Here is a 115,343-nt window from a genome sequence, read left to right as displayed (position 1 = left end):
CCGGAATCTTCTCTACTTTTTCTTCTTTTACAGCTTTCTGAGGTTGTGTAGATATTTCTTTGGCGACTTCTACAATTTCTTTATTTTCTTCCTGAACTTTCTCTTCATCTACCTTCTCATCCGGAATCTCAATTCCCTGTGCAGAAGCAGCAGCAAGAATCGTATCCTCCAGATTGAAATTTGAAAAATCAAATGCAGGTTTCTCGTCTTTCATTTTCTCCGCAGCATCAGCCTCATCACTGAAAAGGTTATTCTGTACAGGTGCCTTGGGAACCTCAATCTCTTCCGGTACCATATTCTTCATAGAATCCGGAATATTCAGTGTAGGCATTTTCAGGTTCTCAACAGGTGTTTCTGTTTCTGTGGAAAATGCGTTCTTCTCTTCTGCAGACTCTGAACGATCTGCATTCTCTAAACCTTCTGTATTTTCTTCTGAAACTGCTTCCGCTGATTTCTCTGCAGTCTCATCTGCTGTATTCACAGATTCTTCAGCAACAGTCTCCTTGGTATTCTCCACTTTCACCTTGCCAGTTTCAGGCTCCAGCTCCGGTACACTTTCATATTCTTTCTCAGAAGCCGGATCACGAAGCATTTCTTCCTGAACCTCTTTCGTCTGCTCAGTGGAAACAATGCTGTCTTCCATTTCATCCATCTTACGGCTTCCAAAAATGTCACGAAGTCCTTTGGAAATTTTATCCTGAAGACTCTCTACGCCATCCAGATCCTCATTCTTGATCTGAATACTTTCAATAGATTCACTTCCCTGGTTCTCAGCTTCCGGTGCTTTCTCTTCTTCCTTAATGGTATCTGCTTCCTCAGGTTTCAGAAGCTTCGGTACAAACTGCTGTTCATACCGCTCTTTCTCCTCGCCGGTAAGAGCACCCATACGCTGTTTCAGGTCCATAGCCTTCATCACGTAGTTACCCTCGTTGAACCAGAGAATGATCTCGTTGCAAAGCTCCAGACATTTCTCTTTGTCACCATCCTGATAGTACAGTTTGGCAAGCTCGTAAGACCATTTTTCGGTAAATTCTTTCTCCTTATAATCCTCCAGAACCTTGATTTGCTCTGCAAGAGGAGCCTTTTTTACTTTCAGGATCTTGTATTTCAGGATGTACTGCGTATTATCATTTGGCGCAACTTCCCTGTACTCCTGATAAAATTCCACTGCCTCGGAAACCTGTCCCAGCTTCAGGGAAACTTCTACAAGACGATAAAGAATGTTCTTACCAATGGAGGCTCTGTGATAAGCCAGCAGGAAAATTTCCTTGCTGTCCTCATAGCGTTTATTGGCAGCATAGATTTCACCAACCACACAAAGGGTACGAACATTTTTCACACGGCGCCAGTCAATGCTGTCTACAACATTCATGGCTCCCTTATAGTCCTTCTGTTCTACTAAATGGTTAATCTCTTCAAGTTTAACCCGAAATTCCTCTTTGTCCAAATTTTTCACCAACTTTCCATAGTTAATGCCAGTTTAGCATATCGCATACTACTTCGCAAGCTTATTTATCTGCAGGACATCCCATCGGCTGATACACATGCCCCGCCACAACGTGAAACACTTTATTGATCGTAAACTGATGACTGACAAAATCATCCAGACCAGTACAGGTGATCATGGTCTGAATATCATGAATACTCTCAAGAAGATAATTCTGACGGCTGCTGTCCAGCTCCGAAAGGACATCGTCCAGAAGCAGAACTGGTTTATCATGAATGATCTTCTCCACCAGATAAATCTCCGAAAGTTTCAGGGAAAGAGCTGCTGTTCTCTGCTGCCCCTGCGAACCATATTTGCGGATATCAATTCCGTTCACAGCCACCATTAGGTCATCCCTGTGAGGTCCGGACGAAGTCATTTTCATCCGAAGATCCCGGTCTCTGTTGCGGAAAAGGCTCTCTTCCAAAGCCTCACTCTCCACGCTTGGTTCATATATCACTTCTATATTTTCAATACCGCCGGTAAGATTTCTGTGAATTTCCTTAATGATCTCATTAAGGGACTCCACAAATTCTCTTCTTTTGCCAATGATCTTACGGCCATAATTTACCAGCTGCATATCCCATACATCCAGAGTCGCTCCAAGATCCGGTCGCTTATACATATCCTTCAGCAGCTTATTTCTCTGATTCAGAACATGATTGTATCCGGCAAGATCTGTGAGGTATAGTTTATCCAGCTGACAAAGCTCCGCGTCCATGAATCTTCGTCGCTCTCCCGGACCGTTTTTGATAATATTCAGATCCTCCGGGGAAAAGAAAACCAGATTCACCACACCGAGAAGCTCTCTCGCCTTCTTTATGGGAAGCCCGTTGATTGCCACGCCCTTGGCCTTATTTTTCCGAAGGTGCATGTCAATCTTATAAGACATGGAATCTTTTCCCACCATCATGCGGATATGGGCTTCATCCTGTTCAAAGCGGATAATCTCCCGGTCTTTGCTTCCTTTATGGGATTTGCTGGTTCCGCACAGATACACAGACTCCAGGATATTTGTTTTTCCCTGTGCATTATCCCCATAAAAAATATTAGTTCCTTTGTCAAAAGAAAGTTCCAGCGATTCGTAATTTCTGAAATTGCTTAATTTTATGGATTCAATATAAGCCATTTTACTCGTTTCCGGACAGAACCTTCACATCCTGGCCATTATAGGAAATAACGTCACCGCCATAAACCTTGCGGCCTCTTCTGGTATCTACTTCGCCATTTACTTTTACAAGTCCGTCGTTGATCACATATTTTGCCTCAACGCCGTCTGATACAAGGTCAGCAAGTTTCAGTGCCTGGCCAAGTTTGATAAATTCATCTCTGATTCTGATTTCCAATTTTCTGCCTCCACTCTTCTGGCATCACGACTGCAATTCGTTTTCGGACTGTCTCCAGCCATTATTGGCAGTCCGTGTTCACTTCCATTCCTCTTCCAATTGTCTGTTACGTTTCTCTCTGTGACAAGTGTCATTATCTTGCCTGGTTCTGATTTATGTTAACCGGAAGAATCAGATACGTGTAAGTTTCTTCCTCATCTCTGATAAAGCAAGGTGCTTTCGGATTCACTAGGTAAATGTCGATGGTCTCATCATCAATAACCTTCAGTGCATCGATCAGAAACTTGGGATTAAATCCGATCAGAATATCTTTACCCTCTTTCTCAATATCAATATCCTCGTTCATGGAACCCATTGCAGAATCAATCTTCAGCTCCATGCTGCCATCTGTAATGTGGATAATGATCGGTTTCTTATCTCCTTCTCTTACAAGGAGTGTGGCACGGTCGATACAATCCAGGAATTCTTTTTTGTTAATGGAAAGTTTGGTCTCATAATCGCTGGAAAGCATCTGGTCAATACGGAAATATTCCCCCTCGATCAGACGTGAAACTACCATAGTCTGGTCAAATTCAAATAAAATATGATTGTTTGTGAAGAAAATGCTGACTACATCATCCATTTCTCCGGATAAGATCTTACTGATCTCATTCAGAGTCTTGCCTGGAACTACAACCTTGCGGTCTGAATAGTCTTTCTTCAGAGGCATTTTGCGGATCGCAATACGGTGTCCATCCAGAGAGACAATTTTCAGACAATTATCCTTAATTTCAAACAGTTCACCAGTCATTAATTTGTTGTTATCGTTGACTGCAATTGAGAATATTGTCTGATAAATCATATTCTTTAATGTATATTGAGAGATAGTTAATGGTTCATCTCTTTCAATCATAGGAAGATATGCGAAATCTTCTCCTGATTTTCCAGGAATATTAAATTTTGCTTTCTCACAGGTGATAGTTGCAGCGAATTTTTCATCAGTTTTAATGGTAACATCGTTGTCTGGAAGTCTTCTGATGATCTCGTAAAAGATTTTCGCATTCAGGGCAACCATTCCTTTTTCTTCTATAGTACCTTCGACAATGGTTTCGATTCCAAGTTCCATGTCATTAGTAGTAAATTTGATCTGATTTGTTGTTGCATCAATCAGAATACATTCCAGAATTGGCATAGTTGTTTTGGATGGTACAGCTTTTAAGGAAATGCTGACGCTCTTCAACAAGTTACTTTTGGAGCAAATGATTTTCATAATGTGTATAACTTCCTTTCTGGAGAAAATGGGTTTTTCATTAAATATATTTAAGAAGATATCCGCCGTATCCGCCGTAGGGGGTGTGAATATGTGAAAAACTCACTTCCGCCCAGTGAATAAAAGGGTTTCGGGTATGGATAACTTCGTGTAAAAGCATTGGTTTAGAGTGTGAATAACCTGTGTAAAACCACATAAGCGATTTTGTTGCCAAAAGTTATTCACATTAATACACATAATGTCAACATCTTATACACATGAAATGTGGAAAAAATGTGTTAAGTTTGTGGATTAATTTTTTTCTTTAATGTATCGATGGTGTTCTGGAGCTGTTCGTTGGTCTGGAGCTCCTTTTCGATCTTTTCTACGCCGTGCATAACGGTAGTGTGGTCGCGATTTCCAAGATACTGTCCTACATTTTTCAGCGGGATCGCCAGAATTTCACGGCAAAGATACATTGCCACCTGTCTTGGCATCACGATCTTGGAACTTCTTTTATTTCCACAAAGATCGGCAGTACTTACATTAAAATGCTCTGCTACCATAGAAATAATGTAGTCTGCAGTAATCTGTTTATTTTCATTCGGTGCGACGATATCCTTCAGAGCCTGCTCGGCAAGTTCAAGGGTAACCTCTTTTTTCTCCAGTTTTGCATAAGCAACTACCTTATTGAAGGCACCTTCCAGCTCACGGATGTTGGATTTGATATTATTTGCAATATATTTGATAACATCTTCGCTTACATTGTAGCCGTCCATGTCTTCTTTTTTATGAAGAATGGCCATCCTGGTCTCGTAATCCGGCAGAGTAATATCCACGATCAGTCCCCATTCGAATCTGGAACGGAAACGCTCATCCAGAATTTCCATATCCTTCGGCGGTTTATCGGAAGATATGATAATCTGTTTGTTTGCACTGTAAAGGCTGTTGAAGGTGTGGAAAAATTCCTCCTGCGTGGATTCCTTTCCTATAATAAACTGAATATCATCAATGAGAAGGACATCAATGTTACGGTATTTCTCGCGGAATTTACTCATGGCGGTGTTATTTCCATTACGGATGGTCTCGATCAGCTCATTGGTAAATTCTTCACTTGTAACATAGAGAACCTTACTGTTATCATCATTTTCAATAATAAAGTGGGCGATGGAATGCATAAGATGGGTCTTGCCAAGTCCTGCACCACCATAGATAAACAGCGGATTGTACGTATTTCCCGGAGATTCCGCTACTGCCAGGGCTGCAGCCTGAGCCAGTTTGTTGTTGCTGCCCACGATAAAAGTATTGAATGTATATTTGGGGTTCAGATTTGCTTCTTCACATCTGGCCTTAAAACGGTTGTCCTGATCAGGTGCAGCGTCGGAAATGGATTTCTTCGCCGGGACGTCTTCTGGAAGGATAAATTTCACTTCGCAGTCGGTCATTCCGGTAACTTCGCTTATGGTAACCTGCAGAGGCAGTTTGTAATTCTTATTAATGTAGCTTAATCGCACCTGGTCGGAAGCGACGATGGTAACTACATTTCCACTGACATCATAAACCTTCAGGGGTTTCAGCCATGTGTCGAATCGAACATCGGAAAGATCGTGCTCCTTTTTCACAATTCCCAGGATTTCATCCCATTTTTCTATTACTGTGCTCATTTTTTCCTCCCGTACACATCTGATTGTTTCTTATATTAAATGATGCCGTCCGTCGGCGACATGTCCGTTTATCAAAATACCAGCTGGAAACAGGAAATTAGGGTGTGGCAGGCTAAATATACCGGAATTTTACTGGTATTTTGATAAACGGACATAAATATCCTTATATATATTATAATAAATCCTGTCTTTTCGCAACGACAAAATCTTATTTATATAGGAAATTTATGTGGAAAATTATGCACATTCGGAGAAAAAATTAAGATTGCTGTGGATTACCTAAAAGAATGAGGGGACGAGGAGGAAAATGTTGTTTTGAAGCTAAAAATAGGAAAAATAAATGGGGAAAAGTATAGAATTGTCCACAAAACATCCACAATTTAAAAAAATTGCAGTGGATAATAAAAAAATTCAAGGAAAAAAATGGGGGATATCTTGTGAATAAACTGGAAAGTTATCAACATTTTGTGTGTGGATAAATGTGGATAAATAGGTTGATAACCATTCTGGTTACCATAACATGGTTTTACGGGTTTCAATAATGAAAAATTATGTGTATAACTCTATCCACTGTCGAATCCCCTCGAAATATACTGTTTTTTGTGACATATGCGTTAAAATCAACAGTCAAAAGTGGATATTTTTGCTGATAATCCCCAGGTTATCCACAAGTTATCCACAAAATGTGGATAATGTTACGTAAACCTTTTCAAAATGACAGGTTATGCACAGTGTGGAAAACTTTGTGGATATAAAAAATTCCAGGAAAGCAAGAATTTTTACTTGACGAGAATGCCATTTATGAATATAATTGAAATGATGTTCTGATTAGGTTAATAATTTTAAATTCCATATAGATAAAGGAGGTGCTTTACCTATGAAAATGACATTTCAGCCGAAAAAAAGATCTAGAGCGAAAGTCCATGGCTTCAGAGCTCGTATGAGCACAAAAGGCGGACGTAAAGTATTAGCTGCCAGAAGATTAAAAGGAAGAAAGCAGTTATCTGCTTAAGACCGTTAAGACCGCAGTTACTGTGGTCTTTTCTTCTATACAGAAATAATTATTTCAATATCATATAAAGGAGAATCAGATGGAATACTCAGACTCCTTAAAGAAAAATAACGAATTCCAAAGGGTATACCGAAAAGGAACATCACAGGCAAATCGGTATCTGGTGATGTATGTGCTTGAGAACCATGACAGGCACATGGAGAATCGTCTGGGAATATCTGTAAGTAAAAAAGTTGGGAATAGTGTGGTACGCCACAGAGTCACCAGACTGATACGAGAGAGCTACCGCCTGAATGAAAGATCCTTCCGTCAGGGACTGGACATTGTAGTGGTCGCAAGACCAAATGCAAAGGACAAGTCCTATCAGGAGATTGAGAGTGCGCTTATGCATCTTGCAGGCAGAATGAAGATCCGCCGTGAGGCTGAGCTTCATGTGGAAGATTAAACGGTATTTGGGCAGTATTGTTGGTTCGGTAAAGGAGCGGCAATATTGAAACAGATTTGCAGGAGAAATTATCATGAGCAGATTTAGTCCAAGGAATATCATGATTCATATGATTCGTCTCTATCAGAAATATATATCGCCGATGAAGAGAACAAAATGTCCTTATATTCCCACATGTTCTCAATATGGTTTAGAAGCAATTCAAAAATATGGTGCGTTAAAGGGCGGGCTTCTTGCAGTGTGGAGAATTTTGCGCTGCAATCCTTTTTCACATGGAGGATACGATCCTGTGCCATAAACTGTACTGAAACAGATGGTGTACAATAAATGACACTTTAAACTGATTTTCAGCACAAAAACTCAAACTTTGACAATTGAATAGTTACACCGAAAAAGCCTAGGAGGAAACAAACTTGGATATGATTTTATTAACGAAGAGCAGTGTCCCGATTATTGGACAGGTTGCTTCTATTATGGGCTGGATCATGGACGGGATTTACAGAGTTCTTGATCTGGTGGGTATTCAGAACCTGGGTCTTTGTATCATTATCTTCAGTATTATTATTTATGCACTGATGACACCATTGCAGGTTAAACAGCAGAAGTTTTCTAAATTAAGCTCTGTTATGCAGCCTGAGCTTCAGAAGATACAGAAGAAATACAAAGATAAAAAAGACCAGGCGTCCGTGCAGAAAATGCAGGAAGAAACTCAGCTTGTATATCAGAAATACGGTGTTTCACCTACCGGCAGCTGTGTGCAGCTGTTGATCCAGTTTCCTGTCCTGATGGCATTATGGCAGGTTATTTACAAAATTCCTGGTTATGTTGGCAGTGTAAAGAATGTTTTCACAGGCCTTGTTGATCAGATCACAAGCGTAAGTGGCTACACAGACCTGATCCAGAGCTTTATCACAGACAATAAGATGACTCGTGTACAGCTGGCGCTGGATAACGGAAAAGCGACCAGTAATTCTGTCATCGATTTCCTTTATGCATTATCTCCATCTCAGTGGAAAGATCTTGCATCAATGGATCAGTTTAAGGGATTTGCAGATACCATTAACACCACGTCTGCAGAAATTTCCAAAATGCAGAATTTCTGTGGATTAAACATTGCAGATCAGCCTTTGAATTACATTAAGGCTGCTTTTGAGGGAGCATCTATTGCACTGGCAATCGCTGCACTTCTGATTCCTATTCTTGCATGGGCGACTCAGGTACTGAACTATAAGCTTATGCCACAGGCTACTTCATCTGCTGAAGGAGCTGTTGATACAATGCAGGCTTCCATGAAGACTATGAATACGGTTATGCCGCTTATGTCAGCAGTATTCTGTTTCACATTCCCGGTAGGTCTTGGTATTTACTGGATCGCAAGTGCGGTTGTAAGAAGTGCTCAGCAGTGGTTTATCAATCGTCATCTTGATAAGATGGATATCAATGATCTGGTAAACGAGAACATGAAGAAGATGGAGAAACAGCGTACGAAGGAAGGACTTCCGCCGCAGAAGATCACCAATCAGGCAAACCAGTCTACTAAGAATATCAATACCAAGATTGATAAAGGTTCCAGTAACACAAACGCAGAAGAGAGAGCCAGAAAAGTAGAGGAATCCTACCAGAATGCAAGAAATGCAAAACCTGGAAGTATTGCAGCAAAAGCAAATATGGTCAGGGATTTTGACGAGAGAAACAAGAAGAAGTAATTGTTGTCGGGAACGGAGGGTTTCATAGATGGAGGAGTTTATCCAGTTTTCAGCAAAAACGAAAAATGAAGCAATCACCAAGGCGTGCATCGAATTAGGTGTTTCCAGTGATCAGCTGGAAATTGAAGTGGTTTCTGAAGGTAGTTCCGGATTTTTTGGCATCGGAAGCAAACCGGCAATCATTAAAGCACGCAAGATCAATACAGTTTCTGAAGAGGATGAGATACAGGAAATCGTTGATACTGTTAAAGTGGATGCGATTAAGGAAGAGCAGAATAGAAAGCCTGCCAAACCTTTTGTAAAAGCTGAGAAACCGGCACCAAAGAGTGAACCGGTGAAAGAAAAAGCACCTGTAAAAGAGGCGAAAGAGCCAAAGCCTTTTAAAGAGCCAAAAGAAAAACAGCCGCGCCAGCCGAAGGAGAAACCTTTTAAGGAGCGTCCTGTAAAAGAAAAACCGGCAAAAGAAAAAATGCCGAAAGAGCCAAGAGAAGAGAAGCCGAAACAGTCCAAACCTGTTGAGATCATCACAGATCCGGCAGAGATCAAAGAAGTGGAAGAGAGAGCAATTGTTTTCCTTCGCGATGTATTTGCATCTATGAATCTTGGTGAAGTGGAGATCACTTCCAAATACAACACAAATGACGGTTGTCTGGAAGTTGCTTTTGAAGGAGAGGATATGGGAATTCTCATCGGTAAGAGAGGACAGACCCTTGACTCCCTTCAGTATCTTACAAGCCTTGTTGTAAATAAGGGCAAAGCAAACTATATCAGAGTAAAGCTCGATACAGAAGATTACCGCAGACGTCGTAAAGAGACTCTGGAGAATCTTGCAAGAGGAATTGCCTACAAGGTTAAGAAAACCAGAAAGCCAGTTGTACTTGAGCCGATGAACCCATATGAGAGAAGAATCATTCACTCAGCACTTCAGGGCAATAAGTATGTAGAGACTGTCAGCGAGGGCGAAGAGCCGTATCGTCATGTGGTTGTAAAATTAAAAAGATGGTAAATCTTGCATAAAACATCTGAATGTGTTATAAAAGATTTGCAGAATGAATAAGAGGTTATTCCAGGTGAAAGATGGAAGAACTGAAGCGTTATGCTTTTGTTTTAATATCTTTCCCTGGGGTAACTTTTTTTGTATAATAAAATAAGATGATAGGAGTGTCAAAAAGTCTTTTGCCACTCATTTGATACCCAGGATTGCGATCCAGCTACGCTGTTCCCACAATCCTCCAAATATTCGAAATCCGCTGATTTATTACGTAAATCGCTGCTTTCTCATATTTGGCGTGTCCCAGGTTCAAACGCCTCGTGCAAGCATGAACGACTTTTTGACCTTTTGACACTGGTATTATAAGATGTGTTAAGTTTATAATTTGGATTGTAATTTACATGGAGGAAATCACATGAATACAACGATTGCAGCGATATCTACTGCTGTGAGTGCTTCGGGAATCGGAATCATCCGAATCAGCGGCCCGGAAGCCATGGACGTTATATCCCGCATTTACCGTTCCAAGGGCGGGAAAAAGAAAATTAAAGAAGTGCCCACCCACACCATTCATTATGGTTATATCTATGACGGGGAAGAAATTGTGGATGAAGTTCTGGTCATGGTCATGCGCGCACCCAAAACATTCACAGGAGAAGATACCGTGGAGATTGATTGTCACGGCGGTGTCTATGCCATGAACCGGGTTCTGGAAACGGTTTTGAAAAAAGGTGCCAAGATTGCTGGTCCCGGGGAGTTTACCAAGAGAGCCTTCTTAAATGGCAGGCTGGATCTTTCCCAGGCAGAGGCAGTTATGGATGTGATTCAGGCGAAGAATGAATATGCGTTGAAAAGCTCCATGAGTCAGCTGAAAGGCTCTGTACAGAAGACCATCAAGGAGATTCGAAGCGACCTGATCTACGAGATTGCTTTTATCGAGTCTGCTCTGGATGATCCGGAGCACATCAGTCTGGAGGGATATCCACAGAAATTACATGGAATTGTGGAAAAAGAGCAGAAATCCATTGAAGAGTTGTTGAAAACTTCCACAGATGGCAAGATCATCCGGGAAGGAATTGAGACGGTTATCGTGGGTAAGCCAAATGCAGGTAAGTCCTCCCTGTTAAACCTTCTTGTAGGGGAAAATAAGGCCATTGTAACGGATATTGAGGGTACTACAAGAGATATTCTGGAGGAGTATATTACCCTTCATGGAATTACGCTGAAAATTGTGGATACGGCAGGCATCCGCGAGACAGAGGATGTGGTGGAGAAAATCGGTGTTTCCAGAGCCCGGGAGGTTGCAAAAGGTGCAGATCTGGTGTTATACGTAGTAGACAGCTCTACACCGCTTGATGAAAATGATGAAGAAATCATTGAAATGCTGAAAGACAGAAAAGCAATTGTACTGTACAATAAAACAGATCTTGCTTCGGCTGTGAGCATGGAGGCATTAAAGGAGAAAATCAACCATCCTCTCATTCCGATTTCTGCGAAAGAGGAGACTGGAATTGCCCAGCTGGCGGATACCATTAAGAGTATGTTTTTCAGCGGGAAAATCTCTTTTAACGATGAGGTTTATATTACAAATGCCCGTCACAAAGAGGCATTGGAAGAGGCAGCAGACAGCCTTGCAATGGTAAAACAGAGTATTGAGGATGGCATGCCGGAAGACTTCTTTTCCATTGATCTGATGGCTGCTTATGGAAGCTTGGGGAAAATTACCGGGGAAGAAGTTGGGGAAGATCTGGTGAATGAGATATTTAGTAAGTTTTGTATGGGTAAGTAGTGGTAGAGGGACGCGATAATATATGAATGAGTGTGTTATAGAGGAGATAAAAATGAAAAATTTAGAGGAGAATTATGACATAGTAGTGGTCGGTGCCGGACACGCTGGCTGTGAGGCTGCGCTGGCTGGGGCGAGACTGGGATTGAATACGATCATGTTTACGGTAAGCGCAGAGAGTATTGCGCTGATGCCTTGTAACCCAAATGTAGGCGGTAGTTCAAAGGGACATCTGGTCCGTGAGTTGGATGCTCTTGGTGGAGAGATGGGAAAAAATATTGACAAGACTTTTATTCAGTCTAAGATGCTGAACTGTTCCAAGGGTCCGGCAGTGCATTCCCTTCGTGCTCAGGCTGATAAGCAGGCTTACAGTAATGAAATGAGAAAGACGTTGGAGAATCAGGAGAACCTGACCATCCGCCAGGGAGAGGTTACCAAGCTTCTGGTAGAGGATGGCAAGATCACAGGTGTGAAGACGTATTCCGGCGCTGTCTACCATTGTAAGGCGGTAGTTTTGTGTACTGGAACTTATCTGAAAGCACGCTGTATTTACGGTGATGTAAGCAATTATACAGGTCCAAATGGACTGCAGGCAGCCAATTATCTGACTGATTCTCTGAAAGAACTGGGAATTGAAATGTTCCGTTTCAAGACTGGAACACCTGCCCGAATTGCAGGAAATACCATCGACTACAGCAAGATGGAAGAGCAGTTTGGGGATGAGAGAGTAGTGCCATTTTCTTTTTCTACAGATCCGGAGGATGTGCAGATCGAGCAGAAATCCTGCTGGCTGACTTATACCAATGAGACTACCCATGATATTATCCGTGCCAATCTGGATCGTTCCCCGTTGTATTCTGGTATGATCGAGGGAACTGGTCCACGTTATTGCCCGTCTATTGAGGATAAAGTAGTTCGTTTTGCAGATAAAAAAAGACATCAGGTGTTTATTGAGCCAGAGGGAATGTACACAAATGAGATGTACATTGGCGGTATGTCCAGCTCTTTGCCGGAAGATGTGCAGGAGGAAATGTACCACAGCGTACCAGGCCTTGAGCATGCAAAAATTGTGAAGAATGCTTATGCTATTGAGTACGATTGCATTAATCCAAGACAGCTTTATCCAACGCTGGAATTTAAGAAAATTAAAGGTCTTTTCAGTGGCGGACAGTTTAACGGAAGTTCAGGTTACGAGGAGGCAGCAGCCCAGGGACTGATCGCTGGTATCAATGCAGCCATGGAAGTGCTGGGAAAAGAGCAGCTGATCCTGGATCGTTCTGAGGCTTATATCGGTGTTCTCATTGATGATCTTGTTACAAAAGAGAACCATGAGCCATACCGTATGATGACCAGCCGTGCCGAGTACCGTCTCCTTCTTCGCCAGGATAATGCGGATCTGAGACTTCGTAAAAAGGGCTGGGAGGTAGGTCTTGTAGATGACGAAACCTATGCAAAAGTAGTGGAAAAAGAACGCTTGATAGCGGAAGAAATCCAGCGTGTGGAGAATACAAATGTGGGTATGACAGAGGCAGTTCAGAGCCTTCTGGAAAGCAAAGGAAGCACACCACTTAAGTCAGGAATCAGTCTTGCAGAGCTGATTCGCAGACCGGAGCTTTCTTATGCAGATGTGGCTCCTATTGATAAGAACCGCCCTGAACTTGCCTGGGATGTGCAGGAGCAGGTAAACATTAATATTAAATACGACGGCTATATCCGCCGCCAGATGAAGCAGGTAGAGCAGTTTAAGAAACTGGAAGCCAAGAAAATTCCAGAGAATCTGGACTATGAGAAAGTAAAGAGCCTGCGTATTGAGGCACGGCAGAAACTGGAACTTTACAGACCTGTTTCCATTGGACAGGCATCCAGAATTTCCGGTGTTTCACCGGCGGATATTTCGGTGCTGCTGGTTTATATGGAGCAGTATGGGAAAAATCGTTAATAAAGGCGCATTTTTGCGCTTACGCAAGTAATAATCATATGCCAGAGCCTGTTTGAAAAATCGTTCCCGCAATCTGCACGCCCCACTTTGCGGTATATTTCACCCGAATACGGTTGCCGTAGCCAGCTGCAGCGCCCTCATCCAGGTGAAATCTCCCACAAATTGTGACACACATCTTGCAGAAAGCCTTTTTCAAACACGCTCTAGTGGATTTCACCTTCGTTAAAAACGCACCTGAAATGACCTGCTAAGAAATATTACTTGCAAAAACGCTGTGTATTAATCAACTGGAAAGTAAGTAGTTTGAGGTATAAGGAGACATATATGGAATACGATTTAACACTCTTTGAGAAAGGACTTGAAGAGCTTGGAATTGCTCTGTCCAAGGAGCAGAAGAAGCAGTTTATCACTTATTATGAGTACCTTGTAGAGAAAAATAAGGTAATGAATTTAACTGCAATTACCGAGTACAACGAGGTAATTTTAAAGCATTTTCTTGACAGTTTATCTATCGTAAAAGTTGGCAGTTTTGACCACAAAAAGCTGACGGGAAAGTCCGTGATCGACATCGGAACCGGCGCTGGTTTCCCTGGAATTCCGCTGAAAATAGCTTTTCCAGAGCTTAAAATTACCCTTCTGGATTCTTTGAATAAAAGGGTGAATTTCCTTAATGAAGTAATCGAAATGCTTGGATTAAAAGACGTAACAGCCATCCACGGAAGAGCTGAAGACTATGCGAAACAGAAGGAACACAGAGAAAAATACGACTTCTGTGTCTCCCGCGCAGTAGCCAATCTAAGCACCCTTTCCGAGTATTGTATCCCCTTCGTAAAAGAAGGAGGCAGCTTTATTTCTTATAAATCCGGCAAGATTGATGAAGAGCTTGCGCAGGCAGAAAATGCTGTGAAAATCCTTGGTGGAAAAGTTCAGGATGTAGTGAAATTTCCACTTATGGACACGGATATGGATCGTTCTTTCGTTGTGATCAAGAAGATGAAACCGACCGCCAAGAAGTACCCCAGGAAGGCTGGCTTGCCGGCGAAGGAACCGCTGGCGTAGAATATGTGTTAATATTAAGATAACTTTAGTCCTGAAAGAGGAAGAAATCCGTACTATATTTCTCTCCGATAATATCGGCGATTTTTTCTGAGATAACATAGGTTCTGTCTCAATCACTTTCAAAGGAATTGTCTTCATTGGGAATAGTTTGGTTAGTAGCTTGGTTAGTGTGATTAACCAAGCTACTAACCAAGCTCTTAAACATAACCATAATATCCTCACACTTAATCGTATATTCTGGCATAGGATTTCCAGCTTCCTCGCAACTGTCTTTGATTTTTTCTATTCCACATCCCCGTGCCTTAGAGCGTGTCTGAAAAATCATTCCTGCAATCTGCACGCCCCACTTTGCGGAATGTATTTTATTTTGGGACACATTTCCAACACAAAATAATCACATATTTCTCACATAATTATCTAAATTTCCTCACAGGTTGCACATAAAATAATCATAGATAGATGCATGGGATAAGCCATGCATCTGCAACTTGAAGGAGGTAAGAAACTTGATTGAAGTAAAAAATCTGGTAAAACGCTACGGCGATCACACCGCTGTAGACCACCTTTCTTTTGAAATCGAGAAAGGCAAGATTTATGGTTTCCTGGGCCCCAACGGCGCCGGAAAATCCACAACCATGAATATGATAACCGGCTATATTGCATCTACCGAGGGAACAGTAGTCATAGACGGTCATGATATTCTGGAAGAACCTGAGGAGGCAAAAAAATGCATCGGATATCTACCCGAAATGCCGCCCCTTTATTTTGATATGACCGTTCTGGAATATCTGAAATTCGTAGCAGATCTGAAGAAAATTCCTAAAGATAAAAAAGCCACTATGATCGAAGAAATCATGGACATGGTAAAGATTACTGACATGAAAAATCGTCTGATCAAGAACCTTTCTAAAGGTTACAGACAGAGGGTTGGTATTGCGCAGGCTGTGCTTGGTTACCCGGAGGTTATTATTCTGGATGAGCCGACTGTCGGTCTTGACCCAAAACAGATCAACGAAATCCGCGATCTGATCAAAGGCCTGAAACAGAAACACACCGTTATCCTTAGCTCCCATATTTTGTCCGAAGTCAGCGCCGTTTGCGACTACGTGCTGATCATTTCCCATGGAAAACTGGTAGCCAGCGATACCCCTGAGAATCTGGGAAAACTGGCAGCAGGCTCAAACAACCTGAATCTGTTTGTAAAAGGTCAGAAAGACACTATCAGAGCCGCTTTGGAGGCCGTAGAAGGGGTAAAAGAGGTTACGGTAAAGAAAAGCCCGGAGGAAGGCGTATATGCCATTACAGTGGGAACAGAAGAGAATATGGATGTGCGCGAAAAAGTATTCTACAGTATGGTAAATGCCGGCTGTCCGATTCTTGAAATGCAGTCTAAGAAAGTTTCTCTGGAGGAGATCTTCCTTGAACTTACAGAGAGCGAGAAAAAAGATAAAGATGCGTCAGGAAAAAAATCTGGAAAATCTTTCTTTAAGACGGCAGCAGATGCTGAGAAGTATTTGAATGAGAAAAACGAAGATACTGTCCCTGATAATGGACTTGAAGAAAAAGACTTTGATGAATCTGGCGAAGTATCCAATGATGTGTCAGATAATGGACTGTCTGGTGATAAACAGGATAGTTTTGCCGCATCTGAGAAAGAAAAGGGGGAAGAGTAAACCATGCTTGCTATTTATAAAAGAGAGCTGAAAAGCTACCTGACCTCCATGGTCGGCTACCTGTTTATGTTTTTTGTGTTGCTGATCGCAGGTATTTACTTTTCAGCGTACCAGCTTTCAGCTGCTTATCCGAAATTTGAATATACTTTAAATGCCATGACCTTTGTGTTTCTGATTGCAGTGCCGATCCTGACCATGCGTGTACTTGCTGAGGAAAGAAAGCAGAAAACAGACCAGCTTCTGCTTACTTCTCCAGTATCTGTATCCGGCATCGTAATGGGAAAATATCTTGCACTTGTGACTATTTATGCAATCCCTATTGCAGTTCTGGCAACCTATCCGCTGATCATGTCAAAGTTCGGAACCGTTGCATTTGGCTCTGCGTACACAGCACTCCTTGGATTTTTCCTTCTGGGAAGTGCAAACATTGCAATTGGCGTATTTTTCTCAGCAATCACTGAGAGCCAGGTAATTGCAGCTGTTCTTACCTTTGTATTTTTATTTGCTTTTTATATGATGAATGGAATTTCTTCCTTTTTCTCAGAAACAGCAATGTCTACATGTGTGACATTTGGCATTCTGATCATAGCGCTTAGCCTTATGATCTACAGTATGATTAAAAATGCAGTGATTTCAGGTGCTGTCTGCGTGATTGGAGAAGTGGCACTGGTGATTATTTATGTTGTAAAATCCAGCGTATTTGAAGGAGGAATCCAGAAGGTTCTTGAAGTGTTTAACTTAAGTTCACACTTTGAAAACTTTACAAACAGTATTTTTGATGTGACTGGAGTTCTTTATTTCCTGTCTGTCATTGCCATTTGTATATTCCTTACCATGCAGACAATTTTGAAGAGACGTTGGAATTAAGGAGGTGGGGAAAATGTTTTTTAAGAAGAAAAATGATAACAATATTGACAATAACGATAAAAATGCAATTGATATTGAAAGTGCTGAAAGTAATAACAATAATAACAAAAAAGAAAAACGAAAATTTAAAGACAGTATTAATAAAAAGTACTTGAAAAATGGAAGCTATAGTTCTGTTATGATTGTTGTTTTCGTTGCTATCATTATTGTTATAAATATGATTGCTGGAAATCTTCCTTCAAAGTATACGCAGCTGGATATCAGCTCCGAAAAACTTTACACCATCGGTGATGAGACAAAAGCGATGCTGAAAGATCTGGACAAGGATGTAACCATATATCAGATCGCCCAGAGCGGAAGTGAGGATGAGACTATCAGTAATCTGCTTCAAAGATATGCAGATGAATCTGATCATATTAAGGTGGAACAGAAAGATCCAGTGGTCAATCCTAAATTTGTCAGTGAATACACCAGTGATAACCTTTCCTCTAATAGCTTAATTGTTGTATGCGGAGACAGAAATAAGGCTGTAAATTATAACAATATTTACGAATCTACAATGGATTACAACACATACAGTTATCAGACAACAGGCTTCGACGGCGAAGGACAGATCACAAGTGCTATCGCATATGTAACCAGTGAGAACCTGCCGGTATTGTACACATTAGAGGGACATGGAGAGCAGGAGCTTGATTCTACGATCAAGGAAGATATTGAGAAAGCAAACATGGAAATCAAATCCCTGAATCTGCTCACAGAAGGAAGCGTTCCAGAGGATGCCAGCTGTCTGCTGATTGATTCTCCTACAACGGATATCTCAGAGGATGAGAAGACCGCATTGATCGATTATCTGGAAAATGGTGGAAAAGCAATGATTTTCTCCGATTACACAGGAGAAAAAATGGAAAACTTTGATGCAGTGCTGGAAAACTACGGAGTAAGCAGAGTAGATGGCCTGGTATTTGAGGGCGATGCACAGCATTATGCCGCGCAGATGCCTTACTACCTGGTTCCAACTGTAAACAGCACAGATATTACATCTGATGTTGCTTCTTCTGGATATTACATCTTGATGCCTTATGCGCAGGGAATCCGGAAATCTGATGACGTGAGAGACACTGTAAATATTGAAAGTCTTCTTACAACTTCCGACAGCGCATATTCAAAGACAGATTTGAACAGCGGTTCTCTTGAAAAGGAAGACGGTGATGTGGATGGTCCATTTGACCTGGGTGTCAGCATTACAGAGACTGTAGATGATGATAAAGAGACTCATATTATTTATTATTCCACATCAAACCTGCTGCAGAGCCAGATCAATCAGATGGTTTCTGGTGGAAATGAGAAACTTGTGATGGCTTCTTTAAGTTCTCTGGTAGACACAGAAGACAGTACAACAGTTTCTATCCCATCAAAGAGTCTGGAAGTATCTTATCTGACTTTGACAGCATATGATGCAAGCTTCTGGAAAATCTGTACCATTGGTCTGATTCCTGGAGCATTCCTGTTGATTGGATTTATGATTTGGTTAAAGAGGAGAAAAGCCTGATGAAGAAAAAATCAGTAAATCTTATTACAGCAGTGGGCGTTTTGGTTGTCCTCAGCGGCGCATACGTAGGCGTAAAAGCCTACGTAGCCAAGCAGGAGGCCGCGGATACTGAAAGTGCGGAGGAAGAAAATCCGGAAATTATTTCCATAGCGTCTGCTGATGTGAAATCAATAAAATTTGTAATTGATAAAAAAGAAGTTACCTTTGAAAAAGATGGAGATTCCTGGGTGAAAAGTGATGAAACTGGTTTCCCGGTAGATCAGGATAAAATCGATACACTGGTCAGCTCCCTGAATTCTATAAAAGCGGAAAGAACACTGGAAAATGTGGAGGATGCATCAGAATATGAACTGGATCAGCCGGATAACACGATCACGGTTACCACAGAAGATGGGGAAACGACAGTAATCCGGCTTGGAATGGAGAATGATTCCACAAGTCAGGAATACATTGACTTGAACGAGGATTCTTCTACGGTTTATGTAGTAAGCAATTCTACGTTTTCTTCTTTTAAAGGAACTTTGTACGACTTTGCAAAAAGCGGCGTTTTCCCAACTGTGGATTCCTCTACGGTCAGCAAAATTTCTGTAGAAGGAAAGGATTCTTCCTATGTTGTAGAGAAAGATGAAAATGATTTCTGGAATATTACTGGTGATGGAGAGACTGAGAAAGCAGATTCCGCGAAGGCCACTTCCTTAGCCAGTACATTATCCAGCGTGGCTTATGCAAGTTTTGTAAATTATAACTGTGCAGAAGATGAGCTTTCTCAGTACGGATTAGATAAGCCGTATGCAGAGATTACAGTGGATTATCAGGAAGAAGTTGAGAAAGAGTCCACTGATGATGAAAACGAGGCTGAAAATGGCGTTGAGGAGATCTCAGAGGTATCTGGGGATGAGAACCAGACGGATGAAAAAGTGGATTCTGAGACAGATGGAAACGAAAGCTTAGATGAAGATGCGGATTCTGAGACAGATGGAAGCGAAAGCCCAGATGAAGATGAGGATTCTGAGACAGATGGATACGAAAGCTCAGATGAAGATGTGAATGTGGCAGACACAGAAGATTCAGAAGCTGTAGAAAATGAGAATACAGATGAAACAGCAGATGACAATGTTGAAGCAGAAGATACAGATGTAACTGTATCAGATGACGAGGCTGGGGCGGAAACTGCAGATACTGAGTCTACAGAAAGTTCTGAAGATTCAGAAGAAGAATCAGAACCAGAAACTGAAATGGTTGACAGAGAACTTGTAATTCAGGTTGGAGATCAATATTCAGATGGTGGAAGATATGTTCGTGTAAATGACAGCAACGAAATTTATACAATCTCCGAAGATTCTCTTGATACTTTCCTTGGAAAAACAGATGCTGATTTCTGGGATTTGACAGTAAGCTATTTGTCTGTAAATAATCTGGATACTCTGGATGTGAACTACGGAGAAAAAGATTATATCGTAAATGTTTCACGTGAAACATCTGAGGATGAAAACGTAGAAACATCGGATAATGAGACGGAAGATGAAGATACAACAGATAATATCAGCAGTGATGTTGCCGACGGCAACGATGTAGAGGGAAATGCTGCTGATGATAACACTTCATCAGGTGATTTGACCGACGAAGATACTGAAAATACAGATGACAGTTCTTCTACTGCAAGTACCACAAGCTCAACCAGTGTAACCTTATCTTATACACTAAATGGAAAAGACCTGGACAGCACAACATTTACAACGTTCTACAATAAGCTGATCAACATGACAGCGCAGAAACGTCTGACTGATGAATTTAAGTCCAATGTAAATCCGGAAATGACTGTGAAATTTACAGATATAGATGGCAATGAAATGGAAGTGGAGTATTATTCCTATGATACAAATTACTATGCCGCTGTTGTAAACAAAAAAGTATATCTGGTAAACAAAATGACAGTGAAAGAACTATTTCAGGCATTTGAATCTGTAACTGGTGAAAAAGAGAAAAACGAAAGCGCTGAGACAGCAGATCCTGAAACAAATGCCACTACAGATAATGCTGAAACAGAAACGACAGAGACTTCAGAGGATGTTGAAGAGTAGCTAAAAAATATGCTAAAAAAGATCTTTGCCTGTGAAAAGAACAGGACAAGGATCTTTTTTTGTTGCTTGGAAAAACTGTTGAATTGTCTTCTGCATAAAAATTCTATCGAATATGAATATGCGTATATATTGTTTTATGAGTAACTACACTAATCAAGCAGGCTACGTGGAATTGAGGGATGGATGAAAAAACGCGTGGCGGGCTACGCTAGAACGTGTTTGAAAAAGCAGTCCCGCAATTTGCACGCCCCACTTTGCGGTATATTTCAACCGAATTCGGTTGCCGTAGCCTACTACGGCGCTCTCATCCGGGCGAAATCTCCCACAAATTGTGACACACATCTTGCAGAAAGCTTTTTTAAACAGGCTCTAAGGTTTATTTGTGCGAGCGGATCCACAGGAGGTGGGGTATAGTTAGTTCAAAAAATAATGTGTGAGAGAGTACTTGAAAAAGCATTCCTGAAATCTACGTGCCCAATTTTACGGTATATTTTGCAGAATGCCTTTTCAAACACGCTCTGGTCCGCTGACATTTCAAACGGTATGAAATATGTAATTAACGTTGGCTATTTTATCTGTTTAAATTTCTATATGCATTTTTTTGAAAATAAATTTTTAAAATCTTTGACTTTTACTCATATGGTTTTAAATTAGTTGACTGTATGAAAAGTCCGAAAACAGAAACTTTGCTTTTACTTTCTGCAATATTACGGTAAATATAAAATGTAATAATAACATTTATAAAATAAAAACCCATTAAAATACGCGATAAAGTCCAAAAAATGACACTTGACAACATAATGACACAACAAAGACCTATTTAATGTACTATAAATAACAAAACAAGCAAATGAAACCGTAAAAATCCTCTAAAAAATATATTGTCATGCGGAAATATACTTTTAAACAATTCTGATTAAAACAAAAAGATTGTATAAAGATAAAACAGAACAACGCATAATTGAAAAAATAACAAAATAATACGAAAAGAGCTCTGAGATATATTTTAAAAATCATTTCGCAATCTGCATACCCCAATTTGCAGTATATTTTACCTGTAGTTGGGTGTTGTAGCACGCTACAGCACCCTCATCCTGGCTAGCTCACCCACAAATTGTGGCGTACATCTTGCAGAAAGCCCTTTTTAAACACGTTTTGGAATGTATCAAAAAAATCATTTTCGCGATCCGCATACCCTACTTTGCAGTATATTTTTCCTGAATTTGACTGCCATAGTTCGCTACGGCAACCTCATCCTGGTCAAAGTCCCACAAATTGTGACGTACATCTTGCAGAAAGCTTTTTAAATATGCTCTGGAAATATAGAAAGAACAGGAAAAGTATAAAGTATAATAAATTATCATTACAAAAACAAAAAACTTCGAAATTATATTGTACAATTTCGAAGTTTTTATTTTGCTTTGAAGACATATCTATAACTTTATTTTTAGAAGAATGCACCAACCTGCTCAAGAAACGCTTCTATATTCTCAATATGTGGAAAATGCTTGGAACATGAAATAGTTGCTGACTCAATTGCTGGATTTACTTTCTGATAAGCTTCTACAATTGCGGCACCATTTGGTTCGTCTTCGCCCTCTACGATATAAATACTATTATCAATTGATTCTACAGCATGACGAATGTTGATATTCATATATTTAGCACTTTGGCTGGAGTATAGACATTTTGCATAATACCCACCTTTGTGTGCAGCTTCATAATATGCATCCAGGACATCTTTATCTACATGGAATGGATTATAATAAAGATTATCAAGGAAGAAATCATTAATTGTTTCACGTGAAACAATTATATGGTAGATAAAGGTTCCAAATATAGGCAGTTCGATAAAGAATTTGAATAATTTATCCTTTTTTGTGGTAGTTTGGGCAAGAGAAATCATGCTTACCGGATTAATAAACATGATTTTATTAATGCTTTCTTTATCGTAAGCAGCGGCAGTAGTAACAAATGAACATGAGAAACCACTTGCAATGATGTCGGTTTTCTCTTTAATTACATTTTTTATAAAATCGCAGATGATTTGTACGAAAAGAAAATTTGTATATGTAATTCCAGCCTTTTCCGAACGTCCGCAACCTAATAGATCGAGGGTATATACGGTGTGTTCCTGAGCGAGCTGATCCTCAACACGAGACCATTCGTATCCACTGGCTCCAGGCATTGTATCATGAATAAGAAGAAGTGGAGAACCTTTTCCCTTCTTGGTATAATAAATTTTTCCGAATCGCCAATTATAATAGTTATGATTGGAAAAATCAAGCATTTCTTTTAACTGGGAAGAGGCAACAATTACTCTATTGGTGAGATGGATGACGCCAGCGGCAATCGTAGTCAACGCAGCCAGAGTCAGAATTTTATGTTTAGTGTCTTTCATTTTATAGAGGACCTCCTTTGGGTTTGTATGTATATTATACGCCAAAGAGGTTGATTTTACAATGTTTTTTGACGTATAAATAGGAATTGACAGAATATTGGGTTGTTGTTTATTATGTGAACAGCAACACGCTTTGCGATACGCAGAAAACAAGAATTCGCATAAAGTTCTTTAGGAGGGACGCATTTGGACAATGTGTACTGGCTGGGACTTGTTGGTTGGTAAGAACTTTTAACGAAGGGGGGAGAGTGAGTGACTGGTTTCCCTATACTTTTTTTGCAACGATAGATTGGCAAAAAAACAATAAAGTTGCGGAATACCAACTACTTCCTCTCACCACTCGTTGTTGTCGTTACTGTTTCTTTCTTCCCTTTCCAGTAACCAGCGATTTTGCAATGTATATTCGCAAGCTGCGCATTTCAGGAGCGGTTTTAGTGGAGGCGAGATCCATGACTTACGGAGACTTAGGCGCGAAGGCTCTCCTGAGCGTCTTAGTCGTAGTTAGTCATTAGCTTGCCGGAACGTTGCGACGCGTGGCGGTGAATATACATTGTGAAATCGCGTCCGGAATAACGACCAACACATTAAATAGCAATAGAAAATAATAATAACTTCGCTAACATGTTAACTGACAACAAATATATCCATAAAAAATGTTTAAAATCTCATAATTAGGGTTATAATTAATAAGAAGATAAAAATAGACAATATTTTTATGAAAAGAAATGCCATTTTCTATGTTTCACGTGAAACATTATGTGGCGAGATAAATTTAAAAGTGTTATAATAGCAATAGCTATATGATAAGATTGCAGAACCTGTAGGATGGTGAAGTGATCTATAAACTTTGGTTATTGTGTGCAATTAAAAATTGCAAAATGTTTCACGTGAAACATTTTTTATATAATAAGAAATTCTGTTGAAATTTTCTATTATATAAAAAGCTCTACTAGGCAGGATCACACTGCGGCAGAAAGTTAGATGGCGCTCGAGGTGACCCGCCGTAGGTGGAGAATCCTGCAAGTAGGCTTCTTTTTTACAATTAAACATGTTGCTTTTTATAAAAATGTTGTGTGAACAGTAACCTAAATAATATGAAAGGGAGGGTTGATATTGGGCAGAACGATTGCGGTTGCTAATCAGAAAGGCGGCGTTGGTAAATCTACCACAGCCATTAATCTTTCTGCATGCCTGGCAGAACAGGGGAAAAAAGTTCTGACAATTGACATGGATCCTCAGGGAAACACTACCAGTGGATTAGGTGTTGATAAAAATGAAGTAGAAGATACCTTGTATGAACTTCTGGTAGGACAGTCCGATGTTGAGAAGACGATTGTCAAAGATGTAGTAGAAAATGTAGATTTGATACCATCAAATGTAAATCTGTCTGGCGCAGAGATTGAGCTTGTTGGTATTGATAATAAAGAATACATATTGAAAGAGATTACTGACAAAATAAAGAATAATTATGATTATATTATTATTGATTGTCCCCCATCTCTGAATATGCTTACTATTAATGCACTTACTGCTGCGACATCTGTTTTGGTTCCGATTCAGTGTGAGTACTATGCATTGGAAGGATTATCACAGCTGATACATACTATTGATCTGGTAAAGGACAGGCTGAATAATGATCTTGAGATTGAGGGCGTTGTGTTTACTATGTATGATGCCCGTACAAATTTATCGCTACAGGTAGTAGAGAATGTTAAGGAAAATCTTCAGCAGAATATTTACAAGACCATTATTCCGAGAAATGTCAGACTGGCAGAAGCTCCAAGTTACGGACAGCCGATTACTCTTTATGATCCGAGATCCACAGGAGCAGAAGCTTATCGCCTTCTTGCGGAAGAAGTGATAAACAGGGAGGTTGAGTAATGGCAGTTAAGAAGAAAGGTCTTGGAAGAGGTCTGGATGCTCTTTTCCCGGAGAAGTCAGTGAAGCCAGCTGAAAAAAAACCAGAGCAAAAGCCAGTTGCCACAAATGAAAGCTTACATCAGCAGGAAGAAGGTTCTTTGAATGCTTCAGCAGTGAAGAGTGCTGCAGAAACAAAAGATACAGCACAAGCTGCAGTAGTTGAAGAACCGAAGAAATCTGAAATGCTTGTAAAGATTTCAAAGGTAGAGCCAAACAGAACTCAGCCACGCAAGCAGTTTGATGAGGATGCTTTACTGGAATTATCTGAATCAATTAAGCAGTTTGGCATCTTACAGCCACTTCTGGTTTCGGATAAAGGCGATTACTATGAGATTATTGCAGGCGAGAGAAGATGGAGAGCAGCCAAACTTGCCGGATTGAAAGAAGTTCCGGTAATCATTAAGGAATTTAATGATCAGCAGGTAGTTGAGATTTCCCTGATTGAAAATATTCAGCGGGAAGACTTAAATCCAATAGAGGAAGCGATGGCCTATAAGCGCCTGATCGATGAATTTAAGCTGAAACAGGATAATATTGCAGAACGCGTTTCTAAGAGCAGAACTGCAGTGACTAATTCCCTTCGCCTTTTGAAATTGGATGAAAGAGTTCAGCAGATGCTGATTGATGAGATGATTTCAGCTGGGCATGCTCGTGCAATTCTTGCAATTACAGACAAGGATAAGCAGACAAGTGTGGCAATGAAGGTTTTTGATGAGAAATTAAGCGTTCGAGAGACTGAAAAACTGGTAAAACATATTGTGGAGCCACCGAAGAAAACTCAGAAGACGGTAAATACAGCTGAAGATGCGATTTACGAGAGTCTCGAGGAGAAAATGAAGGGCATTATGGGAACCCGGGTTTTTATCCACAGAAAGAAAAATAATAAAGGTAAAATTGAAATTGAATATTATTCCAGAGATGAACTGGAAAGAATCATTGAGTTGTTTGAATCAATAAGATAAGGAGAGTGCATGAGCAGTATTTTTGACAGCCTGGGAATCGACCCGGGTATCATTATTATTTTACTGCTGATTCTGACCATCGTTCTGGCGGTGAATGTATTCAGCAGCAAAATGAGGCTTAGCCGTTTGGAACGTAAATACAAAATGTTCATGAAAGGCAGTGACGCACAATCTCTTGAGAAAGTTTTTGTACGAAAATTCGCTCAGATTGACCGCCTTTATGAAGCCAAAGAGGATCATGAGCACGACATCAGCTTTATCAAACATCATTTGGAATCTATGTTCAGCAAATATGGCGTTGAAAAGTATGATGCGTTCGATGATGTAGGCGGAAAACTTAGTTTTGCACTGGCTTTGTTGGATCAGGATAATTCCGGAGTAATTTTGAATGCAGTACACAGCAGAGACAATTGCTTCCTTTATCTGAAAGAAATTGTAAAGGGAGAGTCCTATGTAATGTTGAGCCAGGAAGAACTTGAAGCCCTTAGAAAAGCTGTAAATTTTGGCTTGGAAAATATTGAAAAAGATGAGTAAATTGGTTGCTGCGAACAGTTGGTAAAAAATGAATATAAGTCATAAAAAAACAGCGAAAAATGACAAAATTGTTATAAAAAATAAATAGTAATGACAATATTGTTATAAAACGAAAAACAAAACAGATACTTGCCATAAAAAGAGATATGAAAAAATAAAACAGATACTTGCTGCAAAAAGAGATATGGAAAAATAAAACAGATATTTGCCATAAAAAATAAAGTATCAGTACAGGAGGAAGACATGTTAGACATTAAATTTGTGAGAGAGAACCCGGAAATCGTAAAGCAGAACATCCGCAATAAATTCCAGGACAGCAAACTGGAGCTGGTTGACAAGGTTCTGGAGTTGGATAAGGAAAACCGCGAGATCAAACAGGAAGTAGAAGCTCTTCGTGCAGAGAGAAATAAAATTTCCAAACAGATTGGTGCTCTTATGGGCCAGGGAAAGAAGGATGAAGCAGAGGAAGTTAAGAAACAGGTTGCAGCTTCCGGTGAGCGTATTGAGGAACTTTCCAAGAGAGAGAAAGAAGTTGAGGAAGAGCTTCTGAAGGATATGATGGTAATCCCGAATATCATTGACCCATCTGTACCGATTGGTAAAGATGACAGCGAGAACGTTGAGATTGAGAAATTTGGTGAGCCTGTTGTTCCGGATTTCGAAGTTCCGTATCATACAGAAATCATGGAAGCTTTTGACGGAATCGACCTTGATAGCGCAAGACGTGTTGCTGGTAATGGTTTCTATTATCTGATGGGTGATATCGCAAGACTTCATTCTGCTGTTATTGCATATGCACGTGATTTCATGATTAACAGAGGATTCACATACTGTGTACCGCCGTTCATGATCAGAAGTAACGTTGTTACAGGTGTTATGAGCTTCGCTGAGATGGATGCCATGATGTACAAGATCGAAGGTGAGGATCTGTACCTGATCGGAACCAGTGAGCATTCTATGATTGGTAAATTTATTGACCAGATCATTCCGGAAGAAGAGCTTCCAAAAACTCTTACAAGTTATTCTCCATGCTTCCGTAAAGAGAAAGGTGCTCATGGACTTGAAGAGAGAGGCGTTTACCGTATCCACCAGTTTGAGAAGCAGGAGATGATCGTAGTTTGCAATCCAGAGGACAGCAAGATGTGGTTTGACAAACTGTGGCAGAACACTGTTGATCTGTTTCGTTCCCTAGATATTCCGGTTCGTACACTGGAATGCTGCTCTGGTGACCTGGCAGACCTGAAAGTGAAATCCCTGGATGTTGAAGCATGGTCTCCAAGACAGAAGAAATACTTTGAGGTAGGAAGCTGCTCCAACCTTGGTGATGCACAGGCACGTCGTCTGAAAATCCGTGTAAACGGAAAAGATGGCAAGAAATATCTTGCTCATACTCTTAATAACACAGTTGTTGCTCCGCCAAGAATGCTGATCGCGTTCCTTGAGAACAACCTGAATGCAGATGGAAGCGTAAATATTCCAGTTGCCCTTCAGCCATACATGGGTGGAATGACAAAAATCGAGAAAAAGTCCAAATAATTGGACTTAAAGATGAAATAGCATAAAAATACCAAAAATTGGACTTTGAGCTGAAAATAGTAATAGATTAAAAGTAAATGATCTGAAAATAGTAATAGATCAAAAGTAAAATATCAGATGGTCCGGAGAATATCAGAATATCTGAAAAGTTGTTTGATTTGCAATAAGACTGCTTAACAGGGAGGTGATAATGTGCATAGTTATTTAAGAACTGTTGGCTTTTCAAAGGTAAAGTCACGTAAAGAAATGCAGGAAATCATTCAGGATGTGATAAATACTTACGATGAGAAAATTGCAGTGGAGAATCATCCGGATGGAGTTTTTGTACAATATTCCAAGAATTATGGCTGTGACTGTGGAATAACAGTCTGTGGACAGTATGATGAAGACAATGAGTTTCACGTAGAATATTCATTTCCGTTCTTTCGCGGCACAGGAATCACCTCTCAGGAGAGTGTAGTCGTGGAGAGACACGCAGAAAAAGAGTCTTATGCAGGGGCGTGTGATGACATGCGCCTTGGCGTGACTTTGATCTTTTATCTTCAGAATCCTGCAGAATATATGCTGGAGAAGTATAAGGGGAATGTGCGTGAAGGACAGCCACTGACGATTACAGGACTGGCAAGAGAAGGGAAGATCCTTTTTCCGGTTCAGAAAGATAAAGAAGCTGTAAAAGTAGAGCGAGAGCTGACAAAAAACCGCAATAATCTGATCGCGGCTGCCAGAAATGGTGATGAAGAAGCCATGGAAGACCTTACAATGGAAGATATGGATATGTATTCCATGATTTCTGAGCGTATTGTTACAGATGATGTGTTGACAATTGTGGATACCTGTTTTATGCCTCATGGAATTGAATGTGATCAGTATAGTGTGATGGGCGAAATCGTGGATTTTGTGAATTTTAAGAACATTCTCACTGGTGAGAAACTGTGCCAGATGACTATCGAGTGCAATGATATCCAGTTCGATGTGTGTATAAACTGTGCGGATCTGCTGGGCGAACCGGCTGTGGGACGCAGATTTAAGGGGCTGATTTGGCTGCAGGGGCAGCTGCATTTTTAGACGAATCTTTAGATTCATCTAGAGCGTGTTTAAAAAATCATTCCCGCAATCTGCATGCCCCACTTTGCGGTATATTTCACCCGAATTCGGTTGCCGCAGCCCGCTACGACGCCCTCATCCGAGCGAAATCTCCCACAAATTGTGACGCACATTTTGTAGAAAGCCTTTTTCAAACACGCTCTAATTTAAGTTATAAAAACAATCTCAAAGTTAATAAAAAAGCTCTTGACAACTTCGAAAAAAGCTCCTATAATGCAGAACTATCAAAAAGCAAACGAAACTACAAAGGCGTAGAACACTTCAATGTGTCTGCGCCTTTTTTGTTTCCAGGCTTAAAAACAATCTTTTTACGAGGAGGAAATCAACTATGAAAAAATTCAAAACAATTTCAATGGGACTGGTACTTACAATGGGACTGATGACTGGCCTTGGTGCAACTCAGGTATTTGCAGATGATGAGAAAGTTTACAAGATCGCATGTGACCAGGCATATGCTCCATTTTCCATTCAGCAGGATGATGGAAGTTATAAAGGAATTGATGTAGAACTTCTGGCTGCAATTGCAGAGGAAGAGGGATTCGAATATGAGTTGACTCCTATGGATTTCTCAGGTATCATCCCGGCACTGGTTTCAGGAACAATTGATGGTTCTATTGCAGGAATGAATATCACAGATGAGAGAAAAGAGAGCGTTGATTTCTCTGATGGATATTATGAATCTGGTTCTGCACTGGTTGTAAATAAGGATGATGATTCCATTTCTGATTTTGATGATCTTAAGGGAAAAGTTGCAGCATGCAAGGAAGGAACTACCGGTCAGCTGTGGTGTGAAGATCATGCTGATGAATACGGATTTGAGACAACTGTTTATCCGGATTCTGTAAGTATGATGATGGCAGTTGCAAACAAACAGGCTGATTTCCTTATCGAGGATTATCCGGTAATCAGCTATCAGATCAAGATTGGTGAGCAGGAAGATCTGAAAGTTGCCATTGACGCAATCGAGGAAGCACCTCAGAATGGATTTGCTGTAAAGAAAGGCGAGAATGCTGATCTTCTTAAAATGTTTAACGAAGGACTTCAGAAAATCAGAGATAACGGCAAATATGATGAGATTATTGCTGAATATGAATAAAAAAGACAGACAGAAAGCTGCATAATAAAGCAATATTAAAGTCAACGGAAAATATATTTTTACTCATAACTGTAAGGTGTTGAAATGTTATGAGCAGAAGAAATAATCATTGAAAAGTAAAACTGAATCGTAAAAAGGCATTCAAGGGAGAACGCATATAAAAAGCGTTCTCCCTTGCACTTTTTACAGGAAAACAAACTTATTGAAAAATGGATGCTGTTTGCAGGTAATGTTGCGGAAAATATTTGGGCTGAATGGAGCAAACAGCAATAAAAGGAACTTTTTAAAGGGAAACAAAAAGAAATCCGATAATAAAGAGGTACAATATGGCAGATTATTTTTCTAATTTTGTTGAATACTTTCCACGGCTGATGGAAGGTCTGAAACTGACAATTATAATAGCGATTTTTGGTATTCTCCTGGCGGTGGCGCTTGGTATTATACTTTGTATTTTTTCTATCAGCAATAGTCGTATCTTACAGAAGATTGCCAGTGTGTATATCACAATTATAAGAGGTATTCCGCTTATGATTCTGGCGCTTTTTTTGTATTTTGGCGTAATTAAAAACTCCCTGACCCTGGTGCTGGCTGCAATTATTATTTTGGGAATTAATGCTTCTGCATATATGGCAGAAATTTTCCGGGCAGGTATTCAGGCCATTGATTATGGTCAGATGGAAGCAGCGAGAAGTCTTGGTTTAAGCTATTTTCAGACTATGAGAAAAATTGTTCTTCCACAGGCGGTAAAAATTATGATCCCGTCTCTTATGAACCAGTTTATCAGCAGTCTGAAAGATACTGCAATTCTTTCCGCAATCAGTGTTAATGAGTTGACAATGACTGCCAAAACCATTATTGCAAGAAACTACAAAGCCTTTGAATTATATTCCTATGCCGCAATCATTTATATTGTATTGATAACAGCTCTGACATGGCTTTCCAAGAAAGTAGAGCGCAGACTCAGCTATGATAAACGTTAGGAGAAATGAATTATGGCAATTATCGAGGTAAAACATTTACATAAAGTATTTGGAGATCTGGAAGTTCTGAAGGATATCTCCTTTAATGTAGAAGAGGGCGAAGTGATTTGCCTGATCGGACCATCCGGTTCCGGAAAATCCACCCTGCTCAGATGCCTGAACAAATTGGAAGAGAAGCAGGATGGCGATATTGTGATTCTTGGAGAAAATATTTCTGAGATTAAAAAAATCAATCAGTTCCGTGAAAATATCGGAATGGTATTTCAGCATTTTAATCTTTTTCCAAACTATACTGTGCTGCAGAATATGACTTTGGCGCCGACCATGTTGAAAAAAATGTCAAAAGCGGAGGCTGTAAAAAAGGCGGAACAGCTTCTGGACAGAGTTGGATTGCTGGATAAAAAGGATGTGTATCCTGTAACTTTATCAGGTGGTCAGAAACAGCGTGTGGCAATTGCCCGTGCGCTTGCAATGAATCCGAAGATTATGCTGTTTGATGAGCCTACCAGTGCACTGGATCCGGAGATGGTTGGAGAAGTTCTGGATGTTATGAAAGAGCTTGCCAGAGAAGGTATGACTATGGTTGTGGTTACACATGAAATGGGATTTGCAAGAGATGTTGCGGACAGAATCATTTTTATGGATGACGGTTACATTGTAGAAGAGGAAAAACCGGAAGAAATGTTTGCTCATCCGAAGACGGAAAGATGTAGGAACTTCCTTGCAAGTGTGCTGTAAATTGAAAATGAGTATCTATGCTCAGTCAATATTGTTATGAAAGCTGGCAGCTATGCACCATAGTGTGTTTTTATCTGCCGACCTCATTTGAAATCTGTGGCATTAAATAAGCAAAAAACTGCAGTGGACAGGACGGCAGAAGAGTTTGGGCCACTCATATCATCTAATAAGGAGCGTGGTCAAAGTTGTATCCATGCATACATATCAATTTGGATAAAATTGCAGAGAATGCAAGAGTCATGAAAGATCTGACTGAAAAACACCATATAGAAATAACTGGTGTAACCAAAGTTTTTGGTGGCGAGGAAAGGATTGCTCAGACTCTGGTGAATCAGGGGATAAAAAGGCTGGGAGATTCCAGAATTGAAAATATCAGAAATTATGAAAATCTGCCTTGTGAAAAGTGGCTGATCCGTATGCCATCCATATCTGAGGCGAGAGAAGTGGTGCAGTTCTGTGATGTGTCGGTAAACTCTGAGCTTGAGACACTGAAAGCACTTAACCAACAGGCTATACAGCTGAAAAAGAAACACAAAGTAATTCTGATGGTGGATCTGGGCGATCTGCGGGAAGGCTATTTTAAAGAAGAACATCTGACAGAAGCGATAAACTATGCAAAGCAGGCAAAGGGGTTGGATTTGTATGGACTTGGTACAAATCTGACCTGTTTTTCTTTTGTACAGTCTGATGAGGAAAAAATGAACCGGCTTCTTGGTCTGGCAAAGAAATACGATGCATCTGTATGTATCAGTGGTGGCAATTCTGCGACTATTCACCTGATGCTGGAAAACGGGATTCCGGAAGGAATCAATAACCTTCGTCTTGGTGAGTCTGTGCTGTTTGGCAGAGAACGGACAAACTATGAGTATTTGCCGGGAACCAGCAACGACGCATTTATCATGGAAGCTGAGATTATTGAATCTAAAGAGAAGCCGTCTATGCCGATCGGAAAGATTGGTGCGGACAGTTATGGTCATGTGCCTGTTTTTACAGACAGGGGAATCCGAAAGAGAGCCATCTGTGCCCTTGGCAGGCAGGATGTTGACGTAGAAACTATGTGGCCGGTAGATAAAGGCGTAGAGATCATCGGAGCCAGCAGCGATCATCTGATTGTGGATGTAACGGACTGCGAAAAAGAATTTAAGAATGGAGACAGGATTTGCTTTCGTTTAGGTTACTTTGCTGTAATGCGTGCTTTTACCAGTAAATATGTGGAAAAGATATATGAAAAACAGGAGATAGAAAAGGAAAAAAACGAGAGCTTGTATAAGGTATCATAAGAATTACTGTTTGCAAGTAATGTTTCACGTGGCACTTTTTCAAACACGCTCTAACAGAAAAGCAAAAATATAATTTGTGCAAAATGAAAACAGTAGTTCGTAGAATTTTGAGAAAAACTTAAAATCCAGGAGGAAAATCATGGGAAAGCATTTTGTACTGACTATCAGCCGTGAATTCGGTGCAGAAGGTCATGAAATAGGAAAAGTACTTTCAGAACGTCTGGGAGTAAAGCTCTATGATAAAGAACTGCTTGCCAGGGCAGCTGCAAAATCAGGAGTGGATGTTAATTCTGTGTGTGGATATGACGAAAACGTGGAACGGCGTTTTATGGATCCTTATCTTGGAAACGGACGCATTAATTCTGCACAGGAGGATAAGCTTTTTCATCAGGAAGCACAGATCATGAGAGACCTGTATGCAAAGGAATCCTGTATCATCATAGGCAGGTTATCAGATTATGTACTTCACGATGAGCCGGATGTACTGAGTGTGTTTATTTATGCTCCGGAGAGCTTTCGTATTGACAACATTATGAAGAAGCACCACATTTCTGCCAAAGAAGCCAAAAAGCTGGTGCGGAAAATGGATGCGGCGCGGGACAATTATTACCGTTTTTACTCCATGGGAAAATGGAGCCATAAGAAAAAGAAGGATCTTACTATAAACAGAGAGACTTTTGGAATCGAAGGCTGTGTAAAAATTCTGGAGGCAATAATCCGTACGAAGACGGACGAGGAGGAGCAATAGGCCATGAGTGAAAAATGGGACGAAAAAGTAATTGAGCTGGCAAAAAGTCTGATAAACTGTCAGAGCTATTCAGGACATGAGGATAAAGCGGCGGAAGCTTTAAAGGCGTATATGAAAGAGGCCGGTGTTTTCGATGAGATAGAAACTGACTGCTACGGAAATGTGATCGGTCATATTAAAGGAAAAAATCCTGGTTCGAAAGTCCTGTTTGATGGACATATAGACACGGTTCCAGTTGGAAATTTAAAGGATTGGAAACATGATCCATTTCATGCAGTTGTTGAAGATGGAAAGCTTTATGGCAGAGGAGCTGCTGATATGAAAGGTGCGGTAGCTGCATTTACAGTTGCTGCGCATAGATATGCGGTGGAAAATGAAAAAAATTTTGCCGGAGATGTATATGTGGCAGGTGTTGTGCATGAAGAATGCTTCGAAGGTGTTGCTGCGCGAAAAATAAGTGAGAAAGTGAAACCGGATTATGTGGTAATTGGTGAAGCTTCTGAAATGAATTTGAAGGTAGGCCAGCGTGGTCGTGCGGAAATTGTGGTTGAGACCTTTGGCGTACCGGCACATTCAGCAAACCCGGAAAAGGGCGTAAATGCAGTATATAAAATGTGTGAGGCCATTCAGGCTATCCGCGAGATCGAGCCGCCTGTCCAGGATAAACTGGGAAAAGGAATCCTGGAGCTGACAGACGTAAAATCTTCCCCATATCCAGGAGCCTCCGTTGTTCCGGAATACTGCCGTGCAACCTATGACCGCAGACTTCTGGTAGGTGAAACCAAGGAAAGCGTGCTTCAGCCAATCATTGAAAAAATGGAAGAGCTGAAGAAAAAGGATCCGCAGTTTTCCTATAAGGTTTCTTATGCAGTGGGAAAAGAGGAATGCTACACCGGAGAAAAAATCCAGGGAGAACGTTTTTTCCCAGGCTGGCTGTTTGGCGCAGAAGAGGAGTGGGTGGCAAAAATAAAATCCGAACTGGAAAAAGAGGGTTTTTCTCCAGAGGTAACTACCTACAATTTCTGTACAAATGGAAGTCATTATGCAGGAGAAGCTGGCATCCGTACTATTGGAATGGGACCTGCAAGGGAAAATCTGGCGCATACCATTGATGAGTATGCGGAGGTGGAAGACTTGACGAATGTGTCGGTGTGTTATGTGGGGGTTATGAAGGCGTTGCTGGGATGAGATATGCCACAAACTATGATGTACATCGTGCAGAAGTCTTTTTTAACATGTAATTGGGAAAGGGCTACTGTTCATTCCGCTCACAAAAACACCTCGCGGAATGTTACCAGTGACCGGCAAGGGTTACTGTTCACTCCGTTCACAGTAACGCGCTTCGCGATGCACAGAAATCATGCAAAGCATGATTTCGCGCCGTAATTCTCGGGTTTTCTGTGAACTTTGTTCACAAAAAACACCTCGCGGAACGTTGCCAGTGAACAGTGACCGGCAAGGCACAATATAGTGAAAAATATTGTAAAATAATGGAAAGAGCATTTTCTTTTGAGTATACTATTACTTGGAAGGGCGTGCTTTTTTTGATTATAGATAACAGAAATCGAAAACAGAGGATGCAGACTGGGAATCGTGAAGAATAGACATTGACAGCCCTTATACATCAGGAATATAATATATCAGATATACACAAAAAATATATGCAAAAATGTAAAATATCTGGTAACTATTTAATATCTGCGCTGTAAGCGTTATAATTTTGGGTATAAGTACTGGGGAAAAAATGAGACGAACGAAAGCATATCGGTTGATTTTTGTGGGAGTGGCATCTGTTCTGCTGGGAGGCTGCTCGGGGAGTTCGAAGGCAAACATGGAGGAGGCAGCAGAGCAGCCCGCTGTGGTGGACTATACCTGTATTTCTAATCCGGAAAGCGATAAGCAAATATATGTTATTCTGAAAAATTATCATGGTGCTTACTGGGAGAAGGTAATAGATGGTATAACAGAAGCTGCAAAAAAACTGGATGAAGCGGTTTATCTTGGCGGAATTGATAACGAAACTGACATTTCCGGTCAGATTGACCTGATGAACCAGGCTATGGAGCAAGGCGCTGACGGAATCCTGCTGGCTCCGGCAGATTCCAATTCACTGGCAGACAGCTGTCAGAAGGTACGGGAAAAGGATATTCCGGTAGTACTTATTGATTCTTCTATTAACAGCAGCGAATTTGATGCCTGTTACATGACAGATAATATAGATGCCGGAGAAATGGCAGCGAAAGAAATGCTGGAGTTGCTGTATGATGCAGGAAATTCACCGACAGACCCACTGGAAGTGGGAATCCAGTTGTCATCGGATAGTTCACAGGCAATGGTAAATCGTGTTTCCGGATTCCTGAATTTCTGGGCGGGCAATGCACCGGAGCAGTGGGAAATCGTTCAGGATATAAGAGTTAATGGCGGTGATACGAAAAAGGCACAATCGGATGCTTCTGCATTATTGAGAGAAAATGCAGATATAAAGGGCTTTTTCGGCTGTAATAACACATCTACTGTCGGCATCGTAAATACTCTTTTTGAAGAAGAAAGAACAGATGTGGTGCTGGTGGGTTTTGACCTGGCGGACGAAACGAAACAGCTGCTTCAGAATCCGGAGTATCATGCAGTGACTGTGCTGCAGAAACAGGATCAGATGGGATATCTGGGAATGCTTTCCCTGAATTCTCTTATAAAGGGAGAAAAATCAGAGCAGAAGTATTTTGATACTGGAGTCATTATGGTTGATTCTGATTATCTTATGGAGAATGCTGTCTCATGAAAGATCGAAGAAAAAATAAAACAAAAAGAAAAGTCCTGCTGACTTTGTATCTGGCAGTCTGCCTTGTTATTATCGTGGCGGCATACTTTCACATGAGCAGAATTGCGCGGAATTTCAATACAGAGCATCTGGAGCTGATCACAGGCCTGTACGCGGAAAAGATGAATGATTCTATGGAATATCTTCAGAACTATGTACAGGAAGATATAAAGATGATCCGGTCTATGGAAAATGCCCAGCCGGAGGAAATCCTGGAACAGCTGGAGAAAAATCTTGACAAGACTGTTTTCGGTGATATTGGTTTTATTATGAATGATGGCGAAATTTATGGCAGCAGCAGCTGCGCTGTTTCCGATATCAAAAAGAAGAAGCTGGATGAGGCGGCGTTGGCTTCAGATACTTCTTTTAACTCGGATCCTTACCAGTCCAGCAGAACTGGAAATATGACCATGACTGTTTTTGTGCCAGTAGGGGATACTTCACTGGTTCATACACTTTATGTGTCGATTATGATCGAAAATCTCAGACAGCTGGGTGAGTATGAGCTTCTTCAGGGCAAGATCAGCATTCATCTGTTAAAGGCCGATTCAGAAAATTTTATTACCTGTGTCAGTGACAATTCCGGCACGTCTGGCAGTTGGAACAATCTTTTGCTTCAGCAGAAGTATTTCCAGTATGATGCAGGTTATTCCTACAACCAGTGGATAAAGGACATGCGTTCCGGAAAGAAGGATGGGAGATTTTCCGCTATTATCAGAGGAGAGGAATCTACAATTTCCTATAGAAGTATTTCTGTTATGCCAGGCTGGTATGTGATCGTTGAATTGACAAATAAGAATATTTCTGATATCACCCAGCAGTTTTCCGTCTGGGGCGGAGTATACGGAAGTATTCTGGTAGGCTTCACGATGCTGTACATGCTGACCCTTGTGCTGTTGGAGAAAAAAGATAAGAAAATGTACATGGGATTGTCTACTACAGATCCTCTTACCGGAATTCTGAACCGCAGGGCTTTTCAGATTGCCGTGGAAGAAGAATTGCGTAAAAAAACGCCAGGCATCTTCATCTTTATTGATGTAGATAATTTTAAAATTTATAATGATACTTACGGTCATAACAATGGAGACTTCTGCCTGAAGCATTTTGCGAAAACTATGAAAAGCTGTTTCCCGGAGGATAGCATAATCGGCCGGTATGGCGGTGATGAATTTGTGGTTTACTTGAAGAATCTTACAGGGGAAATGGCGCGGACTTATATGGAAACGTTTCAGAGGATGATTTCCCAGCTTACACTGCCTACAGGAGAGGCTGTAGAGCTTTCAGCCAGCGCAGGCGGAGCTGCATTCCCGGAACAGGGAGAAGACGTTATGTCTCTTTGTAAAAGCGCAGATATGGCTTTGTATAAGGTGAAACAGAATGGGAAAGCTGATTTTAAAATGAAAGGAATGTAAATGAAAGGATCCCGGCAAGGTCGAGGCTTGTTAGCCTTCTACCTTGCGAGGGGTCCTTTTTTACTTGATAAATGTATCCTGTGGAAATATTAATTCACGTTTGCCTGATCAATCTCTGTAATGGCTGGTGCCGTCCAGGTGTCCAGTGAATCCACATCCTACGCGATTGGTATAGTTATTTACGAAACCATGTTTTTCTACATAAAAATTTTATGGCTCGATAATATTAAAATATTTATACTCTGAGGTAACCGTAATTGCATCCATTAATCGTGTCAGGCAGGTCTCATCACCCTCCTGCTGGATCAAAGCTGCAACATTCTCCGCGTTTTTCTGAATAATAGACAGCAGTCCGGCACGTTTGGTAGTCCATGTCACATCAGCATCCGCATCCTGTGTATCTTTCTGATAAAGAAGTACGCCATTTTTCACGCGGAGTACATAATTACCTTCCGGCAATATAAGATTTGCTGTAAACGTCAGATCCGGAACCTTCGTTGTATCTACAAGAATTCCCAGATAATCCAAAATCATTTCAGGTGTCATATGTAAAATAACATCACCGTTACCATTGCCTCGCGTTGCATCATCGGTATTTGTACCATTTCGCAGCTCCTGTGCCGCACAAAGGTAAGCACTGCGCCATGGACCGGATTCTGCCTGATACCCCAATTGTTCTAATGCATCTGCACAAAGATAACGTGCATCCATATTTTCCGGATCAGCAAAAACCAGCGTATTGGTGATCTGGGCAACCCACTGATATTCTCCCTTTGCAAAATCTTCTTTTGCTTTTTCAAGAACCGCATCTGTGTCACCGAAATATTCTACCAGCTTTTGTGCATAATCCGATGGTGTAAGTTCCGCAAGATGGACTGGATTACCGTCATACCATCCCATGTATTTCTCATATACTGCCTTCGAATTATGAGAAACTGTGCCATAATACTGACGGGTATACCAGACTTTCTCCAACTCCTTGGGAAGCTGGATCATATTAGCAATCTCTGTCTCCGTATAACCTTCATTAATGTAAAGCAATGTCTGGTCGTTAATAAACTTATACACAGCTGCAGTATTGGTCATATATTCCTGAATAATATCCTTTCCCCAATGTGGCCAGTTATGAGACTGGAATACTACATCTGCCTGATCACCATAAAGTGCCAGAGATTCCATAATGTACTCTGCCCATGCGTTTCCGTCACGTACCTGGGCTCCGCGGAGTGTATACAGGTTGTGGAGTGTTCCTGTACAGTTTTCAGCCATCCACAAAGCATTTTTCGATCCAATCCAGAAGTTCATCTCTGCCGGTGCTTCGGTACCCGGAGTAAGCTGAAATTCAATTTCCACTCCATCAATAGTATGCTTCTCACCGGTTTCTGTGATTTCAAGTGTAGGAGAAATATAACTTGTACTGCCCCTGGACTGCCCCATGCCAATACCAATGGCAAGAGCTCCTGTTTCACTGGCCTCAAGCATGGTTCCATACTGATAGCTTGCTCTGCGCCCCATGGCAGTACCTGCATAAATATTCTCGCTGACAGCATGCTTCTCAAAGCCCTCCGGTGCAATTACCTGCACATCACCGGATTGTACATCTTCTTCTGAAATAATTCCCCTGACTCCACCGAAATGATCAACATGGGAATGGCTGTAAATCACTGCCTTTACAGGAAAAGTGCCTAGATTCTCTTCCACCAGGGAAAAAGCCGCTGCCGCACATTCCATGCTCATCAGTGGATCTACTACAATCCATCCCGTATCACCTTTTATGAAGGTGATATTTGACATATCATAGCCACGCACCTGATAGATTCCATCGGTTACTTCAAAAAGACCATAAATATGATTCAGCTGTGTATCTCTCCAAAGACTTGGATTCGCTGTATCCGGAGCTTCCTGATCCAGAAAAGCATACGCTGTCTGACTCCATACAAGCTTTCCGTTCTCATCATAAATATCCAGAGTATCCGGAGACGCAATCAGACCTTTTGTAGCATTTTCAAACTCCTCAGTATCCTCGAAATCCAGCAATGCATAAACTTCCTGATTTGCATCAATGGTATACTGGGTGGCTGGTTTGCTTTCTGCTGTTAATTCTGATGCGGCAATTGCGGTGGAACTGCCACAGACAGCCATAGTAAGTGCCAATGCAGCGGTAGTCAAAGTAACTGCTTTTTTTCTTTTCATGATACGTTTTCCCCCTTGTTCTGCAAAAAATTCAGATATTTTCTGCTGTAAATCTTAATTGCTTGCAAAAAACAATATCTAATAAAAATATAGCATGAATGTATCAGGGGAACAATCGAATTATAGAGAAATAACGTTTCTATTGCGGTAAATCAACCTAATAAGCGGTAAAACGACATTTTTTATTTAGAAGAATTACTTTTCATGGAAACTTCAACCAATCTGACCAGATGATTTTCTTCACTTATAGATTTCATTTTGTCTGCATTAAACAAAATGCATCCACAGTGTCCCGGAAATGTAGGAAAACATATAATTTTCAGATTCGTATCTATTTCAGGACTATAATCCATGATTTCCAGTGTTTCACCATACAAGGTGGCACGTTCATAAACATGAAGCCATTTTGCGTCCATATTGGAAAAAAGACTGGAAAAGGAACTTCCGATCATCTTGTCTAAGGGCTGCTTTTCCAGGGCAGCCAACGCTTCATTCCCATAGCGGAAGATCCAGTCCACTGCCTTTTTTTCTTCATTGAATACCATTTCTATATCCGTGAATGCAAAAGGGAGAGCATCACATATTTTATAATATTTGCGATATTCTTCTGCTGTCAGCGGCAGCTTTTTTTACTGATTTTTGCAATTATAAGCTCCTGATTTTTCTGTAGTTCTTCTCTGAGCACCCTTTTTTTGCGTTTTGTATAGCAAATTTTCTCACCATTAGACAGCAAAATCCTGTCTCCAATATCACTGATTGCAGATACAGCTACCATACAGCCACGTTTTACCTCAATAAATTCTTCATTCAATTGTTTCTTTAATTCTTTCAGTGTCATTCGGCAACGATACACGTTTCCATCAAACATATGAATCCTGCAATGATCATCTGACATGATCACATAGAGAATGTCTGCACATCGGATCGCGATCTTCGTGCGATTGAAGGTTACTGTAATGAATTCCTGCTGCATGGCTGAGGTCTCCTTCTGGTAATTAAAAATCTATTTGAAAAATACAACTTTTACTATTCTAGCACTGTGTCAAAGCTCTTACAAGTATACAGATGCCAACCGTATAGTGCATCAATTTGTGTTTCAAAAGTGGTAACTGCTTCGTAATGCATATCTTGTAGAAAGCTTTTTTCAAACATGCTCTAACGAACAGTAACCATTGTAAGGACGGTATAGAAGAAAAGTCTTGTAATTTGTGTGTAATTATAGTACAATTGAAGCTACAGATTTGTCCTGTTAGTTTAATGGATAGAACAAGTGCCTCCTAAGAATATGTTATAACGACCGCCTTTCGGGCAAAGGCGATTGACATTGAGTAAGTTTAAGACTAAAATTGAATAGATTTTAAAGATGTTTCCGTAGCTCAGCTGGATAGAGCGACCGCCTCCTAAGAGAAAGCCGAGGCATTCCCCAAAGGGAAAAAATGAAAAACAACTTTCAGTTCGAATCTATTCTGAAAAATGCTAAGGGTGACAACAAAGCATTCCCCAAATTGGGGAACGTTCTAATGTTACCAAATCAAAAAAATCTGTAGATTGACAACTCGAAAAAGAGTTGATAATCTTATATATGGCCGAAGGGAAAAATCCCAGAAACCCAGTAAAATCAAGGGTTTGCGGCATGTGTCGTCATAGCTCAGCTGGATAGAGCACTCGCCTCCTAAGCGAGGGGTCGGAGGTTCAAATCCTCTTGGCGACGGGCTTCAAAGCGTTCGAAAATGTTAGCTGGATTAGCTGACAGCGAACGCTTTATTTATTTTCTAATCACGTTCGTGACATGAAATTCCATTCAAAATGATCAATTTCCAACTAACATTTGGGTTCCGCCCTGTTGTCACCCCTTATTCGGAGATGTAAATCAGAGAAAAGGCGGGAAAAGAAACAATCTCTCCCAAACCTGCAAAAATAAATTAGCTGAAACAGTATTCAATTCTATTTGAAGAGCTTATGCGCAAAACCATAGCTGACATTGTATCAGAAGTCAGTAGCATTGCCTGTTGGGTGTATGTGCAGAAATATGTGAAACAGAAAACTCTTGACGAAATGCTGCAAGAATTGCCAGGAGCAGGCCAGTTTATCATTGTCATGGATACCTGGTTCGAAAGACTGATGGCGGAATAATAGAAGCTATGATAGAATAAAGAAAACGATTTGAAGTGCAAATCGGAATTGACAGAGGTAATGAAATGTTTGAAGAATTAGGAATTAGTTTTGGCACAGCACTAATCGTCTTACTTGCATTATATTTTATAATTAAGTGGGCGGTCAAAAATGGAATAAAAGAAGCCTATAGGGATATTACAGGGAAAGTCACTACCGAGGATATTGAGGCAGAACAAATATGTAACGAAGAGGAAAAATAGTTAATAAAGAGAGGTGATATGCTATGCCAGGTATACTCGTGGTTGAAGATGATGAAAATTTAAATCGTGGAATTACATTTTCACTGAAAAAATCCGGATATGAGGTTTTTTCAGCAGAATCAGTGAAAAAAGCGAAAAGAATTGCAAGTGATAATAATGTGGATGTTACCATTTGTGATGTGAATCTCCCGGATGGGAATGGACTGGAATTTGTAAGGTGGATGAGATGCAATTATAATACATACATTATTTGTCTTACAGCACTAGATCAAGAGATGGATCAGGTCATGGGATATGAAGCAGGGGCAGATGATTATATTACAAAGCCGTTTAGTCTTTCGGTACTTCTTTTGAAAATAGAAGCACATTTCCGCCGCAGACAGGAGAAAACGGAAGCCGGAAAGATGATTTCGGGAGATATCGTATTTATCGCAGGAGAAATGAAAGTCCTGATAAAGAGTCGTGAAATCAGTCTGACAAAAACGGAGTTGAAAATGCTGACTTTTTTTCTTCAGAATCCGAAACAGATTCTTTCAAAAATACAAATATTGGAAAATGTGTTTGATCTGGAAGGGGATTTTGTGGATGAAAATACAATCGCTGTCAATATCAGAAGACTCCGTGAGAAAATCGAAGACAATCCGGCTGCACCGGTCTATATAAAGAATATCAGAGGTCTTGGGTATATATGGAATCAGGAGGTAAGGCAGTGACAAAGAGATATCGCAAGAAGATTACAGTAGTGCTCTCCTTGGTATTACCTGTCATATTATTGTTTGCAATATTAAATTGCTTTACCACGTATGTGTTTTATGAAGATTATAAATATAAAATGAATCTTATGACAGAGATTGCTGCAAAGGAAGAATTTTCCGGGCTGGATGCTGTTTCGGAATTGCTTAAGGATAAGGATATTGAAACCAACGAACAGGGAAGGTGATTATTGGAGCAATATGGATACTGGGGGAATAAAGGGAATGCATTTTATTCGCAATTCCGGCATCAGGTTATGGTGACCGGTGCTGTAAGCACTGTGATATGCGTGCTTCTTTTGACTTTTTTACTTTATTGGAAGAAAAAAGAAGATGCGTGTCATCAGAAAATTTTAGACCAGTTGGAAGAAATTCTGATCAGATTCCGTGAAAATAAATTTGATGATTTACTGAAAACGGAAAATCATGCAGAACTGGAAAAATTGAATGACCAGCTTGAAGCAATCGGACATCATATTCAGTTGATAAAGGAAGAAGCAAGGGCAGAAAAGGAGAACACGAAAGAAATGGTTTCTGATATTTCTCACCAGTTAAAGACACCGGTTGCAGCTTTGGATACATGTTTTAGTGTGCTGATGCAGAATGACTTAAGTGCCACAGAACAGGAGGAGTTTCGTATCCGTTGTCGGAGTGCTCTGGATGGACTGGAGACATTATTGCAGTCGCTTCTTGAAATATCCAAGATGGAAACTGGACTGATTCAGATTAATAAGAAAAAACTTCCGCTTATGGATACTGTCATATCTGCTGTGAACTGTACTTATCCAAAAGCGGATGAGAAAGAAATTGAATTCGTTTTTGACTATGAAAAAGAGCTGGAAACATGCACGATTATGCAGGATAAAAGGTGGCTTGGTGAAGCTGTGATCAACGTTCTGGATAATGCGGTCAAGTACAGTCCGTGTGGTTCAAAAATATTTATCCGGTTACAAAAAAGAAACTATCTTGTAAGAATGGAAATTGAGGATCAGGGAATTGGTATTCCGCAGAATGAGTATCACAAAATTTTTCAACGATTTTACAGAGGAAGTTCCAAGGAGGTCATGGAAAAGAGTGGTACAGGAATCGGACTTTTTCTATCGAGAGAAATTATCGAAAAACACGGAGGTACAATCATGGTAACCTCCGGCAAAAAGAAAAAAGGAAGCACGTTTGTGATTCAATTACCATATGTTGGTTAAATTTTAAGTGGGCAGAAATCTTACAATTCTGTAAGACTTCTGCTCGTTTTTTGAAAGTGAAATGAAAGATTGTCCTGATACAATTTGGATGTAGGTTGAAAAATGACCAAATATATAAACAGGCAAAGAAAGCGTGCTGAAAAGGTACGCTTTACAGAATTGAAAAGGAGGCAACACATGAGTGTGATATTAGAAACCAAGCAGCTTTGTAAGTTTTATGGCGCAGGTGAGAATCAGGTCAAAGCGGTCAATCAGGTGGACATTCAGATTGAGCAGGGAGAATTTGTTGCAATTGTTGGAAAGTCAGGTTCCGGTAAAAGTACATTACTTCATATGCTTGGAGGGCTTGATACCCCGACAAAAGGCAGTGTTACTTTAGCAGGGAAAGATTTATACAGGATGAAGGAAGATGCCCTTGCTGTTTTCCGCAGAAGAAAAATCGGATTTGTTTTTCAGGCATTTAATCTGGTTTCATCTGTTAATGTCTGGGAAAATATTGTACTGCCACTGGGGCTGGATGGAAGAAAAGTGGATGAAGCGTATGTAAATGATATTATTGCAACTCTGGGGATTGAAAACCGGATTTATAATCTGCCAAATCAGTTATCCGGAGGACAGCAGCAGAGAGTAGCGATTGCAAGAGCACTGGTGAATCGTCCGGAAATTATATTTGCGGATGAGCCGACAGGCAATCTTGATTCTAAGACCAGTGATGAAGTAATCGCTCTGCTTAAGATGACAGCAAAAAAATATGGACAGACAATTGTAATGATTACCCATGATGACGAAATTGCACAGGTCGCTGACCGTATTCTGGTGATTGAGGACGGACAGGTGGTGGATTTCAGATGAAGACAATAAGCAGGATTGCATATAGCAATGACAAAAGGAACAGGACAAGAAGTATACTGATCATGATGGCAATCTGTCTGACCACGATGCTGCTTGTTATCATCAGTACTGTGGGAAATGGGGGAATTCATTTACAGAAAAGTCAGGCGGCAGGATCATATGGAAGCAATTATGGTCTGTTTGTTTCCGCAGACGGATCGCAGTTAAAAGAAGTAAACCGCCGTGCGGAAATAGATGCTACAGGCACTATGTGCACCGAAGGTATCATAAAAGGCAATGAAAAAGGCGGGTTTGTCTGCATGGATGAGACTGCAAGAAAAATGCTTCCCTATAATAAGGAATATGAGTTAAAGGAAGGAAAGTATCCGGGGGGAACGCAGGAAATTGCCGCAGGAAGAGCATTTTTTCGTGCAATGGGGTATGGTGATGTAAAGATCGGAGATACGGTTACACTGGATTACCGCGCAGGGATGCAGTCAGAATATAAGCCGGAAGAATTTGTTGTCAGCGGAATCCTATATGATCGGGATGAGTATACCATCGAGGCATCTTATGTTGCTTTCGGGTCACAGGAGTTTTATGATGAGCACGTCGCAGAGAATGACAGACAGTATAATATTTATTTTACTTTAAATGATTCTGCAAATGTATCTATGAATAATATTGATTCGGTTATAAAGCAGATTGCAGCAGCTTGTGGGATCGAAGAAAAAAACGTTATAGTCAATGATCTCTATTTGCAATGGGTCTTGCAGCCGAGTTATGAAACGATTGCGGTATGCGGGGTTTTGATTCTTGCAATTGTACTTTTCTCTGTTGTGGTCATTTATAATATTTTTCAGGTCGGTATTGCCAACAAGATACAGGAGTATGGAAAAATCAAGGCTCTGGGAGCGACAAAAAAGCAGATGAAACAACTGATCTTCAGAGAGGGCATTTTTTTGACATTTTTTTCAATACCAGTTGGATTGCTTTTGGGCTTTCTGATTGCAAAATGCGGTTTTAACTGGCTGGTAGAACAGGGGAACCTTGTATCAACCGGAACTGGCTCTATGGGAGTTCAAAATCAGCAGGTGCCTCTGTTTTCCCTGCCTGTTATGCTTCTCTGTATTTTCGTATCATTTCTTACCGTTGCTTTGGCACTGCGTAAACCAATGAAAATTGTTTCACGGATTTCACCTATCGAAGCAACACGGTATTTAGAAAATGCAGAAACACAAAAAAAAGGAAAACGAAATGGCAGAAAAAATGTCACCGTGTTTTCTATGGCAATGGCAAATGTAACGGGTAATCCCAAAAGAACTATTGGTACTATCATCACAATGGGTTTTTCTTGCGTATTGTTTGTGATTATCTCTAATTATGTGGGAAATATTGACACGGAGCATGAAGCACGTCTTTCCGTTAATCATGGACAATTTGAACTGCAGCTTGACTATTCTGCTGAGTATGATGAAAGATATCCGGAGAATAATCTGGATACGATTCTGACGGATGATCCATTGAATGATTCGCTGATTGAAGAAATCAAAAGCATTCCGGGAGTAACAGATGTCATGACGAGAGAGATTGTCTCTGTAAATCTGAACGGAACAAGATTTCCGGCTACTATTGTGAGTAAAAAGGATTTTGATTTTATGCGCCAAGAAGGGGATATTGGCTCTATGGACTATGATCAGGCGGTAAAGAATGGTGATATTTTCTTTGGCTGGTCAACGTGGATGGAACAAGATGGATATGCTCCGGGTGAATCCATTGCATTTGACTTTGAGAATGGAAGTGGAACCTATACCTATCAGGGAAAGATTGCAGGATCTTTTGTAAGTGCGGACACTTATCTTGTCATTCCGGAAGGTGTATATCGTTCCATGAATCCGAGAGGAACAGCCTATGGCTATCTGTGGGTGGACTGTGATAAAAAAGATGTGGCATCTGTGGAACAGAGTCTGAATACTTTGATTTCTAATACTTCACATATAAAAATGGATACCTATCATGCGCAGTTACAATCTGCCGAATTTGCAAGCAGCATGATGAAGCTTGGCTGTTATCTGTTTATGGCTATTGTAGGACTCATCGGGTTTATGAATATGGCGAATACCATGATCATGAATATTACGACAAAAAAGCAGGAATATGGTATATTACAGGCTGTGGGTATGACAAATAAACAATTAAATTTATGCCTGCAGTTACAGGGACTGATGTTTACGGTTGGTACCATATGCGTAGCTTTGATCATTGGTCTGCCGCTCGGCTATGCACTTTTTTCCTATGCAAAACATAATGGAATATTTGGAATGAATATCTATCATGTTCCAATCGTACCAATTTTTATTATGATTTTTTTGGTCGGTCTGTTGCAGATTGTACTTTCCTGCGTTTTAAGCAGTAATCTGAAAAAGGAAACGCTGGTAGAAAGAATAAGGTATGATGGATAGCAAGTAATATGTAATGAACTAGGTCTTAACGAAGAGGAGAAATAGATAACTTCAAGTTTGCAGAACTAATAGAGAAGTAACATATAAAACAATAAATATGGTCAAAAAATCATCGACATCCGACCTACAGCACGTTATAATATAGTTAATCTAATAAGAAAACCAAGTGATCATTGTTACGAAGCTGAATCGTAATGGTGGCCAACTGAGTGAACTCGATGGAACGGAATGGTTATATCCTCCGGGTGCTCCGAGCACCGGACGAGCACCGAAAGGTGCTTTACAGAGATGAAAACAGGTTTTCTTATTTTGACGAGGAGTAACAGAATAGTTAGGAAAATCAAGGATTTCCTTGACTTAACTTTACTAAGAATTATATATGTTTTCAGTGGTATCTCAAGCTCCTAAGAGAAAGCCGAGGCATTCCCCAAAGGGAAAAAATGAAAAACAACTTTCAGTTCGAATCTATTCTGAAAAATGCTAAGGGTGACAACAAAGCATTCCCCAAATTGGGGAACGTTCTAATGTTACCAAATCAAAAAAATCTGTAGATTGACAACTCGAAAAAGAGTTGATAATCTTATATATGGCCGAAGGGAAAAATCCCAGAAACCCAGTAAAATCAAGGGTTTGCGGCATGTGTCGTCATAGCTCAGCTGGATAGAGCACTCGCCTCCTAAGCGAGGGGTCGGAGGTTCAAATCCTCTTGGCGACGGGCTTCAAAGCGTTCGAAAATGTTAGCTGGATTAGCTGACAACGAACGCTTTTGTTATTTTCAAATCACGTTCGTGACACAAAATTCCATTCAAAATGATCAATTTCCAGCTAACGCAATCCGATTTTTGTTAGCTGACAGCTAATCAAAATTACCGGTTTGCAAACATGGGTTTTAAGAAGTCCAGCTAACATTTGGGTTCCGCTCCGTTGTCACCCCTTATTCGGGGATGTAAATCAGAGAAAAGGCGGGAAAAGAAACAATCTCTCCCAAACCTGCAAACATGAATTAGCTGAAACAGTATTTAATTCTATTAGCTACAGCTAATGGTCAAACAGCAATGTCTGTTTGGAACTTTACTATCTATAAAAGTTCCAGGCAGGCATTTTTTATTTCCTGAATCCTGGAGGAAAGGAGTCAAGATGACTGAGCCAAACAGACAATCAGGAGAAAACGAAGAAAGAATCATAGAAATTGAGATTGAGCGTCTTCGTCCATTCAAAGAGCACCCGTTTCAGGTGAAAGATGATAAGGAAATGTTTCTTCTGCAGGAAAGCATTGAGAAGTATGGAATATTAAATCCGCTGATCGTCAGACCGGTACCGGATGGATACTATGAGATCATATCCGGCCACAGAAGAAAACATGCTGCGGAGAAACTGGGATACCGAAAAGTACCGGTGATTATCCGGGTATTAAGTGAAGATGATTCCATTTTAAGCATGGTAGATTCTAATCTTCACAGAGAACGGATCAGCTACAGTGAAAAAGCTTTTGCTTACAAATTGAAGAATGACGTACTAAAAAGAAAAAGTGGTCGAAAAAAGAGCCAAGTTGACCACAAAACACCAAGAAAGCGGGCGATAGAGATTATCAGTGAAGATTGTGGTGATAGCCCAAAACAAGTGCAACGTTATATCTCACTGACAAAACTGATACCGGAAATGCTGCAGAAACTGGATGATGAGATTATTTCTTTTTGTCCGGCTGTAGAGATAGCTGCATTAAGTGAAAAAGAGCAAAAGGAACTGCTTGTAGCAATGGAGTATGCACAGGCAATCCCGTCACTCTCACAGGCCCAGAGGATCCGGCAACTGAGTAAAGAAAAGCAGTTGTCACTGGAAAAGATGGAAGAAATCATGTGTGAGGTTAAAAAAGGTGAAATCACAAGAGTGGCTTTCACAAACGAACAGCTACATAAGTATTTTCCGAATTCCTATACACCGGCAATGATGAAGCGGGAAATACTGGCATTGTTGAAATTATGGAAAAAAGAATCATGGGAAAGTTAAAGGAGGAAGAAATCATGTGTAAAGTTATATCCGTAGTAAACCAGAAAGGCGGCGTTGGAAAGACCACCACAACCGTAAATGTAGGCATTGGACTGGCAAGAGAAGGTAAGAAAGTGTTGCTGATTGACGCGGATCCACAGGGAAGTTTAACAGCAAGTCTTGGATATGAGGAACCGGATGATCTTCGCATCACACTGGCAACGATCATGATGGATGTCATCAACGAAGAAGAAATCTCTCTGGAAGATGGTATCTTACATCACCAGGAAAATGTAGATTTACTTCCGGCAAATATTGAGCTTTCTGCCCTGGAAGTAACGATGGGAAATGTTATGAGCAGAGAAATGATCATGAAGGAATATATCGATGCGATAAGATGCCGATACGATTATATCCTGATCGACTGTATGCCGAGCCTTGGTATGATGACAATCAATGCACTGGTTTCTTCTGATTCTGTTTTGATACCAGTACAGGCCGCATCCGTTTAAGAATCATCCGTTCAAGGTGCTGGATGATGAAAAGATCTTTGATCTGATTCTGGAAACGGTTCTTTGTAAGAATAAGTCCATCGTTGTTGCATCCAGTGAGTATCCGGCGGAATTGGTCAGAAGCAAATTTTTGAAACTGAATATGTTCCATGTGGAATATGCGATGGACTGCATGAGAAAGAATACCTCAAAAATACATAATATCAAAAAATATCTGCTGGCGGCATTGTTTAATGCACCGAGTACCATCAGCGGCTATTATCAGGCAGAAGTAAACCATGATCTGCCGCAGTATGCCGCAAATGATAAATAATAATTGGCTGTTCGATCAGCATCTGGGAAATAAGTCAGAAAAGAGGAGGACGCATAAAATGTTAAAAATATTTGCAAAATTGATTGTATTGCCAGTGATGGTGATTTTGATTGCTTTATCTTTTACAGTCAGTATCTTATCGAAAATACATTATCTGGCAGCGGTTCTGGTTAATGCAATTTTCATAATGTGCGCAGTGATTGCTTTGTCATTGCAACAGTGGCAAAATTTTGGAATAGCAGTGTTTGTTCTTGCTGTAAGCTGTATGATATTGAAATTGTGGGATATCATCGAATATGCCATTGGAGTAATATGTGGTCATTTATTTGAAATATTATCGGTGTAGATGATTACGCTGGTTTAAGTATAAATTTATGTATCATGAAAAAGAAAAGGAGCCTGTGAAACTTTTTCTGTAAAATAACCATCACAAGGTCCTTCTATGATAAAATAAATATCATTACCACTCTGTTGTACTAAAGCTGATTGTGATATTTTAACCATTTTGGTTGATATATTTTAATATGTTAAAAAATGCAGCAGCACAAATGAGAAAAAATAGGAAAAAAGACTGCAATTTATGAACGCCATCCTGCAATGCATGCACAGCCTCTTGTTATTTTGATGGAGGTAAGTAAAATAAAATCATCAGTTTTTTGCAAGGTAACAAGCCATAGATAGAGCATGATTGAAAAAGTGAAAAGAAGTTTCTTGGTCAGAATTATCCGGACAAAAAATATGTGGTTTTGGGAGGAATTACTTAGATGGAAAAATTATCTTTGAATAAGAACTGGATCTGTTATGTGACAGGAAAAAGGGAGACACAATTTGCAACAGATGTGCCGCATGATGCAATGCTTCTTGATGAAAAAAGTGAGACAAGTGCTGGAGGTGTAAATACGGGATGGATTGAGGCACAGGATTATACTTATGAGAGAAATTTACATATATCGGAAAAATGGAATGGAAAAAAACTGCTCTTAGAGTTTGAAGGGATATATCGCAAAGCGACTGTCTATGTAAATCGGAAAAAAGCCGCTTATCATGAATACGGATATACAGGATTCTATGTGGATATCACAGAGTCTGTGAACTATGGGGCAGATAATGAGATAAAAGTAACTGTAGTAAACAGTGACCAGCCGAACAGCAGATGGTATTCCGGAACGGGAATTTATCGTCCGGTATGGCTTTACATATTTCCGACGGAGCATATTTTACGGGATGAAATTCGTGTAAAAACACTTGATTATCAGAAAAAAAAGATTGCGGTAGATGTAAAGACAACTGGCGTGGGAATGCTCTGTACTGAGATATTTGATGGAGAAAAACTTATTGTTTCCAAGACAATACAGTCAGAAGATACTGTGGAAAACGCCATTTGTGATGTAAAAGAAAAAACTGTGGAATATCACACAGAAATGGTACTTGAACAAACAGAACTCTGGAGTCCGAAATATCCGAAACTCTATACTTGTCGGGTTACATTTGGTGAGGATATTCAGGAAGTAAGATTCGGAATCCGTACTGTTACTTGTGATGCAGAGCACGGCTTTTGCATCAATGGGAAACGTGTCATTTTAAGAGGGGCATGTATTCATCATGATAATGGATTGTTAGGTGCGTGTGCATACGACTTTGCAGAACGCAGAAAAATCCGTATTTTGCAGGAAAATGGATATAATGCAATCCGGAGTGCACATAATCCGTGCTCAAAAGCAATGTTAGATGCATGTGATGAATTTGGTATGCTTGTAATGGATGAGTATATTGATGGCTGGTATATTCATAAAACAAAATACGATTATGCAGATATAATTTTAGATAATTACAAAACAGATATAGCTGATTTAGTTGCAAAAGATTATAATCATCCTTCTGTCATTATGTATTCTACTGGAAATGAAGTGTCAGAGACTGCACAGAAAAAAGGAATTAAGCTTTGTGAAAATCTGACAGAGACACTTCATGTACTGGATGGTACACGACCTGTTACCTGTGGAATCAATATTTTCTTTAATTTCTTAAGTTCGATGGGATTAGGTGTATACAGTGACAAAAAGGCAGATCAGACAGCAAAGGATGTAAAGAAGAAAAAATCTGTCGGCAGCGAATTTTTTAATGAACTGGCAGGAGTTTTAGGAGCCGATTTCATGAAAACAGGTGCAACATTGTATCCATGTGATGTGAAGACGAAGGATGCTTTTGCAAAAATGGATGTGGCAGGCTATAACTACGGAATCAAGCGTTACCGTCATGATTTGAAAAAATATCCGAATCGTATTATTTTAGGCAGTGAAACTTTCTGCGCAGATGCATATAAGTTTATAGAAATGGCAAAAGAAGAACCGCGAATTATAGGTGATTTTGTATGGGCTGGCATGGATTATCTTGGAGAGGTAGGAATTGGTTCATGGGAATACAAAGAATATGCAAAGCGTTTTGATAATGGACCTGGATGGGTAAGCGCAGGTTCCGGAAGAATTGATCTTACGGGAAAACCATTGGCTGAATTGACTTATACGAAAGTTGCATTTGGTCTGGAAAAAATAGGAATTGGCGTTGTCCCGGTGCATTATGCACATGAAGCTCATTCTCCTTCCGCATGGAAGATGAGTAATGCAATAGAGAGCTGGTCTTTTGAAGGATGTGAGGGAAAGAAAACTTCTGTGGAAGTGTATGCCAGAGCACATCATGTTTCACTTTATGTAAATGGGGAATGTGTAGGAACAAAGAATATAAAGAAAGATTGTAAAACAAATTTTCATGTTGCGTATCACAGTGGAGAATTAAAAGCGGTTTCTTACGATGAAAATAATTGCAAAATCGCAGAAAAGATTTTGAAAACAGCAGATGCAGAAACTAGATTGACTTTAGCACCAGAACAGGAAATTGTGAGAGAGGATGATCTTGTTTATATCAGAATGAAGTATACAGATTTCGAGGGTGAGTGGAAGCCAATGATACGTGGCAGCATTAGAGTAACTGTTGAAGGTGGAAAAATTCTTGGTATTGGTAGCGCATGTCCATATTATGAAAGAAGTTATCACGGAGATACAGCAGATACTTATTATGGAGAAGCAATGGTGATTGTGAAACCGGATACAGCAAAGGAACTTTTTGTTAAAGCAGAAAGTCCTTATGGGAGTGCAGTAGCAAAAGTGCTGGTAATGAAAAATAAGGAAGCTACAGCGTACATTGAGGAGGTGTGCCATGCGTAAGAAATGGGAAGAATTTGAGAAAAAACATGAAAAAATCGCAAAACTTCTGATACAGTTGTTATATTTCTGGGTTTTTAGTATGGGAGTTACAGTCTTACAGTATCTGATGTTTACATTTTTCCCTTACATGTTCGGTATTGAATATGCTGGACAAGAATTTATGTGGCCTCAGATTCCGATGCATGTATTTGGAATAGATTATAAGTGGAATATTTTAGGCTATGAAGTTGCAAGAAATGCAGCGGGAGAGGTAATCATCGGCGGTGGACTGGGATATTTTATCAGTTATGAGCTGGGAACATTTTTGGCACAGTGTGTCAATTTTCCTTTACAGAGAAATATTACGTTTAAAAGTCATGGGAATATTGCATGGCAGATTTTATGGTATTTTATCGCATGGATATTAATTTCGCTTGTTTGCAATGGGATTAATGGATTGTGGATGCCGATTGCACAACATTTTTTTGCACCGGCAGTCTATAATTTATTAGTTACATTTATTACGGGTGGAGTATCCATGGTTATCTATTTTTTTGTATTCAAGATTATTTTCCCGGAAGGAGAGAAAAAGGAGAGAAAGTAATTAATCTTTAAGGAAAAGAAGAAATCTGTTATAATAGAATGCAGAGTATGTTTGAAACAAGCATACTCTGTAAATTATTTTTATATGACAGATAGTAATATGGGGAGCGGATATGAGAAAAATTGCAATAGTGGACGATGAGCAGGAAGAAAGGGATTCCTTACAGGAATGTTTTGAACAGTTTCAAAAGGAAAATGCCATAAAACTGGAGATAAAAACTTATTGTTCTGGAGACGTATTTTTGCAGCAATTTGATGCATCGTATGATCTGATCTGTCTTGATATTGACATGGACGGAACTAATGGAATTGACACGGCGAAGAAAATCAGACAGAAAGACAAAGAAGTTCTTATTTTCTTTGTAACCAATATGGCTCAGATGGCAATCCGGGGATATGAGGTGCGGGCGCTTGATTTTATAATCAAACCAGTGAACTACTATTCTTTTGCCATGAAGCTTTTGAATGCTTTAGATATTATTTCTAATCAGCGGTCAAAAAATATTGTACTGACAACACCAAGAGGAATGCAGATTATTTCATCGGATGAACTGTTTTTTGTGGAAGTAGACGGACATTATCTTTTATACCACACAAAACATGGAGAATTCTGTCAGAAAGCTTCGTTAAAAGATTTGGAGCAGCAGTTGGAAGGACTCTCATTTAAACGGTGTAATAATTGTTATCTTGTGAATTTGAAATATGTAAATGGTGTGGAGAAAGAAGATGTAATTCTTCAAGGTGAACATCTTAAAATCAGCCGTCCACGTAAAAAAGAGTTTTTACAGGCACTTGCAAACTATATGGGAGGAATTGAGATATGATGAAATATTGGTTAAATGTTTCCTATATGGTCGAGTTGATTTGTGCGTGTCTTCTTTTCTTAAAACCTGTGAGGAAAAGAAAACATTTCGTACTGATTGCAACGGTTTTAAGTATAAGTATGTTGATTTTGGTCGGCTTTTATAATGAATTTGTGGGAAAACCGGATTCAGTAGCTGGAGAAATTTTCTACTGGGCAGTTTATCTGATAATAAGCATTTTATTTGTATGGATATGCATGGGGCAGTCTATTGTGCAGGCGGTATATTGTTCTACTTGTGCTTTTGCAGTACAGCATATATCTTATAGTCTTATGCAGATATATAATCTTGCCGGAGGGGAAAGCAAGGTGGTAAGTGTAGGGTGCTATGTGCTGGTTTATGTAATGGCATATTTTTTCTGTGCAAAAAAAATACCGGATAATGGAAGATTTGTGGCAGACAAGAAATTGGTTTTTCCGTTGACGACGATTATTGTAATTATATGGTTGCTTGGGATTCTAGAGGGAGCAAAGGTGGCTGGGTTTGAGGTTGGCAGATGGTATCGAATGATTCTTTGTGGTATGGACTGTCTGTGCTGTGTGTATGCATTGATTGTTCAGATCAATCAGAAAAATCTGATTCAGCTTCATCGGGAGTTAAATGGAATTAACACGGCTCTTTATTTGCAAAACAGGCAATATAAAATGACTGCGGATACCATTGAAAATATTAACCGGAAATGCCATGATTTAAAACATCAGATTCGTGCATTAAAAAGTATGGATGATGGAAAAGAGAAAAATGAGTATCTGGAAGAACTTGAAAATGACATCATGATTTATGATACTGCGTTAAAGACAGGAAACCGTGCACTTGACATTGTATTGATGGAAAAAGCATTGTTCTGCAAAAATCATGATATTTGCTGGACTTGCATGGCAGATGGAGAACATCTTGATTTTATGAGGGTAGAAGATATTTATGCAATATTTGGAAATGCATTGGATAATGCTATTACAGCAGTCATGAAAGTGACAGATCCGGATAAGCGTGTCGTAAGTACAAAATTAATCATTCAGAGTGATCTTATGGTAATTCAGGTTCAGAATTACTATGAGGGAAAGCTGCAATTTGAAAAAGGTCTTCCGCTTACAACTAAGAAAAACAAGGCAGATCATGGATACGGTATGAAGAGTATCCGTTATACTGCTGAAAAATACAATGGAACTATTACTGTTCAGACAAAGAATCAGATTTTTATGTTACAAATCTTGATTCCGGTGCCGAACTCTGCATGAGCCAGATGAGGCACGGCAGATTGTAAAAAACAAAGATACGGATTCTTTTTTCTTTTGCCATGATTTTTTTCGGTTCTTTTTTTCTTCTTTATAACGATCTACTTTTGCCTGACTCATGATAAATCTCCTGACTTCTTATACTTTCTTTACCATACTGCATTTTGTCAGAAAAATTAATGCAAATTGGCATCAGAAATCATACTTAAAAATAAAAATTCAGTAAAGATAATTTGAATTTACAGAATATGTACCGATAAAGACAGGATATGCATAATATATTGAGCTTTTATTGCTTTTCTCTTACAATGATTACAACGTAATGGTGCACACATAGCGTAATTTAAAGAAAGAGAGGAAAATTATGGGAACGAGAAATAAAAGTAATCTGGCATTTCGAGGATTCGCCAGTGTATCAGCATTTTTGTTGGCTTTTACTTCTTTTGGAAGTGTATGTGCGGAGAGTTACGCCTCACAGGTAAATTCATTTTTGGGGGTAAAAACGACAAAGATGGTATCTGATACAGATACGAGGATTATTTATGCAAGTTCGTATGGGGATTTTACAGAAGACAATTTAAAAAAGTTAGAGGCTGATGTTTACGATCACATCGAGCGAGAGGAAGAAGAAGGTGCAGTATTATTATCGAATGATGGAACACTGCCATTGGAAACTGGGAAAAAAGTCAGCTTATTTGGGTTTGCTGCATATAATCCGCTATATCACACTTCAGCAGCAGGATCGAGAACATACAAAAATGGGGATTTGACTGTTGACTTCTATGAAGCCTTGAGCAATGAAGGATTCGAGATAAATGATACATTGTACAATGCCTATAGCAGTATGGAGCCACGAACAGGTGAGGGAGGATTTCCACCTTGGGGTGATGGTATCAAGAATTATATGGGAACAGGCAACTGTGAAGCACCTAAGAGTATTTACACGGAAGAAGTATTAGATTCACTGGATGATTATAATGATGCGGCAATTGTCGTACTTGCAAGGGAAGCGGGAGAAGGACGTGATATGCCGGTCAGCGAGGTGGATGAAACCACAGGAGAGACAATCAGCAGTCTTGCATTGCATCAAAATGAAAAAGATATGTTAGAGATTGTAAAAGAGCATTTTGATAAGATTATTGTGGTTATCAATACAACTTATTTTATGGAGTTGGATTGGTTAGATGATTATAATGTAGATGCATGTTTATGGATTGGTTCACCTGGAAATACTGGATTAACTGGTGTGGCAAAAATACTGGATGGCGAAGTAAATCCTTCTGGACGTTTAAGTGATACATTCGCAGCCAGTTCGTTGTCTTCTCCGGCAATTGTGAACGCATGTGGAAATGCTCCGACATGGTCTAATGTTGATACCATGTATGATGATGGCATTGTGACGGATGAAAGCACACAGTATGTGACTGTTGAGCAGGAAAATATTTATATAGGTTATAAATATTACGAGACGAGGTATGCAGACTGCATTACAGGAAGTGGAAATGCAGCTTCAGATGTTGGCTGTTTCCGCTCGGCAGGTGCATGGAATTATGCGGATGAAATGTGCTTTACATTTGGATGGGGAATGTCTTATACGGATTTTGAACAGCAGATCACAGGGGTAGAGTATGATGCAGAAACCGACCAGTATATGGTGAATGTGGAAGTCCGCAATATAGGTGAAAAACCAGGAAAATGTGCAGTTTTAGTTTATGCACAGACTCCATATGGAGAGTATGAGCGTCTTAATGAAGTGGAAAAGAGTGCGATTCAGTTTGTGGGATATGAAAAGAGCAGTCTGTTAGATCCAGATGGAACGGAGACTGTGCAGGTGCCAGTGGATCGTTACCTTCTTGCAAGTTATGATCAGAATGGGGCAGAAGGATATATTCTAAGTGCAGGAGATTATTATTTTGCAGTGGGAGAGAGTTCTCACGATGCATTGAATAATATATTGGCGGTGCAGGGATATGTCGGAATGTTTAATCAGGATGGAACAGAAGACGTTACTTTGAATGAAAGTTGTGTTTATAAGTTCACTGATGGGATTCCGGACAATGAAAAACCAGATACAGACAGTTATGCGTATAGCAAAGCAACTGGGGAAAGAGTTACAAACCGTTTTGGTGAACAGGACATTAACTATTGGTCAGAGGATACTGGAGTTAACGTTACTTATCTCAGTCGTTCAGACTGGGCAGCAACATTCCCGACGGAGGCAGTCAGTGTACCTGTAGTTGGAGAAGAAATGAAAACAAAACTACAGGGAGAGGTATACCAAAAAGCAGAGGATGCACCTTCCGCTTCAGAAATGAATCAGGGAGAAGCAGATAATGGAATTACATTTGCAATGATGCGGGATGTCGATTATGATGATACTGAAACATGGAATGCATTTTTAGACCAAATGACAATTGAAGAAATGGCATCTTTATTCCCAAATGTACAGGGGACTTCAGAGATAAATTCTATTGTGCTTCCTGAAACACATTCCAGTGACGGATGCAATGGATCAGATGCATCATTCCCTGAATTATTAGGATTTGGAACGGATGAGGAAAAGAATCCGAATTCGTATACTGAATTTGGAGGTAATTATACCTCTGTTATTGCAGCAAGCTGGAATAAAGAACTACAGGAGGAAAGAGGATTTCTTCAAGGTGAGGAAGTTTTATTTCAGGGATGCAATGAGGCATGGACTGGTGGACTGGATTTGAGACGTACTCCGTTCAGTGGAAGAAACGAGGAATATTATTCTGAGGATTCTAATGTAAATTATTATGTTGGAACGATTGTTTTATCTGCAGAGCAGGAACGAGGAGTTATTGCAGGACCAAAGCATTTTTGTGGAAATGATTTTGAAACTCAGAGAGGTGGTATTAGTTATTTCTATCGTGAGCAGGCATTCAGAGAAGGATCATTGAGAGGATTTGAGGGAGCAATGCGAAATGATCTTGGTGGTGTTTTGGGCGCAATGGAAATTTATGGAAGACAGGGATTGACATATTCACCTGCTTGCGCAGCACTGAATTACGAAGTTGTAAGAGGCGAATGGGGATTCAAAGGACATTTGATTACAGATGCGGCTGTGACAGATTATGCTTCACATTTTGTAGATCAGTTGATGGGATATACAGATATGATTTGTTTTGACTTTGATAAGGTTTCAGGACCTGTGATTGTGGATTATCTTAACCAGACCGATGATGGAATTGTCCTTTTAAGATTGCGTGATATGACGAAAAATACAATTTATGCATTCAGCCATTCAGCAGCAATGAATGGATTGTCCGAGGACAGCAGAATCGTATCAATCACACCGTGGTGGAGTATTACATTAAAAGTATTGATTGCTGTATTTGCAATTATGACAATTGCATTTATAGGATTATATGTACGAGGTGAAGTGAAAAGAAGTTCTGATGCAGGAAAGGAGGAGAAAAAGTGAAATCATTAAAAAATAGAACAATAGGTTTTTATATTCAGGCAGCGATTCCTTTGTTATGTCTTGTGTCACTGGTCGCCTATCTGGTATATGCGTCTGCACTTGGAAAATATGACGTAAAAGTAATACTGGGGTTAGGAATAGGATGCGCTCTGAGTACAGTACAATTTTGGGTTAAAACAGGTATCATAGAACTGATTGCTTCCATTATTATTTCTGTGACGCTATTTTATTTCGTCACGCTTACGGAAACCGTAGGAAGTTATGCAGACTATTTGAATAATATTGTTGCGTTTGGACATTCAGAATTGATTGGTCAAATGAATGTGACAGTCATTATCACAGCAATTACCGCAATATTAGGAATTGTTGGATGCTTTGTTAGTGGTCAGAAGAAACAAAAGAATGAATGAAAAAATAGGTAACTGAAAAAGAACCGAGCCTGTGAACCTTTTTCTGTAAAATAACCATCATAAGGTCCTTCTATGATAAAATAAATATCATTAGGAGGGTCTTTTATTATGGCAAGACAAAAGAAACCTGTACACAGAGTACAAATGACCGATGGAAAAAGAAATATCATTCGTCAGCTTCTCGAAGAATACGATATTGAGACTGCTGAAGATATCCAGGATGGATGACCTGGTAGAGAGTATTAAACAGAATGGTGTGCTGACACCTGTTTTAGTAAGGCCAGATAAGAATAGCAGCTATGAGATGATATCCGGGCATCGAAGAATGCACGCAGCGATAAAAGCAGGACTGGAAACAATACCGGCCATTGTGCGGGATATGGACGATGATGATGCAGTAGTAGTAATGGTAGATGCTAATATTCAACGAGAAGAATTGCTTCCAAGTGAAAAAGCATTTGCATATAAAATGAAAATGGATGCTATGAAAAGACAGGCAGGAAGACCATCAAAAAATAATTCCACCCAAGTTGGGCGGAATTTTGAAACGGCAGAATTGATAGGAAAAGAAACCGGGGAAAGTAAAAATACAATCAGGAGGTTTATTCGTTTGACTGAATTAATTCCTGAATTACTTGATTATGTAGACAAGAAGCGGCTGCCCTTTACCGTTGCGGTTGACATTTCCTATATTGACAAAGAGATTCAAACATGGTTATTTGAATACATCAAAGAAAATGGTACGGTTAAAGCAGTTCAGGTAGCGGCACTCCGCACAGCACTTGAAGCAGAACCGATGACGCAGGCGAAAATGATTTCCATACTGGTAAACAGCCAGCCTGGAAGGAAGCAGGAACAGAAAATCATATTGTCAGAGAAAAAACTGAGAAATTTCTTCTCTGATAAATATACGGCAGAAGATATGGAAAGTGTAATTCTGGAACTTCTGGATCAATGGAAAAGAGGTGAGATAACAGTATGAATTTTGAATACTATTATGGCACTCAGGCTGATCAGTTCAGTTTTATCCGGATTCCAAGGATATTATTATTAGATGAAGCATTTTCCGCACTGTCTTTATCAGCTAAAGTCCTTTACTCGGTACTTCTGGATAGAATGGGACTGTCAATGAAAAATAAATGGCTTGACGAAGAAAACAAGGTGTACATTATCTATCAGATCACGGAGATACAGAGTGACTTGGGATTCTCTAAGAAAAAAGCAATGGATTATCTCACAGAATTGGAGAAAATCGGACTGATTGAAAAGAAAAAGAGAGGCTTTGGATTGCCGAACATTATATATGTTAAGAGCTTTATGGCACATCAGAGTAGTCAAAGAAGTAATGAAATGGGAACTTCACAGGAAAAAGATGTGGTACATAGAAGTATCGAAAGGGGAACTCCTGAGGTGATGAATAAGCACCTCAGAGGTGCCGAAACAGATACCTCAGAAGTGCCCCAAAACGGACTTCAAGAGGTTCCCAAAACGGTACCGCTATATAATAAGACTTATATGAATTATAATAATCAGAGTAATATCACATCGAATCATATCAAATCAGATGGCGATAGGATTCGATGTGATCAAAAAGAACAGACAATCAATGCTTATGCTGAACTGGTAAAGAAAAATATTGATTTTGATGTTTTACTGCATACATATAGCAGAGAGCAGGATCTGGTAGAAGAAATATATCAGTTGATTCTGGAGACCGTTCAAACTGAAAAGGATATGATACGGATCGCCGGCGAATATTATCCGGCAGGCTTTGTGAAGGGAAAATTACTGAAACTGAATTATTCGCATAAAGAATTTATTCTTTCAGTGAAACACACAGCAGTATCTTCGCTTCCATTAGGTTCAGATCCACTTGGAAACATTGCCCGTATTAACAATTTATTGGAAAGTTATCCGAAGAAACTGGCAGATGCGGAGCAGAAACTAGAAACAGTAAAAGAACAGCTGGAAAATGCAAAACAGGAAGTGGTAAAGCCATTTCCAAAAGAGAAGGAGCTGAATCAGATGATGGAACGTCTGTCAGAGTTAAATGCACTCTTAAATATGGACGAGCAAGGAAGTTCCGAAGAGCCTGAGAACAGCGGAAAGCAGAGCATTCACGATAAACTGAATGCAATAAAACAAAAAGGTCAACAGGAACATGATCATGATAAAACAGCAAAGGGAAATGATATTGATTGTAGTTGACAATAGAGAAAAATAACTGGAACTGGAGGAGCAGAATTATAATATGGTTGATAATGTGTTGAACAACGGATTTGGAGAGAAAGAGCGGAGAGAAGAAATCAGAAAAGCAGCAGAGAGCTATCAGCAGAAAACGGGAGCAACTATCACATTCTTTGCAGCTGTATGTGAGGAGTTTCCGTCTATGGGAAATTATTTTGACGGGCTTACCGTTGAACAGGTCACGGACAGATATAAGCAGATCTTGGCAGATCCGAGATTAAGCTATATGGGAAATGGAATGGGATTTGAGTTACACGATTCATCCCTTCCGGATTATCTGGATGGTCCGATGACCTTAATAAAAGGGCATACGATTTATGCGGATAACATTGATTCAATTTCATATTACCGTGAGCATCCATTGGTTCTGGAAGCAATACAGGAGCTTAGAGAGCGGTTCCCGGACTTCAAATATTTTATGACAGCCCAGGAAAAGCAGGATATTTATCCGGAGCATATGACAGCGGAAGCAATCGCTTATGCGCTGGTAGACCTGGCAGAAGACTTTGATACTTATGAGTTCCGGGATAACGTTGATGATAAGGAAACACTGGTCAAAGAAATAGAATATGATCTGTATGCAGGACGTGGGAAAAAAGAATATTCCGGATTTTTAAAAGATGTGATGGACGAAAGTGATGAACTAAGTACAAAGGCACAGGTTCTTTTGCAGAGAATCAACGATTATTCCATTCCTGAAAAAAAGGATTTAGAGCCAATGGTAAAAATTGTATTTAGTGAATACAGAGAAATGGAAACCGGAAAGTATCTGCCGTTTAAAGAAGCAAATGAAAAACTTGGAGCATTGGATCAGACTTTCTTGAAGGAAAATCAGGCAAATGATAAATGGGATGACCTGTATTCGGTTGGATATATGGTGCTTTGTTCTATAGATTCAGAGATTCACAAGGTAACAGGAAAGATCATGCTGGGTACCGGTGAGGGCGATATCATTGAACATATGAAAGGAATCGAAGATCAGCGAGATGTCCAGGAACACATCTTACCTTACCTGTATGAATATTGTGGACTGGTGGAAAAATCTCCTGATATAGCTACAGAAGTAAATGAGAAAGAGTCAGCAGCTAATCATAAAGAGGTACAGTCAGAAGCCGTTACTGTAAAAAACTCCGATAGATCAGCAGGAGAAAAAAAGAAATCCATCCATGATCGTCTGAAAGAGAACAAAGAAAAACTTGGTCAGAAGTCGGGAAAAGATAATCTACAGAAAGGGGTTGAGCTGACTTAAGGAACGAAAGCTAAAATAGATGAGAGGATACCAAACTTGAGAAAATCGAGTACGGGTATCCTCTTATTTTTTTGCTTAAATGGATTGCTCCGGATTTTCAGAGGATAATTCTGGAAGAATATTAGCATCCTGGAGCATAGAGGAAAAGTTGCTTTGTACAATATGCAGAGTTCGCTGATCTGCCTGAAGCTGTGTGAGTTCTTTCTGGGTAGCTGCCAGTTCTGTTTCCAGTTGCTGAAGCTGCTTCTGCAATTTTTCCTGTGAGGGCAGTTTTTTTATTCCAAGACCAGATAATTCCTGAAGGGTAGTATCATGCAGCTGGTACTCTGCCTGATGTTGTTTCTGATATGCTTTTTTATCAGGAGCATCTTTTTCAGCAAGTAAAACAGTTCTGCAATGGCGGTAAACATCACAGCGTTTTTGGAGCAGCCGTTGTGCATCCAGCTGTTTATTCAGAGACTGTATTTTGGATTCTGTAGCTTGAATTGCATCAGCGGAATCAGCTACATGATTTTTAAAATCTTCATAATTCAGTAGATTATGTTCAGATAGATAGTTGAAAGTCCGGGCAGCTTCTTTCAGATTATTCAACTTTGCCCAGTGTTCAAATCCTGCTTTATTATGATCGGACAGGTAAGTGGTCATTTCAACGAAAAGCCAGACACGGTTATTTTTTTCTGAGGAGTGCGAGCCTTGCAACGATTTTTTTCAAGACGAACCAGTAAATGATCATCTGCATAATAGGTTCCCAGTGTCTTCACATTGATAAAGTTGACAGCTCCTGGCGCACGGAACGCCAGGTACTTTCCCTGACGAGTTTCATAACCGGCTTCTTTCATCTTCAAAAGAAATTCATCGTAAGTCACAGATGTCCAGATGGCACGGTCAATCTGATATTTTAGTTTTGCCTTCCAGCTCTGTCCTCGCTTATATTCCATATCTTCTTTATAGGAACGTCCGGCTTCAGAAGTTGGCATAGAAGTAGACAGCCCATGTTCTTTGCAGATGCGGTTACTGATCTGGCAGATCTTATGGTAGGTGCGTTTATTAGAAACATATTTATGATAATCCGTGAAGCTGGTAGCATTAAAAAGCAAGTGGCTGTGAATATGTTTTTTATCTGTATGTGTGGTAAGCACATATTCATATTTTCCCTTCAGAACAGAATCTGCGATTTTGGTGCTGACCTCATGGGCAAGTTTTGGATCGGTGAGATCATTGGGATGATAGGAAATGATCATGTGCCAGGCGAGGTTATCTCCCTTTTCCATGACATTATTTTTTCCCATTTCTGCTGTCATGGCAAATTCCAGATCCGCAGTTTCCGGAGAACAGCCAAACGAAGAGACGAGTTTTTGTTCATCCGTCTTATCTGGATTCGTGATATAGGCCACAGCCTTTTTCACTGTAGATTTGATTGGAAAGATCTTAATGTAAGCCATATCTTTTTCACCATTTCTTTCAGCTCTTCTATATCTTGCGGTGTGGCAGTACCTACGGTGTTTGCAACTTTGGCAAGCTGGTTGATGTTCACACCAATCTTGTGCATTTCCTGATACATTGCTTTCAAATAAGTGGTATCTGTATTGACAATCATGCCATCAATCGCCATCTTACGCAGATACACGCTCATGTTAGAGGTCTTGGATAGAATCATCCTCTTGCGGATCATCTTCTTTTCCTCCGGAGTAACCCAGAGCAGTATCTGTACATCTCTTTTTCTGTTTGCCATATAAAAATCTCCTTTATGTTTTCATAAAATCGAGCGAAGCGAAGATTCCAAAAGTGGGGAGGGTCCCGCTTTTGAGGCGAATGCCCGGCAGTGTATATACACTGCCTGTCCCTGCTATTCTTAGCTCTCAGATATTAAATACAAAAAATCAAAGAAATGTTTATCTTCAGAAAAAAATTATGATCCGTATGATGCCGAAGAATATGATAATGCAGATGATTTCGCAGAAGAATTTGGGGATGGAGATTACGATGAGGGGTATGACGATGCTTATGATTACTGGGAAGAAAGAGATTAGGTGAAAATGGAGAACGAACAGATAGTAATAGAATTAAAAGAACTTTTGTATATGGAATTCAGGCGATATTTATATCGAAGGAAAGCAAATGTAACCGCCCAGAGTATCTTGCTGGCGATCGGGTATAACATAAACAAGCTTCATCATAAGATTCAGGCAGGAAGGACAGGGCGGCATTTATTTCCACTCAAACAAACCGCCTGATTTTGACAGGTCAAAAGTAAATCCTGAAAACGAACCTTTTTCCAGAAAAGGTTTATTAAAGTTCGCCTTCTTGTAGAAACAGAATGAAAGGAGAGAATATTTCGCCTTAAAAACGGCAAAAAGATGCTGCCGCACCTATGATTTCCTAATCATTGATGCGACAGCCCGACTATAAGGAGATTTCCTTAACCTTCAATGGCAATATAACCATCTTTTTCTATTTTCTCAGGTGCTTTCTTTGGCACGGACAGTTTCAGAATACCATCTTCATATTTTGCATGAATGTCTTCTTCGCTTACTGCATCGCCTACATAAAAGCTTCGGCACATGCTGCCCGCATAGCGTTCACGCCTGATATAATTACCTTCTTTATCTTTTTCATCTTTATCCAGTCCCTTTGCAGCAGAAAGTACCAGATAACCATCTTTCAGCTGTACCTGAATCTCGTCTTTCTTAAATCCCGGAAGATCGACATCCAGTTCATAGCTACCGTTTGTTTCACGGATATCCGTTTTCATCATGTTCTGCGCATGTTTACCATAAAGCGGATTCTTCTTGCCCCAAAACTCATCGTTAAACGGGAAATTCATCCAATCATCATCAAATAAGTTTTCTCCAAAAATACTAGGCATTAACATAAGTCATCTCTCCTTTTCATGACAAACAAATCTATATTCAAGTCTTTCGACTGTTACTTACAATTATATTTAAAGGGTACTGCCCGAAATCTTCGGGCAACACCACGAGCTTTTTATCAATCAGATGTTATCATTATCATTCAATGGTTATATATTTCGGATCATTGGAAACTGGTTTTGCTTCTTTCTTCGGAACAAACAGTTTCAGGATACCATGTTTGTATTCACCTTTAATGTCTTCCTGAGTCACTTCTTCGCCTACATAAAAGCTTCGCTCGCAGGCTCCTGCGTAACGTTCACGTCTGATGTAGTGTCCCTTCTTATCTTCATCGTCTTCATCCAGACCTTTTGCTGCACTGACAGTTAAGTAACCATCTTTCAATGCAACTTTGACTTCATCTTTCTTGAAGCCAGGAACATCAACAATCAGTTCATAACCTTCCGGTTTTTCCTTAATATCTGTCTTCAGGAGATTCTGTGCTCTTCTTCCGTACAGCTTCTTTTCCGCTTTCTTCTCATCTTTGTCATCATAATAGAATGGTGTAAAGAAATCATCAAATAAGTTTTCTCCAAAAATACTAGGCATTAACATAAGTCATATCTCCTTTCAAAAGCTCCCTAGATCTTCACGATCCAGTCTGCTGTATTATCATTTCTAGTTCTTCGAACATCTGGAATACCTTTTCTTTTATCTCTCTTCCTTTGTTCTATCCGTAATATAACACGTATTATTAGCACTGTCAAGAGGTGAGTGCTAATTTTTGCGAAGATTTTGTGAATGTGTTTTGTGAACGCTATAAGCCATGCAAAATGGTGAAAAAAGACGCCCTGCAAGTTTACTGTTAATGCATCAGCCTTTTAAAATTAGCCAACTACTTTTCCAAAAGTTTTTAAGGTGGAGCCGGAAGTGACTTGGATAGGAGCATATTTTTTATTTAGAGAAATAAATTGGATACCGGAATCAGATTGATGATATTTCTTTACATAAGCATCACCATCGAGGAAAAAGACACCGATTTCTCCTTCTTCAAGAGTTTCTTGTTTATGAATCCAGATGATCTGTCCATCCAGATAGAGAGGCTCCATACTGTCACCACATATGATGTTGTTCCGAAAGAAGAAATTGCTGAATTTGAAGAGCTTATGCGCAAAACCATAGCTGACATTGTATCAGAAGCCAGTAGCGTTGTCTTTTGGGTGTATGTGCAGAAATATGTGAAGCACAAAACCCTAAACGAAATGCTGCAAGAATTGCCAGACGTAGGTCAATTCATCCTAGCTATGGATACCTGGTTTGAAAAACTGATGGAGAAATAATCTAGGAAAATAGTTTAAAGTTTACATGTTATGATCATGTATGAAGTTGGAACAAAATAAAAGATTGTGCTATACTATTGTTCAAGAAAAAAATTCATTGACATATTTCAATCTATTTAGGAGGATAAACGATCATGTGTACAGCAGCAACTTATAAAACAAAAGATTTTTACTTTGGACGAACCCTCGATTATGAATTCTCTTATGGTGATCAGATAGTAATTACACCACGTAATTATGCGTTTAATTTTCGCCATGTTGGCGATATGAAAAATCATTATGCAATTATTGGAATGGCTCATGTTGCAGAGGATTATCCTTTGTATTATGATGCTATGAATGAAAAAGGAGTGGCAATGGCAGGACTGAATTTTGTCGGAAATGCTGTTTATGCCGCGATTAAGCCAGATGTGGAAAATATTGCACAGTTTGAATTTATTCCGTGGATTTTAAGTCAGTGTTCTTCTTTAGTTGAAGTTCGCGAGCTTCTTGAACGAATTAATATTGTTAATACTCCTTTCAGCGAGCAATTACCATTAGCACAATTACACTGGATCATTTCTGATGAGAATGAGTCAATTACGGTAGAATCTATGTCAGATGGTTTGCATATTTATGACAATCCAGTAGGAGTGCTTACGAATAATCCGCCATTTCCACAGCAGATGTTTCAACTAAATAATTATATGTATTTATCTCCTAAACAGCCCAGAAATACTTTCTGCGAAAATTTGGCTCTTGATGCATATAGTAGAGGTATGGGAGGATTAGGTCTTCCGGGAGATCTCTCATCTTCCTCACGCTTTGTACGTGTAGCTTTTACAAAGGTAAATGCAATTTCAGGTGAATCAGAGGAAGAAAGCGTTAGCCAATTCTTCCACATTCTCGGATCTGTGGATCAGCAACGAGGATGTTGCGAAGTAGCGGATGGAAAATATGAAATCACATTGTATACGTCGTGTTGTAATGTTACAAAAGGTATTTATTATTACAATACTTATGAAAACCACCAGATCAGTGCAGTAGATATGCATGTAGAAAATCTGGATAGTGATAAAATGATTTGTTATCCAGTAATTCAAGGAGAACGAATCAACTATCAAAATAAATAATGTTTTGAAATCAGGGATGAGGTAGAAAGGAAAGTTCCATGACAAAAGATGAAGTAAAAAAACTCAGGATGAACAGTCCGGAATCACTACAGTTTTTAAATAATGCTACAAAATTTTATAATTTAATGATGATGTATCGTTGTGCTATTCGGGAGATACAAACTAAACTTGAGGTTTTGGATGATGAATTTTCAGTTGAGAACAATCGAAATCCTATTTCTTTTATAAAAACAAGAATTAAGAAGCCCAATAGTATTTACGATAAAATGCAGAAGATGGGATATGAATTTACAACAGAAAATATACAGACATATCTCAATGATGTAGCAGGCGTTCGAATAGTTTGTGCGTTTATTGACGATATTTATATGATATCAGATTTGATTACCCAACAGGATGATATTAAAGTTATTGAAATAAAAGATTATATAAAAAATCCAAAATCGAATGGTTATCGAAGCTATCATATGATTGTTGAAATACCAGTATTTTTTGCTAAGGGTAAAACACCTATGCGTGTAGAATTACAGATTCGAACCAATGGTATGGATTTCTGGGCAACATTGGAACATCAACTTCGCTATAAAAAAGGAATTGAAGAAATGCCTGGCTATGATGAGATAAGTGAAGAATTACTTCATTCTGCAAGAGCTATCATTGAAGCAGATAATGAAATGCAGAGAATAAAAGACAAAATTGGTATGTTCCACGAAATTTAGGGAGAAAACTGAGCAAGTAGGAAGGTGTAATATATATGAAACAAGATACTTTAGAGGGCAAAGCAAAAACAAAAAATGGGATAAAACGGCTGTGTTTTTCCATAATCTGCATTCTTCTGGAAGTGATTTTTATTATTACTATCGTAACACGCTTGAATGAATATGCAGAAATCATAAATTTATTTACAAGGATTTTGAGTGGGATCTTGGTTTTGGGATTGTACGCATCAAATAAGACATCCTCTATGAAAATGCCTTGGATCATCTTAATTCTAATTTTCCCAATTATGGGTGTAGGCCTGTATTTGTTGATTGGTTTGAATGGTGGCACACATAAAATGCGTGAGCGATATGCAGAAATTGATAGCAAATTGTTACCAATGCTTCCAGACAGTCAGGAGTGTTTGAGCAAAATAAAAGAAACAATTCCGAAAGCAGGAAATATAGCAAGTTACATACAAAGAAATTCGCAGTATCCAATCTATCAGAATACGGATATTGTGTATTTTGATGAAGCAGTGAAAGGATTAGAGGCACAGCTTAAGGATTTGGAGAAAGCACAGAAGTTTATCTTTATGGAATATCATGCGATAGAAGACGCTGAAGCATGGCATAAGATTCAAGATGTTCTGGAAGAGCGAGTAAAAGCAGGTGTGGAAGTTAGAGTATTCTACGATGATATGGGTTCTATAGGCTTTATTAACACAGATTTTGTGAAAAAGATGGAGGCAATAGGAATTCATTGCCGTGTATTCAATCCGTTTATGCCAGGTTTAAATCTGTTTTTGAACAATCGTGATCATAGAAAAATAACAGTTATTGATGGAAAAGTCGGATTTACAGGTGGATATAATCTAGCAAACGAATATTTTAATTACACACACCCGTATGGACAGTGGAAAGATACAGGTATTCGTTTAGAAGGAGATGCTGTTCAGTCGCTTACGGTGACATTTTTGGAAATGTGGAATGCAGTAAGTGATAAGGCTGCTAATGATTCTGATTTTAGTAAATACCTTTTCCACTATGATTATGCGGCACAGCAAACTGGGTTTGTTCAACCTTATGCAGACAGCCCTATGGATAATGAGCAAGTAGGAGAAGAAGTTTATATCAGTATGATAAATAAAGCTGAAAAATATTGTTGGTTTATGACTCCATATCTAATCATAACAGATGAAATGACGCATGCGTTATGTCTGGCTGCTAAGCGAGGGGTAGACGTAAGAATTATCACACCTGGTATCCCTGATAAAAAATTCATTTATAATATAACTCGTTCTTTTTATCATGGATTAGTTAAACATGGTGTTCGTGTTTATGAGTGGACTCCTGGTTTCTGTCATGCAAAAATGAGTGTGGCAGATGACTGTATGGCAACTTGTGGAACAATTAATCTGGATTATCGAAGTTTATATCACCATTTTGAAAACGGCTGTTTTATGGCAGATTGTCAGGCAGTTGTGGAAATAAAAAATGATCTGATAAGAACGATGGGAGAATGTCGTGATGTGACAGACCAATATCAAACCGGACGAAGTGCATATTTGCGACTGGGACAATTATTTATGAGATTATTTGCTGGATTGCTATAAGAATCTGATGAAACGACCTTTCAAAAAACAGTTGATTTAGAAGTTAACTGTTTTTGAAAGGCCGTTTTTGCTATATCTAACAGTCTGTTGTACAAAGAAGATTTTGCATGGATGAAAAAAACAAACCTTGTTGAGGTTAAATTGAGATTCACTTTGTATTATATAAGTATGAAATAAAAAGGAATCAGGTGATGTACAATGAAAAAGCATAAAATATGTAAAATCCTTCTTGTTATACTGGCAATTTTTTTATGTGTGGCTTTTTATGAATTGCTCGGAATCTGCGTTGCATATAAAAAGCAGCCGGAAGTGTCCAATACAACCAAAAAAGAAACAAAAAATGGGTCATGGAACGAATGCAGTGAAAATACAGAACGGGCAGTAATCATAGAAAAGAATCCAGAAGCGCTTTTACAAAGAGTGCGTTTGATCAAGAATGCCAAAAAGGAAATTATTCTTTCTACTTTTGCATTTCAATCCGATGAAAGTGGAAAATTGATTTTAGGAGCACTGCATGATGCGGCAGACAGAGGTGTACATATTCGTCTGTTAGTAGATGGAATGGAGAGCTGGATTGATATGGAAGGAAATCCGTATTTCTATGGATTATCTTCCCATGAGAATGTTGAAATTAAACTGTATAATAAGGCCAATCCGTTGAAACCATGGAAGATGATGGGTAGAATGCATGATAAATATTTGATTGCAGATGGAAAGAGATATATTCTTGGGGGAAGAAATACATACAATTATTTCCTGGGTGATTTTCCGGGACATAAGAACTATGACAGAGACGTGTTAGTGGTTTGCGATGAACCTGAGAAAGAAAATTCAGTTAACCAGTTGTTAGAGTATTTTGAAACGATATGGGAACAAGAAGACAGTGGTTATTTTCATGACAATAAAAAACTGGCAAATAGAAAATCTGTAAAGAACGCAGTTTTAGAGCTGCAGAACGGCTATCAGAAATATTTTGAAGAGAATAAGGAAAGAATCTGCGATACCGATTACACGGACGAAACTTTTGAGACAGAAAAGATTGCATTAGTGTCAAATCCTATTCACACAGGTTCCAAAGAACCAGTAGTGTGGTATCAGTTGGGAGAATTGATGAAAAATGCAAAAAATCGTGTGAAGATCCACACGCCATATATTATCTGTAATGATATGATGTATAATACATGGGAGGAGATTGCAGAGAACGTTTCAGATTTTTCTATCATGACAAATTCAGTTGCGAATAATGGGAATCCATTTGGGGCTGCCGATTATGCGAAAAACAGAAATAGAATCTTAAGTACAGGAATTAATATCTGGGAATATGAAGGCGGTTATTCATACCACGGAAAAAGTATTCTGATTGATGATGATCTGTCTGTAATCGGTTCCTTTAATATGGACATGAGAAGTGCATATCTGGATACGGAACTGATGCTTGTAATTCGCAGTAAAGATATTAATAAACAGTTGGAAGAGGGCATGATGGAATATGAAAGAGTGTCCCGCCAGGTATTGGAAGATGGAACCTATCGTGATCCATATCATGTAGAGCCAATCGAATTAACAAAGAAACGTCAGAGAAAAATATTTTTGGTACAGCATCTGCTTGGATGGGCAAGGTATCTGTTTTAATAAGGAGGAAGGAAAACGTGTTTCAAATATTGATTGTAGAAGATGATAAAGAATTAAGCCAGCTATTCCAAAAAGTGCTTGAGAAGAATGGATATCAAGTCAAAAGTGCATCGGATGGAGCACAGGCATTAGAAGTATTGGATAAGGAATATATTGATCTGATCATTTCTGATATTATGATGCCGGTTATGGATGGTTATGAACTGGTGTCGGAACTCCGTTCAGCAGGATATCAGATACCGGTACTTATGATCACTGCGAAAGGTTCCTTTGATGATATGCGCCAGGGATTTCTTTCGGGAAGTGACGATTATATGGTAAAACCGGTAAATGTGAATGAAATGGTTTTAAGAGTCGGAGCACTGCTTCGCCGTGCACAGATACTGAATGAACACAAAATTGTGATCGGTTCAACAGAGTTTGATTATGATGCAATGACGGTTACAACTGATAAGGAAAGTCTTGTTTTGCCTAAAAAAGAATTCCTGCTTTTATATAAGCTTGCAGCTTCGCCAGGCAGAACATTTACAAAACAACAGTTGATGGATGAAGTATGGGGATACGAGACGGAGGCAGACCCACATACGATAGAGGTACATATAGGAAGAATCAGAGAGCGTTTTAAAGATAACCCTGATTTTGAAATCGTAACAATGCGTGGAATTGGATACAAGGTGGTGAAAAAATAATGGAACAAAAGAATGAAAAAGGATTGCGGATCCGATCCTGTCTGACTGGTGCAATCTGGCTGGCACTTGTATTTTCAACAGTCATATCTGCTTTATTATTTGCTTTTTTGAATCATTTTTTTAATCTGCCGGGCAGCATACCTGTGCTTGGCTGGCTTTTGATTTTCAATACATTGATTGCAGGGCTGATCACTTCCTTTATTAATGCAAAGTTACTGGAACCAATTACCAGACTTAGTAAAGCAATGAAGGAAGTTTCTCAGGGAGATTTTGAACAGCATTTGGAAACGAACAGCCGTATAGCAGAAGTTGGAGAATCTTATCAAAGTTTTAACGTTATGACAAAAGAACTTCGTGCAACAGAGGTGCTGCAGATGGATTTTGTATCTAATGTTTCTCATGAGTTTAAGACCCCGATTAATGCCATTGAAGGATATACAATGCTGCTTCAGGGAGAAGAACTGTCTCCGGATCAAGAGGAATATGTAGAAAAAATCTTATTTAACACCCAAAGACTTTCCGGATTGGTTGGTAATATTTTGCTGTTATCCAAGTTAGAGAATCAGAATATACCAATGAAAAAAACAGAATATCGTCTGGATGAACAGATCCGCCAGGCATTTCTTTCATTGGAAACAAAATGGACAGAAAAAGAAATTGGTTTTCAGGTAGAATTGGAGGAAGTTAAATATACTGGGAATGAAGGACTTTTTATGCATATCTGGATAAATCTTTTGGATAATGCGATTAAATTCAGCCCTTCAAAGGGGACAATTACGATGTTTCTGAAACAAGAACAGGATTCTGTTAAGTTCATTCTGGAAGATGAAGGACCAGGAATAGAGGATGATGTAAAATCCAGAATATTTGACAAGTTCTATCAGGTAGATGGATCTCATAAAGCAGAAGGAAATGGCCTAGGTCTTGCACTTGTAAAACGGATTGTAGATAGTGCCGGAGGAACAATCAAAGCAGAAAACCGTGAATATGGTGGATGCAGATTTGTTATAGAGCTGCCAAAGCAGAAAGATGAGATTATATAGTTTTAAGATAAATTAGAAGATGGGAGGATTTATATGACATTTTATCAGGAGTTGCAGTTAAATCAGGCAGGTTCTAAAAAACTGTTGAAAAAGAGTGAAACACTAAAAGAAAAATTATATCATATGTGGGTATATCTGGTGAAGATAGCTGTTACAATGGCATTTTGTTTTTTCTTTGTTAGTATTTTCAGCATCCTATTTGGAAATGAGAACAGCATTGTAGGTGTAGTAGTCTTATTATGTCTCATGGTGTTTAGAAATGCGGATCTGGGGATCCACACCGGACAATCTACGATGCTTTTGGCTTTGTTCTTTGTAATTATGACTGTATGTCCGCATTTAGCAAATCAGTTTTCACCGGTATTGGGAATGCTGTTAAATATTGCGGCACTGGCTGTGTTGATTCTGTTCGGATGCCATAATCCATTCATGTTTAATCAATCTACATTGGTTCTTGGGTATCTGCTGCTATATGGTTATGATGTTACGGGAAAAAGCTATCAGATGCGATTAGTCGGAATGGCTTTAGGTGCAGCACTTACCTGCTTCGTATTTTATCGAAATCATAAAAACAGAACTTATAAAAGAAATCTGAAAGATCTGATACAAGAATTTGATATCACTTCTTCCAGAACAAAATGGCAGATATGTCAGATTTTATGCGTACCGATTGTCCTTTGCATTGCAGAACTTTGTAATATGCCACGTGCAATGTGGGCTGGTATTGCGGCCATGTCCGCGATTTTGCCGTTTATGGAAGATATGCGCTACAGAGTCCGTAAAAGGATTGTCGGAAATATTGCAGGTGTTATATGTTTTACAGTATTATATTTTCTGCTTCCTTCGTCAATCTATGCATATATAGGAATTCTTGGTGGAATCGGTGTAGGATTTTCAGCACAATATGGCTGGCAGGCAGTATTTAACACATTTGGTGCTTTAGCCATTGCTGCAGAGACTTATGGACTACAAGGAGCGGTTAGTCTTAGAGTGATTCAAAATGTTTTTGGTGTTGTGTTTGCTTTAGCATTTTGTGTTATATTTTATTGGTTTATGTCTAAAAAAAAGGAAAGTGAGATGACCGTACATGCAGAGTGAAGTGAATCAGGAAGAAAATTTGAATAGAATTATTACGGTTCCTAATCTTCTTTCTTTTTTTCGGCTTTGTCTGATCCCGGTAATTATATGGAGTTATTGTGTAAAGAAAAATCCTCTGTTAGCTGGTGAAATCTTATTGCTGTCTGGTCTTACGGATCTTGCTGATGGATATATCGCAAGAAGATTCCATAGGATTAGTAATTTAGGAAAAATACTTGATCCGGTGGCTGATAAGCTGACACAGGCAGCGATGTTAATCTGTCTGTTTACTCGTTTTCCGCATATGCTTCTTTTAATCGTAATAATGGCAGGTAAGGAGCTGTATATGGTAGTCAGTGGATGTCTTGTGATACGAAAGACAGGAAAAGTACATGGTGCAGACTGGCATGGAAAGATAGTAACCTTTTTATTATATGGAACTGCAGCGGTGCATATTATATGGTTCCACATTACACCGATGGTATCAGATCTGTTGATTGGTTTGTGTGCTATAATGATGGTCATATCGGTCGCTCTGTATATTATCCAGAATACCAGGACGCTTAAGGGAGAGACTGTATAAGCAATTTTATATTGCAATGACTAGAAAAATATTTAGGAGAAGATAGATATAAACAGTAAGTCAAACACACAAACTATGGAGTCTTTAGTCGGTTTAATAAAATTTTAGATAGAAAATAAATCATTATAAAAAGATCCTGTTCATACTATGATATATAGAACAGGATCTTTATTTCGCCAGGAAATTGCTCTGAATCTCCATCGGCATATGATAAGCCTGGCCTCGTTTTGTCAGGCTGTATAATTTAAAGCTCATTAGTTCCGGAGTCGCATTCAATGAACTGCAGAGTCCGAAATAATCCAGGTCCTCGTTCTGAACCATCAGCCTTTTAAAATTAGCCAACTACTTTTCCAAAAGTTTTTAAGATGGATCCGGAAGTGACTTGGATAGGGGCATATTTTTTATTTAGAGAAATAAGCTGAATACCGGAATCGGATTGATGATATTTCTTTACATAAGCATCACCATCAAGGAAGAAGACACCGATTTCTCCTTCTTCAAGTGTTTCTTGTTTATGAATCCAGATGATCTGTCCATCCAGATAGAGAGGCTCCATGCTGTCACCACATACCCGGATACCGAAGTCAGCACTGGAAGATACTTCATCACCAACTTCAATTTCGGAAAAACGGTCGGAATCAAGGAATTGTCCTGTTCCAGCTGAAACCGGGAGATCATAGAGACTGAGAGTTCTTCGTGGAAATTGATAAATGATTGGTTCTTCTCGAATGTATTCCCCACTTTTCATTAATAGGTTCATGTAGTCAAGAACTTTGGCTTGTCCTTCGTCATTTAATTTGGAGAAAAGTTTCTCATCCGTTCCAATCTGGAATGTTCTATTTATATCGGAAATCTCAAGAATCTCACAGAGGGCAAAAAATTGTAAAACATTTGGCAGGTTTACATTTTTTTCCCATTTACTGATAGAATGAGCTTTTACATCTAAGCCTCTTTCACACAGAAGAGCTGCCAGTTGTGGTTGAGACAGTTTTCGGTCTTTTCTTTTATTAGCAATAATGGATCCAAAATCTTTCTTTATCATCATACACCTCCATATGCAGGTATTTATTCCCTATATATACTATAACCCATAACAGATAAAAAATCAACAATAATAGCGTTAAAATCCATAAAAACGATATATCTGCTACTTTACAAAGATTTAAAAGCGATATATAATGCCTATATAGAAAAAGAACGCACGTTCTAAAAAGGAAAGGTGAAAATGTGGAAAGAACAATATTGCACAGCGATGCCAATTGTTTTTATGCTAGTGTGGAAATGCTTTATCATCCAGAATATGTTGGTAAGCCATTAGCTGTAGGAGGAGATTCTGAAGCGAGGCATGGAATTGTATTGACGGCGAATTATATTGCGAAGAGAAGCGGCGTTAAGACTGGCATGGCATTGTGGCAGGCAAAGCAGGTTTGCCCGGATTTGATATTTGTGCCTCCGAGGATGGATTTATATTTGAAATTTTCCTCAATGTTGCGAGAAATATATTCGGAATATACGAATCAAGTTGAACCGTATGGATGTGATGAAGCTTGGCTTGATGTAACTGATAGTTTTTCACTGAAAGGTGACGGAAGAAAAATTGCAGAAGAAATTAACAGAAGGGTAAAGAAAGAACTGGGTATTACGGTAAGCATTGGAATTTCCTGGAATAAAATTTTTGCAAAACTTGGAAGCGATTATAAAAAGCCTGATGGAATTACAGAATTTAATCGGACGAATTATCGTGAACTAATCTGGAAACTTCCGGTATCAGATCTTCTATATGTAGGAAGATCAACGAATAGAACTTTACAGAAATATGGTATTCGCACAATCGGAGAACTGGCAAGAACAGATCCAAGTTTTCTGGAACGGCAGCTTGGGAAAATGGGACTTGTCATTTATTCATTTGCGAATGGCTGGGATGATTCGCCAGTTTCAGTAGAAGGATATCAGGCACCGATAAAGTCTATTGGCAACAGTACAACGACACCCAGAGATCTGGAAAATGATCAGGATGTACAGATTATTCTGATGGCATTGGCAGAAAGTGTCGCAGCCAGACTGCGGAAACATGGTTTTAAATGTAATGTAGTGTCAATTTCGATTCGTGATAATGGGTTATTTCATTTCTCCAGGCAAAGAAAGCTGCAGGATCCGACCGACATTACAGATGAGATAATGAGTGCAGCATACCAGCTTTTTAGAGAGAACTATCATTGGCCTCGTCCAATCAGAAGTCTTGGAATCCGTGCAGATGATCTGGTTATGGGGCAGGTTCCGGTGCAGTTAGATTTATTTATGAATGAGCAGCGCCGGGAAAAACAGGAGAAGTTAGACAGGGCAGTAGATGATATCAGGCGACGGTTTGGATATCACAGTGTCCAGAGAGCATTTATGTATCAGGATAAAATATTATCCAGCCTGGATGCACAGGGATCCCACACCGTTCATCCAGTTGGATATTTCAATGGGAGGTAAGTGCTTTGAATGATAACAAAGTTTATGTAGAAGTCATTGTAAAATTCAGCACAGAAGGCGCAATGATGCCAATAGAATTTATTTGGGAAGATGGAACTAAATATTTAATTGATAAAGTAAAATCGAAAGAACGTTGTGCCAGCCGGAAAGCAGGTGGTACAGGAATTATGTATACTGTAATGGTAGATGGTAAGGAATGCCATTTATATTATGAATTTGATAAATGGTTTATGGAGCGCAAGAGTGCGTAAAGATTTAAGAAAGAAAATGGGATCTGCGGAAGAGCTGACCTTTCCCTTTTGCTCTTTTCAGATTGACATATAAGGGCATTACATCTATGTTCATGAAACAATATGCCCACTATATTGTCCATGCAGATGTGTCTCTGCTCAAGAATAATTCTTATTGAGCTTCCGTCAAAATCACAGGGATGGGAGTGTAGAACGTCAGAGAAAGACGATTCAATACGAAAAAAGGAGATTTTGATAATGACAGAGAGAGATTATGCGATTAGATCGTTTAAGGAAATTACATTAAATGCAGCACAACATACAGAAGAGAGAATGGATCTGTACTATGAAAAGATTAAAGCACTGATGAACAATTATCAGGATTTGATTTTGGAAAATCAGATGGTTTTGGATGAATTAGAGCAAGAGTGTCAGGAAAAGATCAATGAGAATATGGCCTATGCCCTTCAGTATATGGATGCCTATGATTACCGCATGAATTTAGGAAAACTGAAAAAAGAAGTAAACAATATCATTCTAATCTATGGACTTTGTGATATGGTCAACCGGGCAATGACACTGGTAAAATATTTTACGCCGAATTTTGGAACAGAATATTATGATGTGCTTTATGGCTGCTTCTGCAGGCACAGAAAAATGACAGATATGGAAATTATGCTTGAACTGGGGATGAGCCGGGCAAGTTTTTATCGAAAGAAAAAAGCAGCTCTCCGGTATATGGGATATTATTTTTTTGAAATCGTAGTGCCACAGTCTGCAAACAAACGATATAAGCCATCTTTTCCAGAAACGGAAGAGTAGATTTGAAAGAGCCTGATGGAATCTCCCCTTTCCATCAGGCTTATATATAATGGAATACTCCCCTATTCCTCTTATTATTCCGCAGATTCTTCAGCTGCAGTTTCTTTCTTTTTTCTGGATTTGCCAGAAATCATTTTATGACCTGAGTAAATGGCCATAGCCATACAAATCAGTGAACTGAATGCAAAATATTTATGAGCTGATTTCATATCCTTGTAGCCGGTGTAGCAAGTTCCGATCATGGAAACCAGTGCACCGATAGACCAGTATTTATGTGATTTCATTTGAACCTCCTGAGCTTTTTTATATCATACATCTTTTTAAGAAATATGCAAACTGGAATTTATCAGTATCTCTTTTTGCATGTTTTGGGTATCGTTGCTTCATAACTCATATCAAGCAACATTTTGATTTTGTCATCTGATACGCTGCACATCCAGTGCAACAGTAATCCAGCTATCCTTGCTCATGTGATACGCCGGGAAGAAGCCGGGTTCCTCTCGTAGTGTGCCAATCAGAATTGGGTCACATTTGAAATCGACCACTTCCAGCATTTCTTCGCCTTGCAGCCCCAGCTTGTTCTTTGGTACATCCATAATCAGAGCAAACCACTTCCGATTATTACAATGCCGGAACACCTCATAATTCGGATATTTGAGCCACGGATAATCTGTCTCGGCGTTATATGTCTGATTCTAATTCTGCGCGTTTCATAACCTCACCTCTACAACTTCTAGCTTTCTGCATGTTACTATATAGTTTTGATTACCTGTTCTTCTGCATTTTGGCCGAGGGATAATCTCTTCGTTGAAAAAATAATTGACCACGATAGGCGGATCGTTGAACGGGCGTTTGATGGAATCATCATCCTGGACATACAGTAGCCCTTCCTCTTGGCAAAACTGCCGCATCTGCGCATCCAGCATTGACCAGTAGCTGCGTTCTTTTTTATTGTAAATGGTATCGTACAGCGGCAGCAGGTCTGGATGTTTTTCCGTTATATAGTCAAAAATCGTTTTCTTATAACCGCCCCGCAAGTTTAGGTTTTCCAGCCAGACCAAATTACATTGATTCTTCGCCCGGTGGATGATGGAGGGCAGGTCGGTGAGGCCGGGGAAAATCGGCGAGATAAAGCAGGTGGTGCGCACACCAGCATCATGGAATGCTTTCATAGCGGCCAGCCGCCGCTCAATGCTCACTGCATTGTCCATATCAGCGCGAAAATCTTCGTCCAGTGTGTTTGATCGACCAGGATACCCGCGCATTGGGGAATGTTTTAATGAGGTCAAGGTCACGCAGCACCAGGTCAGACTTGGTAGCAATACTGAGGCTACATTCACTGCCCTGCATCTGCTCCAAAATGGCGCGGGTGCGGCAGGCGGTTTCCTCCAGCGGCTGATATGGGTCGGTCACGTAACAGAGAAACAGTTCTTTCCCTGCATACCGCTCCGGGTGTTTGATTTCCGGCCAAAATTTAACGTCTATGAACTCTCCCCAGGGCTCCGGGTGATTGGTAAAACGCTTCATAAAAGATGCGTAGCAATATTTGCAGCCGTGGCCACAGCCCACATAAGGATTGACCGAATAATCACTCACAGGCAAATTGGATTTTGTGAGGACGCTTTTTACTTCAACGTTTCAGATGATTGGCTCCATTGTATGTATGCTCCTTTGATTTTGCTTATTTTTCACGGGACAGTTTCATCATATCCTTCATATCGGCAAAACCGATTGTTTGATACAGCGGCCTGCCTTTGTTTGAGGTTTCAAGATAAATTTTTGAAATATGCCGCTGACGAGCCTGCTCTACAAGCCACCTGACGATTCTGTTCCCTATGCCGTGTCCGCGAAACTGCGGCCGGGTATAAATGTTCATCAGGTAGGCACATTTCCCGTTTAGATTGTCCGGTGAGGGCATCTCATGATAGAGGCATATCCCGCCGCAGCCGACGATTTCCTCCCCTACGTAGGCAAAGCAGGCAATATGTCCGCCCTGCGGCAGTTCTGTTTGATAGTAGCGGCGATTTTCCGATTCCAGCTCTGTTACAGACCGCTCCGAGGGGATGGAGAATACCTCATGCAAGACTTCCATTCGCCATTGCATCAATACATTCAGGTCCTGGATCGTGGCCTGCCGGATCTGAATCTCCATTATAATGCCCCCGCTTTCATTACCACCGGCAGTTTCGACACATCCGGCTTACCGTTGACATTCAAAGGAATCTGCTTCATCTTCACAAAGAACTCTGGGATCATAAAGGAAGTCAAATTTTCAGACAGTTCTTTTTTTACTTCCGAGACTTTCAGCTTATTGTCGGAAGGCACCACATAGGCGGTCATATAGGACAGTCCATCCTCGTCTGTAAAAGCCCGGACAATAGCCTGCTGCACATCCTTGCACCGATAGAGCCGGGACTCCACCTCGGCAAGTTCCACCCGCTTGCCGTAAATCATGATCTGGTCGTCCTTGCGGTGCAGGAATGCAATGTTGCCATCCGGCAGGATATAGCCCAAATCGCCGCTGCGGTACATGGTGCTACCGTCCGGCTGCCGCTCAAAAGCTCTGTTTTCCTCGGCATGGTCGCCAATGTAGCCCAGAGATACACCGCCGCCATAAATGCAAATCTCACCCGTCTGCCCTTTGGCAACCTCGTTGCCAGACTGATCCAGAATCCTGATTTGCGCACCTAGTACAGGATGACCGATGGGATAGGTACCGTCCTCCAGCACAGTTCCACTATTACAACGGTAATAGGAGGCGCAGACCGTTGTCTCGGAGGGGCCGTAGGTGTTGTAAACCTCTGCTTTGTTCAGCAGGTGATCCACATAAACGCCCCGCAACACATCGCCGCCGCTGATAAGCAGCCGCAGAGAGGACGGAATGACAGACAGGTGGTTCATTTCTGCCAGCAGATACGGAAAGCCGCTGATCATAGTCACATGGTGGCGTTCCACAAAAGCCATCAATGCATGGATGTCGGCCTTATCCTCGTCAGCGGGGATGGCCAGAGCGGCACCATTCAGCAGACTGGTGAACACTTCCTCCACAAAGATGTCAAAAGAACAGACGGAATATTGCAGCATGACATCACCGGGGCCGGGATGGAACTCGTTGGCAAAGGCACGGACATAATGGCAAACATTGCGGTTGGTGACACAGACACCTTTGGGCCGCCCGGTGGTACCTGACGTATACAGCACATAGGCGGGGCGTTCCGGGTCTTCGATGGCGTTGCGCTTCCAGGAGGGCGTCTCCACGCCGCAGATCTCACAATCTGTATAGCGGATGGGGAAACTGCTCAGTTTGGGCGCAAAGGCGTGTTCCGTCAGCACAAAATCCACCTGTGCCTCGGTCATCATGTCATGGATGCGCCCGGTGGGAAAATCCGGCTCGGCTGGGACATATCGGCCGCCGCATTTGAGTACCGCCAGAATCGAGGCAATCATCTCGGTTCGGTGACGCATGACGATGCCGATGCTGTGTACTTCCTGCGGAAAGCTGCACGTGATCATATCCACCATGTTGGACAGCTCTCCAAAAGTCATGGCGCGGTCGTTTTCAATGATAGCCGGGGCATTTTCATGTTCTTTAACTACTTTCTGAAAAAGCGAATAAATCGTATCCATCGTTTTATCTCCTTGTCGGTTTATCTATTTAATATCCAGTGAATGCCAGCCGCTGTGCGCTTGTTGCACGCCTGATAGTGGCTGCCACTGTTCAGTACGAAGGTGGTTTCGATGCCTTTCCCGTGGCACAGTGTTTCTATCTCCTGCGTATTCTGCTGCACAACGTTCAAAATCGGATTATCGGTGGAGCTCTCCTTGTCTCCGAGAGAAAAATACAGACAGTCAGGTTTGCGCTTCATCTCATGGGAGCACACATATTCCATGATGCCCTCAAACCAGAAGGAACCTGACATACTCGCTGCGCGGGCAAACACATCCGTTTGGTAGAGAGCGTAGAGGGCGAACAGCCCGGCCAGCGAGTAACCGGCGAGGCCCCGCCAGGCGGGCGCACCGGGAAGGAGCGCTTCCGCTTCCGGCATAATTTCATCCAGAAGCAGTTTCAGGTAATCATCCGCACCACCGGTGCAGGGCGTATCGTGTTTAGAGATCGGCCCCATATACCACGGTGTCATGTCATGATCCCATTTCAGCTTACTGACCGCCACCAGACAGAAATCTGGGCAGCCGAGCGCCATCAGGTTTTTATACACACTGTTGACGGCATTGGAAAAGGTGTTGAGATAGATAACTGGGCTGCCCGGCTTTGCGCTTGGGTATATGTCCACTCTTTTTTGTTCTATGGTTAAAGAAGTCACCTTGTTGCCTCCTCTCTTGACGATTCATTGTATAAATATTGTACGGTATCCGAAAACGAAAGCAAGTACGCAGAAAGTTCGTACATATATTCATAATTATCCTTATATTCTTTATATTTCATCTCGATTTTTTCATCTCCTAATACGATACATTTAAATTTTCTGTTCCCTATAAAATTAATCTATCGGGCTTTACTAAATCGCCAAACAACGATTTATCTTTGCCTTATGTTATCATAATTCGGTTTAAATTGCTATAAATAGCCTTATCTCAATAATAGAAAATCCCAGAAATCATTAAGATTCCGAGGCCTTATGTTTGAACATATTTACCTTTTAATTTATGTAACAAATAAAATTTTGATTGACCTTTTGTTAATATGAATCAATCATCTGCATTAGCTTCTTATAAAATTCATTTCTATCGTTGTAAATTTTTTCCAATTCTTTTTCTGTAAACAGTGCATAGGCTCTATCAGGAACAGCTGTCAAGCCATCGCAGCTAAATGGTATGCGCCGCCCACCCCTGAAAATGGCTGCTTCCCAGTATTTTTTTCTAAAATATTTAATTATTCCCATATAGTATCACCTCTTTCCCATATTTGTTATATACGTTCTGGCAAGTAAAATACTTCTGTTCTTACTATATTATCATCAAAATCCATTTCTACATAATAGTCTCGGACAAAATATGCTCTCCAGTAATCTTGTAGTGAGTAAATTTCCAATGTCTTGAAATCAACTATGCACAATGGAATAGCTTCTTTATTTTCTCCGTCCGTCTTTCTGTATTCTAATGAAGCTGCAACTTTACTTAGGCAATTCTGGCATAAATGGTTTTCTAGCATGTTAGTATCAATTTCATAATTTTCCGGCAACGTCACATCTATGCTTGCCATACCACGGCTTGGAGTTCCGTCTGAAGAATAAGATATTTCACCTGTATTCCCAGAGAGGAATGAAGTTGAAGTAGCACTTTCTACCTCATTTCCATTTTCATCGTAATTTTTCAGTGGAAAATCAATCACATACCAGTCATTCAGCGAGATCAATCCAATAGTGTCAAAGTTTCTAAAGTAGCTCATCAGGCTTTCTTCCGCATTTCCGCATAGATAACATTCTGATGTGTTTTCCAGGGATGAGCGCAGATCGTCAAAAGTTACATCAATGTCAGCACGGTGTTTAGTAGATACTGGTTGGGAAGATGTCTGCTCATGGGCAGAGGCATAATATGCGATGATTATGGAGATAACAATTATGACTGCCAGTATGGAAAGCCAGAAATAATCTATTCGGATTTGATAATATCGCTTTTCTTTCTTCATATTTTTGATGCTCTCCCCTAATAATAAAATATAGTGTACTTAAAACAAGTTCATTTAAACCATTTTACCATGTTTTGTACTTAAAATGTACTCGTATTATGAACTTATTTTGTACTTATCAAATGGAGAGGAAGCCATATGGAAAAAGATAAACATCTTGGTCTTCGGATTGATTCTGAGACGCACGGAAAACTGAAAAGTCTTGCTGAATTTGAGGGGCGTTCTATCAATGGAGAAGTGCTGTATCTGATTCGTCAGGCGATTGCTCAACATGAGAAAGATCATGGCACATTAAATAAATAGGAAGATCATACATCGGGCTGGTGAGTTCCGGTGTATTTTTATGTCAATTTAAAAAGTATCAAATGATGATACTTTTATAGGAATCAGTGATACTTTACGGCAGGTATTTGAGATACCCCTGATACTTTGAACTGTTATACTGATTATGCTGGAAATAAAAGAACAGCAGGAAAACTTCATATGATTATTAGAAAAGCTCTTTCGGGTTAGCACCCCGGAGGGGCTTTTTTTGTTGCCCTGAAATTTTGATTTCCGGCCAATAAGCCACAGGTCTGCCTGATCTGGTGGCCTGAAAGGAAATCAGTACGCATGATCAGAGGCATCAGAAGGAGCCGGTCCCCTCCGCTCTTGAATTTGGAACACGAAACAGATTTCAAATTCAGGAGGAACGGACGATGTATGTAGAGCATCCATATAAATTCAATGACAAATTTTATGCAAAAGTTGATGGGAAATTTTATGAAATAACCAGAGAGGTAGCCAAGGCAATGCTTTCCGCTTACCGTAATGAAGTTTACAGAAGTAAAAAGTGGCAGCCGGAAGACCCAGAAACCATGACAAGAAAAACAAAGTGGACAGAGCTTCTGGACTGTGTTTTCAGTGAGAATACAGATGGAATCGGAGTGCAGGATTTACCGGATGAGTGCCAGCGGAGCGTAGAAGATCTGGTAATTCTGCAGGCTGAATCTGCAGAATTGCATCAGAATATCGCAAAGCTGTCAGAACATGAACAGTTTATTATCAAGTCCATCTACTTTGATGGTATGAAGCAGGTAGAACTGGCGAAAAAACTGGGAATTTCAAAGGTTAGTATGTCTCAGAAGGTCAGTGCAATCTTAAAGAAAATGCGGAAAATGTATGAAATAGGTTAAAGAGTGAGAACGGCACTCTTAACTTTTTCATGATTTTTGTATTTAGAAATAAAATCAAAACAGATTGAAAGAGAGTGAAAATATGGCAGAAAAAAGATGTTATACGGTGAAGGATTTACAGGAAATGCTGGATGTCAGCAGATCAACGGTCTATAAGCTGTTGAGACAAAATGAGTTCCGCTGGATTCAGTTAGAAGGCGGTGGCTACCGCATTTCCAAGAAGAGTTTTGACGAGTGGTTGGATAAGGGAAATGCTTCTGTGACATCCTAAATTTTTTGCGAATTGTGAGATATGATTTAAGAAAAATAAATGGAAGGAGAGTGAAACAAGGCAGTGATACAAAGAGTTGGATCGTCGGCAAAACCCCGAAAGTGGATGAGTGTCCACGAGATGGGGGATATGCTGGGATTAAAGAAGACGGATCGTTACTGGCTGGTTCATAAAAACTATTTTCGGACAGAAACATTGCTTGGAAAGATGAGGGTTGAAATTGCCAGTTTTGAAAAGTGGTATGCCAATCAGGACTGGTATCATAAAGTCAATGGAGAAGCACCGGGAAAGGAGTTGAGGCTCAGATCTTATTCCCCAAAAGAAATACAGGAAATGCTGGGGACGGACAACGCAACGGTATATGAGATATTGAAGAAAAACAATATTGAGACAGTTACCGTGAATGAAAGAATGCGAGTGCCGACGGATGCCTTCTGGGACTGGTATTACAGCCAGTCCAGATACCGTACACAGGAAGATCGTAAGAAAGATGCAGCTGCAGAGGCAGCCAGTCTCAGTATGCCGGAAATGGCCCGGCTGCTTGACGTTCCAAGAAGTACCGTATATGGAATCCTGAGCAGTAAAAAATATGCCCCATTGCTGGACGTTATTGTAATTGCCGGACGGAGAAGGGTGACAAAGGAGAGCTTTGAGCGATTCTTGCAGGCACAGGATACCTATGAGCTGTTTAATTTTGAATATGAAGAATTGGAGTTGAAAGAAAAACGGGAATATGAGAATTATAAGCGAAGATGCCTTGCAGAAGCAGATCACAGCCAGGAAAAAAAATGTCTGGAGTATCTGACAGTGCCGGAAGCGGCAGAACTGGCAGGAGTTGAGCCTGCAACCATAGCTTATTGGTACACCACAGGAAAAATCTCGGTCAGAAAAACAGGAAAGATTATTCGTATTCCAAGAGAAGCATTTGAACAGTGGTTATTGAAGCGGAAGGAAAAGGGGGTGGTATAGCATGGCTTCGATACAGAAGAAAAATAACAAATATTGTGTCGTATATTACTGTAAAGATACAGATGGAAAGCGGAAACAGAAGTGGGAAACGTATGATACAAAGAACGCAGCTAAAATCAGAAAAGCAGAAATCGAACTGAAAGAGAAAAAAGGCGGTATTATCGTATCGAACTGTAAGACGTTGGAGGATCTGATAAATGAGTATGTAGAACTGTATGGAAAAGACAGGTGGGCATTGTCTACCTATGACGGGAATATGTCATTGCTGAAGAATTATATATTGCCTATCATTGGGAAAACTCCACTGACGGATATCAATACCAGATTCCTGGAGATTTACTATAAGACGCTGACAAAGACGCCATCCGTTCCAGACTTGAACGGAAATGTCAGAAGCGAGTTCGTATCTACCAGTGTAATCCGTGATGTACATAAGCTGCTGAAGAGTTGTTTTAATCAGGCTGTGAAGTGGGACATCATGGAGAAGAATCCAGCATTTAAAGCGACGGTACCAAAGCATAAATCAGAGAAACGGGCAATATGGGATGCAGAGACCTTTGCATATGCTCTGGATGTGTGTGAAAATGAGTGCCTGAAATTGTGTATGAACCTTGCCTTTGCCGGTTCTCTTCGAATAGGAGAACTACTGGGGCTTACCTGGGACTGCGTAGATATATCAGAAGAAGCGATCAAAGAAAACCGGGCGTATCTTTATGTAAATAAGGAAGTACAGAGAGTCAGCAAAAAAGCGTTAGAGGAATTAGACCAGAAAGATGTGATCGTCATATTTCCAGAGGAGCGGAAAACGAATAAGACGGTACGCATTATGAAAACACCAAAAACAGAAAGCAGCGTGCGGAAAGTGTTTTTACCCAGGAGCGTAGCTGAAGAACTGATTGCATGGAAAGCACAGCAGGAGGAGATAAAGGATATTTTGCAGGAAGAATACCAGGACTATGGCCTTATCCTTGCTACTGAATATGGACTTCCAAGGGGCGGTGCGTATATCAGAGATTCCCTGAATAAGCTGATCAAACAACATGATTTACCACAGATTGTGTTTCACAGTTTCCGGCATATGAGTGTTACCTATAAGCTTAAGTTGAACGGCGGTGATATAAAGGCGGTACAGGGAGATTCTGGTCATGCACAGGCAGATATGGTTACAGAAGTGTATTCGCATATCATAGATGAAGACAGACGGCGCAATGCGACACTGTTGGAAGATTCCTTTTATAACAGGAAGAATCTGAATCCGCAGATCCATGATACAGAAAAGAGGACGATGATGGAAGTTCCAGAAGGAGTGGACGCAGAGTTACTTGCAAAAGTTCTCAGCAATCCGGAAATGGCTGTGTTGCTGACATCATTAGCAAAATCAATGCAAGGGGAACATAATTAGGATAAAAGTAGACCGGTGGAGAGCAAAATCTCTGCCGGTTTTATTTATGAGATCAAATCAGAGCATGTGAGAAAAAAGAGGTAAAATAGTGGTCAAAGCATCTTGCGTAAATGGCGGTATCTGATGTATAATTTAGAAGAAATCTGACAAAGAAAATAGTGTATCACACATTTCATTTCCCGCTTTTAAATGGGCAGGATAGTTGGATTTTATGATTTGAAAAATTATAGATGGAGTTGGCGCTTTATATTAGAAGCGTACAATCATTTTCTCAGAAAATGTAAAAATCCGGAATAATTTTCAATGATCTTATATGAACAGAAATAGTCCGGGAAGGCGCTTTTTTACTGGACTTATAAATGAATAGGTTGTCTCTGTTGGACTAGTCTGAACCTGCATAAAAGTTGCTCCTAAGCACTAGATGTGGGTTCGATTCCCGCACGGGACGTCCTATCAAAAGCGGAATGTATTAGAAAAATTTCTAATATAATTTCCGCTTTTTTGTTTTTTCAGAGGGAAAATGGAATGGAATATCAGCTAATACGGAAAGAATCCTATTAGCCGCTGTCTAATAAAACGCATTGCTGGTATAATAGCTGGAAATAAATCGAAATTCTAATAAAAGAGAAAAGCCAGCTGTTTATTTGAGAAAGTGGATGTAAATTCAAGCTCAGATAAGAAAAAAGAGGAAGGGAAATATCCGGCGGTAAGTTATTAGGTGTGAATACAATAAAATCTTTGCTTAGTGAAAACTAAGGTCAACAGTAAGCCTGTTTGGATCAGATTTCAAAAAGAAATCTATCTGGACAGGCTTTTTCTGTTACAGATAAGAAATGGAGGAAAGATATCAGGAAAGAGAAGAGGCACAGCAGTTGGCAGATATGCAGGAGCTTCAGAGCCAGTTACCGGATGTTGAATTGCCAGAAGATGCAGAAACGGAAGAACCATTATTTCCTGATCAGCAGGCAATGACAAACGAATTGCCTGCTCAAGAGGATTCAGAAATATCAGAACCAATACAGGTGGTTAATTTTCACATTACAGACGATGCTCTTGGGCGGGGGACTGCAAAAGAAAAATTCCGTGCAAACATCATGGCTATTCAGTTGCTTAAAAAATGCGAAAGTGAAAACCGTCATGCAACAGCAGAAGAACAGGAGATTTTATCCCGGTATGTTGGTTGGGGCGGATTGTCAGATGCTTTTGACGAAAGCAAGCCTGCCTGGGAAACCGAATATCTGGAACTGAAGACAGTACTAACCCCGGAAGAATCGCCAGTCTGTTATATCCAGATGCCAATATCCAGATTAAAGGATTTGAGAAAACAGATTACCCGAATGACTTTTTTGACGTGGTAATCGGAAACGTACCTTTCGGAGCCTATAAAGTAAATGACAGGCAGTATGAAAAGTACAATTTCTTTATTCATGATTATTTCCTCGCAAAATCCTTAGATCAACTTCGACCGGGTGGTGTAACTGCACTGATTACCACAAAAGGAACGATGGACAAAGCATCACCGGAAGTGAGAAGATATCTTGCTGAGCGGGCAGAACTGCTTGGGGCAATCAGACTTCCCAATACCGCATTTTCAGCCAATGCAGGAACAGAAGTAACGGCGGACATCCTGTTTTTTCAGAAGAGAGAAAGTATTTCCCATGAAGAGCCGGAATGGGTTCAGCTTGGTAGTGACGCAAACGGAATAAAGGTAAATCAATATTTTGCAGAGCATCCGGAAATGATTCTTGGAAAAATGGAAGAGGTTTCAGGTCCATATGGTATAGAAACAACCTGTTCACCGATAGAAGAAGCAGATCTGGAAATTCAGCTGTCAGAAGCAATCAAACATATTCAGGGAACTATGACACCTGCACTTGACCGGGAATCGGAACTGGATGAAATGATAGAAAGTATCCCGGCTGATCCGAACGTAAGAAATTACAGCTTTACAGTGGTTGATGATCAGATCTATTATCGGATCAATTCCCTTATGAATCCGGTTAAAATGCCGGCAATGACAGCAGAGCGTGTAAAAGGAATGATTGGTGTCAGAGATACCATAAGAGAATTGATTGCCCTGCAGATGGATGAATATTCCAGTGATGAGGATATTGCTGCTCTTCAGAAACGTTTAAATGAAGTTTATGATGCTTATACGGCAAAGTATGGTGTCATTGGAAGTAATGCCAACAAAAGGGCATTTTCGGACGATTCATCTTACTGTCTGCTGGTTCTCATACCGATAGATCATATTGACAATTTTTTGTAACAAAATTTCTTCCGTATATGGTTCAAAATGGATCTTTTTATTTTCTGCAGAGACACAGGGATAATAAATTCCAATGGCTCCATGATGCGGATTTTCCCCGTTACATTTTTTTCTCAGAAGCTTCCCAAGCTCCGGCGTCGTTTCTTTCAATACATGAGCCGTTCCCTGAAGCTGCTCCGAAAGCAGCTCGGCATTCAGAGGGTAACAGCCGTCCCATTTTTTTGTCAGATAGACGATCGGCAGCTGAAAGTGCTCTTTTCCAAGGAGTACCCTTTCTGCCAGTTCTTTTTCTCCGATTCCCAAAGATACGGGCTTCCCTGTAACAGGCAGCCTCCCATCCATTCCAGCGTACCCCTTCCGTATCACCAGTCTGATAAAATATGGGGGAGAAAAACGGTAAAAAAATGAGCTTGTCTGTTCTGTCACTTCCTGATCCAGCCTGACAGAAAGTCTCTTTTCTTCCAGATTCAGGACAAGATCAGACGTCCAGATCATTCCATAACTGTCTGTTTTCTGAAATCTTGCCGCGATTATCCGCTTTTCCGGAAGGTCTTCCACTGCCAGCAGTCTTTGTTCCTCCTGCCAGCGCACTCCCTTCATCCTGTCATGCGGACTTCCCTGATTCCACTCCAAGAGCAGCCGCACAAATTCTTTCTTTGAAAATGTTTCCTTCACCGGAATCATTGCAGAATAAATCTGCATAGAATCCCCCCTTTTTCTACTTTTCCTGCTAAAAATAAATACATAGAAATACCCCTTTCTTAAAAAATGGTGTAACGATTCATTTGAATGTGTGGTATTGTTTGGATTATAAAGATATAAAGATGATATAGATGAATAAAAAAGATAAGTAAAGATTGACTTTGAAATGATAGTCTATATTACCATGTATTGCGAGATTTTGCAAGTATTTAAAATCAAATCCAAATATCTTCGCCTGCATTCACAGAAAAAGAGCAGAAACTTTTTCCCGGAAAAGTTCCTGCTCTTTTTCATCTCTGATCAATTCTTATCTCGGCCAGCGCTCTTCTTTGGATAACAATTTCGGAAAAGGCTGATGCGGCTCTGACTGGTACCAGTAAGCAACACTGGATACATCGTCCTGCCGTTCAAAGAGACCTTTGTGGCAGACACCGATCTGCTGGATCGTCACACGGATGTCTTCGTCAAAAAGAATCGGATCCAAAATGTGCCAACGGTAAAAACCACGTTCCGTTGGTGTATCATTCATATGATAGGGATTATAGACTGTGTCGTCTTCTCTGGAATAATAGGGATATCCCATAAAAGGTGTGCAATACGTCTGTTCCTTGGCCACGCCATTTTCTGTTCTTGTAAAGCTCCAGGCGCCGCCAAAATAATCCTCTGTTCCCGTACCACAGATGGTCGGATATTCTTCATCACCATCCAGATAAACCTTTAATTCTCCCTCGCCCCACCAGTAACGTTCCAGGGCTGCAATGACCAGGTAGGTACCAACGTAATGACCTTTTCCTTTTACGCCATCCAGAATCGTATAGTCCTTCTTCAGCTCCGTCAGACGCTCCCGTCTCCATTGTGCATGGAAATAAGCCATATCCTCCGGAAGCTCATCATAAAGAGTATAATCAACCTGATAGAAAAATGCCGGTACTTCTGCTTCATGCTGGTTTTCCAATGTAATACGGGCTTTTTTTCGGAAAGGCATCTGAAAATAACTATTGAAGCCTCTGGAAGGATTCACCACGATCGGGAGCGAATTTACCAGACATTCTCTTGCAAACCCACAGCAGAAAAAATCTCCCAATGGACTTTCCACAGACGGTTCTTCTTCATCGTCCCAGTAAATCCTCAAAACCAGATCACGCAACACGTAATAATCTTTTTCCGTACGGTCTGTCACAGTCATCCAGATATGCTGTATCACACCCGGTCCTTCCATTTCAGCCAATACTCTTGTTTCTCCTGGAATGATCTTCTGCATGCAGGGAGAGCCTTTTCTGCCTGCGCCGAGGCTTCCTGCTGCCATTCCGCCTTTTCCCTTTTCACCTTTCGGATTTTCCTGATTGATACAACGGCTCTTTCCCTTTTTCTGAAGCATCAGTGAATCCAGGCTATTAGTAAACTGAAGCATGTTTTTCTCCTTTTCCTGCCTGTCTCTTATTTCTGATTCTGCCAATAGGTCTGGATTGCATCAGCTGCTGTATCCCGATCCATCATACCGGTAAGATACTGCTGCATAACGGCTCCGTTTTCTGACCAGAAATCTGACGGCAGGAGACGGCTGAATGCATAGGTACTGGATACTGCTCCGTTTGCAATATAATCCTGAGTAGAAGCAACCAGCGGATTATCATAAGAAACATCCACTTTACTGAACGGCAATGCCATATCCAGAAGATCGGACATCTCCTGTGCTTTCTCCACACAGAAAAATTCTACCAGTTTCTTTCCTGCTTCCTGCTGTTCCTCTGAATTCTGGCTTGCATCAATGCAGTAACCTTTGGAACAGAAAACGCCAAGTTCTGTATTTACCGCATCCTCTTCCTTTCCGGTCAGCGGACAGGGCATTAAACCGAATTCGTCATCTGCGGAAGCAGAATCTTTTATATAATTCCATGCCCAGTCACCCATAAACCACATGGCAACGTCACCTTTTGCAATGGCCTGACCATCAATATCTGTGTTTCCAACCAGCGGGTCATTGGCATTATAATTGTATTTTGCAATAATATCAAAGGTGTCCATCACGCTGTTCCAGGCATCGTTGCTCTTCAGTTCTGCGGAACCATCCTTCAGACTGTTGATGAAATTCTGCTGTGCTTCCGTATCTCCCTGAATACCGGAAAATACCTGGCTGAGATAGTGAGATCCCAAAGACCAGTCCACACCGGTAAACATGATCGGTGCCACGCCGCCTGCCTGAATTTTCTCACAGAGAGCCTCAAGGTCTGCATTACTCTTGATCGTAGAAGGATCGAAAGTCTCACCGGTAGCTTTCTCGATGACGGTTTTGTTATAAACGATACCCATGGCTGTCACACAGTTGGGAACTGCATAAAGTTCTCCGTCTTCACCTTTAAACACATCGAGATAGGATTCATCTACCTGATCCGTGATCCAGGAATCTTCTGTCAGATCATATGCTGCCATATTCTCAATATTTTCCTGGATATCGACCGGATCCATGATGGAAATGGTTGGCGCATCGCCGCTTGCGTAAAGAGTCATCCATTTCTGTTTCTCACTGCTGTCATAGGCAATATAGTTGACCTTGATATCCGGATTTTCCTCCATAAATTCCTCACATAACTGCTCAAACTGAGCATCCTTGTTGGGCAGTGTGGTGTAAAGGGAAATCGTTACCTGGCTGTCAGAATCTGCAGACACAGTCAGACCAGATACGAGAGAACCAGCCATTGCAGCTGTCATCAACGCACAAATCAGTTTCTTTTTCATTTGAATAACCTCCTTGGAAATTTCTTTTGCTGAGATATAGCCTAAATGGTTGTTTCCGGTTATTCAACCGGTTATTTCCAAAACCAGATCTTTTAACAAAAATGAAAACCACTTTTTGTTACTTCTGCCCAAAGTTTCTGTTTTTCACACTCTCCCTCACGATCAGTTCCAGCGGAAAACTATAACTATGTACGGCTACTGCTTCTCCCCGTATCCTTTTCATAAGAAGTTTTACCGCTTCCTTCGCTCGAAGAGAAGGATACTGACGGATGGTTGTCAGCCTGGGCGTCACAAGTTTTGCAAGAGGATTATCATCAAAACCTGTCACAGAAAGTTCTTCCGGAAGTTTTAATCCCTGCGCAGAGAATACATCCATAGCCTCACAGGCATAGTAATCCGAGCAGAAAAAAGCTACCGTATATTCCTGTTTTTTTGCTCTTGGAACAAAGCTTCTGAAAATTTCTGAACGCAGAAGCCGCTCCTCCGGCACCACAAAAATATCTTTCTCCTCAAGTTTTTTCCCCACAGCTTCTAAAGCCTCTCTTACTCCTTGCAGCTTTTCTTTCGTACTTCCATAATCCATCCGTTCGTCACAGAAAAAAGCGATTTTTTCATGTCCTTGACTGAGCAGATACTCTGCCATGCTTCTGGCACCATCCACACTCTGACCGCTGACATTATCATAATCCCCTTCCTCTGAATCAATAAAGACCACCGGTTTTGGCATACATTTTGACAAGTACTCACAGGTCTTTGGATTCTGTCCCAAAACCAGTACTCCTTCTACCTGAAAAGCCTGACTTTTCCGAATCAGTTCGTCTTCATTTAAAGAAGAATCGTACCACACATTTCTGTGATAAAGATGAAGTTCTTTTTCAATCGTTCCAAGCATTTCTCCACAAAAAGGATCCATGAGAATATTTTCTTTCGTTCCAAGACAAAAGCTTACCAGAATAAATTTTAATTCTTCTGTCTCTTTTTCCGTTCTGTAATCGGCAACATAGTGATAACGTACCAACGCTTCCTCGATCTTTTTTCTCGTTTCTGCTGACATTTTTCTTGTTTTCCCATGGATCACATTAGAAACGGTAGTTGTACTGACTCCCAGTTCCTCTGCAATTTCCTTGATTGTCACCATATTCCCCTCCTCCGCTTTTCTTTTTTTACTATAACAGATTTTGAGAAACTTTTGTATCCAGACAATAAAAAAACCAGAAGCTTTTGCTCCTGGCTCTTATCTCATATACCTTCAAAACCACACACAGAAATTTATTTCTTCCATCCGAATCTTTCTACCCAGACTGCCTTGTTATGGAAGTTCTGTTCGCTTCGCTCACAGAACAACCAACGCACTAGACTCTGTCTTCGTCTTCGACTTGCCAATTGTCAAGTGCTTTTGGCTTGGTTAAGCCTTCGACCTATTAGTATCAGTCAGCTCCACACATTGCTGTGCTTCCACCTCTGACCTATCTACCTCGTCGTCTTCAAGGGGTCTTATCGCTTTCGCATCTATTATTGATTTTATTTTATCTTGAGGAGGATATGAAAATGAGTGAAAAGAATGATTTTATACAATTACCACCAATCAAAAAAGACACACCGTCTGATGTGGTAGCATTTATCTGGGAGTACATGAAAGTACCGGAGAACTCGAGAGAAAAAGTTAAGAATCTGCTTAAAGATGCAAATGAAAATGGAGTAAAATTAAGTCATCAGGCACCAACACTGTATGATGTTGTCCCAAAAGAAGAAATTGCTGAATTTGAAGAGCTTATGCGCAAAACCATAGCTGACATTGTATCAGAAGCCAGTAGCGTTGCCTGTTGGGTGTATGTGCAGAAATATGTGAAACAGAAAACTCTTGATGAAATGCTGCAAGAATTGCCAGGAGCAGGCCAGTTTATCATTGTCATGGATACCTGGAAAGACTGATGGCGGAATAATGGATGCTATGATAGAATAAAGAAAACGATTTGAAGTGCAAATCGGTATTTTGTGGAGGAAACAAACATGGAAGATAATAAATCAATGACTGTCAAGAAAACGGTAAAATCAGGAATAACTTTTGGAAGTGCATTAGCTATGGTTATTAGTTATACAACGTGGAAGTCTGTCGGCTGGGCGATTTTTCATGGATTACTTAGTTGGGTGTATGTCATATATTTCCTTTTGCGCTATTAAATTTGAATTTGTGGAGGATAACTATTGTGGATAAAGCAGTTATTTATATACATGGAAAAGGTGGTAATGCTGAAGAAGCTATTCATTACAAACCGCTCTTTAGTAATTGTGATGTGATTGGTCTCGACTATATTGCACAGTTTCCATGGGAAGCAAAAGAAGAATTTCCATTACTTTTTAATTCAATTTATAGAAACTACAAGACTGTTGAAGTAATTGCCAATAGCATTGGAGCGTATTTTGCTATCAATGCCTTATCAAATCAGCAAATAGAGAAAGCATATTTTATTTCGCCCGTTGTAGATATGGAAAGGCTTATTGCTGATATGATGATTTGGGCAAATGTTACAGAGGATGAACTCAAAGAGAAAAAAGAAATTCAGACAACCTTTGGAGAGACTCTTTCATGGGATTATCTTTGCTATGCAAGAGAAAATCCTATTATATGGGAAATCCCAACGCACATTTTGTATGGTGAAAAAGATAATCTTACCGCTTATGGAACGATATTTGAATTTGTACAGAGGACTAATTCAACACTTTCTATTATGAAAAATGGAGAGCATTGGTTTCATACGGATGAACAAATGAAATTTCTTGATGAATGGATAATAAAATCTTCCAAATAAATTCCAGTTTGATGGAGAAAGCAAAAATCAGTCATGCCCTTTATCATATAGTTTCTGTATATTTTTTGGAAGTTTGTCAGGCAACATGGCATTTATAGCATCTTCGTTACCATCTTTCATTGCTGTTTCGTAATACCAGCACTTGAATTTTAAGAGGGAGAGAGTTTTTTGAAGTTCCTGAATTTCAGTTTCAACAGCTGATTTTCTGGTTTCAAATAATTCTTTCCTTTTTTCATAGCTGGAGCTGCCTTCAGATACCCAGATAAAAAATTGCTTTATATCTTTTATCTCAAGACCGGATTTCTTCAGACATTCAATGATACGAAGTGCTTCTAATTCATTATCGCTGAAATAACGGATATTTCCCTTGCGTTCCAGATTAGGGAAAAAGCCTTCCTTGTCATAATACCTTAATGTAGAAACAGGAAGATTAAACATTGCAGAGACCTGACCGATTGTATACATAAAAAACCTTCTTTCAAATTTATGCTTGACCTAAAGTTAACTTTAGACTGTAAGATATTTATATCATATACTATTGTTAGTGTAATTACAAGAAATTTTGCATATGGAGGATGTTAAATATGTTAAAAACAGAAGAATTAAAGCTGGTATCTGAATGGGATAAAACTTTTCCACAGAGTGAAAAAGTAGACCATAAGAAAGTGACATTTGTAAATCGTTATGGAATCACACTTGCTGCAGATTTGTATAAACCGAAAAATGCATCTGGGAAATATCCTGCAATTGCCGTAAGCGGACCATTTGGCGCAGTCAAAGAACAGTGTTCCGGATTATATGCGCAGACGATGGCTGAAAAAGGATATCTTATCATTGCATTTGATCCTTCTTTTACGGGGGAAAGTGGAGGCAATCCAAGATTCATGGCTTCTCCGGATATTAATACAGAAGATTTCATGGCTGCGGTAGATTTCCTTTCTGTTCGGGAAGATGTGGATCCAGATAAAATAGGAATCATTGGGATCTGTGGCTGGGGTGGAATGGCTCTTAATGCAGCTGCACTGGATACAAGAATAAAAGCAACCGTTGCTTCTACCATGTATGATATGACAAGAGTAAATGCGAATGGATACTTTGATTCTGAGGACAGTGAAGAAGCACGTTATGCAAAGAAACAGTCACTGAATACCCTCAGGACAGAAGAATACCGTAAAGGCGAATATTCAAGAGGCGGTGGTTGTGTTCCCCTTCCGGTTCCGGAAGATGCACCTTTCTTCGTAAAAGATTACAGTGAGTATTATAAAGGCAGATGTTATCATAAAAGGAGCCTGAATTCAAATGATGGCTGGAACAGTATTGGATGTATGTCATTTATGAATCAGCCAATATTAAAGTACAGTAATGAAATAAGAAGTGCAGTCCTTATCGTTCATGGAGAAAAAGCACACAGCTATTATTTTGGAAAAGATGCTTATGAAAATATGATCAAGAACAGCAAGTACACATCCAATAAAGAACTGCTGACAATTCCGGGAGCTGTTCATACAGATCTATACGATAATCCGGATGTGATCCCATTTGACAAAATTCAGAAATTTTTTAAAGAAAACGGAGTTGGTTAATTATGACGTGTGAAGAATATTTGAGTAATATGAAGCCCGGATATATCGTAGATGGTGGAAGTGAAGAACATTTGGTTATGCATGAGCTGTCTCAAAGGGCATTAAAGATAACGATGGAGCTGAATAACAAATATCATACAAAAGAAGAAATTATACAGCTTATGTCGGAACTTACCGGACAAAAATAGATGAAAGTTTTGGAATGTTTCCTCCGTTTTATACAGACTGCGGACGAAATATCCATATAGGTAAAAATGTTTTTATTAATGCAGGATGTAAGTTTCAGGATCAGGGTGGTATTTATATAGAGGATGGAGTCCTGATTGGACATAATGCAGTATTGGCAACGATCAATCATATGGAAGATCCCGAGAAAAGAGCAGGTATGATATTTCAGCCGATTCACATCGAAAAAAAAGTGTGGCTTGGAGCAAATGTAACGGTTCTTCCGGGGGTTACGATTGGTGAAGGTTCGGTCATTGCAGCCGGAGCAGTTGTAACAAAAGATGTTCCGGCCAATATGATTGCGGCAGGAGTGCCTGCGAAAGTTATACGGAAGGTTAAAAAAGACACTGAAAAAGGAGAAATTTAATCATGGCAAAAAAAGTATTGATCATATCGACAAGTCTTCGAGGAGGCAGCAATTCTGATATACTTGCAAATGAGTGTGCAAAGGGAGCAAAAGAAGCCGGGCATGATGTGGAACTTCTTTCTTTGAAAGGAAAAGATATAAAATATTGTATCGGTTGTCTATCCTGTCAGAGGAATGGGATGTGTGTACTGAAGGATGATGTTGCAGATATTATGGCAAAAGTAAAGGATGCGGAGGTCATTGTCTATGCAACACCAATTTATTACTATGAGATGTGTGGCCAGATGAAAACACTTCTTGATAGATTGAATCCTTTATATTCGACAGATTATTCATTCAGAGATATTTATATGATTGCAACTGCCGCTGAGAATGATGAAAGTGCATTTGAAAAAGCCTACAATGGTCTGCAAGGCTGGGTAGACTGTTTTGAAAAAGCTTGCTTGAAAGGCATGGTCGGTGGCGGTGGAATTGATGCTGCAAATATAGCTGCAAGCCATGCTGATGTGATGAAAAAAGCATATGAACTTGGAAAGAAATTATGAGTTTGAAAAGAGTACTGTTATTTAGTCTGTGTATATTAGTTTTATCTGGGCTTGTAGGATGTAGAGAAACAGAAATTACCGTCAAATCGGAATTGTGCGCCCAGATAAGGGCGAGTAGTCTAGCAGGTGGAATGCCTGTCTGGTAAGGTCTAACCAACCGCCAGTAGCGAGTCTTGGGTCTTCCACAGTCTGCGTCATACCAGCGTTTATGAAGAAAAAATCAAAAGCTCTTGACTTGGAGTTAACTTCAAGTAGTATGCTAATCGAAACAGGAGGTAAAAAGATGAAGAAATTACTGATTATATATTATTCATGGTCAAATGGAAACACGGAAAGAATTGCAAAAATGCTGCAGAGTGAGACTGATAGCGATATTCTAAAAATAGATACCGTAGTTCCATATACTGGCAGTTATGATGATGTGGTAAATCAGGGACAGAATGAAGTGCAGCGCGGATACGAACCTGAAATTAAACCGCTGGATATCAATATTGCAGATTATGATGTCATCGCAGTTGGGACACCTACATGGTGGTACACAATGGCTCCGGCTGTAAAAACATTTCTGCACCAACAGGATTTTACCGGAAAGACAGTAGTACCTTTTATGACAAATGGTGGCTGGCCAGGGCATGTAATAAAGGATATGAAAGCAGCCTGCAAAGGCGCAAATGTGGTTTGCGATATGCAGATACAGTTTGATTCTACAGGTGGAAGTAATCTGGAGACACCTCAGGAACAAATTAATGAATGGATACAGAGTGTGAAAAATCTTCTTTAAATTGTGGAGGAAGAATATGACAATAAAAGAAGTGTCAGAAAAATATGGTATTTCACAGGATACCCTCCGTTATTATGAGAGGGTTAATGTGATTCCTAAAGTTACAAGAACATCCGGAGGAATTCGGGATTACCAGGAAGAAGATCTTAGATGGGTTGAGCTTGCAGTATGTATGAGAAATGCAGGACTTCCCATAGAAAGTCTAATTGAATATCAAAGGCTATTTAGGGTGGGAGATTCTACAATACCTGCGAGACTTGAGTTGTTGAATGAGCAGATGGATATTCTTCAGAAGCAAAAAGAGCAGATAGAGGAAACTATGGACAGGCTTTCTTATAAGATATCACGGTATGAAGAAGCAGTGAAAACAGGAAAACTGGTATGGACAAAGGAGGAATAGTACAAATGGCAAAGCTGGTAGCATTTTATTCAAGAGCAGATGAAAATTATTTTGGCGGTTCCATGAAATATATTCAGATTGGCAATACTGAGAAAGCTGCAAAAATGATAGCTGATATGACAGGAGCAGACCTTTTCAAAATCGAGCAAAAGATTCCCTATGCCGCTGATTATAATACCTGCATTGCACAGGCAAAAGAGGATAAACAGACAGGAAAACGACCAGAGATACTAAATCTGCCACAGGACATAGATCAATATGACGAGATTTATCTTGGATACCCGAATTACTGGGGAACCATGCCAATGGCTGTATATACTTTTCTGGAAAGTTATGATTTTACAGGAAAGAAAATTCATCCATTCTGTACGCATGAAGGAAGCGGATTGTCAAATACGGAGAGTGATATTAAAAAAAGTGCAAAAGGTGCAGTGACTGAGAAAGGCATTGCGATACATGGAAGCAGCGTAGATCAAGCGAAAGATGTACTTGAAAGATGGATACAGAAATAGAGGTTAGAAAAATGGAATGCAAGGAAATACGTGTTGATGTAAGAACTGCGTCAATAAAAGAAAGTACAGAAGGGCAACGTCAGACAAAAATATTATTTCAGCTTAATCATACAATGCCTTTTACTGATGAATATAATCATTTATTAAAGGAATTGTTTGGAAATAACCTAGGAGATGGGAGTATGATATCACCACCGCTTAATGGAGCATGTGTTGGAAGCGTAAAGATTGGCAGGAATGTATTTATCAATTCTAATCTTCTTGCAATGGCAAGAGGTGGAATAACGATTGAAGACAATGCTATGATTGCTGCAAATGTACAGCTTATTTCCAATAATCATGATCCATATGATTTGTGTACTCTGACTTGTAAGCCTGTTCTGATAAGAGAATATGCCTGGGTAGGAGCTGGAGCTACGATACTTCCGGGAGTATGTATCGGAAGACACGCAATTGTGGGAGCTGGATCTGTAGTGACAAAGGATGTACCGGATTATGCAGTAGCAGTTGGAAATCCGGCAAAAGTAATAAAAATGCTTGATAAAGAAAAATTTCAGGAGGACTAAAAAGATGGAAAATATGAAGTTGAATAACAATTTGGAATGTCCAATGCTTGGACTAGGAACTTTTATGTTATCACCAGAGGATGCCTACACAAGTACATTAGAGGCATTAAAAATGGGATATTCCCTAATTGATACAGCAAATGCTTATGTAAATGAGCGTGCAGTTGGAAGAGCAATCAAGGATAGTGGAATTGACAGAAAAAATATATTTCTATCAACAAAAATATGGGCTAGTGAATATGAAAATGAGAATACTGTAGAAGAAACTCTAGAAAGACTTGGTGTTGATTATGTGGATTTACTTTATATACACCAGCCTGCAGGCAACTGGCTTGCCGGATACAGAATGCTTGAAAAAGCGTATAGAGAGGGCAAAGCGAAATCCATTGGTATCTCGAATTTTGAAGGAAAATATATGGAAGAGTTGGAAACAAAGTGGGAATTTGTACCTCAGTTTATTCAGGCGGAAGCACATCCATATTTCACACAGAAAGAACTTCGTGTAACTTTAGACAAATATGGAATTAAGCTTATGAGCTGGTATCCGCTGGGACATGGAGATACAGCATTAATGAATGAGTTGGTATTTGCAGGACTTGGCAAAAAATATGGAAAAACACCTGCACAGGTTATTCTCCGTTGGCATACTCAGATGGGATTTGTTGTAATTCCTGGAAGTAAAAATGCAGAACACATTAAGGACAATATGGATATCTTTGATTTTGCATTAACAGATGAAGAAATGGAACAGATTGCAAAGCTGGATAAGAATGAAAGATATTATCACCGCACGGATGAACAGCTTGTACAGTTTGCAAACTGGAAACCAGAGTTTGAAAAATAATATGGAGAAAATAGTATGAGCAAAAATGATGTATGGATATCAAGTGAAACGTCTGTTATGAAGAGGGTATGGGGAGATCTCCATCAAGATAAACCCCATAGGTTGACGGGAGGCCAAATGGCAATACCGTTAAACATGGGTGGATCTTGCTCTTATTTGTATCCCTCTATATAACGAAACGCTCAGAGGCTGTTTTACAGTGGGGGAAAAGAAAAATATCAAAAAAATGATGATTAATGGTGAGCTTGTGATAGAATAGATAAAAGAGAAAAGCATAAAGGATGTTGTTGTGGAGAATATTTGTTATGATTAGAAAGTTGCTGAACAGAGATATCGATAGAGTCGCTGACATATGGTTAAAGACAAATCTGAAAGCACATTATTTTATTTCCAATCAATACTGGAAAAGTAATTATGAATTAGTGAAAGAAATGCTGTCACAATCCGAAGTTTATGTGTTTGAAGCAGATAAAATGATACAAGGATTTGTAGGACTAAATGATGAATATATCGAAGGTATTTTTGTCTCTGATGAAATGCAGTCATGTGGCATAGGTAAGCTTTTATTGGATTATATTAAGGATAAAAAAGTCAGCTTACGATTAAATGTATATCAGAAGAATGCCAGAGCAATTTCTTTTTACCAAAGAGAAGGGTTCATTATTCAATGTGAAGGTTTGGATGAAGATACTGGTGAAAAAGAGTACACTATGCTATGGAAACAAAAATAGAAATCGGAAGTTGTGGGAATAAAAAATATGGAATTAAGACTATTGCGCTATTTTCTGACAGTAGCAAAAGAACAGAGCTTTACAAAAGCAGCAGAACAATTGCATATTACCCAGCCAACGCTTTCCAGACAAATGGCAGCATTTGAAGAGGACCTGGGAATAACATTATTTATTCGAAACGGAAAGAAAATATCGCTTACTGATGAAGGAATTTTATTAAAAAGGCGTGCCCTGGAGATTCTTAATCTTGAGGAAAGAACGCTTGAGGAACTGAAAGGAAAAGAAGAGGTTGTAGAGGGCACGATAACCATTGGATGCGGTGAATTTGCAGCGGTGGAGACATTGGCGGAGATATGTAAAACATATAAAGAAAAATACCCGCTGGTTCAGATTGTATTGCATACTGCAACAGCAGATGCAGTGTATGAGATGATGAACAAAGGACTTGTAGATATTGCATTATTCATGGAGCCGGTGGACACCGAAGGGCTGGATTATATCCGGATCACAGATTGCGATCACTGGTGTGTTGGAATGCGGCCGGATGATCCGCTGGCAGAAAAAGAGTTTATAAGAAAAGAAGATCTTATTGGAAAACCATTGATCCTGCCGGAAAGAGTAAATGTTCAAAGTGAACTTGCCAATTGGTTTGGAAAAGACTTTTCGAAACTGCAGATTGCTTTTACAAGTAATCTTGGAACGAATGCCGGAGTTATGGCAGCAAATGGACTGGGCTATCCGGTATCCATCGAAGGTGCTGCAAAGTATTGGCGGGAGGATATTCTTGTACAGCGAAGAATTTCTCCTGAAATCACAACAAGTACTGTGATTGCCTGGAGACGAAACATTCCATATTCTCTGGCGGTCAGTAAAATGATAGAAGAAATAAATGCTTTTCAGGCATAGAATGGAATTCAATATAAGCATTAGACATAATAAAAATATCAGGTATAAAATAGATGTATAAGAGAAATTCAAATCTTATACATCTATTTTTATACGAAAAATTCGCAAAGAAAGGGGATTTTTATTATGAGTAAAAATTTAGTCGCATTTTTCAGTGCAAGCGGGACAACAAAAAAAGTAGCAGAAATGATTGCAGAGGAAGCAAAAGCGGATTTATTTGAGATTGAGCCAAAAGTTCCATATACAAAGGCTGATCTTGACTGGATGAATAAAAAATCCCGCAGCAGTGTGGAAATGAGTGATAAGAAATACAGACCGGAGATTATGAAGAAAAAGGTGGATATGAGTTCTTATGACGAGATCCTTCTGGGATTCCCAATCTGGTGGTATGTAGCTCCGACAATTGTCAATACATTTTTGGAAGCCTATGATTTCAGTGGCAAAAAGATTGTGCTCTTTGCAACATCCGGTGGAAGTGGATTCGGTAATACTGTAAAGGAATTACAGCCATCTGCACCGGATGCGGTTATCACAGAAGGCAGCCTGTTAAACCGTGGAACAAAAAAGGAAATCAGTGAGTGGGTAAAATCTTTATAAATAACAGTGCTATGGAGGTATACAGAAAATGGGAAAAATAGTACAGACAGCAGGAAGAAATGCACTTGGTGAATTTGCACCGGAGTTTGCACATTTTAACGATGATGTCCTTTTCGGTGAAAACTGGAATAACCAGGATATTGACGTAAAAACAAGAAGTATCATCACAGTGGTTGCTCTGATGGCTTCCGGAATTACAGATTCTTCTTTAAAATATCATCTTCAAAATGCAAAAAATCATGGTGTAACACAAAAAGAGATCGCCGCAGTAATCACACATGTCGCATTCTATGCAGGATGGCCAAAAGCATGGGCTGTTTTCAATCTTGCAAAGGAAGTGTGGGAGACAGGCGAAGGAGATTTGCCATACGAAGAGGAAGCGATGCGGGCGCATGCAAAAGAGATGGTATTTCCAATTGGTGCACCAAATGATGGCTTTGCACAGTATTTTTCTGGCAGAAGTTTTCTTGCACCGATCTCCACTTCTCAGGTTGGCATTTTCAACGTGACATTTGAACCCGGATGCAGGAATAATTGGCATATTCATCATGCAAAAAGCGGTGGCGGGCAGATCTTAGTATGTGTAGCCGGCCGAGGGTTTTATCAGGAAGAAGGCAGGGATGCGGTAGAAATGAAACCGGGTGACTGTATTAACATTCCGGTAGATGTAAAGCACTGGCATGGGGCCGCTCCGGATGAATGGTTTTCCCATCTGGCAATTGAGGTGCCGGGAGTGGATTGTTCCAATGAGTGGTGTGAGGCGGTATCGGAGAAAGAGTACGCTGGATTAAGATAAGGAGAGCACTATGGAATACGGTAAACTCGGAAATACAGATATAGAAGTGTCAAAATTATGTGTGGGCTGCATGAGTTTTGGGAAAGCTGGAACCATGCATGACTGGACGTTGGATGAAGCTGAAAGTGAGAATGTTATCAAGCATGCACTTGATTTGGGATATAACTTTTTTGATACAGCAAATGGATATTCAGCAGGAACAAGTGAGGAATATTTAGGTAAAGCATTGAAGAAAAATGTAGCGAGAAATCAGGTTGTGATTGCATCCAAGGTATATTTTAATGAAGGTCGTTTATCAAGACAGGCAATCATGAGGGAAATAGATGGAACTCTGTCACGTCTTGGAACCGACTATCTTGATTTATATATCATCCATAGATTTGACTATGATACACCAATTGAAGAAACTATGGAGGCACTGCACGATCTGGTAAAAGCAGGAAAGGTCAGGGCACTTGGTGCATCTGCCATGTATGGATATCAGTTTTATAATATGCAGTTAGCCGCAAGAGACAATGGATGGACACCATTTTCTGCGATGGAGAATCATTATAATTTGCTTTACAGAGAGGATGAGAGAGAATTGCTACCAATTTGTAAGCAAATGAAAGTTTCGTTAATGCCGTATAGCCCTCTTGCAGCCGGACATCTGGCAAGACCACAGTGGAAATCAGAGTCTCTTCGTGGAACCACGGATAGGGTTGCCATGGGAAAATATGATAAGACTGAAGCGGAAGACATACAGATAGTTAAACGTGTAGCGGAGCTTGCCGAAAAGTATAACTGCAAAATGTCCCAGATAGCCATTGCATGGCAGTGGGCAAAGGGAATTCTATCGCCTATTATTGGGGCAACCAAAACGCAGTATCTGGATGATTCAGCTGGAGCATTTGACATTAAATTAACTGCCGAAGACCTTGCATATCTTGAAGAGCCATATGTTCCACATGAGATAGTTGGTGCAATTGATAAAAATCCGGCGCAAGGTGTTATTTTGCTTGATGAAAAGAAATAAAGTTTCAGTAATCATAGAGTGTATGAATCGGAGAGGTTGTAGACGAGCATACACATGGAATGGATTTGTGGAAATGCTCAAGTATTACCCGTTAGCAAAACCTAAAACGTACTATTTATTGTTTATATTGAAGCGAATGTTACTATGAGGAGCCGTATGCGGGAAAGCCGCACGTACGGATCTGTGAGGGGCTAAGATTGAGAGGTCTTAGTCTACTCGACTGTTGAACTGAATCCGAAAAGTATTAGGGCGCAGAGGAGATAGAATCCTTTGCGTAAAAGACTAACGAACATATTTAATGAAACATCGGAACCATCTTCTTTTTGTTGTTTACCTATAATAACGATTGGAGTAGTCGATTATAGACACTGCAATCAAAAAAATCTGAAAATATATTTATTAACATTACATAAAAGTGTGTAGATGCACATAAAATGGGAATACATATTGAAATTCAGGTCGTTCTGTGATAGAATCTCATTACTAAAAAGTGTGTAGATGCACGGAAATGGGGAGTGTAACGATGGAGATTAAAAGAGACGCTTACCTACAGCAGCTGATCGAGCGAAAAGATAATGGAATGATAAAGGTGATTACCGGCATTCGTAGATGTGGCAAATCCTTTTTGCTATTTACCATCTTTAAGAGATACTTACTGGAGAACGGCGTTGATGTTGATCATATTATTGAAATTGCATTGGATGGTATTGAGAACGAGGAATTAAGAGATCCCAAGGTATGCTTCAAGTACATCAAGGATGCCATGAAAGACGACGGGAAGTATTATCTCCTTTTGGATGAAGTGCAGTTCATGCCACGATTTGAGGAAGTGCTGAACAGCCTGCTACGCATGAGCAATATTGATGTGTATGTCACCGGAAGTAATTCCAAGTTCCTGTCCAGCGACATTGTGACCGAATTCCGTGGCAGAGGTGATGAGATTAGAATCTACCCTCTCTCCTTTGCAGAGTTTTATTCTGTTTATGACGGCGATTATGATGATGCCTGGGATGACTACATGATCTACGGAGGATTGCCGCAGATCGTAAGTTTCCAGAGCGAACGACAGAAAGCGGATTATCTGAAGAACATCTTTGCAAATGTCTATCTGAAGGATGTTATTGAAAGAAATAAGATTCAGAACGTGGATGAGATTGGGATTCTGGTTGATGTGCTTGCATCTGCAATCGGCGCACCGACCAACCCTTCAAAGATTGCCAATACCTTTGCCAGTGAGCGCCAGATGACTTATGCTAATAAAACCATCTCCAAGCATATCGACCATTTGACAGATGCCTTTTTGATTTCCAAGGCAAGCCGATACGATATTAAGGGCAGAAAGTATATCGGTGCAAATCTGAAATACTACTTTACTGATCTGGGACTGAGAAATGCACGTCTGAATTTCAGACAGCAGGAGCCTACTCATATCATGGAGAACATTGTTTATAACGAGCTGCTGATCCGTGGCTACAATGTTGATGTGGGTGTCGTGGATATCTTCGATAAGGATAAAGAGGGAAAACGTGTTCGCAAGCAGTTGGAGGTTGACTTTGTGGTGAATCAAGGAAACCAGAGATACTATATCCAGGTTGCATATGACATGACTTCGGAAGAAAAACAGACGCAGGAGTTCAATTCTCTGCGTAATATCCCGGACTCTTTCAAGAAGATCGTCATTGTAAATGGCAGCAAAAAGCCTTGGAGAAATGATGAAGGTTTTGTCATCATGGGAATGAAGTATTTCTTGCTGAATGCGAATAGTCTGGAATTTTAAGTCGATTTGAGTTGTTGCTGTGGTGTTGTTCTATTTCAAAAAAGAGTGAAATGATATAAATAAGGCCACGGCTGATTTCGTGTTGGAACAGCCGTGGCTCAGTTTATTTTTTTATCCGTACAAACGAGACTGTTCCGCAGATTATGTAGAACAGACAGAGTACGATTCCGATAGTGAGAACATCAGATGCATAATTACCAGAACCACGAACAGGAATATCACTTGATTCCCGGAAGTCTTTCAGCCATTTTGTTAATGTGCTGTATCCGATGCCAAGATTTTCTGCACATCCACGTACTCCGAGATCTTTGTGATCCTGATAGTACTGGACTGCATCAAGTTTAAATTGTTTGTCATGTTGCTTTGCCATATGAGATCCTCCTTCAGCATGCCTCTATTGTATCATGCTTATGTGTATTTGGAATTTCTCATTTTGGCTTGTACTATTTATATTTTAGCACCATTGTGTTTCACAGTTTCCGACATATAAGTGTTACCTATAAGTTTAAGCTGAACGGCGGTGATATAAAGGCGGTACAGGGAGATTCCTTTTATAACAGGAAGAATCTGAATCCGCAGATCCATGATACAGAAAAGAGGACGATGATGGCAGGCTTATTTTTTGTTTGAGTGTTCAAACTTCTATGTGACAAACGTAACTGTCTGTGATATTATAAAAACGATATAAGCGAAAATGACTTTTGCGGAAACGAAAGTATCTTTATATTTTTTTATCCGTATACTTCCTATAATGAGAATGAATACTTGCAAAGTTGATTACTAATATTTTTTCGTTATTACAGGTACAATAAGAACATGTAATAGCGGAAATGAGGTATAGTTACTTGCAGATAGAGAAGTATATTGCGGATAAAATAACATCTTTGTGTGAAAAGTGTGATATCAGTAAATATAGATTATCGCAGCTGTCGGGAATTTCCTAGTCATCACTGGGAAGAATCATGGCGCAGGAAAACCTGCCGTCGCTGATCACACTTGAAAAAATATGTACAGCTTTGGGCGTGACATTATCACAGTTTTTTCAGGAAGGTAATTCAGAGAATCTGACAGAAAAACAGAAAGAAGTTTTAAGGATATGGAACAATCTGAGTACAAATGAGCAGGAAACAGTGATGTCAATGCTGCGTGGTCTTCGGAAGTAGAAGAACAGTTTGAGTATATGTATCGGCTGTTCTTTTTTTGTTTTTTGTCGTTAAAACGGTAATGTTTTCTTGTGTATACTAGAGCATTAAAGTATAATGAAATCAGTTTTTTTGCATAAGTATTAAAGCTATAATAAGAAAATCGGCAAACCAGATGAAAGTCTGGGACGCAAAGCTACAGGGCCTGTAAAATGGCAGCCAGTTGCATGAAATGAGGTGCACTGTCTGTTTGGCAGTGCTTTTTTATGGTAGAGCACTTGAATAAGTAATACAGAAGCTGTTTGGAAAAATATTGTGAAAAATAGCGGGGAGGTTATTGATAATTAATGAATGTAAAATTAAAATCTGGAAGCAAGCAACTGTAGCCTAGAGGAGGGGAGAAAGATGAAGAAGTGCAAATTAGTACAGAATATAATGAATTTCAAATTTTGTTACATTATATTTTGCACAATTATATGTTTTATTGTTTTATCCGTTCCTACATTTGCCAAAGAAAACTCTGACAATGTTATCCGGGTAGGATCTTTTGAGGAAACTTATAATGTAGTCAATGAAAAGGGAGAAAGAAGCGGCTATGGTTATGAGTATCTTCAAGATATTGCAGGTTATGCAGGATGGACATATAAATACATAACAAGTGATTGGAAAAACTGCTTTACACAGTTGGAAAATGGAGAGATTGATATTCTTGGTGACATTTCCTATACAGACGAACGTGCTGAAAATATGCTTTTTTCCGATATGCCTATGGGGGAAGAGAAATATTACATCTATACGGATGCATCCAATAGGGATCTTACAGCAGGAAATTTGGATTCTTTTGAGGGAAAAAATATTGGTGTGTCTAAAGATAATATAGTGGAGGATGTGCTTAATGAATGGGAATCAAAATATGGTCTGCATACGCAGCATGTCAATGTTTCTAATACCACAGAAATTATGGACAAACTGTCGAAACATGAAATTGACTGCTTCGTTTCGGTAGAAGAATCCCGTTGGGAAGAATCGGATATTTCACCGCTTACAAGTATTGGAGAGACAGAAATCTATTTTGCCATAAATCCCAAACGTCCGGATATCAAAGAAGCACTGGATAGTGCTATGCGCAGAATCAAGGATGACAATCCATTTTACACTGATGATCTCTACAGGCGTTATCTTTCTGCACAGAGCAGCTCGTTTCTTTCAAAAGAAGAAAGGGAGTGGATCGGGCAGCATGGAGCAATCAGGATAGGGTATCTGAATCAGGATGGAGGTATCAGTAGTGTAGATCCATCAACAGGTAAACTGACAGGTGTTATCACAGATTATGTGGATCTTGCCCAAAATTGTCTGCAAGGTCAGACTCTGGAATTTGAATTAAAGGGGTATGATACAAGAAGTGAACTGCTTCAGGCATTGCAGGATAGAAAAATAGACCTGATTTTTCATGCAAACCAGAATCCATACTTTGCAGAAACAAATGGATTTGCTTTGTCGGATACGCTATTGACTCTCAATATGGCAGCAATTACGGCAAAGGATTCTTTTGATGAAAATAAAGAGAATACAGTTGCCGTTGAAAAAGATGATTTTGCATTGAAAGCATATCTTTCATACAATTATCCGCAATGGAAGGTTGTGGAATATGAGACATCAGATGCAGCAGTAAAAGCAATGCAGAAAGGGGAGACGGATTGTATTGTAAGCAATTCAGGTACTGTTTCAGACTATTTGAAAAATGATAAGCTTCATAGTGTTTTCCTGACAAAAGAAGCTGATGTTCCATTTGCTATTCAGCAGGGAGAACCGGTTCTTTTGTCCATTCTGAATAAAACACTGACATCTATGCCTACAACTCAATTTTCAGGTGCAGTAGTTTCGTATAATGCTTCCTCACGAAAAGTTACAGCGAAGGATTTTATTCAGGACAATTTACTGACAGTTTCACTTATCGCTGGAATTTCTTTTTTCGTTGTTCTGTGTATAATTCTTGATTCTTTGAAAAAATCAAAACGTGCGGAAGAAAAATCCAAGAAGTCTGCTGAGCAGGCATTGAAGCTGAATCAGGAGCTTGAAGAAAAACAGCAGGAATTACAAAATGCACTTGTAGAAGCACAGAGTGCCAATAAGGCTAAGACTTCCTTTTTAAATAACATGTCTCATGACATCAGGACACCGATCAATGGCATTATGGGCATGCTTACAATTCTTGAAAAAAGCGGAAATGATGGTGAGCGGGCAAAAGATTGCCTGAATAAAATAAATGAGTCTTCGAAACTGCTATTATCATTGGTAAATGATGTTTTGGATATGGCAAAGTTAGAATCGGATACCGTGGTTTTTGGTGATGAATCCATCAATCTGGATCAGGTATGTAAAGAAATCACGGAGTCGCTATACTTTCAGGCAGAAGAAAAAGGACTTCATGTTATGGGAGAACATGATGATTACAGTGGTATATATGTTTGGAGCAATGCAGTTCATCTGAAAAAAATATTGATGAATCTGTTTACAAACAGTATGAAGTACAATAAGGTGAATGGTTCTATTTACATGAGTATGAGAACGATTGAAAGATCAGAAGATCACATGACATGTGAATTTAAAATAAAAGATAATGGAATTGGAATGTCAGAAGAATTTATAAAAAATGAATTGTTTACTCCATTTGTACAGGCAGATAATTCTCCACGTTCTGATTATAATGGGACAGGTCTGGGAATGCCTATTGTGAAACAACTTGTAGAAAAGATGGGCGGAACCATAACAGTTGAAAGCAAGCTTGGTGAAGGAAGCTGTTTTACTGTAATACTTCCATTTAAAATTGATACGAATGCACGGCCGGAAGAAAAAGAAGATTTCAATGCAGATATATCAGGTGTCCGGATATTATTGGTTGAAGATAATGAGCTGAATGTGGAAATAGCAGAATTTATGCTGACGGAAAATGGAGCTAAAGTAGAAACAGTGAACAATGGGTTAGAAGCTGTTCAGCATTTTGAAGCTTACGAACCGGGAACATACGATGTTATTTTAATGGATGTTATGATGCCGGTGATGGATGGGCTTACTGCCACAAAAACAATAAGATCCCTGGAACGGCAGGATGCAAAAACAATCCCTATCATTGCTATGACTGCAAATGCATTTAGGGAAGATGCAGAAAAGTGTATGGAAGCAGGAATGAACGCACATCTTGCAAAGCCATTAGATGATAAAACAATCAAACAGACTATATGCGAAGAATTGAGAAGCAGTAGGGACAAGTGAAAATTTATTAAACCAGGAGATTGACAAGGAGATGTATAGAGAAATATATTTGACAGACAGGAGATTTAATATGATTTCGAGAGCAAAGAAATATGTGGCAGTGTTACTGTTTTTTGTATGCGTGTGTATGATATTTTTTCCCCTGACTGCATATGCGGCCGAGGACAGTTCGCAGCATGAAACTGTCAAAGTCGGTTTCTTTGCCATGGATGGTTATCACATGATGGATGAAGAGGGGAACCGCAGCGGTTATGGCTATGATTTCCTTCGGTTGATGGCCTGTTATTGGGATGTAGATTACGAATATGTCGGATACGATCAGAGCTGGGATGATATGCAGCAGATGCTTGAAGATGGCGAGATTGATATGGTAACATCTCTCCGCAAAACACAGGACAGAGAAGAAAAAAACTAATTTCCAGCTGTGGACTATCCCTGTCTGACATCATTAGCAAAATCAATGCAAGGGGAACATAATTAGGATAAAAGCAGACCGGTGGAGAGCAAAATCTCTGCTGGTTTTATATATGAGATCAAATCAGAGCATGTGAGAAAAAAGAGGTAAAATAGTGGTCAAAGCATCTTGCGTAAATGGCAGTATCTGATGTATAATTTAGAAGAAATCTGACAAAGAAAATAGTGTATCACACATTTCATTTCCCGCTTTTAAATGGGCAGGATAGTTGGATTTTATGATTTGAAAAATTATAGATGGAGTTGGCGCTTTATATTAGAAGCGTACAATCATTTTCTCAGAAAATGTAAAAATCCGGAATAATTTTCAATGATCTTATATGAACAGAAATAGTCTGGGAAGGCGCTTTTTTACTGGACTTATAAATGAATAGGTTGTCTCTGTTGGACTAGTCTGAACCTGCATAAAAGTTG

The 115,343-nt window shown here is 39.8% G+C and carries 119 protein-coding genes, 2 tRNA genes, 6 pseudogenes and 1 riboswitch (1 of these 128 running past the window's edge); of the genes and pseudogenes, 91 read left to right on the top strand and 36 right to left on the bottom strand.

From position 1 onward, the window contains the following. From AB5618_RS08050 to dnaA, 5 genes are all read right to left on the bottom strand, one after another. On the bottom strand, positions 1 to 1,456 hold the 5' portion of the coding sequence (locus AB5618_RS08050) for a hypothetical protein (RefSeq protein WP_368366652.1). Its footprint begins 1,205 nt before the window's first position; the window shows 1,456 of its 2,661 coding nt (coding positions 1-1,456); the start codon lies at positions 1,454 to 1,456; its stop codon lies beyond the left edge, outside the window. 52 nt (positions 1,457 to 1,508) lie between these two features. Further along, positions 1,509 to 2,615 (bottom strand): DNA replication/repair protein RecF, encoded by a 1,107-nt coding sequence (gene recF, locus AB5618_RS08045; RefSeq protein ID WP_173716656.1) that lies wholly within the window; start codon positions 2,613 to 2,615, stop codon positions 1,509 to 1,511. A gap of 1 nt (position 2,616) precedes the next feature. Next, positions 2,617 to 2,832, bottom strand: coding sequence for an RNA-binding S4 domain-containing protein (locus tag AB5618_RS08040; RefSeq protein WP_021924414.1), 216 nt, complete (start codon positions 2,830 to 2,832; stop codon positions 2,617 to 2,619). A 133-nt stretch (positions 2,833 to 2,965) separates the two neighbouring features. Continuing rightward, the gene (dnaN, locus tag AB5618_RS08035) at positions 2,966 to 4,081 is read right to left on the bottom strand and encodes a DNA polymerase III subunit beta (protein ID WP_173771302.1); all 1,116 of its coding nucleotides are present in this window, start codon (positions 4,079 to 4,081) and stop codon (positions 2,966 to 2,968) included. 278 nt (positions 4,082 to 4,359) lie between these two features. Continuing rightward, positions 4,360 to 5,724, bottom strand: coding sequence for a chromosomal replication initiator protein DnaA (gene dnaA / locus AB5618_RS08030; protein WP_118580826.1), 1,365 nt, complete (start codon positions 5,722 to 5,724; stop codon positions 4,360 to 4,362). A gap of 877 nt (positions 5,725 to 6,601) precedes the next feature. Between dnaA and rpmH the strand changes: the two genes are divergently transcribed. From rpmH to mnmG, 7 genes are all read left to right on the top strand, one after another. Continuing rightward, a complete protein-coding gene (gene rpmH / locus AB5618_RS08025) occupies positions 6,602 to 6,736 on the top strand; it encodes a 50S ribosomal protein L34 (RefSeq protein ID WP_005423866.1) in 135 nt (44 codons plus the stop codon). A 79-nt stretch (positions 6,737 to 6,815) separates the two neighbouring features. Then, a complete protein-coding gene (rnpA, locus tag AB5618_RS08020; protein ID WP_148463049.1) occupies positions 6,816 to 7,181 on the top strand; it encodes a ribonuclease P protein component in 366 nt (121 codons plus the stop codon). Positions 7,182 to 7,254: 73 nt separating this feature from the next. Next, on the top strand, positions 7,255 to 7,479 hold the full coding sequence (gene yidD / locus AB5618_RS08015; RefSeq protein WP_118580820.1) for a membrane protein insertion efficiency factor YidD: 225 nt from the start codon (positions 7,255 to 7,257) through the stop codon (positions 7,477 to 7,479). Between the two features lie 121 nt (positions 7,480 to 7,600). Then, the gene (gene yidC / locus AB5618_RS08010; protein ID WP_173771336.1) at positions 7,601 to 8,887 is read left to right on the top strand and encodes a membrane protein insertase YidC; all 1,287 of its coding nucleotides are present in this window, start codon (positions 7,601 to 7,603) and stop codon (positions 8,885 to 8,887) included. 28 nt (positions 8,888 to 8,915) lie between these two features. After that, complete coding sequence (gene jag, locus AB5618_RS08005) at positions 8,916 to 9,893, top strand: RNA-binding cell elongation regulator Jag/EloR (protein ID WP_118580817.1); 978 nt, start codon at positions 8,916 to 8,918, stop codon at positions 9,891 to 9,893. A gap of 400 nt (positions 9,894 to 10,293) precedes the next feature. Further along, a complete protein-coding gene (mnmE, locus tag AB5618_RS08000) occupies positions 10,294 to 11,667 on the top strand; it encodes a tRNA uridine-5-carboxymethylaminomethyl(34) synthesis GTPase MnmE (protein WP_173771306.1) in 1,374 nt (457 codons plus the stop codon). Positions 11,668 to 11,719: 52 nt separating this feature from the next. Beyond that, positions 11,720 to 13,603 carry a tRNA uridine-5-carboxymethylaminomethyl(34) synthesis enzyme MnmG gene (gene mnmG, locus AB5618_RS07995; protein WP_368366651.1) on the top strand — a complete coding sequence of 628 codons (1,884 nt, stop codon included), beginning with the start codon at positions 11,720 to 11,722 and terminating at the stop codon, positions 13,601 to 13,603. 34 nt (positions 13,604 to 13,637) lie between these two features. On the opposite strand, the gene AB5618_RS07990 is transcribed toward mnmG, so the two are convergent. Further along, positions 13,638 to 13,748 (bottom strand): DUF6783 domain-containing protein, encoded by a 111-nt coding sequence (locus AB5618_RS07990; RefSeq protein ID WP_319017814.1) that lies wholly within the window; start codon positions 13,746 to 13,748, stop codon positions 13,638 to 13,640. Between AB5618_RS07990 and AB5618_RS07985 the strand changes: the two genes are divergently transcribed. Beyond that, complete coding sequence (locus AB5618_RS07985; protein WP_319017813.1) at positions 13,698 to 13,829, top strand: DUF6783 domain-containing protein; 132 nt, start codon at positions 13,698 to 13,700, stop codon at positions 13,827 to 13,829. The genes AB5618_RS07990 and AB5618_RS07985 overlap by 51 nt on opposite strands. 98 nt (positions 13,830 to 13,927) lie before the next feature. Beyond that, the gene (gene rsmG / locus AB5618_RS07980; protein ID WP_173716650.1) at positions 13,928 to 14,662 is read left to right on the top strand and encodes a 16S rRNA (guanine(527)-N(7))-methyltransferase RsmG; all 735 of its coding nucleotides are present in this window, start codon (positions 13,928 to 13,930) and stop codon (positions 14,660 to 14,662) included. 109 nt (positions 14,663 to 14,771) lie between these two features. On the opposite strand, the gene AB5618_RS07975 is transcribed toward rsmG, so the two are convergent. Continuing rightward, positions 14,772 to 15,038 (bottom strand): DUF6783 domain-containing protein, encoded by a 267-nt coding sequence (locus tag AB5618_RS07975; protein ID WP_368361759.1) that lies wholly within the window; start codon positions 15,036 to 15,038, stop codon positions 14,772 to 14,774. A gap of 130 nt (positions 15,039 to 15,168) precedes the next feature. Here AB5618_RS07975 and AB5618_RS07970 point away from each other — a divergent pair, with 130 nt between their 5' ends. The 4 genes from AB5618_RS07970 to AB5618_RS07955 are packed head-to-tail and all read left to right on the top strand — an operon-like array spanning position 15,169 to position 20,835. After that, positions 15,169 to 16,335, top strand: a complete 1,167-nt coding sequence (locus AB5618_RS07970) for an ABC transporter ATP-binding protein (protein ID WP_368366650.1) — start codon at positions 15,169 to 15,171, stop codon at positions 16,333 to 16,335. Positions 16,336 to 16,338: 3 nt separating this feature from the next. After that, complete coding sequence (locus AB5618_RS07965; RefSeq protein WP_173718488.1) at positions 16,339 to 17,202, top strand: ABC transporter permease subunit; 864 nt, start codon at positions 16,339 to 16,341, stop codon at positions 17,200 to 17,202. Positions 17,203 to 17,215: 13 nt separating this feature from the next. Then, positions 17,216 to 18,754 (top strand): GldG family protein, encoded by a 1,539-nt coding sequence (locus AB5618_RS07960; protein WP_368366649.1) that lies wholly within the window; start codon positions 17,216 to 17,218, stop codon positions 18,752 to 18,754. Further along, positions 18,754 to 20,835 carry a DUF4340 domain-containing protein gene (locus AB5618_RS07955; protein WP_368366648.1) on the top strand — a complete coding sequence of 694 codons (2,082 nt, stop codon included), beginning with the start codon at positions 18,754 to 18,756 and terminating at the stop codon, positions 20,833 to 20,835. Before AB5618_RS07960 ends, AB5618_RS07955 begins: the two co-directional genes overlap by 1 nt. Before the next feature lie 162 nt (positions 20,836 to 20,997). Here the strand turns inward: AB5618_RS07955 and AB5618_RS07950 are convergent, their stop codons facing one another. Beyond that, positions 20,998 to 21,165 carry a DUF6783 domain-containing protein gene (locus AB5618_RS07950; protein ID WP_368366658.1) on the bottom strand — a complete coding sequence of 56 codons (168 nt, stop codon included), beginning with the start codon at positions 21,163 to 21,165 and terminating at the stop codon, positions 20,998 to 21,000. Here AB5618_RS07950 and AB5618_RS07945 point away from each other — a divergent pair. Continuing rightward, complete coding sequence (locus AB5618_RS07945; protein ID WP_368366657.1) at positions 21,097 to 21,249, top strand: DUF6783 domain-containing protein; 153 nt, start codon at positions 21,097 to 21,099, stop codon at positions 21,247 to 21,249. The two genes, AB5618_RS07950 and AB5618_RS07945, sit on opposite strands and share 69 nt — an antisense overlap. A gap of 599 nt (positions 21,250 to 21,848) precedes the next feature. Here AB5618_RS07945 and AB5618_RS07940 read toward each other — a convergent pair. Beyond that, positions 21,849 to 21,920 (bottom strand): annotated as a pseudogene (locus AB5618_RS07940) (DUF6783 domain-containing protein); the annotation flags it as partial. Here AB5618_RS07940 and AB5618_RS07935 point away from each other — a divergent pair. Together AB5618_RS07935 and AB5618_RS07930 are read left to right on the top strand one after the other, a co-directional pair. Beyond that, a complete protein-coding gene (locus tag AB5618_RS07935) occupies positions 21,897 to 21,983 on the top strand; it encodes a DUF6783 domain-containing protein (protein ID WP_368366656.1) in 87 nt (28 codons plus the stop codon). The pseudogene AB5618_RS07940 and the gene AB5618_RS07935 overlap by 24 nt on opposite strands. 12 nt (positions 21,984 to 21,995) lie before the next feature. Further along, a complete protein-coding gene (locus tag AB5618_RS07930) occupies positions 21,996 to 22,142 on the top strand; it encodes a DUF6783 domain-containing protein (RefSeq protein WP_368366647.1) in 147 nt (48 codons plus the stop codon). 140 nt (positions 22,143 to 22,282) lie between these two features. Here AB5618_RS07930 and AB5618_RS07925 read toward each other — a convergent pair whose 3' ends face one another. Next, a complete protein-coding gene (locus AB5618_RS07925) occupies positions 22,283 to 23,236 on the bottom strand; it encodes an alpha/beta fold hydrolase (RefSeq protein WP_148463059.1) in 954 nt (317 codons plus the stop codon). 1,113 nt (positions 23,237 to 24,349) lie between these two features. Between AB5618_RS07925 and AB5618_RS07920 the strand changes: the two genes are divergently transcribed. The 5 genes from AB5618_RS07920 (at position 24,350) to AB5618_RS07900 (ending at position 29,253) form a co-directional block, all read left to right on the top strand. Further along, positions 24,350 to 25,117 (top strand): ParA family protein, encoded by a 768-nt coding sequence (locus AB5618_RS07920; protein WP_148463060.1) that lies wholly within the window; start codon positions 24,350 to 24,352, stop codon positions 25,115 to 25,117. After that, positions 25,117 to 26,118 carry a ParB/RepB/Spo0J family partition protein gene (locus tag AB5618_RS07915; RefSeq protein ID WP_148463061.1) on the top strand — a complete coding sequence of 334 codons (1,002 nt, stop codon included), beginning with the start codon at positions 25,117 to 25,119 and terminating at the stop codon, positions 26,116 to 26,118. The genes AB5618_RS07920 and AB5618_RS07915 overlap by 1 nt, the downstream gene beginning before the upstream one ends. 9 nt (positions 26,119 to 26,127) lie before the next feature. After that, positions 26,128 to 26,652: a DUF4446 family protein gene (locus AB5618_RS07910; RefSeq protein WP_118580781.1), complete on the top strand. Its 525-nt coding sequence runs from the start codon at positions 26,128 to 26,130 to the stop codon at positions 26,650 to 26,652. A gap of 243 nt (positions 26,653 to 26,895) precedes the next feature. After that, entirely contained in the window at positions 26,896 to 28,188 is a 1,293-nt protein-coding gene (gene serS / locus AB5618_RS07905) for a serine--tRNA ligase (RefSeq protein ID WP_148463062.1), read from the top strand. Between the two features lie 192 nt (positions 28,189 to 28,380). After that, entirely contained in the window at positions 28,381 to 29,253 is an 873-nt protein-coding gene (locus AB5618_RS07900) for a DUF3881 family protein (RefSeq protein ID WP_195380101.1), read from the top strand. A 29-nt stretch (positions 29,254 to 29,282) separates the two neighbouring features. Here AB5618_RS07900 and AB5618_RS07895 read toward each other — a convergent pair whose 3' ends face one another. Further along, on the bottom strand, positions 29,283 to 29,393 hold the full coding sequence (locus tag AB5618_RS07895) for a DUF6783 domain-containing protein (protein WP_368366655.1): 111 nt from the start codon (positions 29,391 to 29,393) through the stop codon (positions 29,283 to 29,285). Between AB5618_RS07895 and AB5618_RS07890 the strand changes: the two are divergent. The 9 genes and pseudogenes from AB5618_RS07890 to AB5618_RS07850 all read left to right on the top strand — a co-directional run. Next, positions 29,343 to 29,624, top strand: a pseudogene (locus tag AB5618_RS07890) (DUF6783 domain-containing protein); the annotation flags it as partial. The gene AB5618_RS07895 and the pseudogene AB5618_RS07890 sit on opposite strands and share 51 nt — an antisense overlap. Then, on the top strand, positions 29,621 to 30,388 hold the full coding sequence (locus AB5618_RS07885; protein WP_148463065.1) for a transporter substrate-binding domain-containing protein: 768 nt from the start codon (positions 29,621 to 29,623) through the stop codon (positions 30,386 to 30,388). The pseudogene AB5618_RS07890 and the gene AB5618_RS07885, both read left to right, overlap by 4 nt. Positions 30,389 to 30,714: 326 nt before the next feature. Further along, positions 30,715 to 31,368 (top strand): amino acid ABC transporter permease, encoded by a 654-nt coding sequence (locus tag AB5618_RS07880; protein ID WP_148463066.1) that lies wholly within the window; start codon positions 30,715 to 30,717, stop codon positions 31,366 to 31,368. 12 nt (positions 31,369 to 31,380) lie between these two features. Then, positions 31,381 to 32,106 (top strand): amino acid ABC transporter ATP-binding protein, encoded by a 726-nt coding sequence (locus AB5618_RS07875; protein ID WP_148463067.1) that lies wholly within the window; start codon positions 31,381 to 31,383, stop codon positions 32,104 to 32,106. A gap of 185 nt (positions 32,107 to 32,291) precedes the next feature. Further along, positions 32,292 to 33,386: an alanine/ornithine racemase family PLP-dependent enzyme gene (locus tag AB5618_RS07870; protein ID WP_347088431.1), complete on the top strand. Its 1,095-nt coding sequence runs from the start codon at positions 32,292 to 32,294 to the stop codon at positions 33,384 to 33,386. Between the two features lie 139 nt (positions 33,387 to 33,525). Continuing rightward, the gene (locus AB5618_RS07865) at positions 33,526 to 34,134 is read left to right on the top strand and encodes an AAA family ATPase (RefSeq protein WP_368366646.1); all 609 of its coding nucleotides are present in this window, start codon (positions 33,526 to 33,528) and stop codon (positions 34,132 to 34,134) included. 3 nt (positions 34,135 to 34,137) lie between these two features. After that, positions 34,138 to 35,322: a YgeY family selenium metabolism-linked hydrolase gene (locus tag AB5618_RS07860; protein ID WP_148463070.1), complete on the top strand. Its 1,185-nt coding sequence runs from the start codon at positions 34,138 to 34,140 to the stop codon at positions 35,320 to 35,322. 556 nt (positions 35,323 to 35,878) lie between these two features. Then, the gene (locus AB5618_RS07855) at positions 35,879 to 36,913 is read left to right on the top strand and encodes an ABC transporter substrate-binding protein (RefSeq protein WP_368366645.1); all 1,035 of its coding nucleotides are present in this window, start codon (positions 35,879 to 35,881) and stop codon (positions 36,911 to 36,913) included. Beyond that, a complete protein-coding gene (locus AB5618_RS07850) occupies positions 36,910 to 38,364 on the top strand; it encodes a GGDEF domain-containing protein (protein WP_368366644.1) in 1,455 nt (484 codons plus the stop codon). The genes AB5618_RS07855 and AB5618_RS07850 overlap by 4 nt, the downstream gene beginning before the upstream one ends. A gap of 210 nt (positions 38,365 to 38,574) precedes the next feature. Here the strand turns inward: AB5618_RS07850 and AB5618_RS07845 are convergent, their stop codons facing one another. From AB5618_RS07845 to AB5618_RS07835, 3 genes are all read right to left on the bottom strand, one after another. Continuing rightward, positions 38,575 to 40,557, bottom strand: coding sequence for an alkyl/aryl-sulfatase (locus AB5618_RS07845; protein ID WP_368366643.1), 1,983 nt, complete (start codon positions 40,555 to 40,557; stop codon positions 38,575 to 38,577). A gap of 182 nt (positions 40,558 to 40,739) precedes the next feature. After that, a complete protein-coding gene (locus AB5618_RS07840) occupies positions 40,740 to 41,102 on the bottom strand; it encodes a hypothetical protein (RefSeq protein WP_368366642.1) in 363 nt (120 codons plus the stop codon). A 68-nt stretch (positions 41,103 to 41,170) separates the two neighbouring features. Continuing rightward, on the bottom strand, positions 41,171 to 41,530 hold the full coding sequence (locus AB5618_RS07835) for a LytTR family transcriptional regulator DNA-binding domain-containing protein (protein ID WP_368366641.1): 360 nt from the start codon (positions 41,528 to 41,530) through the stop codon (positions 41,171 to 41,173). A gap of 664 nt (positions 41,531 to 42,194) precedes the next feature. On the opposite strand from AB5618_RS07835, the gene AB5618_RS07830 reads away from it, so the two are divergent. From AB5618_RS07830 to AB5618_RS07730, 21 genes and pseudogenes are all read left to right on the top strand, one after another. Further along, a tRNA-Arg gene (locus AB5618_RS07830) sits at positions 42,195 to 42,268 on the top strand. A gap of 248 nt (positions 42,269 to 42,516) precedes the next feature. Continuing rightward, on the top strand, positions 42,517 to 42,690 hold the full coding sequence (locus tag AB5618_RS07825; protein ID WP_347709192.1) for a hypothetical protein: 174 nt from the start codon (positions 42,517 to 42,519) through the stop codon (positions 42,688 to 42,690). A gap of 65 nt (positions 42,691 to 42,755) precedes the next feature. Further along, positions 42,756 to 42,932 (top strand): DUF6019 family protein, encoded by a 177-nt coding sequence (locus AB5618_RS07820; RefSeq protein WP_021939191.1) that lies wholly within the window; start codon positions 42,756 to 42,758, stop codon positions 42,930 to 42,932. Between the two features lie 23 nt (positions 42,933 to 42,955). Then, the gene (locus AB5618_RS07815) at positions 42,956 to 43,645 is read left to right on the top strand and encodes a response regulator transcription factor (protein WP_148463129.1); all 690 of its coding nucleotides are present in this window, start codon (positions 42,956 to 42,958) and stop codon (positions 43,643 to 43,645) included. Then, positions 43,621 to 44,886: pseudogene (locus tag AB5618_RS07810) on the top strand (sensor histidine kinase). The gene AB5618_RS07815 and the pseudogene AB5618_RS07810 overlap by 25 nt, the downstream one beginning before the upstream one ends. 177 nt (positions 44,887 to 45,063) lie before the next feature. Beyond that, positions 45,064 to 45,738 carry an ABC transporter ATP-binding protein gene (locus AB5618_RS07805; protein WP_006426335.1) on the top strand — a complete coding sequence of 225 codons (675 nt, stop codon included), beginning with the start codon at positions 45,064 to 45,066 and terminating at the stop codon, positions 45,736 to 45,738. Beyond that, positions 45,735 to 48,179: an ABC transporter permease gene (locus AB5618_RS07800; protein WP_368366640.1), complete on the top strand. Its 2,445-nt coding sequence runs from the start codon at positions 45,735 to 45,737 to the stop codon at positions 48,177 to 48,179. Before AB5618_RS07805 ends, AB5618_RS07800 begins: the two co-directional genes overlap by 4 nt. A 641-nt stretch (positions 48,180 to 48,820) precedes the next feature. After that, a tRNA-Arg gene (locus AB5618_RS07795) sits at positions 48,821 to 48,894 on the top strand. A gap of 422 nt (positions 48,895 to 49,316) precedes the next feature. Next, positions 49,317 to 50,186 (top strand): ParB/RepB/Spo0J family partition protein, encoded by an 870-nt coding sequence (locus tag AB5618_RS07790; protein ID WP_055225867.1) that lies wholly within the window; start codon positions 49,317 to 49,319, stop codon positions 50,184 to 50,186. 14 nt (positions 50,187 to 50,200) lie between these two features. Continuing rightward, positions 50,201 to 50,668: pseudogene (locus tag AB5618_RS07785) on the top strand (ParA family protein); the annotation flags it as partial. Between the two features lie 28 nt (positions 50,669 to 50,696). Further along, a pseudogene (locus tag AB5618_RS07780) lies at positions 50,697 to 50,990 on the top strand (DUF6017 domain-containing protein); the annotation flags it as partial. Between the two features lie 58 nt (positions 50,991 to 51,048). Continuing rightward, positions 51,049 to 51,336, top strand: a complete 288-nt coding sequence (locus AB5618_RS07775; protein ID WP_173716635.1) for a hypothetical protein — start codon at positions 51,049 to 51,051, stop codon at positions 51,334 to 51,336. A gap of 418 nt (positions 51,337 to 51,754) precedes the next feature. Then, positions 51,755 to 54,211, top strand: a complete 2,457-nt coding sequence (locus AB5618_RS07770; RefSeq protein WP_173717560.1) for a glycoside hydrolase family 2 TIM barrel-domain containing protein — start codon at positions 51,755 to 51,757, stop codon at positions 54,209 to 54,211. Next, positions 54,204 to 54,794 (top strand): hypothetical protein, encoded by a 591-nt coding sequence (locus AB5618_RS07765; protein WP_173774204.1) that lies wholly within the window; start codon positions 54,204 to 54,206, stop codon positions 54,792 to 54,794. The genes AB5618_RS07770 and AB5618_RS07765 overlap by 8 nt, the downstream gene beginning before the upstream one ends. A 112-nt stretch (positions 54,795 to 54,906) precedes the next feature. Further along, entirely contained in the window at positions 54,907 to 55,617 is a 711-nt protein-coding gene (locus AB5618_RS07760; RefSeq protein WP_173717516.1) for a LytTR family DNA-binding domain-containing protein, read from the top strand. Next, positions 55,614 to 56,894 carry an ATP-binding protein gene (locus tag AB5618_RS07755; RefSeq protein WP_226841066.1) on the top strand — a complete coding sequence of 427 codons (1,281 nt, stop codon included), beginning with the start codon at positions 55,614 to 55,616 and terminating at the stop codon, positions 56,892 to 56,894. The genes AB5618_RS07760 and AB5618_RS07755 overlap by 4 nt, the downstream gene beginning before the upstream one ends. Before the next feature lie 361 nt (positions 56,895 to 57,255). Beyond that, entirely contained in the window at positions 57,256 to 60,339 is a 3,084-nt protein-coding gene (locus AB5618_RS07750; protein WP_173717515.1) for a glycoside hydrolase family 3 C-terminal domain-containing protein, read from the top strand. Further along, positions 60,336 to 60,749 carry a hypothetical protein gene (locus AB5618_RS07745; protein ID WP_173717514.1) on the top strand — a complete coding sequence of 138 codons (414 nt, stop codon included), beginning with the start codon at positions 60,336 to 60,338 and terminating at the stop codon, positions 60,747 to 60,749. The genes AB5618_RS07750 and AB5618_RS07745 overlap by 4 nt, the downstream gene beginning before the upstream one ends. 220 nt (positions 60,750 to 60,969) lie before the next feature. Beyond that, a complete protein-coding gene (locus AB5618_RS07740) occupies positions 60,970 to 61,731 on the top strand; it encodes a ParB/RepB/Spo0J family partition protein (protein ID WP_233456130.1) in 762 nt (253 codons plus the stop codon). Then, a complete protein-coding gene (locus AB5618_RS07735; RefSeq protein WP_173719592.1) occupies positions 61,728 to 62,957 on the top strand; it encodes a replication initiator protein A in 1,230 nt (409 codons plus the stop codon). The genes AB5618_RS07740 and AB5618_RS07735 overlap by 4 nt, the downstream gene beginning before the upstream one ends. A 43-nt stretch (positions 62,958 to 63,000) precedes the next feature. Continuing rightward, a complete protein-coding gene (locus tag AB5618_RS07730) occupies positions 63,001 to 64,245 on the top strand; it encodes an LPD25 domain-containing protein (protein WP_148463587.1) in 1,245 nt (414 codons plus the stop codon). Positions 64,246 to 64,320: 75 nt separating this feature from the next. Here the strand turns inward: AB5618_RS07730 and AB5618_RS07725 are convergent, their stop codons facing one another. From AB5618_RS07725 to AB5618_RS07700, 6 genes are all read right to left on the bottom strand, one after another. Beyond that, complete coding sequence (locus AB5618_RS07725) at positions 64,321 to 64,890, bottom strand: hypothetical protein (protein ID WP_233456131.1); 570 nt, start codon at positions 64,888 to 64,890, stop codon at positions 64,321 to 64,323. Then, positions 64,887 to 65,687 (bottom strand): relaxase/mobilization nuclease domain-containing protein, encoded by an 801-nt coding sequence (locus AB5618_RS07720; RefSeq protein WP_233456132.1) that lies wholly within the window; start codon positions 65,685 to 65,687, stop codon positions 64,887 to 64,889. The genes AB5618_RS07725 and AB5618_RS07720 overlap by 4 nt, the downstream gene beginning before the upstream one ends. Then, a complete protein-coding gene (locus AB5618_RS07715; protein WP_147598859.1) occupies positions 65,648 to 65,977 on the bottom strand; it encodes a MobC family plasmid mobilization relaxosome protein in 330 nt (109 codons plus the stop codon). Before AB5618_RS07715 ends, AB5618_RS07720 begins: the two co-directional genes overlap by 40 nt. A 687-nt stretch (positions 65,978 to 66,664) precedes the next feature. Beyond that, the gene (locus tag AB5618_RS07710; RefSeq protein WP_148463586.1) at positions 66,665 to 67,117 is read right to left on the bottom strand and encodes an Hsp20/alpha crystallin family protein; all 453 of its coding nucleotides are present in this window, start codon (positions 67,115 to 67,117) and stop codon (positions 66,665 to 66,667) included. Between the two features lie 136 nt (positions 67,118 to 67,253). Next, a complete protein-coding gene (locus tag AB5618_RS07705) occupies positions 67,254 to 67,709 on the bottom strand; it encodes an Hsp20/alpha crystallin family protein (protein ID WP_118254521.1) in 456 nt (151 codons plus the stop codon). A 272-nt stretch (positions 67,710 to 67,981) separates the two neighbouring features. After that, entirely contained in the window at positions 67,982 to 68,203 is a 222-nt protein-coding gene (locus tag AB5618_RS07700) for a S24 family peptidase (protein WP_118584014.1), read from the bottom strand. Between AB5618_RS07700 and AB5618_RS07695 the strand changes: the two genes are divergently transcribed. The 9 genes from AB5618_RS07695 to AB5618_RS07655 all read left to right on the top strand — a co-directional run bounded on the left by AB5618_RS07695 (position 68,162) and on the right by AB5618_RS07655 (position 76,884). Further along, positions 68,162 to 68,434 carry a hypothetical protein gene (locus AB5618_RS07695; protein WP_330382803.1) on the top strand — a complete coding sequence of 91 codons (273 nt, stop codon included), beginning with the start codon at positions 68,162 to 68,164 and terminating at the stop codon, positions 68,432 to 68,434. The two genes, AB5618_RS07700 and AB5618_RS07695, sit on opposite strands and share 42 nt — an antisense overlap. Positions 68,435 to 68,568: 134 nt before the next feature. After that, on the top strand, positions 68,569 to 69,546 hold the full coding sequence (gene bsh, locus AB5618_RS07690) for a choloylglycine hydrolase (protein ID WP_005347230.1): 978 nt from the start codon (positions 68,569 to 68,571) through the stop codon (positions 69,544 to 69,546). A gap of 38 nt (positions 69,547 to 69,584) precedes the next feature. Continuing rightward, positions 69,585 to 70,265, top strand: coding sequence for a GTP pyrophosphokinase family protein (locus tag AB5618_RS07685; protein ID WP_148463585.1), 681 nt, complete (start codon positions 69,585 to 69,587; stop codon positions 70,263 to 70,265). 35 nt (positions 70,266 to 70,300) lie between these two features. Further along, complete coding sequence (gene cls / locus AB5618_RS07680) at positions 70,301 to 71,860, top strand: cardiolipin synthase (protein WP_148463584.1); 1,560 nt, start codon at positions 70,301 to 70,303, stop codon at positions 71,858 to 71,860. Positions 71,861 to 72,058: 198 nt separating this feature from the next. Further along, positions 72,059 to 73,492 (top strand): phospholipase D family protein, encoded by a 1,434-nt coding sequence (locus tag AB5618_RS07675; protein ID WP_118568545.1) that lies wholly within the window; start codon positions 72,059 to 72,061, stop codon positions 73,490 to 73,492. Then, positions 73,471 to 74,181 carry a response regulator transcription factor gene (locus AB5618_RS07670; RefSeq protein ID WP_003693048.1) on the top strand — a complete coding sequence of 237 codons (711 nt, stop codon included), beginning with the start codon at positions 73,471 to 73,473 and terminating at the stop codon, positions 74,179 to 74,181. Before AB5618_RS07675 ends, AB5618_RS07670 begins: the two co-directional genes overlap by 22 nt. Continuing rightward, on the top strand, positions 74,181 to 75,224 hold the full coding sequence (locus AB5618_RS07665; RefSeq protein ID WP_118584010.1) for a HAMP domain-containing sensor histidine kinase: 1,044 nt from the start codon (positions 74,181 to 74,183) through the stop codon (positions 75,222 to 75,224). The genes AB5618_RS07670 and AB5618_RS07665 overlap by 1 nt, the downstream gene beginning before the upstream one ends. A 33-nt stretch (positions 75,225 to 75,257) precedes the next feature. Continuing rightward, positions 75,258 to 76,322, top strand: coding sequence for an FUSC family protein (locus AB5618_RS07660; RefSeq protein ID WP_173771334.1), 1,065 nt, complete (start codon positions 75,258 to 75,260; stop codon positions 76,320 to 76,322). Continuing rightward, positions 76,312 to 76,884 (top strand): CDP-alcohol phosphatidyltransferase family protein, encoded by a 573-nt coding sequence (locus AB5618_RS07655; RefSeq protein ID WP_008115839.1) that lies wholly within the window; start codon positions 76,312 to 76,314, stop codon positions 76,882 to 76,884. Before AB5618_RS07660 ends, AB5618_RS07655 begins: the two co-directional genes overlap by 11 nt. Before the next feature lie 168 nt (positions 76,885 to 77,052). Here the strand turns inward: AB5618_RS07655 and AB5618_RS07650 are convergent, their stop codons facing one another. Further along, positions 77,053 to 77,226 (bottom strand): hypothetical protein, encoded by a 174-nt coding sequence (locus tag AB5618_RS07650; RefSeq protein ID WP_226815871.1) that lies wholly within the window; start codon positions 77,224 to 77,226, stop codon positions 77,053 to 77,055. Next, positions 77,219 to 77,929 carry a S24 family peptidase gene (locus AB5618_RS07645; RefSeq protein WP_148463582.1) on the bottom strand — a complete coding sequence of 237 codons (711 nt, stop codon included), beginning with the start codon at positions 77,927 to 77,929 and terminating at the stop codon, positions 77,219 to 77,221. The genes AB5618_RS07650 and AB5618_RS07645 overlap by 8 nt, the downstream gene beginning before the upstream one ends. A gap of 182 nt (positions 77,930 to 78,111) precedes the next feature. On the opposite strand from AB5618_RS07645, the gene dinB reads away from it, so the two are divergent. From dinB to AB5618_RS07630, 3 genes are all read left to right on the top strand, one after another. Further along, positions 78,112 to 79,362: a DNA polymerase IV gene (dinB, locus tag AB5618_RS07640; protein ID WP_195968505.1), complete on the top strand. Its 1,251-nt coding sequence runs from the start codon at positions 78,112 to 78,114 to the stop codon at positions 79,360 to 79,362. Between the two features lie 5 nt (positions 79,363 to 79,367). After that, positions 79,368 to 79,613 (top strand): hypothetical protein, encoded by a 246-nt coding sequence (locus AB5618_RS07635; RefSeq protein ID WP_330386437.1) that lies wholly within the window; start codon positions 79,368 to 79,370, stop codon positions 79,611 to 79,613. Positions 79,614 to 79,850: 237 nt separating this feature from the next. Beyond that, complete coding sequence (locus AB5618_RS07630) at positions 79,851 to 80,414, top strand: hypothetical protein (RefSeq protein ID WP_173683453.1); 564 nt, start codon at positions 79,851 to 79,853, stop codon at positions 80,412 to 80,414. 74 nt (positions 80,415 to 80,488) lie between these two features. Here the strand turns inward: AB5618_RS07630 and AB5618_RS07625 are convergent, their stop codons facing one another. The 8 genes and pseudogenes from AB5618_RS07625 to AB5618_RS07590 form a co-directional block, all read right to left on the bottom strand. Further along, positions 80,489 to 80,698 (bottom strand): DUF6219 family protein, encoded by a 210-nt coding sequence (locus AB5618_RS07625; protein ID WP_118511955.1) that lies wholly within the window; start codon positions 80,696 to 80,698, stop codon positions 80,489 to 80,491. A gap of 132 nt (positions 80,699 to 80,830) precedes the next feature. Further along, positions 80,831 to 81,052 (bottom strand): MmcQ/YjbR family DNA-binding protein, encoded by a 222-nt coding sequence (locus AB5618_RS07620; RefSeq protein WP_226815879.1) that lies wholly within the window; start codon positions 81,050 to 81,052, stop codon positions 80,831 to 80,833. 72 nt (positions 81,053 to 81,124) lie between these two features. Next, positions 81,125 to 82,016 (bottom strand): annotated as a pseudogene (locus AB5618_RS07615) (radical SAM protein). A gap of 79 nt (positions 82,017 to 82,095) precedes the next feature. Next, on the bottom strand, positions 82,096 to 82,566 hold the full coding sequence (locus AB5618_RS07610) for a GNAT family N-acetyltransferase (protein ID WP_005924656.1): 471 nt from the start codon (positions 82,564 to 82,566) through the stop codon (positions 82,096 to 82,098). Continuing rightward, positions 82,566 to 84,041 carry an amino acid adenylation domain-containing protein gene (locus tag AB5618_RS07605; RefSeq protein WP_118512127.1) on the bottom strand — a complete coding sequence of 492 codons (1,476 nt, stop codon included), beginning with the start codon at positions 84,039 to 84,041 and terminating at the stop codon, positions 82,566 to 82,568. Before AB5618_RS07605 ends, AB5618_RS07610 begins: the two co-directional genes overlap by 1 nt. Before the next feature lie 20 nt (positions 84,042 to 84,061). Beyond that, on the bottom strand, positions 84,062 to 84,736 hold the full coding sequence (locus AB5618_RS07600) for an alpha/beta hydrolase (protein ID WP_118338790.1): 675 nt from the start codon (positions 84,734 to 84,736) through the stop codon (positions 84,062 to 84,064). Between the two features lie 375 nt (positions 84,737 to 85,111). Continuing rightward, positions 85,112 to 85,315, bottom strand: coding sequence for a hypothetical protein (locus tag AB5618_RS07595; protein ID WP_118512131.1), 204 nt, complete (start codon positions 85,313 to 85,315; stop codon positions 85,112 to 85,114). A 26-nt stretch (positions 85,316 to 85,341) separates the two neighbouring features. Further along, a complete protein-coding gene (locus AB5618_RS07590; RefSeq protein WP_148463132.1) occupies positions 85,342 to 86,061 on the bottom strand; it encodes a hypothetical protein in 720 nt (239 codons plus the stop codon). 138 nt (positions 86,062 to 86,199) lie between these two features. Here AB5618_RS07590 and AB5618_RS07585 point away from each other — a divergent pair, with 138 nt between their 5' ends. The 7 genes from AB5618_RS07585 to AB5618_RS07555 all read left to right on the top strand — a co-directional run bounded on the left by AB5618_RS07585 (position 86,200) and on the right by AB5618_RS07555 (position 92,147). Next, positions 86,200 to 86,364 (top strand): Arc family DNA-binding protein, encoded by a 165-nt coding sequence (locus AB5618_RS07585; RefSeq protein WP_118062271.1) that lies wholly within the window; start codon positions 86,200 to 86,202, stop codon positions 86,362 to 86,364. Positions 86,365 to 86,759: 395 nt separating this feature from the next. Next, entirely contained in the window at positions 86,760 to 87,236 is a 477-nt protein-coding gene (locus AB5618_RS07580) for a sigma-70 family RNA polymerase sigma factor (protein WP_148463131.1), read from the top strand. Between the two features lie 82 nt (positions 87,237 to 87,318). Further along, positions 87,319 to 87,507, top strand: coding sequence for a helix-turn-helix domain-containing protein (locus AB5618_RS07575; protein ID WP_055057014.1), 189 nt, complete (start codon positions 87,319 to 87,321; stop codon positions 87,505 to 87,507). Between the two features lie 129 nt (positions 87,508 to 87,636). Further along, entirely contained in the window at positions 87,637 to 88,476 is an 840-nt protein-coding gene (locus tag AB5618_RS07570; protein ID WP_173716689.1) for a helix-turn-helix domain-containing protein, read from the top strand. A gap of 1 nt (position 88,477) precedes the next feature. Continuing rightward, entirely contained in the window at positions 88,478 to 89,878 is a 1,401-nt protein-coding gene (locus AB5618_RS07565) for a tyrosine recombinase XerC (RefSeq protein ID WP_148463130.1), read from the top strand. A gap of 833 nt (positions 89,879 to 90,711) precedes the next feature. Next, a complete protein-coding gene (locus tag AB5618_RS07560; protein ID WP_368366639.1) occupies positions 90,712 to 91,236 on the top strand; it encodes a hypothetical protein in 525 nt (174 codons plus the stop codon). Then, positions 91,230 to 92,147: an N-6 DNA methylase gene (locus AB5618_RS07555; RefSeq protein WP_330637366.1), complete on the top strand. Its 918-nt coding sequence runs from the start codon at positions 91,230 to 91,232 to the stop codon at positions 92,145 to 92,147. The genes AB5618_RS07560 and AB5618_RS07555 overlap by 7 nt, the downstream gene beginning before the upstream one ends. Here the strand turns inward: AB5618_RS07555 and AB5618_RS07550 are convergent. The 4 genes from AB5618_RS07550 to AB5618_RS07535 all read right to left on the bottom strand — a co-directional run bounded on the left by AB5618_RS07550 (position 92,091) and on the right by AB5618_RS07535 (position 96,762). Further along, entirely contained in the window at positions 92,091 to 92,849 is a 759-nt protein-coding gene (locus AB5618_RS07550; protein ID WP_148463801.1) for a hypothetical protein, read from the bottom strand. The genes AB5618_RS07555 and AB5618_RS07550 overlap by 57 nt on opposite strands. A 307-nt stretch (positions 92,850 to 93,156) precedes the next feature. Next, positions 93,157 to 94,260, bottom strand: a complete 1,104-nt coding sequence (locus tag AB5618_RS07545) for a glycoside hydrolase family 172 protein (protein ID WP_368366638.1) — start codon at positions 94,258 to 94,260, stop codon at positions 93,157 to 93,159. Positions 94,261 to 94,286: 26 nt separating this feature from the next. After that, on the bottom strand, positions 94,287 to 95,585 hold the full coding sequence (locus tag AB5618_RS07540; protein WP_368366637.1) for an ABC transporter substrate-binding protein: 1,299 nt from the start codon (positions 95,583 to 95,585) through the stop codon (positions 94,287 to 94,289). Between the two features lie 118 nt (positions 95,586 to 95,703). Continuing rightward, positions 95,704 to 96,762 carry a LacI family DNA-binding transcriptional regulator gene (locus AB5618_RS07535; RefSeq protein WP_296086456.1) on the bottom strand — a complete coding sequence of 353 codons (1,059 nt, stop codon included), beginning with the start codon at positions 96,760 to 96,762 and terminating at the stop codon, positions 95,704 to 95,706. Between the two features lie 371 nt (positions 96,763 to 97,133). Between AB5618_RS07535 and AB5618_RS07530 the strand changes: the two genes are divergently transcribed. From AB5618_RS07530 to AB5618_RS07520, 3 genes are all read left to right on the top strand, one after another. Then, the gene (locus tag AB5618_RS07530) at positions 97,134 to 97,517 is read left to right on the top strand and encodes a hypothetical protein (protein ID WP_227200188.1); all 384 of its coding nucleotides are present in this window, start codon (positions 97,134 to 97,136) and stop codon (positions 97,515 to 97,517) included. A 78-nt stretch (positions 97,518 to 97,595) separates the two neighbouring features. After that, positions 97,596 to 97,766: a hypothetical protein gene (locus AB5618_RS07525; RefSeq protein WP_015535374.1), complete on the top strand. Its 171-nt coding sequence runs from the start codon at positions 97,596 to 97,598 to the stop codon at positions 97,764 to 97,766. Between the two features lie 26 nt (positions 97,767 to 97,792). Continuing rightward, positions 97,793 to 98,395, top strand: a complete 603-nt coding sequence (locus tag AB5618_RS07520) for an alpha/beta hydrolase (protein WP_148463806.1) — start codon at positions 97,793 to 97,795, stop codon at positions 98,393 to 98,395. A gap of 27 nt (positions 98,396 to 98,422) precedes the next feature. Here the strand turns inward: AB5618_RS07520 and AB5618_RS07515 are convergent, their stop codons facing one another. Continuing rightward, a complete protein-coding gene (locus AB5618_RS07515; protein ID WP_055154026.1) occupies positions 98,423 to 98,860 on the bottom strand; it encodes a MerR family transcriptional regulator in 438 nt (145 codons plus the stop codon). 119 nt (positions 98,861 to 98,979) lie between these two features. Here AB5618_RS07515 and AB5618_RS07510 point away from each other — a divergent pair, with 119 nt between their 5' ends. The 15 genes from AB5618_RS07510 to AB5618_RS07440 all read left to right on the top strand — a co-directional run bounded on the left by AB5618_RS07510 (position 98,980) and on the right by AB5618_RS07440 (position 110,040). Continuing rightward, positions 98,980 to 99,978, top strand: coding sequence for an alpha/beta hydrolase (locus tag AB5618_RS07510; protein ID WP_148462883.1), 999 nt, complete (start codon positions 98,980 to 98,982; stop codon positions 99,976 to 99,978). Positions 99,979 to 99,980: 2 nt separating this feature from the next. Next, the gene (locus tag AB5618_RS07505) at positions 99,981 to 100,166 is read left to right on the top strand and encodes a hypothetical protein (protein ID WP_330602548.1); all 186 of its coding nucleotides are present in this window, start codon (positions 99,981 to 99,983) and stop codon (positions 100,164 to 100,166) included. 14 nt (positions 100,167 to 100,180) lie between these two features. Then, positions 100,181 to 100,570: a DapH/DapD/GlmU-related protein gene (locus AB5618_RS07500; RefSeq protein WP_330602547.1), complete on the top strand. Its 390-nt coding sequence runs from the start codon at positions 100,181 to 100,183 to the stop codon at positions 100,568 to 100,570. A gap of 2 nt (positions 100,571 to 100,572) precedes the next feature. Beyond that, entirely contained in the window at positions 100,573 to 101,115 is a 543-nt protein-coding gene (locus tag AB5618_RS07495) for a flavodoxin family protein (RefSeq protein ID WP_368366636.1), read from the top strand. Between the two features lie 283 nt (positions 101,116 to 101,398). Continuing rightward, entirely contained in the window at positions 101,399 to 101,896 is a 498-nt protein-coding gene (locus AB5618_RS07490; protein ID WP_330602546.1) for a flavodoxin, read from the top strand. A gap of 16 nt (positions 101,897 to 101,912) precedes the next feature. Further along, on the top strand, positions 101,913 to 102,296 hold the full coding sequence (locus AB5618_RS07485; protein WP_368366635.1) for a MerR family transcriptional regulator: 384 nt from the start codon (positions 101,913 to 101,915) through the stop codon (positions 102,294 to 102,296). Between the two features lie 5 nt (positions 102,297 to 102,301). After that, positions 102,302 to 102,808, top strand: coding sequence for a flavodoxin (locus tag AB5618_RS07480; protein ID WP_368366634.1), 507 nt, complete (start codon positions 102,302 to 102,304; stop codon positions 102,806 to 102,808). Positions 102,809 to 102,990: 182 nt separating this feature from the next. Next, positions 102,991 to 103,374, top strand: a complete 384-nt coding sequence (locus tag AB5618_RS07475; protein ID WP_243880188.1) for a DapH/DapD/GlmU-related protein — start codon at positions 102,991 to 102,993, stop codon at positions 103,372 to 103,374. 4 nt (positions 103,375 to 103,378) lie between these two features. Continuing rightward, entirely contained in the window at positions 103,379 to 104,218 is an 840-nt protein-coding gene (locus AB5618_RS07470; RefSeq protein ID WP_368366633.1) for an aldo/keto reductase, read from the top strand. 305 nt (positions 104,219 to 104,523) lie between these two features. Then, entirely contained in the window at positions 104,524 to 104,949 is a 426-nt protein-coding gene (locus AB5618_RS07465; protein WP_129976200.1) for a GNAT family N-acetyltransferase, read from the top strand. A gap of 27 nt (positions 104,950 to 104,976) precedes the next feature. Further along, the gene (locus AB5618_RS07460; protein ID WP_148462888.1) at positions 104,977 to 105,855 is read left to right on the top strand and encodes a LysR family transcriptional regulator; all 879 of its coding nucleotides are present in this window, start codon (positions 104,977 to 104,979) and stop codon (positions 105,853 to 105,855) included. Positions 105,856 to 105,981: 126 nt separating this feature from the next. Beyond that, positions 105,982 to 106,452, top strand: a complete 471-nt coding sequence (locus AB5618_RS07455; protein ID WP_368366631.1) for a flavodoxin — start codon at positions 105,982 to 105,984, stop codon at positions 106,450 to 106,452. 28 nt (positions 106,453 to 106,480) lie between these two features. Further along, positions 106,481 to 107,248, top strand: coding sequence for a carboxymuconolactone decarboxylase family protein (locus tag AB5618_RS07450; RefSeq protein ID WP_368366630.1), 768 nt, complete (start codon positions 106,481 to 106,483; stop codon positions 107,246 to 107,248). 10 nt (positions 107,249 to 107,258) lie between these two features. After that, positions 107,259 to 108,263, top strand: coding sequence for an aldo/keto reductase (locus tag AB5618_RS07445; RefSeq protein ID WP_148462907.1), 1,005 nt, complete (start codon positions 107,259 to 107,261; stop codon positions 108,261 to 108,263). A 523-nt stretch (positions 108,264 to 108,786) separates the two neighbouring features. Then, the gene (locus AB5618_RS07440) at positions 108,787 to 110,040 is read left to right on the top strand and encodes an ATP-binding protein (protein WP_055182611.1); all 1,254 of its coding nucleotides are present in this window, start codon (positions 108,787 to 108,789) and stop codon (positions 110,038 to 110,040) included. A 103-nt stretch (positions 110,041 to 110,143) separates the two neighbouring features. On the opposite strand, the gene AB5618_RS07435 is transcribed toward AB5618_RS07440, so the two are convergent. Next, positions 110,144 to 110,410 (bottom strand): transposase, encoded by a 267-nt coding sequence (locus tag AB5618_RS07435; protein WP_368366629.1) that lies wholly within the window; start codon positions 110,408 to 110,410, stop codon positions 110,144 to 110,146. A gap of 592 nt (positions 110,411 to 111,002) precedes the next feature. On the opposite strand from AB5618_RS07435, the gene AB5618_RS07430 reads away from it, so the two are divergent. The 3 genes from AB5618_RS07430 (at position 111,003) to AB5618_RS07420 (ending at position 114,870) form a co-directional block, all read left to right on the top strand. Continuing rightward, the gene (locus tag AB5618_RS07430) at positions 111,003 to 111,203 is read left to right on the top strand and encodes a hypothetical protein (protein ID WP_118577825.1); all 201 of its coding nucleotides are present in this window, start codon (positions 111,003 to 111,005) and stop codon (positions 111,201 to 111,203) included. Between the two features lie 134 nt (positions 111,204 to 111,337). Further along, positions 111,338 to 111,413, top strand: a riboswitch (cyclic di-GMP riboswitch). Positions 111,414 to 111,587: 174 nt separating this feature from the next. Further along, positions 111,588 to 114,455, top strand: coding sequence for a transporter substrate-binding domain-containing protein (locus AB5618_RS07425; RefSeq protein WP_368366628.1), 2,868 nt, complete (start codon positions 111,588 to 111,590; stop codon positions 114,453 to 114,455). A gap of 70 nt (positions 114,456 to 114,525) precedes the next feature. Further along, entirely contained in the window at positions 114,526 to 114,870 is a 345-nt protein-coding gene (locus AB5618_RS07420; protein ID WP_243249349.1) for a transporter substrate-binding domain-containing protein, read from the top strand. The last annotated feature ends 473 nt before the right edge of the window (positions 114,871 to 115,343 follow it).

The sequence above is a fragment of the Ruminococcus sp. J1101004sp1_RTP21198st1_B9_RTP21198_201120 genome (genome assembly GCF_040924245.1).
Classification (GTDB): Bacteria; Bacillota; Clostridia; order Lachnospirales; family Lachnospiraceae; genus Blautia_A; species Blautia_A faecis.
This window is presented reverse-complemented; position numbering and strand designations above follow the sequence as displayed.

What these genes read in the sequence shown, in the direction of transcription:
- recF (WP_173716656.1), bottom strand. Translation starts at nt 2,615, where the DNA reads ATGGCTTATATTGAATCCATAAAATTAAGCAATTTCAGAAATTACGAA.
- dnaN (WP_173771302.1), bottom strand. Translation starts at nt 4,081, where the DNA reads ATGAAAATCATTTGCTCCAAAAGTAACTTGTTGAAGAGCGTCAGCATT.
- dnaA (WP_118580826.1), bottom strand. Translation starts at nt 5,724, where the DNA reads ATGAGCACAGTAATAGAAAAATGGGATGAAATCCTGGGAATTGTGAAA.
- rpmH (WP_005423866.1), top strand. Translation starts at nt 6,602, where the DNA reads ATGAAAATGACATTTCAGCCGAAAAAAAGATCTAGAGCGAAAGTCCAT.
- rnpA (WP_148463049.1), top strand. Translation starts at nt 6,816, where the DNA reads ATGGAATACTCAGACTCCTTAAAGAAAAATAACGAATTCCAAAGGGTA.
- yidD (WP_118580820.1), top strand. Translation starts at nt 7,255, where the DNA reads ATGAGCAGATTTAGTCCAAGGAATATCATGATTCATATGATTCGTCTC.
- yidC (WP_173771336.1), top strand. Translation starts at nt 7,601, where the DNA reads ATGATTTTATTAACGAAGAGCAGTGTCCCGATTATTGGACAGGTTGCT.
- jag (WP_118580817.1), top strand. Translation starts at nt 8,916, where the DNA reads ATGGAGGAGTTTATCCAGTTTTCAGCAAAAACGAAAAATGAAGCAATC.
- mnmE (WP_173771306.1), top strand. Translation starts at nt 10,294, where the DNA reads ATGAATACAACGATTGCAGCGATATCTACTGCTGTGAGTGCTTCGGGA.
- mnmG (WP_368366651.1), top strand. Translation starts at nt 11,720, where the DNA reads ATGAAAAATTTAGAGGAGAATTATGACATAGTAGTGGTCGGTGCCGGA.
- rsmG (WP_173716650.1), top strand. Translation starts at nt 13,928, where the DNA reads ATGGAATACGATTTAACACTCTTTGAGAAAGGACTTGAAGAGCTTGGA.
- AB5618_RS07965 (WP_173718488.1), top strand. Translation starts at nt 16,339, where the DNA reads ATGCTTGCTATTTATAAAAGAGAGCTGAAAAGCTACCTGACCTCCATG.
- AB5618_RS07960 (WP_368366649.1), top strand. Translation starts at nt 17,216, where the DNA reads ATGTTTTTTAAGAAGAAAAATGATAACAATATTGACAATAACGATAAA.
- AB5618_RS07955 (WP_368366648.1), top strand. Translation starts at nt 18,754, where the DNA reads ATGAAGAAAAAATCAGTAAATCTTATTACAGCAGTGGGCGTTTTGGTT.
- AB5618_RS07930 (WP_368366647.1), top strand. Translation starts at nt 21,996, where the DNA reads ATGTATCAAAAAAATCATTTTCGCGATCCGCATACCCTACTTTGCAGT.
- AB5618_RS07925 (WP_148463059.1), bottom strand. Translation starts at nt 23,236, where the DNA reads ATGAAAGACACTAAACATAAAATTCTGACTCTGGCTGCGTTGACTACG.
- AB5618_RS07915 (WP_148463061.1), top strand. Translation starts at nt 25,117, where the DNA reads ATGGCAGTTAAGAAGAAAGGTCTTGGAAGAGGTCTGGATGCTCTTTTC.
- AB5618_RS07910 (WP_118580781.1), top strand. Translation starts at nt 26,128, where the DNA reads ATGAGCAGTATTTTTGACAGCCTGGGAATCGACCCGGGTATCATTATT.
- serS (WP_148463062.1), top strand. Translation starts at nt 26,896, where the DNA reads ATGTTAGACATTAAATTTGTGAGAGAGAACCCGGAAATCGTAAAGCAG.
- AB5618_RS07885 (WP_148463065.1), top strand. Translation starts at nt 29,621, where the DNA reads ATGAAAAAATTCAAAACAATTTCAATGGGACTGGTACTTACAATGGGA.
- AB5618_RS07880 (WP_148463066.1), top strand. Translation starts at nt 30,715, where the DNA reads ATGGCAGATTATTTTTCTAATTTTGTTGAATACTTTCCACGGCTGATG.
- AB5618_RS07875 (WP_148463067.1), top strand. Translation starts at nt 31,381, where the DNA reads ATGGCAATTATCGAGGTAAAACATTTACATAAAGTATTTGGAGATCTG.
- AB5618_RS07865 (WP_368366646.1), top strand. Translation starts at nt 33,526, where the DNA reads ATGGGAAAGCATTTTGTACTGACTATCAGCCGTGAATTCGGTGCAGAA.
- AB5618_RS07860 (WP_148463070.1), top strand. Translation starts at nt 34,138, where the DNA reads ATGAGTGAAAAATGGGACGAAAAAGTAATTGAGCTGGCAAAAAGTCTG.
- AB5618_RS07855 (WP_368366645.1), top strand. Translation starts at nt 35,879, where the DNA reads ATGAGACGAACGAAAGCATATCGGTTGATTTTTGTGGGAGTGGCATCT.
- AB5618_RS07850 (WP_368366644.1), top strand. Translation starts at nt 36,910, where the DNA reads ATGAAAGATCGAAGAAAAAATAAAACAAAAAGAAAAGTCCTGCTGACT.
- AB5618_RS07845 (WP_368366643.1), bottom strand. Translation starts at nt 40,557, where the DNA reads ATGAAAAGAAAAAAAGCAGTTACTTTGACTACCGCTGCATTGGCACTT.
- AB5618_RS07840 (WP_368366642.1), bottom strand. Translation starts at nt 41,102, where the DNA reads ATGGTATTCAATGAAGAAAAAAAGGCAGTGGACTGGATCTTCCGCTAT.
- AB5618_RS07835 (WP_368366641.1), bottom strand. Translation starts at nt 41,530, where the DNA reads ATGCAGCAGGAATTCATTACAGTAACCTTCAATCGCACGAAGATCGCG.
- AB5618_RS07825 (WP_347709192.1), top strand. Translation starts at nt 42,517, where the DNA reads ATGCGCAAAACCATAGCTGACATTGTATCAGAAGTCAGTAGCATTGCC.
- AB5618_RS07820 (WP_021939191.1), top strand. Translation starts at nt 42,756, where the DNA reads ATGTTTGAAGAATTAGGAATTAGTTTTGGCACAGCACTAATCGTCTTA.
- AB5618_RS07815 (WP_148463129.1), top strand. Translation starts at nt 42,956, where the DNA reads ATGCCAGGTATACTCGTGGTTGAAGATGATGAAAATTTAAATCGTGGA.
- AB5618_RS07805 (WP_006426335.1), top strand. Translation starts at nt 45,064, where the DNA reads ATGAGTGTGATATTAGAAACCAAGCAGCTTTGTAAGTTTTATGGCGCA.
- AB5618_RS07800 (WP_368366640.1), top strand. Translation starts at nt 45,735, where the DNA reads ATGAAGACAATAAGCAGGATTGCATATAGCAATGACAAAAGGAACAGG.
- AB5618_RS07790 (WP_055225867.1), top strand. Translation starts at nt 49,317, where the DNA reads ATGACTGAGCCAAACAGACAATCAGGAGAAAACGAAGAAAGAATCATA.
- AB5618_RS07775 (WP_173716635.1), top strand. Translation starts at nt 51,049, where the DNA reads ATGTTAAAAATATTTGCAAAATTGATTGTATTGCCAGTGATGGTGATT.
- AB5618_RS07770 (WP_173717560.1), top strand. Translation starts at nt 51,755, where the DNA reads ATGGAAAAATTATCTTTGAATAAGAACTGGATCTGTTATGTGACAGGA.
- AB5618_RS07765 (WP_173774204.1), top strand. Translation starts at nt 54,204, where the DNA reads ATGCGTAAGAAATGGGAAGAATTTGAGAAAAAACATGAAAAAATCGCA.
- AB5618_RS07760 (WP_173717516.1), top strand. Translation starts at nt 54,907, where the DNA reads ATGAGAAAAATTGCAATAGTGGACGATGAGCAGGAAGAAAGGGATTCC.
- AB5618_RS07755 (WP_226841066.1), top strand. Translation starts at nt 55,614, where the DNA reads ATGATGAAATATTGGTTAAATGTTTCCTATATGGTCGAGTTGATTTGT.
- AB5618_RS07750 (WP_173717515.1), top strand. Translation starts at nt 57,256, where the DNA reads ATGGGAACGAGAAATAAAAGTAATCTGGCATTTCGAGGATTCGCCAGT.
- AB5618_RS07740 (WP_233456130.1), top strand. Translation starts at nt 60,970, where the DNA reads ATGGATGACCTGGTAGAGAGTATTAAACAGAATGGTGTGCTGACACCT.
- AB5618_RS07735 (WP_173719592.1), top strand. Translation starts at nt 61,728, where the DNA reads ATGAATTTTGAATACTATTATGGCACTCAGGCTGATCAGTTCAGTTTT.
- AB5618_RS07730 (WP_148463587.1), top strand. Translation starts at nt 63,001, where the DNA reads ATGGTTGATAATGTGTTGAACAACGGATTTGGAGAGAAAGAGCGGAGA.
- AB5618_RS07725 (WP_233456131.1), bottom strand. Translation starts at nt 64,890, where the DNA reads ATGACCACTTACCTGTCCGATCATAATAAAGCAGGATTTGAACACTGG.
- AB5618_RS07720 (WP_233456132.1), bottom strand. Translation starts at nt 65,687, where the DNA reads ATGGCTTACATTAAGATCTTTCCAATCAAATCTACAGTGAAAAAGGCT.
- AB5618_RS07715 (WP_147598859.1), bottom strand. Translation starts at nt 65,977, where the DNA reads ATGGCAAACAGAAAAAGAGATGTACAGATACTGCTCTGGGTTACTCCG.
- AB5618_RS07710 (WP_148463586.1), bottom strand. Translation starts at nt 67,117, where the DNA reads ATGTTAATGCCTAGTATTTTTGGAGAAAACTTATTTGATGATGATTGG.
- AB5618_RS07705 (WP_118254521.1), bottom strand. Translation starts at nt 67,709, where the DNA reads ATGTTAATGCCTAGTATTTTTGGAGAAAACTTATTTGATGATTTCTTT.
- AB5618_RS07695 (WP_330382803.1), top strand. Translation starts at nt 68,162, where the DNA reads ATGAATCCAGATGATCTGTCCATCCAGATAGAGAGGCTCCATACTGTC.
- AB5618_RS07700 (WP_118584014.1), bottom strand. Translation starts at nt 68,203, where the DNA reads ATGGAGCCTCTCTATCTGGATGGACAGATCATCTGGATTCATAAACAA.
- bsh (WP_005347230.1), top strand. Translation starts at nt 68,569, where the DNA reads ATGTGTACAGCAGCAACTTATAAAACAAAAGATTTTTACTTTGGACGA.
- AB5618_RS07685 (WP_148463585.1), top strand. Translation starts at nt 69,585, where the DNA reads ATGACAAAAGATGAAGTAAAAAAACTCAGGATGAACAGTCCGGAATCA.
- cls (WP_148463584.1), top strand. Translation starts at nt 70,301, where the DNA reads ATGAAACAAGATACTTTAGAGGGCAAAGCAAAAACAAAAAATGGGATA.
- AB5618_RS07675 (WP_118568545.1), top strand. Translation starts at nt 72,059, where the DNA reads ATGAAAAAGCATAAAATATGTAAAATCCTTCTTGTTATACTGGCAATT.
- AB5618_RS07670 (WP_003693048.1), top strand. Translation starts at nt 73,471, where the DNA reads ATGGGCAAGGTATCTGTTTTAATAAGGAGGAAGGAAAACGTGTTTCAA.
- AB5618_RS07665 (WP_118584010.1), top strand. Translation starts at nt 74,181, where the DNA reads ATGGAACAAAAGAATGAAAAAGGATTGCGGATCCGATCCTGTCTGACT.
- AB5618_RS07660 (WP_173771334.1), top strand. Translation starts at nt 75,258, where the DNA reads ATGACATTTTATCAGGAGTTGCAGTTAAATCAGGCAGGTTCTAAAAAA.
- AB5618_RS07655 (WP_008115839.1), top strand. Translation starts at nt 76,312, where the DNA reads ATGCAGAGTGAAGTGAATCAGGAAGAAAATTTGAATAGAATTATTACG.
- AB5618_RS07645 (WP_148463582.1), bottom strand. Translation starts at nt 77,929, where the DNA reads ATGATGATAAAGAAAGATTTTGGATCCATTATTGCTAATAAAAGAAAA.
- AB5618_RS07630 (WP_173683453.1), top strand. Translation starts at nt 79,851, where the DNA reads ATGACAGAGAGAGATTATGCGATTAGATCGTTTAAGGAAATTACATTA.
- AB5618_RS07625 (WP_118511955.1), bottom strand. Translation starts at nt 80,698, where the DNA reads ATGAAATCACATAAATACTGGTCTATCGGTGCACTGGTTTCCATGATC.
- AB5618_RS07610 (WP_005924656.1), bottom strand. Translation starts at nt 82,566, where the DNA reads ATGGAGATTCAGATCCGGCAGGCCACGATCCAGGACCTGAATGTATTG.
- AB5618_RS07605 (WP_118512127.1), bottom strand. Translation starts at nt 84,041, where the DNA reads ATGGATACGATTTATTCGCTTTTTCAGAAAGTAGTTAAAGAACATGAA.
- AB5618_RS07595 (WP_118512131.1), bottom strand. Translation starts at nt 85,315, where the DNA reads ATGGGAATAATTAAATATTTTAGAAAAAAATACTGGGAAGCAGCCATT.
- AB5618_RS07590 (WP_148463132.1), bottom strand. Translation starts at nt 86,061, where the DNA reads ATGAAGAAAGAAAAGCGATATTATCAAATCCGAATAGATTATTTCTGG.
- AB5618_RS07585 (WP_118062271.1), top strand. Translation starts at nt 86,200, where the DNA reads ATGGAAAAAGATAAACATCTTGGTCTTCGGATTGATTCTGAGACGCAC.
- AB5618_RS07580 (WP_148463131.1), top strand. Translation starts at nt 86,760, where the DNA reads ATGTATGTAGAGCATCCATATAAATTCAATGACAAATTTTATGCAAAA.
- AB5618_RS07575 (WP_055057014.1), top strand. Translation starts at nt 87,319, where the DNA reads ATGGCAGAAAAAAGATGTTATACGGTGAAGGATTTACAGGAAATGCTG.
- AB5618_RS07570 (WP_173716689.1), top strand. Translation starts at nt 87,637, where the DNA reads ATGCTGGGATTAAAGAAGACGGATCGTTACTGGCTGGTTCATAAAAAC.
- AB5618_RS07565 (WP_148463130.1), top strand. Translation starts at nt 88,478, where the DNA reads ATGGCTTCGATACAGAAGAAAAATAACAAATATTGTGTCGTATATTAC.
- AB5618_RS07560 (WP_368366639.1), top strand. Translation starts at nt 90,712, where the DNA reads ATGGAGGAAAGATATCAGGAAAGAGAAGAGGCACAGCAGTTGGCAGAT.
- AB5618_RS07550 (WP_148463801.1), bottom strand. Translation starts at nt 92,849, where the DNA reads ATGCAGATTTATTCTGCAATGATTCCGGTGAAGGAAACATTTTCAAAG.
- AB5618_RS07545 (WP_368366638.1), bottom strand. Translation starts at nt 94,260, where the DNA reads ATGCTTCAGTTTACTAATAGCCTGGATTCACTGATGCTTCAGAAAAAG.
- AB5618_RS07540 (WP_368366637.1), bottom strand. Translation starts at nt 95,585, where the DNA reads ATGAAAAAGAAACTGATTTGTGCGTTGATGACAGCTGCAATGGCTGGT.
- AB5618_RS07530 (WP_227200188.1), top strand. Translation starts at nt 97,134, where the DNA reads ATGAGTGAAAAGAATGATTTTATACAATTACCACCAATCAAAAAAGAC.
- AB5618_RS07525 (WP_015535374.1), top strand. Translation starts at nt 97,596, where the DNA reads ATGGAAGATAATAAATCAATGACTGTCAAGAAAACGGTAAAATCAGGA.
- AB5618_RS07515 (WP_055154026.1), bottom strand. Translation starts at nt 98,860, where the DNA reads ATGTATACAATCGGTCAGGTCTCTGCAATGTTTAATCTTCCTGTTTCT.
- AB5618_RS07510 (WP_148462883.1), top strand. Translation starts at nt 98,980, where the DNA reads ATGTTAAAAACAGAAGAATTAAAGCTGGTATCTGAATGGGATAAAACT.
- AB5618_RS07505 (WP_330602548.1), top strand. Translation starts at nt 99,981, where the DNA reads ATGACGTGTGAAGAATATTTGAGTAATATGAAGCCCGGATATATCGTA.
- AB5618_RS07500 (WP_330602547.1), top strand. Translation starts at nt 100,181, where the DNA reads ATGTTTCCTCCGTTTTATACAGACTGCGGACGAAATATCCATATAGGT.
- AB5618_RS07495 (WP_368366636.1), top strand. Translation starts at nt 100,573, where the DNA reads ATGGCAAAAAAAGTATTGATCATATCGACAAGTCTTCGAGGAGGCAGC.
- AB5618_RS07490 (WP_330602546.1), top strand. Translation starts at nt 101,399, where the DNA reads ATGAAGAAATTACTGATTATATATTATTCATGGTCAAATGGAAACACG.
- AB5618_RS07485 (WP_368366635.1), top strand. Translation starts at nt 101,913, where the DNA reads ATGACAATAAAAGAAGTGTCAGAAAAATATGGTATTTCACAGGATACC.
- AB5618_RS07480 (WP_368366634.1), top strand. Translation starts at nt 102,302, where the DNA reads ATGGCAAAGCTGGTAGCATTTTATTCAAGAGCAGATGAAAATTATTTT.
- AB5618_RS07475 (WP_243880188.1), top strand. Translation starts at nt 102,991, where the DNA reads ATGATATCACCACCGCTTAATGGAGCATGTGTTGGAAGCGTAAAGATT.
- AB5618_RS07470 (WP_368366633.1), top strand. Translation starts at nt 103,379, where the DNA reads ATGGAAAATATGAAGTTGAATAACAATTTGGAATGTCCAATGCTTGGA.
- AB5618_RS07465 (WP_129976200.1), top strand. Translation starts at nt 104,524, where the DNA reads ATGATTAGAAAGTTGCTGAACAGAGATATCGATAGAGTCGCTGACATA.
- AB5618_RS07460 (WP_148462888.1), top strand. Translation starts at nt 104,977, where the DNA reads ATGGAATTAAGACTATTGCGCTATTTTCTGACAGTAGCAAAAGAACAG.
- AB5618_RS07455 (WP_368366631.1), top strand. Translation starts at nt 105,982, where the DNA reads ATGAGTAAAAATTTAGTCGCATTTTTCAGTGCAAGCGGGACAACAAAA.
- AB5618_RS07450 (WP_368366630.1), top strand. Translation starts at nt 106,481, where the DNA reads ATGGGAAAAATAGTACAGACAGCAGGAAGAAATGCACTTGGTGAATTT.
- AB5618_RS07445 (WP_148462907.1), top strand. Translation starts at nt 107,259, where the DNA reads ATGGAATACGGTAAACTCGGAAATACAGATATAGAAGTGTCAAAATTA.
- AB5618_RS07440 (WP_055182611.1), top strand. Translation starts at nt 108,787, where the DNA reads ATGGAGATTAAAAGAGACGCTTACCTACAGCAGCTGATCGAGCGAAAA.
- AB5618_RS07435 (WP_368366629.1), bottom strand. Translation starts at nt 110,410, where the DNA reads ATGGCAAAGCAACATGACAAACAATTTAAACTTGATGCAGTCCAGTAC.
- AB5618_RS07430 (WP_118577825.1), top strand. Translation starts at nt 111,003, where the DNA reads ATGGCGCAGGAAAACCTGCCGTCGCTGATCACACTTGAAAAAATATGT.
- AB5618_RS07425 (WP_368366628.1), top strand. Translation starts at nt 111,588, where the DNA reads ATGAAGAAGTGCAAATTAGTACAGAATATAATGAATTTCAAATTTTGT.
- AB5618_RS07420 (WP_243249349.1), top strand. Translation starts at nt 114,526, where the DNA reads ATGATTTCGAGAGCAAAGAAATATGTGGCAGTGTTACTGTTTTTTGTA.